This is a genomic window from Arthrobacter luteolus NBRC 107841 (assembly GCF_001552075.1).
Classification (GTDB): domain Bacteria; phylum Actinomycetota; class Actinomycetes; order Actinomycetales; family Micrococcaceae; genus Arthrobacter_B; species Arthrobacter_B luteolus.
Genome location: NZ_BCQM01000006.1, coordinates 1 through 115343, shown reverse-complemented (window position 1 = coordinate 115343; position 115343 = coordinate 1). Strand labels below are relative to the sequence as shown.

Below are 115343 nucleotides of genomic sequence, written 5' to 3'. Positions count from 1 at the left end.
CGTCACCGACATGGGAGAGGCCGATGCCAAGCGCCTCGTTGACTTCTCCGCGGGACTTGTCTTTGGTTTGCGCGGTACGATCGAACGGGTGACCAACAAGGTCTTCCTGCTCTCGCCGTCCTACGTCGAGGTGCTGGGAGACGACAAGAAGGTCAGCGAATCCCAGTCGGCCTTCTTCAACCAGAGCTGACCGCCGTCCCGGTCCCTGGGACCGTGCGGACAGCTTGACCTCCTACGGCGGAAACGAAAACACGCGTGAGTATTATTTTTGCCCTGCTGTATCTGGTGCTGATGCTTTTTCAGCTCGCCCTGATTCTGCGGATTGTCTACGACGCGGTGCAGATGTTCGCCCGCCAGTGGCGGCCTAAGGGCCCGGCCCTCGTGCTGGCCACGGCTGTCTACGGCGCTACGGACCCGCCCGTCCGGGCACTGCGCAGGATTATCCCGCCCCTCCGCCTGGGGGGTGTGTCGCTTGACCTTGCGTTCCTGGTGCTCTTTATCGTGGTCGGAATTGCCATGCAAATCGTGGTGGCGGCCAGCTAGGGCCGAGCAGTGCCGGGGACGCCCCGGTTCGTCATCAGTTCACAAAAGATATAATGTGAAAAATATAGTGAATTGATCCCTGATTTTATGTTCGAGATTCTGTACCTAGACAACCCGTCAACACGGGCAAGTCTTATAACCAGTATGAGGTGACCAGATGGCTCTGACGCCAGAAGATGTTGTCAACAAGCGGTTCCAGCCGACCAAGTTCCGAGAAGGCTACGACCAGGATGAGGTGGATGACTTCCTCGACGAGATCGTCGTCGAACTCCGTCGCCTGAACGCCGAAAACGAAGACCTGCGCCGGCAGCTTGCCGAGGCAGTGGCTGGCGCCCCTGCAGGCACCCAGGTCCCGGCACCGGTTTCCGCCGCTTCCAAGACCGAGCAGGTATCCCAGCCGGTCAAGGAAGAGAAGAAGCCCGAGCCTGAGCCCGAAGCCAAGCCGGAGCCCAAGGTTGAGGCTCCCAAGGCTGAAGCTCCCCGCCAGCAGGAATCGGCTCCGGTGTCCAACCCGGCCGAGTCGGCTGCCGGTATCCTCGCGATGGCCCAGAAGATGCACGACGACTACGTCGGCGCCGGCGTGGAGCAGCGGGACAAGATCATCGCCGAAGCTCAGATCGAAGCCAGCGGCCTCGTGACCGAAGCCCAGGAGAAGAGCCGGAAGATCCTCAGCTCGCTCGAACAGCAGAAGGCTCTCCTGGAACGCAAGGTCGAGCAGCTGCGCGGCTTCGAGCGTGACTACCGTTCACGCCTGAAGGCGTACATCGAAGGCCAGCTGCGCGATCTGGATTCCCGCGGCTCGGTGGCCTCGGAGACTGCGGACGCGTAAAGCGCTTCACGCTTCGTTCGGTCCGTCTGGACGGATATGAATCAGGATTAGACTGGTAACAGAATTGCGGGCCGGTGGCCGGGATTTCCCGGCCACCGGCCTGACCTGTTCCAGTGCGCAGTGTTCCACCGTTGCGCACGACGCACCTTCAGTGCCGGCATTTTCCGCCTGCCCGACCCCGAAAGCACCATGACAGATTCCTCTGACGCACCCGCCGAGCAGCCATTGCCGCCGCCGCGCCCGAAAGCTGCGCTGACCCGCTACGCACTGATCATGGCCTGCATCGCGCTGGCCGCCTGGATCCTGGACCAGCTGACCAAAATCTGGGTGGTTTCCACCATGACCGAGGGCCAGGTCACGGATGTCCTGCCACCGCTGCTCCGCTGGCACTTCATCCGCAACCCGGGAGCTGCCTTCTCAATCGGCACGGACTACACCTGGATCTTCACCATCATCATGGTGCTGGTCTCCGGATTCCTGGTGTACCTGATGTTCCGTCTGCGCTCCGTGGGCTGGTCCATCGCCCTCGGCCTGGTCCTTGCCGGTGCCACAGGAAACCTCACCGACCGGCTGTTCCGTGAGCCCTCCTTCGGCCAGGGACACGTGGTCGATTTCATCGCTCTGCCGAACTTCGCGATCTTCAACATCGCGGACATGTGCGTGGTGTCCGGCGTGATCCTCGTTTGCCTGCTCACCCTGCGCGGCATCAACATGGACGGCACCCGCGCCGTCTCCGGCAAGGACAACGCAGATGCCTGAGATCCACTCCCGTTTCACGATCAGTGAGGAGCACGACGGCGGCCGGGCCGACGCCGTGTTCGCCAAGCTGCTGGACATCTCCCGCTCCACCGCGGCCACCTGGTGCGGCGAAGGCTGGCTGACCCGCTCGGGGAAACCCGTGGCTAAGTCGGACCGGCTGCACGCCGGTGACGAGGTAGCCGCGGACGTACCGGAGCTCCCCGACCCGCTGGCCGTCGTCGTCGAACCCGTTGAGGACCTCAAAATCCTTGCCGACGACGAGCACTTCGTTGTCATCGACAAGCCCGTCGGTGTCGCCGCGCACCCGTCTCCGGGCTGGGTCGGACCCACCGTTGTGGGTGCCCTGGCCGCAGCCGGCTACCGGATTTCGACCTCCGGCGCAGGGGAACGGCAGGGGATTGTCCATCGGCTCGACGTCGGTACCTCCGGGGTGATGGTTGTTGCCAAGACCGAACACGCCTATACCCTGCTGAAACAGGCTTTCCGGGACCGCACCGTGGAGAAGGAATACCACGCCCTGGTCCAGGGCCTGCCGGACCCGCTGGAAGGAACGATCGACGCACCGATCGGCCGGCACCCCGGCCACGACTGGCGGTTCGCCGTCCTGGACGACGGGCGCGCATCGGTGACGCATTACAAGGTCCTGGAGGCCTTCGGCCGGGCCTCCCTGGTGGAAGTGCACCTGGAAACCGGCCGCACGCACCAGATCCGCGTGCATTTCTCCGCCCTGCGGCACCCCTGCGCAGGTGACCTTACCTACGGTGCGGATCCCCGGCTCGCAGCCGAACTCGGACTCACCCGGCAGTGGCTGCACGCCCGGAAACTGGGGTTTACCCATCCAGGCACCGGAAACTGGGTGGAGTTCGTCAGCGAATATCCCCAGGATCTGCAGTACGCCCTCGACGCGCTGGACAGCGGGCTCGTCTAAGCGCCCCCGCGGGACACCTAGAATGGTTAGGTGGCTTCAGTAACTAGTTCGTCGAAATCGTTTGTCCATCTTCACAACCACACCGAATACTCCATGCTGGACGGTGCCGCGCGGCTGACAGACCTGTTCAGCCACGCTGATGAGCTGGGCATGAATGCGCTGGCGACGACTGACCATGGGTTCGTTTTCGGTGCCTTCGACTTCTGGAACAAGGCCAGGAACTCGGGCATCAAGCCGATCATCGGCGTCGAGGCCTACCTGACACCGGGCACGGCCCGCCAGGACAAGACCCGCGTGAAGTGGGGCGGCGGCGGGCGCGACGACGTCTCCGGTGCGGGTGCCTACACCCACATGACCATGTGGGCTGAGTCCACCGAAGGCATGCACAACCTGTTCCGCATGTCCTCGCTGGCGTCCCTGGAAGGCCAGCTCTACAAGCCGCGCATGGACCGGGACCTGCTGCAGACCTACGGCAAGGGCCTGATCGCCACGACCGGCTGCCCCTCGGGTGAAGTGCAGACCAAGCTCCGTCTGGGGCTCTACAAGGAAGCCGTGCAGGCTGCCTCCGACTTCCGGGACATTTTCGGCACGGAGAACTTCTTCTGTGAGCTCATGGACCATGGCCTGGACATCGAACGCAGCGTCCAGGCGGACCTGATCAAGCTGGCCCGCGAACTGAACCTGCCGCTGGTGGCCACGAACGACCTCCACTACACGCATGCCGAGGATGCCAAGGCCCACGCCGCCCTGCTGTGCGTGCAGTCCGGTTCCACGCTTGCGGACCCCAAGCGGTTCAAGTTCGACGCCGACGAGTTCTACCTCAAGTCCCCGGCCGAAATGCGGGCCGTGTTCCGCGACTACCCGGAAGCCTGCGACAACACACTGCTGATCGCCGAGCGGTGCGACGTCGAGTTCAACACCAAAGCGAACTACATGCCGCGGTTCCCGACCCCCGAGGGCGAGAACGAGGAGTCCTGGTTCGTCAAGGAGGTCGAAAAGGGCCTGCAGTTCCGCTACCCGGGCGGCATTTCCGACGACGTCCGCAAGCGTGCCGACTACGAAGTCGGCATCATTGCCCAGATGGGCTTCCCGGGCTACTTCCTGGTGGTGGCCGACTTCATCAACTGGGCCAAGAAGAACGGCATCCGGGTTGGTCCGGGCCGCGGCTCCGGCGCCGGTTCCATGGCCGCCTACGCCATGGGCATCACCGACATCGATCCGCTGCAGCACGGCCTGATCTTTGAGCGGTTCCTGAACCCGGACCGCGTTTCCATGCCTGACTTCGACGTCGACTTCGATGACCGGCGCCGTTCAGAGGTGATCCACTACGTCACCGAGAAGTACGGCGACGAGCGCGTGGCCATGATCGTCACCTACGGCACGATCAAGGCCAAGCAGGCGCTGAAGGACTCCTCCCGGGTGATGGGCTACCCCTTCTCCGTCGGTGAGCGCCTGACCAAGGCCATGCCGCCGGACGTGATGGGCAAGGGCCTGTCCCTGGCTGATGTGCACAACAAGGAAGCCAAGCGGTACGGCGAGGCCGAGGAACTGCGCGAGCTGCTGCGCACCGATCCCGATTCCCAGCGTGTGTTCGAAACCGCGCTGGGCCTGGAAGGCCTGAAACGCCAGTGGGGCGTGCACGCCGCCGGTGTCATCATGTCCTCGGACCCGCTCATCGACATCATCCCGATCATGCGCCGTGAACAGGACGGGCAGGTCATCACGCAGTTTGACTACCCCACCTGCGAAGGCCTGGGGCTGATCAAGATGGACTTCCTCGGGCTGCGGAACCTGACCATCGTCTCCGACGCCGTGGAGAACATCAAGGCCAACCGCGGCGAGGACCTGGTCCTGGAAGACCTGCCGCTGGATTTGAAGGAAGCCTACGAACTGCTGGCCAGCGGCGACACCCTGGGTGTGTTCCAGCTCGACGGCGGGCCCATGCGGTCGCTGCTCAAGAGCATGCGCCCGGACAACTTCGAAGACATCTCCGCCGTCATCGCCCTGTACCGTCCCGGACCCATGGGTGCCAACTCGCACACCAACTACGCGCTGCGCAAAACCGGGCTGCAGGAAATCACTCCGATCCATCCGGAGCTCGAGGAACCGCTGGCGGAAATCCTGGACACCACCTACGGCCTGATTGTGTATCAGGAGCAGGTGATGGCCATCGCCCAGAAGGTGGCCGGCTTCAGCCTCGGCCAGGCAGATATCCTCCGCCGCGCCATGGGCAAGAAGAAAAAATCGGAGCTGGACAAGCAGTATGCGGGTTTCCACCAGGGAATGATCGACCGCGGCTACTCCGAGGCCGCCATCAAGGCGCTCTGGGACATCCTGCTGCCCTTCTCCGACTACGCCTTCAACAAGGCCCACTCCGCCGCGTACGGCGTGGTGTCCTACTGGACTGCCTACCTGAAAGCGGTCTATCCGGCCGAGTACATGGCCGCCCTGCTCACCTCTGTGGGTGATGACAAGGACAAACTGGCCATGTACCTGAACGAGTGCCGGAAGATGGGCATCACCGTGCTGCCGCCGGACGTCAACGAGTCCTCTGTGAACTTCACTCCTGTCGGCAAGGACATCCGCTTCGGTATGGGCGCCATCCGCAACGTCGGCGCCAACGTGGTCCATGCCATGGTTGGTGCCCGTGAGGAGAAGGGCGCGTACACCAACTTCAAGGACTTCCTGATGAAGGTCCCGGCGGTGGTCTGCAACAAGCGGACCATCGAATCCCTGATCAAGGCTGGCGCCTTTGATTCCATGGGCCACGCCCGGCGGCCGCTGGCGATGATTCACGAAGAAGCCATCGACTCCGTGGTGGTGCTCAAACGGAACGAGGCCGTGGGCCAGTTCGATCTGTTCGCCGGGATCGGCGAGGCCGAACCCGAGGCCTCCATCAGCATCGACATTCCGGACCTGCCCGAATGGGAGAAAAAGGACAAGCTGTCCTTCGAACGGGACATGCTCGGGCTCTACGTTTCCGACCACCCGCTGCAGGGCCTGGAAGGCATCCTGAGCCAGCACGCCGATTCCTCGATTACCTCGATCGTGGGGGAGGAAGGCCCGCAGGACGGCGCCATCGTCACCATTGCGGGCATGATCACCTCCCTCCAGCGCCGGATCGCGAAGAACAGCGGCAACGCATATGCCCGCTGTGAAATCGAGGACCTCGCCGGATCCATGGAAGTGATGTTCTTCGGCCAGGTGTACGGTCCGATCGCCGCCGTGCTGGCGGAGGACCTGATCGTCGTCGTCCGCGGCCGGCTGCAGCGCCGGGACGACGGCGCCGTAACCCTGAACGCGCAGGAACTTACCGTTCCGGACCTCAGCGAGGGGCATTCGGGACCTGTGGTTATCTCGATGGCGACCTACAAGGCCACCGAAACCGTGGTCACCCAGCTGGGCGACGTCCTGCGGACCCATCCGGGAACGTCCGAGGTGCAGATCAGGCTCAACGGCAGCCGCACCGTGGAGGTCATGAAGCTGGGCGTGGACATGCGCGTCAATCCGACGCCGTCCCTCTTCGGTGACTTGAAAGTCCTGCTGGGACCGGCGTGCCTCGATGGCTAGGTAGAATGGAAGATGTGACTTCCTCCACCCCAGATGTACGTTCCGACCAGCCGTTTTCGGCCCTGCGCACTATCGACCTGCGCGGCAGGGAGCTTTCCCCGGCAGAGCTGAAAGCGGCCATGCCGCGGGCCGAGACCACCACTGACGCAGCCGCTGACGCAGTGGCCGCGATCATTGGCGACGTCCGCACCCGGGGCTTTGCCGCCCTGGCCGACCTGGCGGCGAAGTTCGACGGCGTTGAGCAGCTGCATCCGCTGGTCCCGCGGGAGGCGCTGCGCGCTGCCCTGGACGGCCTGGACCCCGAGGTACGCGCCGGCCTGGAAGAGTCCATCCGCCGGGCGCGGATGTTCGCCGAGGCACAGCGTCCCGGTGACGTAGAGGTTGCCATTGCCGACGGCGCCACGGTCACCCAGCGCTGGGTTCCGGTTCGCCGGGTGGGACTGTATGTTCCGGGCGGCTTGGCCGTCTACCCGTCCTCCGTGGTGATGAATGTGGTGCCCGCGCAGGCAGCCGGGGTGGCCTCGCTGGCGCTGGCTTCTCCACCCCAGAAGGAATTCGGCGGACTGCCGCACCCAACCATCCTGGCGGCCGCGGAACTTCTCGGCATCGACGAGGTCTACGCCGTCGGCGGTGCACAGGCCATCGCGGCGTTCGCCTACGGCATCCCCGCAGCTGCCGGCGGTCCGGCGCTGGAACCGGTCGACGTCGTCACCGGACCCGGCAACGTTTTCGTGGCGACCGCCAAACGGCTGGTCAAGGGAGTCGTCGGCATCGACGCCGAGGCTGGTCCCACCGAGATTGCCGTGCTGGCCGATGCCACGGCCGATCCCCGGCTCGTGGCCGCGGACCTGATCAGCCAGGCCGAGCACGATCCCAATGCAGCCTCCGTCCTTGTTACCGATTCGCTGGAGCTGGCCGAAGCCGTGCGGGCCGAACTGGATGTCCAGGTTCCGGCAACCAAACACTCGGAGCGGGTGCGCACGGCGCTGGCGGGAGGGCAGTCCGCCGTCGTGCTGGTGGACGGTCTGGACGCCGGAATCGCGGTCTGCAACGCCTACGGCGCCGAGCACCTGGAAGTCCAGACTGCTGATGCCGCGGCGGCTGCCGCCCGGATCACCAGCGCCGGGGCGGTCTTCGTTGGCAGTTACAGCCCGGTCAGCCTCGGCGACTACTGCTCCGGCTCCAACCATGTGCTCCCCACCGCCGGAACCGCGGCGTTTTCCTCCGGCCTGAACGTCACCACGTTTATGCGCGCCATCCAGGTCATCGACTACAGCCGGGAAGCCCTGCGTGAGGTGAGCGGTCACGTGGTGGCGCTCTCCCGTGCGGAGGACCTGCCCGCCCACGGCGACGCGGTGAGTATCCGCTTCGCGGGGTAGCGTGCGCCGCAACGTCCCGCTGCCGGCTGTAGATTAGCCCTAAGACAGCTTTTGAACGGGGTGCGCGAAGCACCCCGCCGCCTGCGCTTGAAAGGACCGAGGAATGTACTGTCCGTTCTGCCGGAACGCTGACTCCCGGGTTGTGGACAGCCGCCTGGCCGATGACGGTTCCGCGATCCGCCGCCGCCGGCAATGCCCGGAGTGCGGCCGGCGGTTCAGCACCGTGGAGACCACCAGCCTCAGCGTCATCAAACGTTCCGGGGTGGCCGAACCGTTCAGCCGCAGCAAGGTGATCAACGGTGCCCGCAAGGCCTGCCAGGGGCGTCCGGTGAGCGAGGATGACCTGGCGCTGCTGGCCCAGGAAGTCGAGGAGACCATCCGCGCCTCCGGTGTGGCGGAGATCCAGGCGCATGAGGTTGGTCTGGCCATTCTGCAGCCGCTGCAGAAGCTGGACCAGGTGGCCTACCTCCGGTTCGCCAGCGTCTACCAGTCCTTCGAGTCACTCGAGGACTTCGAGGCTGCCATTGCGGCGCTGCGGGCCGAATCAGCGCGGCTGGGCAGCGTTCCGGCCGGCGCCCAGCGCCCGCTCACAGCTCAGTAATCAGGCCAGCTCTGTAATCAGGCCAGCGCAGTAACCAAGCCGGCGCAGTAACCAGGCCAGCGCAGTCGTCGGGCCAGCGCAGTAAACCCCGGCCGCCGCCGTGCGGCGCCCGGGGTGCGCAGGGAGCGTTACTTCAGGTATTTGAAGTGCAGGGCGGCCTGGAGCGCCGCTCCGACAATGCCTGCGTTGTTTTTCAGGTTGGCCGTCACCATCGGCGTGCGCAGGTCCAGCATCGGCAGGAAGTCTTCGCTGCGCTTGGAGATGCCGCCGCCGACGATGAAGAGGTCCGGGGAGAACAGGAACTCCACGTGGGAGAAGTAGCGCTGCAGGCGCTTGGAGTACTCTTCCCAGGAAATATCGTCCCGCTCCCGGGCTGAAGCCGAGGCACGCGTCTCCGCGTCATAGCCGTCAATTTCCAGATGCCCGAGTTCGGCATTGGGCACGAGGTTGCCGTTGGAGATCAGGGCCGATCCGATGCCGGTGCCCAGCGTGATAACCAGGACCGTTCCCTGGACGCCCTTGCCGGCCCCGTAGCGGGCCTCAGCCAGGCCGGCGGCGTCGGCGTCGTTCATAACCTGCACTTCGCGGTTCAGTGCCTTGGTGAGCAGGGCATCGACGTCGGTGTCCACCCAGCTCTTGTCCACGTTGGCCGCCGAGCGGGCCACGCCGTGCTGGATGATCGCGGGAAAGGTGACGCCAACCGGAACGTCGCTGCCGGGGCCGTCCGTGCGGGAGGAGAGCTCGGCAACGATCTGGCCGACGACGCCCGCCACTGCTTCGGGAGTTGCCGGCTGCGGAGTGGGAATCCGGAAACGTTCGCCGATGAGCTTGCCCTTGGCAAGATCGACGATTCCGCCCTTGATTCCTGTGCCGCCGATGTCGATCCCGATGACGGCGTCGTGCTTGGTTTTATGCTTCTTGGCCATGGTTCTCCAGTGCTAGGGCGTAACGCTACGGCAGGGTCAGGATTTCAGCACCGCTGTCTGTGACGAGCAGGGTGTGTTCGAACTGTGCGGTGCGCTTCCGGTCCTTGGTGAGCACGGTCCAGTTGTCGTCCCACATGTCCCACTCAACGGTCCCGAGAGTGAGCATAGGCTCAATGGTAAACACCATCCCGGTTTCGATGAGCCGGCTGTAGGCCGGCGCGGCGTCGTAGTGCGGAATGATGAGGCCGGTGTGGAAGGCCTCGCCCACGCCGTGGCCGGTGAAGTCGCGCACCACGCCATAGCCGAAGCGCTTGGCGTAGGACTCGATCGCCCGGCCGATGACGTTGATTTCGCGGCCAGGCATAACCGCCTTGATGGCGCGGCGGAGGGATTCGGCCGTCCGCTCGACCAGGAGCCGGGATTCTTCATCAACGTCGCCGACCAGGAAGGTGAAGTTCGTGTCGCCGTGGACCCCGTTGATGTAGGCGGTGATATCCACGTTGACGATGTCCCCGTCCTGCAGCACGGTCGTGTCGGGGATGCCGTGGCAGATCACCTCGTTGACGGAGGTGCAGATCGACTTGGGAAAATGCCGGTATCCCAGGGTCGAGGGGTATGCCCGGTGGTCCAGCAGGAACTCATGGGCCACGGCGTCCAGCGCGTCGGTGGTGACGCCGGGCTGGATGTGGTTGCCGACTTCCACGATGGCCTGGGCGGCGATCCGGCTGGCAATGCGGATCTTTTCGATCGTCTCCGCAGTCTTCACCTCGGATCCGGTGAATTTCGCCGGTGCGTCCTTGTCCACATACTCCGGACGGGGGATCGAGGACGGAACGCGGCGGCGGGGGCCGACCGTTCCGGGCTGGAGGCGTCCAAGAGGTGCTGTGGCAATATTCTGGGGCATAGTATCGATCTTATCGCCAGCGCTTCGCGCCGCCGCATGGACGGGACAATGTGCACTGTCTGTCAGCCCATCCGGGGCGCGGGCGCCTAACAGAAGGAGGGCCCATGGCCGAGTACTGGTTCAACGTGCAGACCCACGAAGTCGAGGTTGGCCCGCAGTCGGACTGGACAAAGCTGATCGGCCCCTACCCGACGCGGGAAGAGGCCGAACTGGCGCTGCAGAAGGTCAAGGCCCGGAACGAAGCCTGGGATAAGGACGAAGACTGACCCGGTCGGGCTAGAAGCTGTGCTCCGGGCCGGGGAAGGTGCCGCTGCGTACCTCGTCGGCAAATTCACGGGCGGCAGCTGAGAGCACCGAGCGGACATCGGCGTAGGCCTTCACGAAGCGGGGGGCCTTGCCGCTGCCCATTCCGGCCATGTCCTGCCAGACCAGCACCTGCCCGGTTGTTGCGCTGCCCGCGCCGATGCCGATGGTCGGGACCGGAACGGCGGCGTCCACTGCGGCGGCCACTTCGGCCGGGACCATTTCCATCAGGACACAGAACGCTCCGGCCTCCACGAGGGCGGTGGCGTCATCCACCACGGCCTGCGCAGCTGAGCCGCGGCCCTGGACTTTGTAGCCGCCCAGGGCGTGTTCGCTCTGCGGTGTGAAGCCAACGTGCGCCATCACCGGGATGCCGGCAGCAGTCATCGCCCGGACATGGCCGGCGTAATGCGCGCCGCCTTCCATCTTGACCGCCTGGACGCCGGCTTCCTTCATCAGCCGGACCGAGGACTCGATGGCCTGGGCGGGGGAGACCTCGTAGGACCCGAAGGGGAGGTCGCACACGATCAGGGCACGCCTGGCGCCGGCCGAGACTGACTTGGCAAACACGATCATCTCGTCCAGCGTGATCGGCAGCGTCGTGTCATGGCCCATCACGTTGTTCGCCGCTGAATCGCCAATCAGCAGGGTCTCTATACCGGCTTCGTCGAAGATCGCAGCCGTGTACTGGTCGTAGGCGGTGAGCATGGCGAATTTTCCACCGCTGTCCTTGAGCTGCTGGAGGTAGGAAATCCGCACGCGCTTTGGCGGGACAGGGGTCTGGGCCGTGTGGGTGCCGTACGGTTTGGGTTGTTCAGCGCTGGTCATCCTCTGAGCCTACTAAACCTGGGGCCGGGCGTACGGCCCGCCAGCTGTTCAAAGCCGCGCGTAATGTCCGGCCACACCACCGTCCTGGGCCGGAAAACCGGTCATGGCTGGGTAGAGTAAATTCAGATCCGCGAAAGCGACCACAGCGAAAGAGGTAAGGCATGAACCGCCAGCAGGAATTCGTTCTGCGAACGATCGAAGAGCGCGACGTGCGGTTCGTCCGGCTGTGGTTTACCGACGTCGTGGGTTCCATGAAATCCGTGGCGCTGGCGCCGGCCGAAGTGGAGGGCGCCTTCGAAGAAGGGCTGGGGTTTGACGGTTCCTCGATCGAGGGCCTGGCCCGGGTCTTCGAATCGGACATGCTGGCCCAGCCGGATCCCTCCACCTTCCAGATCCTGCCCTGGCGCGGTGACGAGGAGCAGACCTCCCGGATGTTCTGCGACATCCTCACCCCGGACGGCCAGCCTTCCGCCGCGGACCCCCGGAACGTCCTGAAGCGGCAGCTGGCCAAGGCCGCTGACATGGGCTTCACCTGCTACACCCATCCGGAGATTGAGTTCTACCTGCTGAAGTCGGACCAGCCCGGACCGGATGGCGAACCCGTTCCCGTGGACCAGGCAGGCTACTTCGACCACGTTCCCGGCGGCGTGGCCCAGGACTTCCGCCGCACGGCCGTTTCCATGCTGGAAGCCGTTGGCATCTCGGTGGAATTCAGCCATCATGAGGCCGGGCCCGGGCAGAACGAGATCGACCTGCGCTACGCCGACGCACTGCAGACGGCGGACAACATCATGACCTTCCGGACCGTGGTCAAGGAAGTCGCGCTGATGACCAACTGCTACGCGACGTTCATGCCCAAGCCGTTCACCGCCCACCCCGGATCCGGGATGCACACGCACTTCTCCCTCTTCGAGGGCGATTCCAATGCCTTCTTTGAAGCCGGAGCCGAGTTCCAGCTGTCCTCCACAGCCCGCCAGTTTATGGCCGGCATCCTTCGCCACGCACCGGAATTCACGGCGGTGACCAACCAGTTCGTGAACTCCTACAAGCGTCTCTGGGGCGGCGGTGAAGCTCCCAGCTACCTGTCCTGGGGACACAACAACCGCTCGGCCCTGCTGCGTGTACCGCTGTACAAGCCCGGTAAGGGACAGTCCGCACGGATCGAATACCGCGGCATTGATTCCGCGGCCAACCCGTACCTGTCCTACGCCGTGCTGCTCGGCGCGGGCCTGAAGGGGATCGAGGAAGGCTACGAACTGCCGCCGGGTGCCGAAGACGACATCGAGTCGCTGAGCGCCGCTGAACGCCGCGCCATGGGACACGCGCCGCTGCCCTCCAGCCTCCACGACGCGATCCGCGTGATGGAGGATTCGGAACTGGTGGCAGACATCCTCGGCGAGCAGGTGTTCGAGAACTTCCTGCGCAACAAGCAGGCGGACTGGAACGAGTACCGGCAGCAGGTCACCGCCTTCGAGCTGAAGAAGAACCTGAGTATCCTCTAGCGAAAGCGCTGCCATGAGCCTGACCAGACGCCTGATCGCAGCCGGATTCACCGACCTGGAGAAAAGCGAACGGTTCCTTGGTGCGCCTGAACTCGCCGGGATCGACCAGGAGAGGCTGTTTGCCGGGTTTACCCGGGCGGCCAATCCGGATATGGCTCTGCAGTCCCTGGTCCGGCTCCTGAGCCGGGTTCCGTCCCTGGGCGACCTGGTTAACGCCGGGCCGGACCGCAGCGAGGCCCTGTTCCGGGTACTGGGGGCCTCCGAGGCCCTGGCCGAATTCGTGATGCGGCATCCGGAGAACGCGGATCTCCTGGATACGGAACTCTCCGCGGAGCCTCCGGAAGTTCCGGCCCGGGCTCTGCGGGCCTCGCTGCTGGAGTCTGTCCGGGCCGGTACCGGCCCGAACCCGGTGGCTGGGCTGACCGGGACAGATGCCTATGTCCAGCTGCGGACACGGTACCGCCGCCACCTGCTGGACCTGGCTGTCCGGGACCTGGGTGCTGCCTCCCCGGAGGACATTATGCCCGCCGTGGGCCGGGAGCTCGCGGGCCTGGCCGGCGCCGCGCTGGAAGCCGCGCTGGCTGTTTCGCGGGCCGAACTTGCAGGATCCTTCGAACCTGCCGACGTCTCGGCGGTGCGCCTGTCCGTCATTGGCATGGGCAAATGCGGCGCCAGCGAACTTAACTACATCTCCGACGTCGACGTTATCTATGTGATCGACGCGCCGGACCTAGATGAAACCCTGGCCAGCCGGATCGGCACCGCAATGGCCGCGGGAATCTCCCGGGTCATCAACGCTTCGGCGCCGGAACCCGGGCTCTGGGACGTGGATGCGAACCTGCGGCCGGAGGGCAAGGACGGGCCCCTGGTCCGGACCCTGGACTCCCACCTGCACTACTACCAGCGCTGGGCGCACACCTGGGAGTTCCAGGCCCTGCTCAAGGCCCGTGCGGTTGCCGGCGATCCGGAGCTGGGACGGCGCTACGAGGACGCCGTGGCACCGCTGATCTGGTCCAGCTCGGAGCGGGAGAACTTTGTCGAATCCGTCCAGGCCATGCGCCGCCGGGTGACAGAGAACATTCCGTCCCACGAGGAAGCGCGGCAGATCAAGCTGGGTCCCGGCGGCCTGCGCGATGTGGAGTTCACCGTCCAGCTGCTCCAGCTGGTCCACGGCAGGGTGGATGAAACCCTGCGCGTGCAGACCACCACGTCCGCGATCGCCGCGCTGAGCGAGGGCGGCTACATCGGCCGGGGCGACGCCGCGGACCTCGACGCCGCCTACCGCTACCTCCGGGTGCTGGAGCACCGCATCCAGCTGGTGCACATGCGCCGGACCCATCTGATGCCGGAAGCTCCCTCCGCGCTGCGGGCGCTGTCCAAGTCCTCAGCGGGTTCGCTGCAGCTGGTGCGGCCCAGCGCGGAGCGGCTGCTGGAAACCTGGCAGCGGACCAAACGGCTGGTGCGCCGGCTGCACGAGAGCATTTTTTACCGTCCGCTGCTAAATACGGCCTCCAACCTCTCCGAGGATGAAGTCCGGCTCACCCCCGAAGCCGCCCAGGCCCGCCTGGCTGCGCTTGGTTATGCCGATCCCAAGGGCGCCATGCGGCACATTGAGGCGCTGACCAAGGGGATCAGCCGCCGGGCGGCCCTGCAGCGGCAGCTGCTGCCGGTGCTGCTCGGCTGGCTGGCCGACGGCGTTGACCCGGACGCCGGACTGCTTGGCTTCCGGCGGCTGAGCGAATCACTGGGGGACAGCCACTGGTACCTGGGGATGCTGCGGGACTCCTCGGCGGCGGGGGAACGCCTCTGCCAGATTCTGTCCTCGAGCCGGTTCATCACCGACCTGCTGGAAGTTTCCCCGGAGTCCACGGCCTGGCTGGGTACGGACAAGGACCTGGCGCCGGTCGGATTCGACTCCCTGTGGCAGGAGATGCGCGCCAAGATGTCCCGGCACCCCCGGCCCGGGGAAGCGGTGCGTCTTATCCGGCTGATCCGCCGCCGGGAGATGCTCCGCATCGCCCTTGCCGACAGTGCCGGCCTGCTCTCCCAGGAGGAAGTGGGCAGGGCCCTGGCGGACAATGACCGCGCCGCTGTCCTGGGGACGCTGCACGCGGCGGAGAACGAGGTGTACGGCACGGAGGAACAGCTCACCGACATGCTGGTGGTGGCCATGGGCCGCCAGGGCGGGCGGGAAATCGGCTACGGGTCCGACGCCGACGTGCTGTATGTCCACCGGCCCCTTCCCGGAGCGGATGCCCAGGCTGCCCAGCGGCAGGCGGAGCGGATCGTCGGACAGATTTCGTCCCTGCTGCAGCAGCCCTGCCAGCCGGCGGTCCTGGCCGAACGGGTGCTGGAGCTCGACGCCGGGCTGCGTCCCGAGGGACGCCAGGGACCGCTGGTGCGCACGCTCGACTCCTACGCCGGGTACTACGAACGCTGGTCGCAGGCCTGGGAAGCCCAGGCCCTGCTCCGCGCCCGGCCCATGGCCGGGGATGACCGGCTGGCCGAGGACTTCATCTCGCTCATCGACCCGCTCCGCTATCCGGAGTCCCTGGATACAGCTGATGTGCGTGAGATCCGGCGGATCAAGGCCCGGGTTGAGTCTGAGCGGCTCCCGCGCGGGGCCGATCCCTCCCGGCACATCAAGCTGGGCCGCGGCGGACTCAGCGACGTCGAGTGGCTGGTCCAGCTCCTGCAGCTGCGGTATGCCCGTTCCTACCCGGCGCTGCGCACCACGGCGACACTTGCGGCGCTGGACGCGATCGGCGACGCAGGGTTCCTGCCGGCCACTGATACGCAGATCCTGAGGGAGAGCTGGCTGCTGGCCAGCCGGATCCGTTGCGCAAATGTGATTCGCGGTGGACGAAACGCCGATGTGCTGCCATCTTCCCGCCGCGAACTTGAGGCTGTGGCCCGCTGGTGCGGCTACGCCGCAGGTCAGGGCGGGGTTTTGGAAGAAGATTATCTCCGGCTGACGCGGCGCGCACGCGGCGTTTTTGAGCGCTATTTCTACGGATACGGTGTCGAAGAGGACTGAGCAGCGGGCCCGGCGGTAATTTGGGTGCCCGCATTCCTAGTAAGGTTTTTTCTGGCGTTTGCTGCGCATCGCCGCGAACCATTAGCTAGGAGACGTTTACTTTGCACAGTGGCAAACGGGCGCTGAAAGGCCCCGCCTCACTCGCGGTTCCCCTCACCAGCCTGCTGGCGGCCTTGGCGCTGCTCCTGGGCATCCCTGCTTCAGGGGCCTTCGCGGCCACGCAGGAGCCCGGCGGCGTAGAGGGTAAGACCTACACCATCGGCACCGATACTACGTTCGCGCCCTTCGAGTTCCGGGAAAACGGCGAACTCGTGGGCATCGACATGGACCTCGTCAACGCCATCGCGGAAGACCAGGGCTTCGACGTCGAAATCCGTTCGCTGGGCTTCGACGCCGCACTTCAGGCCCTGCAGTCCAACCAGGTGGACGGCGTGATCGCCGGTATGTCCATCACGGAGGAACGCCAGAAGGTCTTCGACTTCTCGGACCCGTACTTCGAGTCCGGCATCCAGATGGCAGTAGCGGAGAACAACAATGATGTCTCCGGCTATGAGGACCTCGAAGGCAAGCGTGTTGCCGTCAAGACCGGTACCGAAGGCCAGGCTTTTGCCGAGTCCATCAAGGACCAGTACGGCTTCGACGTGATTGCGTTCGCCCAGTCCGCGCAGATGTACGACGACGTGAAGGCCGGCTCCTCTGTCGCCGTCTTCGACGACTACCCCGTACTGGCCTACGGCATCAAGTCCGGCAACGGCCTCAAGACCGTTACCGACAAGGAAGCCGGTTCCTCCTACGGCTTCGCCGTTAACGCCGGCACCAACCCGGAACTGCGGGAAGCGTTCAACGCCGGGCTGGCCAACCTGCAGGAAAGCGGCGAATACGAAGAGATCATGGACCGCTACCTGGACGCCGGCGCTGCCGACTCCAGTTTCTGGTCCCTGGTCACCGACAACGCTCCGGCCTTCGCCAAGGGCCTCGGCCTGACCCTGCTGGCCACGGCGCTCTCACTGTTCTTCGCGCTGATCCTCGGCGTGATCTTCGGCTTCTTCAAGGTCAGCTCCAAGGTGGTGCTGCGCGGTATTGCCACCACCTACGTGAGCATCTTCCGCGGCACTCCGGTGCTGGTGCAGGCCTTCTTCTTCTACTTCGGCCTCCCGCAGCTCATCGGCCAGCCGGTCGACGTGCTGACCGCCGGTGTGCTGACGCTGAGCCTGAACGCCGGCGCCTACATGACGGAAATCGTCCGCGGCGGCATCCAGTCCGTGGATCCCGGCCAGATGGAAGCCGCCCGGAGCCTCGGCCTGGGCTACGGAAAGACCATGCAGAAGGTCATCATTCCGCAGGCCATCAAGATCATGACGCCCTCGTTCATCAACCAGTTCGTCATCACCCTGAAGGACACTTCGCTGCTTGCCGTCATCGGCTTCGCCGAACTGACCTACCAGGCACAGCAAATCTACGCGGTGAACTTCCGTACCGCCGAGGTGCTGCTGATTGTCGCGGCGCTGTACTTCATCGTCATCACGCTGCTGACCAAGCTCGCGGACGTCCTGGATAAGAGGTTCAACAAGTGACCAAGATTCAAACCATCGGACTGCGCAAGTCCTACGGATCCAACGAGGTCCTCAAGGGCCTGGACGTGTCCATCGCCGAGGGCGAAGTCGTGTGCGTGATCGGCCCGTCCGGCTCCGGCAAGTCCACGTTCCTGCGCTGCCTGAACAAGCTCGAAGACATCACCGCCGGCAAGGTCGTGGTGGACGGGTTCGACCTTACCGATCCGAAGGTTGACCTCAACAAGGTCCGCCAGCAGATCGGGATGGTGTTCCAGCACTTCAACCTCTTCCCGCATATGAGCGTCCTGCAGAACATCATGCTTGCGCCCGTGGAGCTGAAGAAGGGTTCCAAGGCCGAAGTGCGGAAGAATGCCCTCGCCCTGCTGGAACGTGTGGGGCTCGCCGACAAGGCGGATGCCCGCCCGGCGCAGCTCTCCGGCGGCCAGAAGCAGCGAGTGGCGATCGCCCGCGCGCTGGCCATGAAGCCGGATGTGATGTTGTTCGACGAAGCCACGTCCGCGCTGGACCCGGAAATGGTCGGCGAGGTGCTGCAGGTCATCCGTGACCTGGCCAAGGAAGGCATGACCATGGTTGTGGTCACCCATGAGATGGGCTTTGCCCGCGAAGTCGCTGACCGGGTGATCTTTATGGCCGACGGACACATCGTGGAGGAAAACGCTCCCGAAGCCCTCTTCGACAGCCCTGAGTCCCCGCGCCTGCAGGACTTCCTGGCCAAGGTCCTCTAGGACTCCACAGAAGCAGCAATAGCAACAGCGCACGACGGCGGTGCGGTGGACGGTCTCAACAGGCCGGCACCGCACCGCCGTCGTTCCTGTTTGCGGATCTTCCTGCCTACTGGTTCCCGCCTGCGCGCAGAGCCCCGAACGGTTCCCAAAACCAGTCGAAACCGTCCGCGGGACCGGTGAGGAAACGCTGGGTGAACAGGACCCCGAGGTCCCCGTTCGGATAGACAGCGGCACAGGTTCCGGAGCCCCCGGCCCATCCCCACATTCCAGGTTCGGACCACGGCTCTCCGGGGCCGGTCTGGACGGCTGTCAGGTAGCCCCAGGACTCATCCGGTCCGGCCATTCCGGTGAATCCGGTGCGCTGGGTGTCTGTCAGCTGGCCGGAGGTCATCTCGTCCCGCAGCCCGGAAGGGAGCAGGACGCCGTCGGCCAGCGCCGTCAGGAACGTCAGATAATCGGGAACCGTGGAGATGAGGCCGCCGGCCAGCGACTCGAACGCCGGTGCTGCCGCGAACGCGTCCCGGTAGGCTTCCGCCTCCACCAGCCCAGTGTCTGTGACCTCGTAGACGTCGGGGAACTGCTCACGCCCGGTAGGAAATCCGGTTGCGGTCAGGCCGAGCGGGCCGGTGATCTGCTCGGCGAGCAGCTGACCCACTGATTTTCCTGCGGCCCTGGCGAGCAGGACTGAGAGCACATCGGCCCCCGCGTGGTACATCCATCGCTCACCCGGCTGGGCTGCCAGCGGAAGGGCGCCCAGGCGGGCCAGATAGGTATCCGGATCCATCGCAGGAGGATTTGGTCCCCACAGGAAGTCCCGGGTTGCCGCCGAATAGGGAGTCTGCCCGAAGTCCACTCCGAAGCCTGCGGTGAAGGTCAGCAGCTGGCGGAGGGTGATCGGCCCGCGGGCCGGAACGGTGCTGGAAAGCGGAGCATCGGAGGAGGTCAGCACCTGCAGCCCTGCCAGTTCGGGGAGCCAGCGGGCGACGTCGTCGTCCAGTTCCAGCACCCCGTCCGCTACCAGCCGCAGCGCCAGGGCACCGCCCACCAGCTTGCTCAGGGATGAGATCCGGAACGGCGTCTGTGCGGTCAGTGGCTGGGAATCCTCAAAGCCGCAGCTGCCCAGCGCCAGGATTTCCGTCCCGCCGCCGATCCGCACGCCGGCCACCAGACCGGGACACCATCCGGAGCCGATCTGGGCCTGCAGGGCCTGCCGAAGGCCGTTGCGTGTTTCAGACATGGCCCTACCCTGCCCGTGGTCCCGGCTCTGGTCAACGGAAGAGCCGTGCGGGATGAAGAAGGCCCGTGCAGCAGGAGCTGCACGGGCCTTCTTGATACCGGCGTTGAATGCCGGAGGGGGGAGGCTTAGACGCCGTAGTAGAGCTCGAACTCGAAGGGGTTCGGGCGCAGTGACAGCGGGAAGATTTCCTGCTCGCGCTTGTACGTGATCCAGGCATCGATCATGTCCTGGGTGAACACGCCGCCGGCCTGCAGGAACTCGTTGTCGGCTTCCAGGGCCAGCAGGGCTTCCTCAAGGGAGCCCGGAGCCTTCTGGATGTGCTTGGCCTCTTCGGCGGGGAGCTCGTAGAGGTCCTTGTCGATCGGGTCGGCCGGCTCGATGCGGTTCTTGATGCCATCCAGGCCGGCCATCAGCTGTGCAGCGAAGGCGAGGTACGGGTTCGAGGAGGGGTCCGGAGCGCGGAACTCGATGCGCTTGGCCTTCGGGTTGGAGCCCGTGATCGGGATACGGATACCGGCGGAGCGGTTGCCCTGCGAGTAAACCATGTTGACCGGAGCTTCGAAGCCCTTGACCAGGCGGCGGTAGGAGTTCACCGTCGGGTTGGTGAAGGCCAGGACGGCGGAAGCATGCTTGAGCAGGCCGCCGATGTACCAGCGGGCCAGATCGGACAGGCCGGCGTAGCCCTTCTCGTCATAGAAGAGCGGCTCGCCGCCGTTCCACAGCGACTGGTGGCAGTGCATGCCCGAGCCGTTGTCGTTGAAGACCGGCTTCGGCATGAAGGTGGCGGACTTGCCCCAGGCATCGGCAACGTTCTTGACGATGTACTTGAACTTCTGCAGGTCATCGGCTGCGTGAGTCAGCGTGGTGAACTTGTAGTTGATTTCGGCCTGGCCGGCGCCGCCCACCTCGTGGTGGGACCGCTCAACCTCAAGGCCGGCGTTGTCCAGCTCGACGCAGATCGCATCGCGCAGGTCAGCCTGCTTGTCCACGGGGGAGACGGGGAAGTAGCCGCCCTTGAAGGGGGTCTTGTTGCCCAGGTTGCCGCCCTCTTCCTCGCGGCCGCTGTTCCACGGTGCTTCGATGGAATCAACCTTGTAGAAGCTGCCCTGCGGAGCGGATTCGTACTGGACGTTGTCGAAGATGAAGAACTCCGCCTCAGGAGCAAAGAAGGCGGTGTCCGCAATACCGGTGGAGGCAAGGTAGGCCTCGGCGCGCTCAGCGACGCCGCGCGGATCGCGCAGGTAGGGTTCGCCGGTGCGCGGGTTCACGATGGAGAAGTTCAGTGCGAGGGTCTTCTCGATGCGGAACGGATCCAGGAACGCGGTGGTCACATCGGGAATCAGCTGCATGTCCGATTCGGCGATGCCCTGGAAACCGCGGATGGAAGAACCATCGAAGAGCTGGCCGTGGATGAAGAAGTCTGCGTCAACGGACTTAGCCGGCACATTGAAGTGCTGCTGTACGCCGGGCAGGTCGGTGAACCGGATGTCGACGAACTTCACATCTTCGTCAGCGATGAACTTGAGGACCTCGTCCGCAGTCTTGAACATCGTGTCTATGCTCCTTATAAATGTTTGGGTGGCAAGGCCCCGGGCGGTGGACCTGTCCAGGCACCGGGCGGAAAATCCGCTGATCCGGTAACTCCAGTAACTCTAGGCTGGCCCGATTACCCGCCCGTGTCGCAAATGTTTCCGCGACGTTACATACGCCGGGCCGTTTTCCTCCACCCTAGCGTGTGCCCGGTCACCGGAGCACACCGGAGCCGCAGTCATGACGGCGGGACGGGGCACCGGCCGCAGCCGGTAGTCTTAAACCGTGGTTGACAGACGAAGCATAGGTTCATGGCTCCAGGGCCCGCCGTCCGATGAGGAAAACTGGCCCGGCCGCCGGCTCGGCCGCCCCCGGACAGGTCCCGGATCCATTGCCCGGGTAGGTCCCCGGCTCGGCGCGCTCATCATCGACTGGGCACTGGCGTCCCTCATCTCCTATGCGTTCTTCGGTGGAACAGCAACGGCAAACCTGCTGGTATTCGCCGTGGAGCAGATCATTCTGGTGAGCCTCCTCGGCTACAGCATCGGGCACCGGGTTTTCAGTCTCCAGGTGCAAAAAGTGGACGGTTCAGCCGCAGGTCCCCTTGCCGGCGTCGTCCGGTCCGTTCTGATCTGCCTGGTGATTCCGGCCCTGATTTTCGACGCCGACCAGCGCGGCCTCCACGACAAGGCCATGAACACCGTCCTGGTCCGGGTAAAGCACGGGAACCGGTAGCCACCGACAGGTACGTACCAGAGAGGGCCCCTAATAAGGGGTCCTCTCTTTGCATGTTCGGGTGCCGGCCGGCAGCAGTTCCAGCGATCACAGGTCCGTGCGAGCCGGGTGCGGCAAATCGGATGGAACGGGACTTCGCTGCCGTTGCGCCTGCCGTTGCGCCTGTCGTTGCGCCTGTCGTTGTGCCGCGGCAGGAGTCCCAAGTGGCGGGGGAGCCCCCTGACGGAGGCTTCAACTACCAGCCGCCCCAGAGTCCCGCCCACGAAAAAGGACCCTTCAACGAAGGGTCCTTTTCGATGTTCAGCTGTCCGCTGCCGGCATCCTGGCTAGCGTCCGCGTGCTGCCTTGCGGTCAGGGCGGGCCTTGTAGGGGTCGATGCCCTTGGGGATGGGGAGGCGCTGGCCCAGGGCGGACAGGCGCTTGTTGACGGCCTGGACTTCCTGCTTGGTCAGCGACTTCTTCAGCTTCCGGACCTTTTTGGCCACCTGCTGGAGCGGGACCTGGCCTTCGCCGCGGCCGGTCTGGATGACATGGATGGGAACGTTCGGCGCAATGCGGTTCATCTTCCGGCGTTCGCCGTCCACGAGTGTCCGCACCCGGTTGGACGGGCCTTCGGTGACCAGCACAATGCCCGGGCGGCCAATCGCGCGGAACACGGCATCCTGGGTGCGCGGGCTGACGGCAACCGGCTGCTCTTCCAGGATCCAGCCGCGGCGCAGCACGCTCAGGGCTGCACCCGACGCACCGGGCTGGCCTTCAATCTGTGAAAAAGCTGCGCGTTCGGCACGCCGCGAGAGGATGAAGACAGCGGCCAGCAGACCCAGCGGGATGGCGATGATGAGCATCGTGACCCAGTTGTCGATCAGGAAGCCGATGGCCAGACCGAGGATGATGATGCCGAAGAATGCACCTGCCATCCACCAGACCACGCTGGGATCGTTGCGCCGCGTCATCTTGAAGACATCGGCGATCTGTTTCATGCGGCCGGGCTGCTTGTTCTTCTTTTCCGCTTTCGGTTTGCGGGAGAAGAGGCCGCGGCGGGCGCCCTTGGATGCGTCGGAATCAGTGCTGTTGGCCATAATAAGTCAATTCTACGTGATGAAGGCGCGGCATCTTCTCCCTGTGACTCGGGTAGTCGGCGAGGATTGCAGCGGGTATTTGGTGTGGAGACGAAGGTCAGCGCCGGGCCAGGATGGAGGATGCTTCCTGGGCTGCCGTGCCGGAATCCTCGATGTGGGCCAGGTTGGGCGGAAGCTCGCGCCCCTTCTTGCGCATGGCTCCGGCCCAGAGCCGGCCGGCGCGGTAGGAAGAACGGACCAGCGGCCCGCTCATCACACCCAGGAAACCGAGCTCTGTGGCTTCGTCGCTGAGCTCGACGAACTCCTCGGGCTTGACCCAGCGGTCCACCGGCAGATGGCGTTCACTGGGCCGGAGGTACTGGGTAATGGTGAGCAGGTCGCAGCCGGCGCCCCGCAGGTCGCGCAGGGCACCCGAGATCTCCTCACGCGTTTCGCCCATGCCCAGGATCAGGTTGGACTTGGTCACCATGCCCAGGGCCTGCCCCTGCGTGATCACGTCCAGGGAACGCTCATAACGGAAGGCCGGGCGGATCCGCTTGAACAGGCGGGGAACCGTTTCCACATTGTGGGCAAAGACCTCGGGCGATGCATCGCAGATCGCCTGGATGTGCTCGGGTTTGCCGGAGAAATCCGGGATCAGGATCTCGACGCCGGTCCCCGGGTTGAGTGCGTGAATCTGGCGGATGGTTTCCGCGTAGAGCCAGGTGCCTTCGTCTGCCAGATCGTCGCGGGCCACCCCGGTGACCGTGGCATAGCGCAGGTTCATCGACTGGACGGACCGGGCCACTTTGAAGGGCTCCATCCGGTCCACGGGCGAGGGCTTGCCGGTATCAATCTGGCAGAAGTCGCAGCGCCGGGTGCACTCGGAACCCCCGATAAGGAAGGTAGCTTCTTTGTCTTCCCAGCACTCGAAAATATTCGGACAGCCAGCCTCTTCGCAGACGGTGTGCAGCCCTTCCTTTTTGACCTGGTTCTTAAGCTGGACATACTCCGGGCCGATGTTGACCTTGGCCTTGATCCAATCAGGTTTGCGTTCCACCGGCACGGCGACATTGCGCTGCTCAATCCGCAGGAGGCGGCGGCCTTCGGGGGCGAGTGTCACTTCAGGGCTCCTTCGTTCCGGACGGCGCCGGTGTCTGCTGTGGCTGAGGGGGCTGCTCCCGGCTTGTTCACCAGGGCGCCGAGGGTGCGGAGGAGCTCGATTTCCACCCGGTCCGCGATGTCTGCCGGCGATACCGGCGCGCCGAGTTCCTCACTGATGGAGGTGGTTCCGGCATCGGTGATGCCGCAGGCGATGATTTGAGCGTAGGGATTGAGGTCATTGCTGCAGTTCAAGGCGAATCCATGCATGGTGACCCCATGGTCAACCCGGATTCCGACTGCGGCAATTTTCCGGTCCTGGCGGGTACCGTCCCCGCGGATCCAGACGCCGGAGCGTCCTTCGACACGTTCGCCATGAAGCCCGTAGCCTGCCAGCACTGTGAGCAGGGCGTCCTCCAGGGCGGCAACATAGTCCACCACCAGGACGGGATCGGGCAGGCGGAGGATGGGGTAGCCCACCAGCTGGCCGGGGCCGTGCCAGGTCAGTTTGCCGCCGCGGTCCACGTTGATAACGGGGGTGCCGTCGAAGGGGCGCTCATGTGCCTCGGTCCGCCGTCCTGCCGTATAAACGGCGAGATGTTCCAGCATCAGGACCGTTCCGGGCCGTGTACCGGCGCTCACTTCAGTGTGTACGCTGCGCTGCAGATCCCAGCCGTCCTGATAATCGACATAATCCGGGGCAAAGCCAACGCGTTGAAACTCCAACTCCATAGGGTCAGCGTAGCGCCTGTCACACCCGGGAATGCTATGAGCCGCGTCACGTGCATGGCTGGCTGTGGATAACTTCTGCAGGAATCAGCAGTCCACGCTAGAACTGTCGGCATGGAAAGAGCAGGGCAGGAAAGCCAGGATGCAGGCAGGGAGATCCGCCTGCCCGCCGGAGCGCGGCCGGACACTGGCGATGCCGCAGAAGCCACTGGAGCCATGGAAGCCGCAGAAGCCGCAGGGTCCATGAGCGCGGCGCGCCGTCCTTCGGTGCAGGAACCCGGGTGGCGGATCGGCAGATGCCTGGGCCAGGGCGGCGCGGCGGCGGTCTGGCTGGCGGAACGGCCGGCCGAAGGTACCCGTTTCGCCCTCAAAATCCCGCACAGCCCGGGGGACACCGACGAGTTTGAGCTGCGGCGGGAGCTGGCGATCCGCTCCAGGCTCAGGCATGAGAACCTCCTGGGCGTCCACGGGCTGCTGGCAACTGCGGACGGTCCGGGGCTGCTGCTGGAGTACGCTCCCGGAGACAGTCTCGCCCGTCTGGTGGCCGTCCGGAAAACGCTGAGCGAGGGTGAGACCGTTACTGTGCTGGTGGCCGTCGCACGTGCATTGGCCTGCCTGCATGCCGAGGGAAACGCGCATGGCGACGTGGCACCCGGCAACGTGTTGTTTACCGCGAACGGCAAACCCCTGCTGGCCGACTTCGGCACCAGCCGGATGCTCGGAGAAGGACGCGACGCCGGAGTGGGGACACCGGGGTTCACCGCGCCGCCCCCGCTGCCAGGCACGGAGGGCAAGGTTGCCGGCGCTGCCCTTGACGCAGACGTTTACGCCCTCGGGGCGCTGGGATGGTTCATGCTGACAGGCCGTCCCCTGGTGCCGGGGCTGCGGCCGCCGCTGCGGGTGCTGCTGCCCCGACTGGCAGCAGAGCTGCGGACACTGCTGGATGCTGCCCTCGATGATGACCCGGCGCAGCGTCCGGCAGCGGAGAAATTCGCTGCGGAGGTGTTCCGGGCCAGACCGGCTGAACCGATCGATCTGCTGGCTGCAGTGCACCCAAGTGTCCGCCCCGAACTGCGCACCCGCCGGAGCATCTTGGAGCAGGGGAAGAAACCCCGAAAGCGCCGCCTCGCACGGAAAGGGCGCCGGGCCAGGAAACCGCCGTGGGAGGAAGCTGACCGGTGGCGGGGCGGGCTTCCGCGATCTGCGCCTTCCGGGCCGGCGGAACCTGCGGAGCCGCACCGCCGGCGCCGGGCCGGCGCGCGGCGTGCCAGGAGTCCGGGGTGGCTGGGCGCAGCGGCCGTCCTCGTGGCCATGACAACAGGTCTTGGCGGAGTTGCGGTCCTGGCACCCGAAGTTCTGCGGCCCGCAGGTGAGGTGGAACTGCCGGGCGCCCTCGGGGCTGGCGGCAGCCCGGTTGGTGCCGGTGAACCCAGCCCAGGTGTTGACCCCACTCCCGCCGGAGCTGGTGATGCTGGTGAACCCGCCCCAGCAGGTGAACACAGCCCAGCTGGTGAACCCGCCCCAGCAGGTGAACTCAGCCCAGGTGTACCAGGCAGTGCCGGTGGGACGGGTGCTTCCAAGGCCCCGGCGGGAGCCGCTGCGGCAGCGGGAATCGGGGAGAACGGCTCACCGGCGGAGGCAGAGCTGTCCGTACTGTCGGGGGAGGACCCGGTGGCGGCCGTCCGGATATTGTCGGTCCTCCGGGCCCGGGCCTTTGCGGAGGGTGATCCGGTGATCCTCAGCTGGGTCAACCAGCCCGGTTCCGCGGCGGAAACGGCCGACCTTGCCGGGGTGGAGCTGCTCCACAGCAGAGGCGAGCGGCTCGCTGGCCTCACGGTCGAGGTAGTGCGGGCCGAGCGGCTTGGAACCTCTTCCAGCGGTCCGGATTCCCGGGAGCAGGTAGCGCTCACGACCGAGAGTTCGGCCTACACCCAGGTGGGGGGAGACGGCGTCCCCACGGCGGCACCGGGGACCGCCGGGCGGCAGGAAATTGTCCTCGAAGTCGTGCGGACCGGCCAGGGGTGGAGGATCGCAAGGGTGCTTCCTGCCGCGGCGGGGCTTGAGCCTGACGGGGGTGCACAAAGATAGGATCGGGATATGAGTTCAACTCCTTACCTCCGCTATCCCGACCTCCACGGCGACCGCGTGGCGTTTGTGGCTGAGGACGACGTCTGGGTTGCCCCGCTTTCCGGCGGCCGGGCCTGGCGCGTTTCCTCCCTTCAGCTGCCGGCCCGGAACCCGAAGTTCTCCCCAGACGGGTCACGGATTGCCTGGACGGTCGTGCAGGGCGGTGCCCCGGAAGTGGTCACCGCTGACACCGAGGGAGGGGATTTCCGGCAGCTGACGTTCTGGGGCAACCAGAACACACGCGTGCGCGGATTCAGTCCGGCCGGGAAAGTCATTGCCACGAGCCCGTTCGAATTCGAGGATTTCAGGCTGCGGTGGGCCTATGAGGTGCCGCTGGACGGCTCCGCGCCGGTGCGCCTGCCCTACGGTCCCCTTGACACGCTCGCCGAGGGCCCGGTGCTGGGTGACGAACGCCCCGTGGTCATCGGTTCAGTGCTTAGCCGGGAACCGGCCCGCTGGAAGCGGTACCGCGGCGGAACGGCCGGAAAGCTGTGGATCGACGTCGACGGAAACGGCGAATTCACCCGCCTGGTGCCGGAGCTGGACGGCAACCTGGCCTATCCGATGTGGGTGCAGGGCCGGATCGCGTTCTTCTCCGACCACGAAGGCTACGGCAACATCTATTCGGTGACGCCGCAGGGCACCGGCCTCCGCCGCCACACCGATTTCCAGGACTTCTATGTGCGGCATCCGTCCAGCGACGGGACCCGCATCATCTTCGAATCCGCGGGTGAACTGTGGCTGATGGAAGATCTGGACTCCGAACCGGCAAGACTGAATATCAGTCTTGGCTCCGCAGGCACCGGACGCCGCCCCCGCCCGCTCAACGCCGCCCGCAGCCTCGCCTCAGCCATGCCCGATGCCGCTGGTAAGTCCAGCGTCGTCGAAAGCCACGGAACGCTCCACTGGCTCACGCACAAGGACGGCCCTTCACGCGTCATCGAAGCAACTGCAGGCGTACGTGCGCGGCTGGGCCGTCCGCTGCCGGGTGGGCGCGCTGTTTTCGTCGCCGATCCGGGTAACGAAGAGGCATTGTTCATCAAGGACGTTTTCGCCTCCCTGCCTTCGGGCAGTCACGCCCCGGCACCGGCGGCACCTGATCTGCCTGCTGCTGTTCAGGAGCAGCCGGAGCTGCCCAGGCCCGTATCCGCGGCCGGCCGGTCGCTTGGCGGGCCGGCGGCCGAAATCGCCGGTACCGAAACCAGCCAGGCGGCTGCAGAAGACACCGGCGCCGGTGCAGTCAGCGGCGGCGGAGCCTCGGAAGCCGTCCTGGCATCGCAGGACACGGCTATGGAGACCGGAGTGTCCCGGATCGCCTTCGATGCTCCCACCCGCACGGCCGAACTGCTTCCCAGCCCCGACGGGAAACTGGTGGCCGTAGCCACAGAGAAGGGGCAGGTCTACCTCCTGGATGTCGACGCCCGCGAGCTCTCGCTCATCGCGGACGAGGGACACGGCGCTGTCGACGAGCTGGCATTCAGCCCGGACTCGCGCTGGCTCGCGTGGGCCGAACCCGTGGTCGGCGAGGGCGCCCGTGCCCGGATCCGGCTGCGGGAAACCTCCGGGGCCGAGCCCGCCACCCTGGAAGTGACGGACGGACGGTTCCACGACCACAGTCCTTCCTTCACGCCGGACGGCCGCTTCCTTGCCTTCCTCTCGGAGCGGAGCTTTGACCCGGTCTACGACACCCACGGCTTTGATCTCGGGTTCCCGACATCCACGAAACCCTTTATGGTGGCGCTGGCCGCGGTGACTCCCTCTCCGTTCGGGCCTGCCGCCCACGCCGTGGAGAAGCCGGAACCGGAACATACGGTCGAATCGGATGATCCGGCGGCCCCCGGCAGCGAATCTGCCGTGGAGGTGCGGGTGGACCAGGAACGATTGGCGGAACGCCTGATCGCCGTGCCGGTTCCACAGGGGCGCTACTCCAAGCTGCGGGCGGCAGACGGCGCCCTGCTCTGGCTCGCCGAGGATGTCTACGGCGTGACCGGGGACGGCCGGGCGAACTCCGGGGACCGGGCTCCGGGCAAACGGCTGGAACGTTTCGATCTGGAGAAGAAGGACGTCTCCGTGCTGGTGCCGGCGCTGGGGGACTATGAACTCAGCGGGGATGGCAGCACCGTGCTGCTGCAGCACGAACACCGCCTGCGGGCTGTGCCCGCTGCTGCACGCGCCGACGAAGACTCCGCCGAGAGCACCGACGTGGACCTGGCGCGTATCCGGGTCCTGCTGGAACCGGTCAAGGTCTGGGGACAGGCCTTCGATGAAGCATGGCGGCTGCAGCGGGACTTCTTCTGGACCCCGGACATGGGTGGCCTTGACTGGGAGGGTGTGCATGCACGCTACCGGCCGCTGGTGGAGAATCTGGGGTCCCACGACGACCTGGTTGACCTGCTGTGGGAACTGCACGGCGAGCTGGGGACCTCGCACGCGTACGTCACACCGGCCGGCGTGGCGGAGGCCGGAGCGGGTGCACAGGGATTCCTGGGCGCAGATTTGCGGCCGGGTCCCGGAGGCTGGGAGGTTGTGCGGATCCTGGACCCGGAGTCCTCGGATCCCCAGGCCATCTCGCCGCTCAGCGCGCCGGGGGCCGACGTCCGGCCCGGAGATATTATTGCCGCTGTGGACGGTCTGCCGGTTCCGGCGGACAAGGGCCCTGCTGCGCTCCTGGTGGGCGCGGCCGGGCGGGTCGTCGAACTTACGGTCGTCCGCCCGGAGGAGGGAGCTGCCCCCGGGCAGCGCCGGATTGCCGTGGTGCCGCTGCGCAGCGAGGAGCGGCTGCGCTATCAGAACTGGGTCAACGGGAACCGCAGGGCGGTCCGGAGCGCCTCGGAGGGCAGATTCGGTTACCTCCACATTCCGGACATGGTTGCCAGCGGCTGGGCCCAGCTGCACCGGGATCTGGACAGCGAAGCTGCGAAGGATGCCCTGATCATCGACGTCCGGCATAACCGGGGTGGACACACCTCGCAGCTGGTGGCGGAGCTGATCGGCCGCAAGGTCACCGCCTGGAGCCTTCCGCGCGGGGAGCAGCCGGGCACGTATCCCGCCCAGTCGCCGCGGGGCCCGGTCGTCCTTCTGGCAGATGAGTTCGCGGGGTCAGATGGAGATATCGTCACCCAGGTGGCGAAGCTGCGGGGCATCGGCCCGGTGATCGGCACCCGGACGTGGGGCGGCGTCGTCGGCATCGACGGCAGGTTCGCGCTGGCGGACGGCACCGGAGTGACGCAGCCAAGGTACGCGTACTGGTTCACCGGTGGTATCGGCTTTGGGGTGGAGAACCGCGGCGTAGAGCCGGACATCGAAGTTCCTTACCCGCCGCACGCCTACGCCGCGGGGGAGGACCCGCAGCTCGAACACGGCGTGGGAATTCTCAAGGAGATGCTCTCCGAGCTTCCGACGGACCAGCCACCGGCGCGGGAGGGGTATCCCAGCCTGCGCCCGGCTCCGCTGCCGCCGCGTCCGCAGGACACCGCAGCGGACTCCTAGCCCGCTCCTGCTGCGGCAGAGGACCCCCTCCCGGACCGGGAGGGGGTCCTCTGCCGTTGGGGCAGCTGCCGGGGTGCTAGGACTCCAGCGAAGCTTCCATAGTGATGGTGACGCCGGCAAGTGCCTGTGACACGGGGCAGCCGGTCTTAGCGGACTCTGCGATGTCGGTGAATTCTTCGGCGGTCAGGCCCGGGACTGCCGCGGAGACACGCAGGTGGCTGCCGGTAATGCCGGTGCCGGGCACGAAGGTCACCTCTGCGGAGGTTTCGATGCGTTCGGCAGTCTTGCCGGCCTCCGCCAGGGCATTGCTGAAAGCCATGGAAAAACAGGCCGAATGTGCCGCTGCAATGAGTTCCTCCGGGCTGGTCCTCCCGTCGGCTTCCTCCGCCCGCGCTTTCCAGGTGACGTCGTAGGTGCCGAGGTTGGACGAATCGAGGGTGACTTCACCCCTGCCGTGGAAAAGATCGCCGTGCCAGACGGTGTGGGCTGAACGGACAGTAGCCATGGATGCTCCTCAGAATGGGATGGTCTGGGGCCGGCAACGCCGGCGCTGCCGCCCATCCTTGCAGGTCATCCACGCAGGAGCCAGACCCCGGCCAGCCCGGGTTGCGCATCGGCGGGGCCGCTTAAAAAGAATTCCTCCCCTCCGAAGGCGGAGAGGAGGAACCTTGAGGACTGCTGCTGCGGTCCCGGAGGAACGGCTGTTACCACATGGTGGCTACGGCGATGTTCACAACGGCGAGGATGCCGACGCTGTTCGCCAGGGTGCGTGATACCGGCTCGTCCTTCTTGTACTTGCGCTGGCCGATGAACGCGAGTACTGCGATGGCCAGGGTGATGATGAGCTTGACGCCGATCTTGAGGTGGTTGACGTCGCCGTCGCCCATCTCGTTCAGTCCGACCAGCGCCAGGCCGGTGACCAGCTGGAGCAGAGCGGCGTGGAACTGGCCGGGCATAACGGTCGGGTTCTTGATCCGTGCGATCCAGATGCCTACAACCATGGCAGCGCCAAGAATGTGCAGGAAGACAAGGAAGCTGTGAAGGAAATCCATATTTCGATCTTACCGACACTATGTCAGAGGTTCGTAATTTGCGGGGTAACTATTCTACAACGGGTAGAACAGTTGGGAAGGCGGGTTAACGCCGGCGGCGGACGGCCCCATGAAGGAGCCGCCCGCCGGCGGTGTCAGGCTTAGAGGCCCAGATCAGCCTCGAAGTTGCCTTCTTCCAGCCGTGCCCGCAGGGTCTGCAGGAAGCGGCCGGCGTCGGCACCGTCCACCAGGCGGTGGTCGTAGGTCAGGGAGAGGTACATCATCGAGCGGATGGCAATGGTGTCATTGCCGTCCGCATCGGTGCGGACCACCGGACGCTTGACGATCGCACCGGTGCCCAGGATACCGACCTGGGGCTGGTTGATGATCGGCGTGTCAAAGAGGGCTCCGACGCTGCCGATGTTGGTGATGGTGAACGTTCCCCCGGACAGTTCATCCGGGCCGATCTTGTTGTTGCGGGTGCGTGCCCCGACATCGGCGATGCGCTTGGCAAGGCCGGCGATGTTCAGGTCTCCGGCATCGTTGATGACCGGAACCAGCAGGCCCTTATCGGTATCCACCGCGATCGCCAGGTGCTCGGCGTCGTGATAGGTGATTTCCTGCTTCTCGGCATCGTAGGCGGCGTTGAGGACCGGGTGCTGCTTCAGTGCCTCGACGACAGCCTTGGCGATGAACGGCAGGAAGGTCAGGTTGGCGCCGTTCTGCGCCTTGAATCCGGCCTTGGCCTGCTGGCGCAGGGCAGCGATGCGGGTCATGTCCACTTCGTGGACCTGCGTCAGCTGGGCCGACGTATCCAGGGACTCGACCATCCGGCGGGCAATGGTCTGCCGGATCCGGGGAGCCTTGACCGTGGTGCCGCGCAGCTTGGCGCTTTCCTCGCTGATCTTGGCGGCCGGGGCTGCCTTTGCGGAGGAGGAAGCGGCGGCCGGGGCCTGTGCTTCAGCCTTCTTCGCCTCGGCGGCAGCCAGGACATCCTGCTTGCGGATGCGGCCGGCTACGCCGCTGCCCTTGACGGTGGAGAGGTCGATGCCGTGCTCGTTGGCCAGCTTGCGGACCAGCGGGGTCACGTAGGTACCCTCGGATCCCGCAGCGTCTTCCTTCGCAGCTTCCTGCTTGGGAGCTTCCTTGGGTGCAGCCTTCGGGGTTTCTTCCTTGGGAGCTGCCTGCTTCGGCTCGGCGACCGGCTCTTCGCGTTCGGTCGACGGCGCGGCCGCAACCGGCTCGGCTTCCTTCGGCTCTGCCTTCGACGGTGCGGCCGCGCCGGAGCCGATGACGGCCAGGACGGAGCCAACCTCGGCGGTATCGTCTTCGTTCACCCGGATCTCCAGCAGCTTGCCGGCAACGGGGGACGGGATCTCGGTGTCAACCTTGTCAGTGGAGACCTCAAGCAGCGGTTCGTCCACGGCAACGTCGTCGCCGACGGCCTTCAGCCAGCGGGTGACGGTGCCTTCGGTGACGCTCTCTCCGAGTGCCGGCAGCGTGACGTCAGTGCTGTCGCCGGAATCAGAGGAACCTGACTCCTGTGCCGGAGCTTCCTCTTCCGCCGGTGCTTCCGGAGCCTTCTCTTCAGCCGGTGCTTCCTCAGCCGGAGCTTCCGCCGCCGGGGCGTCGGAGGAATCGGAGGAGCCGGACCCGTCGCCGATGCGCACGAGTGCCTCGCCGACCTCTGCGGTCTCGTCTTCAGCGACGAGGATTTCCTCAATAACGCCGGCGACGGGGGAGGGGATCTCGGTATCGACCTTGTCGGTGGAAACTTCGAGCAGGGGCTCGTCTACGGCGACGGTATCGCCTACCTGCTTCAGCCAGCGGGTGACGGTGCCTTCGGTGACGCTCTCACCGAGCGCGGGTAAGTTCACGGTTTCAGACATAGTGTCCCCGTTTCTCCTTGTTAGTTCTTTGACCAGCCGTGCCGCTGGTGCTGGTTGGTTTGAAGCCTAGTGCACCCGGCATCAATGCTGCCGGGTGCACCAGGGAATACTTGCTGTGTGTCAGCCGTGCAGCGGCTTGCCGGCAAGGGCCATGGCAGCCTCGCCGAGGGCTTCGTTCTGGGTGGGGTGGGCGTGGAGCAGGCCGGCCAGGTCCTCCGGGTAGGCTTCCCAGTTCACGATCAGCTGTGCTTCACCGATCTGCTCGCCGATGCGGCCGCCGATCATGTGGACACCAATGATGGGGCCATCCTTCTCCCGCACCATCTTGATCAGGCCGGAGCTGCCGAGAATCGAGGTCTTGCCGTTGCCGGCCAGGTTGTATTCCTGCACCTGGACGTTCTCGGCACCGAGCTTTTCCTTGGCCTTGGCCTCGGTCAGGCCAACCGAGGCGATTTCCGGCTCGCAGTACGTGACCTTCGGGATGTTGACGTCTTCGACCACAACGGGCTTCAGGCCGGCAATTTCCTCGGCCACAAAGATGCCCTGCTGGAAACCGCGGTGCGCCAGCTGCAGGCCGGGAACAATGTCGCCGACGGCGTAGACGTTGCCGACGCCGGTGTGCAGGCGGTCGTTGGTGATAACGAAGCCGCGGTCCATGGTGAGGCCGGCCTCTTCATAGCCCAGGTTGGCGGTGACGGGACCGCGGCCGACGGCGACCAGAAGCAGATCCGCTTCGAAGGTCTTGCCGTCCACCAGGGTGACCTTGACGCCGTCGTCGTTCTGCTCGACCTTGTCGAAGAAGGTGCCGGTGTTGAACTTGATGCCGCGCTTCTTGTAGGCGCGCTCCAGGTTCTTGATGATGGCCGCGTCTTCGTTGGGGACCAGGGAGGGGAGGCCCTCGATGATGGTGACGTCCACGCCGAAGGAGTTCCAGACGGAGGCAAATTCGACGCCGATGACGCCGCCGCCGAGGATGATGGCGCTCTTGGGGACGTAGTCCAGGTTCAGCGCCTGGTCCGACGTCAGCACACGGCCGCCGATTTCCAGGCCCGGCAGTGAGCGGGAGTAGGAACCGGTGGCGAGGATGATGTTGGAACCCGTGTAGGTTTCGCCGTTCACCTCAATGGTCTTTTCACTCGTGAGACGGCCTTCGCCCTCGATCACGGTGACGCCCTTGGACTTGATCAGGCCCTGCAGGCCGCGGAACTTGCCGGCAATGATGTTGTCCTTGTAGGAGTTCACTGCGTTCATGTCCACGGAGTCGAACGTGGCCTTGATCCCGTATTTCTCCGCCGTCTTTGCATTCTCGGCGATTTCAGCCGAGTGCAGCAGGGCCTTGGTCGGGATACAGCCGTTATGCAGGCAGGTGCCGCCGAGCTTCCCCTTCTCGATGAGGCCAACGGAAAAACCCAGTTCCACGGATCGCAGGGCTGCGGCGTATCCGCCGCTGCCCCCTCCGAGGATCAGGATGTCGAATTCTTGCGCAGTTGCCTTATCGGCCACGTGGACGCTCCCTCGCGTAATCGGTTGACGCACTTAGGGCGCGTCGGTTAGTGATTTGGGCGGTTGTGATCAGGTCTCACACTATCTCCCCCTTTGTGCCTCAGCCACTCGGCAATGGCAGCGGAATAGGGATTGTTAGGAGAAACACGCGCAACAATTGCCTAATACGTTGCGCAGGTAACACTAATGGGTGTTATACCGAGCGCGAGATCACGTCTTCGGCGTAAGCAACCAGGGTGCGGACGGCGACGCCGGTCCCTTCCTTCGGGGTGTAGCCGTAGGGGGCGCTTTCGTTGAATGCGGGCCCGGCGATATCCAGGTGCGCCCAGGGGATCTTCACGCCGTCGACTTCGCCGACAAACTCGCGCAGGAAGACCGCTGCCGTCATCATGCCGCCGAAGCGTTCACCGATGTTCGCAAGGTCCGCTGTCTGTGAATCCAGGCTGGCCCGCAGCTCCTCCGGAAGGGGCATCGGCCAGAACAGTTCACCGGCGCGGTCCGCTGCGGCTTTCACCGCATCCCGGACGCCGTCTTCGCCCATCACGGCGGAGACGCGGTTGCCCAGGGCGACCATCTGGGCGCCGGTCAGGGTGGCGACGTCGATCAGGACATCCGGCGCCTCCTCGCTGGCGGCAGCCAGGCCGTCGGCCATCACCAGACGGCCTTCGGCGTCGGTATTGAGGACCTCCACGGTGCGCCCGCCGTAGGTGGTCAGCACATCGGAGGGCCGCTGCGCCGTTCCGGAAGGCATGTTTTCGGCCAGGCACAGCCAGGCTGTCACCTTTACGGGCAGCCCCAGTTCGGCAACCGCCAGCAGGGCGTTAAGGACGACGGCGGCGCCGCCCATGTCCGATTTCATGGCCTGCATGCCGGCGGCCGGTTTCAGCGAGATGCCGCCGGTATCGAAGGTGATGCCCTTGCCGACCAGGGCCAGCTTTGCTTTGGCCCGGGCAGGGGCATATTCGACTTTGACCAGGCGGGGCGGGCGGGCTGAGCCCTTGCCGACGCCAAGGATGCCGCCGAAGCCCTCGCGTTCCAGCTTCTTCTCGTCCCACACCGTCACTTTGACCGGCAGGGATTTGGCCGCGTCGCGGGCTGCCGCGGCGAAGCTCTCCGGGTAGAGGTGGCTGGGGGGCTGGTTAACCAGGGAACGGGTGGCGTTGACGGCCCGGCCCAGGATCCGCGCCCGTTCAACTGCCGGTTTCAGGGCTGCGTCATTTGCCGCTGAGGTGACAACGGTAATCAGGGACACCGGGGCGGGAGCCTTCGAGGCATGCGCGCTGCGGTACTCAGTGAAGCTGTAGGCGCCGAGCAGGGCGCCTTCCGCGACGGCGGCTGCGTCCTCGATGGTGGCCGCCGGGAGTGCCAGGACCACGCTCTTTGTCCCGGCCAGCTGACGCACCGCGGAACCGGCGGAGCGGCGGAGGGTTTCCGGGCTCAGGGATTCGCCGGCCGAAACCGGTCCGAGCCCGGCGAGAACCAGCATCTGGGCATCGTGCTCCGGCAGGCCCGGGATCCGGACAACCTGGTCCGGGGCGCCGGTGACCCCGAGCAGGGCAAAGGAGCCGGCGAGGGCGGAAGACGCCTTCTGCGAAAGCGGACTGTCAACCAGCACGGGGCCATCCGGGCTTTGCCCAACCCCCACTACCAGGGCCTGCGCTGCGACCTTGCGCGCATCCCGGGAAACCACCTGCAGGTCGGGCTCACTGGCTTTGCTCACGAAGCTTCATCCTCACGTTTTTGTCTGTTTGGTAACGCTCTGCTTTACCGATCGTAGTCTCTCCGAAGCCCGGCAGGCCGATGCCGCACGGCGGTCCGGAATGAATCGGGTCCCCGATGACGTTTACCCTGTAGTAAGGGATAGACAACACCGCGCTTGTTTTGTAGAGCGCCGCCCGCCGACCAAACGGGACGAGTTGCAGGAAGGTAAGACCATGCTTGATCCGCTGACCCTGTTTAACCTGAACCCGGAACTGGCCGCATCCGCTGACCTGCGCGGCCTTCGGCTGATCGCCGGTTTCACCGGTTTCGGCGAGGCAGGCCACGTAGTAAGCCAGGTGCGGGACGAACTGTTCGAGAACCTGGAGCACGAGCTGGTGGCGACGTTCGATGCGGACCAGCTCATTGACTACCGGGCGCGCCGCCCCCAGCTGACTTTCGTGGAAGACCACTTCACCGGCTATGAGCCGCCCCGAATCGAGCTTCACCGCTTTTATGACGGGCTCGGGGAACCATTTCTTTTCCTCACCGGATTTGAACCGGACTTCCAGTGGGAGCGGTTCACGGCCGCTGTTTTGCGGATTGTTGAAACCCTGGAGGTTTCGCTGGTGGCCTGGGTGCATTCCGTGCCCATGCCGGTGCCGCACACCCGGCCGATCGGCGTGACAGCCCACGGCAACCGTCCGGACCTGATCGAGGGAATCAGCTCCTGGAAGCCGACCGCCCAGATTCAGGCCGCCGTCGGGCATCTGCTCGAACTGAGGCTCACCGAAGCCGGCGTTGACGTCATCGGGCACGTGGTGCACGTACCGCACTATCTTTCAGACGCCGAGTTTCCTCCAGCCGCCGTGGCGGCGCTCGAATACCTTGGTGCCGCCGCCAACCTGATGCTGCCCACCGACCGGCTCCGTGAGGCCGGCCGCGAGGTTGGCAAGCAGATTGCAGAACAGGTTGAAGCGTCGGCGGAGGTGCGGGGTGTCGTCGCAACCCTCGAAAGCCGCTACGACGAGTTCACCGGCAGCACCGCCCGCCGCTCGCTCCTGGTCAAGGACAACGACGAGCTGCCCGACGCCGAAGAACTGGGCGCCGCCGTCGAGGCCTACCTTGCGAGCCCACAGGCCGAGGAAGAAACAGAGGCGCTGCTTGATGCGCTGGGCCAGGAATCCGCGGAAGAGCCCGATCCGCAGCAGGTAACGAAGGACGAGGACACTGTTGAACCGAATGGCCCCACCGCGCTTCCCGGCAGGGACGAAGATCCCGGACGTTCCGGTGGAGCGGGGACGCCCCCGGCCGGGTAGCAGCCCCAGCGCTGCCGCGGGGAGGGCAGCGTGAAGCATAAGGGAGCCTGGCTCGTCTGGGGAGCCGGTGTTTTTGCGTACATGGTGGCCGTTACCCAGCGCACGGCCTTCGGCGTCGCCGGAGTTGAAGCAACCGAACGTTTCTCGGCGACTGCTTCGGTGCTGTCCGTCTTCACGGTTGTGCAGCTGCTGGTTTATGCGGGCCTGCAGATCCCGGTGGGCATGCTGGTGGACCGGTTTGGTCCAAGGCTGCTGATTGCGGCCGGTGCGGCGCTAATGTGTGCCGGCCAGTTTCAGCTCGCCGTTGCGGACTCCGTTACCGCCGGCATCGCGGGCCGTTCCCTGGTGGGCGCGGGTGACGCCCTGACCTTCATCTCGGTGCTCCGGCTGCTGCCGGCCTGGTTCCCGGCGGCAAGAGTGCCCATCCTGACGCAGTGGACCGGCATCGTCGGGCAGCTCGGGCAGATCGCCAGTGCCATTCCCTTCGCCTTCGTGCTGCGCAGTTTTGGCTGGAACACCGCGTTTATCAGCGCCGCAGCACTGTCTGTGCTGGCCCTGGTCCTTGCGGCCGCGCTGATCCGCAACCGCCCCGCGGGCAGCAGCGCGGCGCCTGCTGCCGGGCAGGCCGGCGGTTCCTCCCTCGCAGCGGCCTGGCGGCATCCCGGCACCCGGCTGGGTCTCTGGACGCACTTCACCATCCAGTTTCCCGGCACGGTCTTCGTGATGATGTGGGGCTACCCGTACCTGGTCAGCGCTGAGAAGGTCACCCCGGCCACCGCCTCGTTCCTGATGACGTTCTTCGTCACCGTGGCAATCCTCTGCGGACCCTGGCTGGGAACCTGGGTGGGCCGGCATCCGCTGCGCCGTTCCCTGATGGTGCTGCTGATCGCCGGAGCCATGGCCGCAGCTTGGCTTGCGGTGATGGTCTGGCCCGGCCCGGCGCCGGTCTGGCTGCTCCTGATTCTCGTGGCCGTGCTCGCAGTTGGGGGGCCGGGGTCCATGATCGGCTTTGACTTCGCCCGGACCTTCAACCCGAGCAGCCGCCTGGGAACGGCAACCGGAATCGTGAACATTGGCGGGTTCCTGGCGTCCCTGATCTCGATGTACCTGATCGGGCTGGTCCTGGACCTGCTGTATTCCAGCGGTTTTTCGAACGGTGACCTGTACAACCTCTCCTCCTTCCGCATAGCCCTCGCCGTCCAGTTTGGTGTGATGGGCCTTGGTGTTGCCGGAATCCTGCGGAGCCGCAGCATGGTCCGTACGCGCATGGCAGGGGAGGGTCTGCATCTTCCCCCGCTGCGGGAAGCCCTGGCCCGGGAACGCCAGCGCCGGCGGGACGAGCGCCAAAGCCGGGGGAGCGCCGGGCAGGACACTCCGGCCGGGGACTAGCCCGCCCGCCGCGTCGTCACATCCCGCCCGCCGGCGGGCCGCATGTGACGACGGCGTCTGCCCCGGCCCCGGTCCGCCAGCGGCACTGCTCTTCCACTACAGGGCTCCTCCACTACAGGGCTCCTCCAAAGCCCCGGGCGTCCAAAACACCGCTGCTTCAAAGACGGCTTCTTCAAACACTGCTCCTCCACATTCACTGCTCCTCCACATTCACTGCACCTCCACATCCACTGCTCCTCCACATCCACTGCTCCTCCACATCCACTGCTCCTCCACATCGCAGGTCGGCGGAGGCAGGGACCGGACCCCGTCCACAACGGCGTCCAGGCGCCGTCCGGCGCGCTCCTGCGCAGCGCAGGCTTGCCGGATGAACGAACCACACAGCTCCGGAAAGCCCCTGGCGGACAGCTCGGCACCAGGTTATTCCGCCGCCGATCACGGCGCCTCAGACCACGTCTCCTCCGATCACGCCGGCCGGCGGGTACCTCCTGGAGCGGGCAGCGCGCCGCTCCGTGCGGGCACCGGTTCTCCCGGTGGTTCTGCTGCCGGCAGCGTCCCGGAGAAGCCGCCGGGCGCAGCCGCAGGGCCGGAGGCCTTCGGACCGGACCCGTTCGGGAGTACCGGCAACACCGGGCTGTCGGCGGGATCGCCGGAGGACATCCTGGCGTTCGTGCCGCACTGCCTGGGCTTCGCGCCGGAGGAATCGCTGGTCCTTTTGGCCCTCCGCGGACGCAGACTCGGGGCCACGCTGCGGCTCGATCTTCCAAGCCGTAACACCGGCCCCCGCAGGGGAAAAACCGGGCGGCGGACCGCAGACACCGGCTTCGAAGCCGCCTACTGTGCCCGGATCTGCAGCCTCCTAAGCGGCGACGAAGAGGCTGATGGTGCCCTCGTGATCGTGTACACGGAGCAGCCCTGGGCTGCCGGAGAGCCCCCGCCCTACAACGGACTGGTGGGCCGCCTTCGTGAAGGCCTCGCGTCGCGGGGGCTGGAGCTGCGGAACGGCTGGCTGTCCGGAAACGGTCACTGGCGGGATTACTTCTGCACGTCGCAGGAATGCTGTCCCTGGCCGGGCTTTCCGCTTGACCAGATCGCGGGAAGCCGGCTCAACGCTGAACTTGTTTTCCGGGGCAGCGCCTACGCCTCATCGCTGCAGGCTGATGCCGGGCTGCGGGGCATTAATTCCCCCGGCAGCGGCCCGTCCGATCCTGTGACTGCCAGGAGCCAGGCAGCCAGCCGGAGGCGCCTGGCAGGCAGATGGACACAGCCGGAACATTTCATCCGGACGCTCGAGGCCTGGCATGAGTGTTTCAGGGGGCACCGCACCCCGGAGCGTGACGGCTTGCTCCTGGCGAGCCTGGAATCCAAGCCGGTCAGGGATGCGGTGCTGGTGCTGGCGGCCATGGGTCTGCCGGCCGCGGCAGCCGGCGCACGGTACTGGCTCGGCCTCGAAGGGTGGGGTGCAGGCGGGGAGGCCGGAGGTGGGAAGGGTTCCGGCCTGCCGCAGGCCGGAACCCTGGAAGCCCGCAGCGTCTTCCGCAATGTCCTAATTGGCCGGGGGAGCCTGGTCCCCGATTGGGACAGCCTGGACCGCGCACATGGGGCGCTCACATCCCTGCTGGGGCCCGCGTCCGGCGAATCGGCGGCAGCGGTGCTGACGCTGCTTGGTTGGCTGGAGTGGGCCCGTGGACGCAGTTCCCGGGCAGATCTCTGTCTGTCGGGGGCCCTGCGCGTCCAGCCGGGCTACCGGCTGGCACAGCTGCTGCAGGCCCTTGTGATGCAGGGTGAGCTTCCGGAATGGTCGCAGTCTCCGCAGACCGCCTGGCGGGGCGGCGGCACAGGCTAGGCCCCGGGCTGATCCGCGCCTTTCAGCCCCCGTTCTCTGCCGGCAGACACGGTGTCCTCAGGGCCGGCCGGTGTGCTGGTGGTTGACCGAAAACATGCGACAATGGGAACCGAGACCCGGTTGGGTTCGTGTATCAAGTGTCGTTCCACACCTTCCGTTGACAAACGGAGGGAATAAGGAACCGGGCGCGGTGCGTTTTCATAGAAAGCATCCCGCGCACCGACCATTTGGTTTTAGCACGGACTTGACAGGGTCATAGTGGTGTTGCCCCCATGGTGGCGCCGCAGCCCGCCGTATTGAAAGGTTTTCTGTGTCCGCGAGAAAGACAACTGCTGTCAAAGAGACTGACACTGTGACTGCCGCACCCGAGGTTGCCGAGGCAGCCGCAGCCGCAGCCACCAAGACGGCCGCCAAACCAGCCCGCAAGCCGGCAGCCCGCAAGGCCCCGGCCAAGACCGCCGCCGCCAAGACCGCGGCAGCGAAGAAGGCAGCCGAGGACGCCGACGCCCAGTCCGAAGAGACTGAGGTCGATCCCGCCGACGTGGACACCGATGCTGCCGAGGGTGACGCGCCTGAAGCTGCGCCCACCGGATCCGGATTCGTTTACTCCGACGCTGACGACGACGACGCCCCCGCCCAGCAGGTGGTGTCCGCGGGCGCTACGGCAGACCCCGTCAAGGATTACCTGAAGCAGATCGGCAAGGTGGCACTGCTTAACGCAGAGCAGGAAGTTGATCTGGCACTGCGTATCGAGGCCGGCCTGTACGCCGAAGAGAAGATCGCGGCGGATCCGGACATGGATCCCAAGCTGAAGCGGGATCTGCAGCAGATCATCCACGACGGCAAGCGCGCCAAGAACCACCTGCTTGAAGCGAACCTGCGCCTCGTCGTGTCCCTGGCCAAGCGCTACACCGGCCGCGGCATGCTCTTCCTGGACCTGATCCAGGAAGGCAACCTGGGCCTGATCCGTGCGGTGGAGAAGTTCGACTACACCAAGGGCTTCAAGTTCTCGACGTACGCCACCTGGTGGATCCGTCAGGCGATCACCCGCGCCATGGCCGACCAGGCACGCACCATCCGTATCCCGGTGCACATGGTTGAAGTCATCAACAAACTTGCCCGTGTCCAGCGGCAGATGCTTCAGGACCTCGGCCGCGAACCGGCTCCCGAGGAACTGGCACTGGAACTGGACATGACGCCGGAAAAGGTTGTTGAGGTCCAGAAGTACGGCCGCGAGCCGATTTCGCTGCACACCCCGCTTGGTGAGGACGGCGACTCGGAGTTCGGCGACCTGATCGAGGACTCCGAAGCTGTGGTGCCGGCTGACGCAGTAAGCTTCACGCTGCTGCAGGAACAGCTGCATTCCGTCCTGGACACCCTGTCCGAGCGGGAAGCCGGCGTTGTGGCCATGCGTTTCGGCCTCACCGACGGTCAGCCCAAGACCCTGGACGAGATCGGCAAGGTTTACGGCGTGACCCGCGAGCGGATCCGCCAGATCGAGTCCAAGACCATGTCCAAGCTGCGCCACCCGTCACGGTCACAGGTCCTGCGCGACTACCTGGACTAAGCCAGGCCGTTGCTGCCGCCAGCCGCGGCAGCAACAGTCAAAAAGACACAGCTAAATAGGTACAGTCAAAAAGACACAGCTAAACAGGCATAGCCCACAAGGGCCTGAATCCGGTAACACACCGGGCTCAGGCCCTTTTGTGTGCCGTGAGGCGGTTCATTGCCCAGGTGTTTGTGTCTTCGCGCCCCAACATGACGCCGAAAAGGCCTTACTGGAGAGCGATTCCCCGGAACCGTTGAACACCCCTCCGCTCTAATGTAACTTAGCTCACATATTCCTCTCAGTGATAAGGAATATCCACGATGTGGAAGTCGACTTTGCGTACTCAAAGGTGAGTGCCCGGCTGCTGAGCTCAAAGGAGCGGACATTGGAAGAGAAAGTTGCGGAAGCTGGGAGTTCGAAAACCAGCCTCGGCCATCAGATAGAAGGCGCCTACCAGCGTATCGGCGTCACTGGGGCCCACCGCCAGATCGTGGTGATGATTCTGCTGGGCGTGTTCTTTGATGCGCTGGAACAGAACGCTGTGGGTATCACGGGCCCTGTCCTGCGCGAGTCCTGGGGTCTGGGAGCAGGTGAGATCGGATTCCTGAACACCATGACCTTCACAGCCACGGCCTTGGGGCGGCTGGCTACCGGCCTCATTATGGACAAATACGGCCGCCGGAACATGCTGATGATCAACCTGATCATTTTCGCCGGGGGATCACTGCTGTGTGCGCTGGCCCCGAACTACCCCGTCCTTGCCGCCGGCCGCTTCATTGTGGGATTCGGCCTGGGTGGTGAAATCGCAGTCGCGGTGATCATGATGGCCGAGTTCTTCGCGGCAAAGCACCGTGGAACGGCCGTTGGCCTGATCAACGTGACCGCCGCGGGCCTTGGCAACATGCTGGCGCCGGCCTTCGGCATCCTCGTCTTCACGCTTTTCGACGGCCCGGACAAGTGGCGGTGGGTCTTCGGCCTGCTCTTCATCCCGGCCCTCCTGGTGATGTTCTTCCGCCGCTATGTTCCGGAAACACCCCGGTTCCTGGCTTCCCAGGGGCGGCTCGACGAAGCGAACCTCGTGATCACCCGGCTGGCCCGGAACAAACTGGCCGGACGGATCGATGATCCGGACACCTACATCACGGCTCTTCCGGACCCTGTTGTCACCGAGTCCAAGGGCCATTGGAAGGACGCGCTGCGGGGCCGCCTCCTGCGGCGGACCGTGCTGATGTGCATCGCGGTGTGCATGTCCTACGCAGCCCAGATCTCCATGCTTACCCTGATGCCCACCATTTTGGTGTCCCGCGGCTATGAGGTGAACACCAGTCTCTGGTTCACCCTCATCATGCAGTCCGGGTCGCTCGTGGGCGCCTGCGCCGCTGCCTACATGGCCAGCCGTCTCCCGCGCAAAAAAGTGCTCACCGGTGCGGCGGTCCTGGGGTGTGCGGCGGGGCTGTCGATGGCCTTCCTGGCAACAGACATTTCCCTCGTCGTCCTCTTCGGCGCCGTCTTCAACTTTGCGGTCATTATCCTCAATACGACCATCTGGCTGTTTGCCCCGGAACTGTACCCGACCCGCACCCGTGGCTTCGGCACCTCCATTATCCTGGCGGCGGGTTCGCTGTCGGGCGGGCTTTTCCCCCTGATCTCCGGCGTCATTTTTGACACTGCCGGACTCATGGGCATGTTTACGGCTCTGGCCTGCCTGTTCGTTATTCTGGCGATCGCTGTCCAGTTCCCGCCGGAGACGTTCGGCCAGCCGCTGGAAGAGGACGCTGATGAAGAGGGAGGAGCCATCTATGGGCACTAGGCCTGCCACAGGGGGCAAAGTGCTCCTGGTTAATCCCAACACCAACCAGGCGACGACCAGCCTGATGGCTGGAATCGCCGCAGACATCCTCGGGCCCCGGGGAATTGAAGTGGTTGCCCTGACCGCCGCTGCCGGCCCGCGGATGATCCTTGATCCGGATGCGCTGGCAGAATCGGCACAGCATGTGCGGGACGCTGTCTTCCGTTATCTGGAGGGGCCGGGCGCACCGAACGTGAAGGCCGTGGTTGTCGCTGCCATCGGCGACCCGGGCAGGCGGGCGCTCGACGAAGCGCTGGACATCCCGGTGATCGGTATCGGCCAGGCCTCCATCCGGTCAGCCTGCGGAGCAGGGCGCCCATTTGGCATGGCAACCAGCACCCCGCTGCTGGCCGGTTCCCTGACGGCCCTGGTGGAGGAGCACGGCTGCGGCCAGTGGTTTACCGGTGTTCGGCTCACCGGGTCCGCGCCACTGGTTCTCGCTGCCGACCCCGAGCAGCAGTTCCTCGAACTCGCAGCAGCAGTCCGGGAGTCCAGCCGGAACGACGGCGCCGAGTCGGTCATCATTGCCGGCGGCCCGCTCAGTGAAACGGCGCGCAGGCTCAGCCGGACCGGCGTGGCACGGATCGTCGAGCCGGTTCCCAGCGCCTGCAGCGCGGTCCTGCAGGAACTGGCTCCGGAACCGGACCTGGTCCACGGGCACCTGTCCGCGGAGGGTTAACAAAGAGTGTCCCGCAGCAGCTGCTGCGGGACACCCCTGAGCCGGGGCACTGAAGTATCCGCGCAAAGAAAGATCCGGGCAAAACGAAGGCCCCTCCCGCCGGGAGGGGCCTTCGTTAAGTCTGGAAATGCCGGTGCGGAATTACTCTTCCGAAACGCCGGCCTTCTGGTGCAGCCGTGCGCTTTCATCCTGCCACTCGGACGTCAGGGGCCGAAGATTGGCCTCCACCGCACGGGCATGATGAGCGCAGAAGAGCAGTTCCCCACCGGAGGATTCGAGTACCGCACGAACATACGCCTGTGCACCGCAGCGGTCACAGCGGTCCAGCGTGTTGAGATGACGGGTAGCAACTGCTGCTGTCATGAGTGCCTCCTTAAGGGTGTTGATACTTCATATAACCACCTTTGCGCGGCAAGCCTTTCCATCAGGGCGTGTCTTTCGCTCTGCGCGTAGGAAACCTGCCCTGCGGGCCCGGCCGTAGTGACGCGGACATCACCGGGAAAAACCCCGGCGGCTGAGTCGCTGGCGGGCGGAGTCACCGCCGGGCATTAACCTAGAGAGAGGCCGGTTTCCGCCGGTTCCCAAGCCGTCAAGGCTATCCGCCGTACAACAGGCCGCGCCCCGGCCCGAGGAGTTCAGCACACGTGGTTCCCCTGGATACTGAGTACAACGCCCGACACCTTTCCGTGCTCGAGGGCCTGGAAGCCGTGCGCAAACGGCCCGGCATGTACATCGGCTCCACCGACTCCCGCGGTCTGATGCACTGCCTTTGGGAGATCATCGACAACTCGGTGGATGAGGCCCTCGCCGGCCACGGCCAGAGCATCCGGATCATCCTGCACGCGGATAACTCCGTGGAAATCCACGACGACGGCCGCGGCATCCCGGTGGACATCGAGCCAAAGACCGGCCTCTCCGGCGTCGAGGTTGTGTTCACCAAGCTCCACGCGGGCGGCAAATTCGGCGGCGGATCCTACGCAGCCTCCGGCGGCCTGCACGGCGTCGGCGCATCAGTTGTTAATGCGCTCTCCTCCCGGCTCGATGTCCAGGTGGACCGGGCAGGCAAGACCTACCAGATGACCTTCCGCCGCGGGGAGCCGGGCGTTTTCGCCGACACCGGGTCCAAGCCGTCCCCGGACGCAAAATTCACGCCCTTCCTTGAGAGCTCCAAACTGGAAGTGGTCGGGAAGGCCAAGCGCGGGGTAACCGGCACCCGCATCCGGTACTGGGCCGACCGGCAGATCTTCACCCCCGACGCAAAATTCTCCTACCCGGAGCTCGAAGCGCGCGCCCGCCAGACATCCTTCCTGGTGCCCGGCCTGCGCATCACGCTGCGCGACGAACGCCGGCTGCCCGGCACTCCGGGGGAGGACGGCCCCGTCGAAGAGGTTTTCCACCACGACGGCGGCATCTCCGAGTTTGTTGACTTCCTCGCTGCGGATGCACCGGTCACGGACATCTGGCGGCTGCACGGCACCGGCAAGTTCAAGGAATCCGTTCCGGTCCTCGACGAGCGGGGGCACAGTCAGATTACCGAACTGGAACGCGACTGCGAGGTGGACATTGCCCTGCGCTGGGGGATTGGCTACGAAACCAACGTGCGCAGCTTCGTTAACATCATTGCCACGCCCAAGGGCGGCACGCACCAGGCCGGCTTCGAGCAGGCGCTCCTCAAGACCTTCCGCAAGGTGATCGAAGCCAACGCACGCAAGCTCAAGGCCGGCAGCGACAAGATCGAGAAAGACGACGTTTTCGCGGGCCTTACCGCAGTTCTCACCGTCCGGCTGGCCGAACCCCAGTTTGAAGGCCAGACCAAGGAGATCCTCGGGACCTCCGCCGTCCGGGCCATCGTGGCCAAAGTCGTCGAGAAGGAAATCACTGCCCGGCTGAATTCCACGGCCCGCGGAGACAAGGCCCAGGCAGCCCAGCTGCTGGAAAAAGTCGTCTCGGAAATGAAGTCCCGCATCTCCGCCCGCGTGCACAAGGAGACCCAGCGCCGCAAGAACGCGCTGGAGACGTCCTCCATGCCGGTCAAGCTGGCCGACTGCCGCATCGATGACCCGGAGCGTTCGGAACTGTTCATCGTGGAAGGTGACTCGGCGCTGGGTACGGCCAAGATGGCACGCTCCTCGGATTACCAGGCGCTGCTGCCGATCCGCGGCAAGATCCTCAACGTGCAGAAGGCCTCCGTGGCGGACATGCTCTCCAACGCCGAATGCGCTGCCTTGATCCAGGTCGTCGGCGCGGGCTCGGGACGCAGTTTCCAGCTTGATGCGCGCCGCTACGGCAAGGTGATTTTCATGACCGACGCAGACGTCGACGGCGCGCACATCCGCACCCTGCTCCTTACCCTGTTCTTCCGCTACATGCGGCCCCTGGTAGAGGATGGCCGGGTGTATGCCGCCGTCCCGCCGCTGCACCGGGTGGAGGTAATCAACTCCGGTTCAAAGGCCAATGAGATGGTCTACACCTACAGCGAAAAAGAGCTGCACCAGCTGCTGTCCCGGCTGGAGAAGGAAGGCAAGCGCTACAAGGAACCCATCCAGCGCTACAAGGGCCTGGGTGAAATGGACGCCGACCAGCTGGCTGAAACCACCATGGACCCGCGGCACCGCACGCTGCGCCGGATCCGCCTCAGCGAGGCAGCCGAAGCTAATCAGCACGTGGACGAAGCCACGTTTGAACTGCTGATGGGCAGCGACGTAGCCCCCCGCAAGGACTTCATCATCGCAGGTGCCGCCCTGCTGGACCGGGACCGGATCGACGCCTAGGGTTTCCTAGGGCCGCCCCGGGAAGGGAGCCGGTTCAGCCAGGGGGCCGGCTCAGTGAATCAGGCCGGGCGCAAACAGGAGCACGGTAGGGACCGCCAGGAGCAGCACGGAGCACGCCTGGATCAGCACACTGACCCACTGCGGCAGCGGAGGCTGCGGCGTGAGCAGCCGGCTCAGCCTTCCGGCGATTCCGACGCCGGCGTCAGCGCTGCCGCCGCCGCTGACCGCAGCGGTGCCGGAAGCCGGGACGCCGGCTGCGGACTCTGACCCGGACCCCGATCCCACGATGGCCACGGCCCGGATGAGGGTCTGCCGGTCCACCTTCTTCAGGGCTTCGTCGTCGGCGAGCATCTCGATCAGCTCGTTGACGGACCGCTGTGCCAGCTGGGACGTCGGAAGCCAGGGAAGCGCAGCCCGCCACGCGGCAAACGCCCACAGCAGCAGGTGGTGGCGCTGGCTCAGATGCGCCTTTTCATGCGTCATCACGGCGGACAGTTCCGACTCGGTGAGCATGTCCATCAGCCCGTCGGACAGCACCGTCACGGACTGCGCACCACCCGGCAGGCAGTACGCCACCGGTGACGGATGCGGGATAACCAGGGTTGCTGGTTTGTCCAGCGAAGGAGAACTGAGCAGGTTGAGCATGTCCCGGTGGCGCCGCCGGGCGGTCTGGATCCGGTAAAACGTCAGCAGCAGCGTGAAGACGAGGTGGGCTGAGAGCAGCAGGGCCGCGCTGATGGCGAAAACATGGACCAGGCCCAGCGTCTCGGCCGGCCGGCGCTGGACCAGGATGTCCCAGAGTGCGGCGATGCCCTGCGCCAGATTGTCGCCAATGGGTTCAAGACCCCAGGTCAGCATCGCGCCGATCATGGAGAGTCCGCCCGCAAGGGCGATCGCCTGCCACAGCACCATGGCGGTGAAGGGGGAGCGCGCCGGCCATTTGGCGCGGGAAAGCACTACGGGCACGGGCCAGGCGAGGATGATCGCCAGCCCGGCGAGGAAATAAGAGGCCCAGAACATATGGCGCGCTGTCCGGCCGGACTAGGCGCCTTCCAGCAGCTTGCGCAGAGTCTGGGCTTCGGTGGCGGAAACGGAGCCGACAAACCGGGCCAGGACGGCCTCACGATCGTTCGCGGACCCCAGCACCTCGTGCATGAGTTCGGCAGTGTGCTCCGCGCGCGACGTCACAGCGCGGTAGCGGTGCGGCCGGATGTCCCGTTCGCGGGCCACCAGGCCCTTTTTCTCGAGCCGGGACAGAACGGTCAGCACCGTGGTGACGGCGAGGCCCTTGGCTTCGGCGCGGCCGGCATCATTCTGTGCGAGCTGTTCCCGCAGTTCATTCGCGGTGGCTGCTTCGGGGGACTCCCACAGCAAGTCCATCATTGCCCGCTCAAGCTCTCCGAGAGTCGCCATGTTCCGTTCCTTCTTCGTTGGGTCCGTCCTTGGTTCCGGCCGGGGGTGTCCCCGGGCTGGATGTCCATCGAGGCCAGCCCCAGATAGTTGTGACGAGGGGGTTAACAATACCGTTTTTCAGGACTAGTCTCTACGTCTTGTAGAAATAAGTCTCCGAAGTGTTCTACGATCTGTAGAAGAACACTGTTCTACGTCTTGTAGAACTTGCCTCAACTGAAGGAATCCTCGCGTGGAAGCACTGGAGATTGCCCGCTGGCAATTCGGTATCACGACCGTTTATCACTTCCTGATGGTTCCGCTGACCATCGGCCTGGGCCTGGTGGTGGCCTCGCTGCAGACCGCCTGGGTCCGCACCGGCAAGGAGGAGTACCTCCGCCTCACCAAGTTCTGGGGAAAACTCTTCCTGATCAACTTCATCATGGGTGTGGCCACCGGCCTGGTGCAGGAATTCCAGTTCGGCATGGCCTGGAGCGAGTACAGCCGGTTTGTCGGCGACGTCTTCGGGGCCCCGCTGGCGCTTGAGTCCCTGCTGGCCTTCTTCACCGAATCGGTGTTCCTGGGGCTGTGGATCTTTGGCTGGCAAAGACTGCCCAAGAAGCTGCACCTGGCCACGATCTGGCTGGCCACCGGCGCCTCCGCCCTGTCCGCGTACTTCATCCTCGCGGCCAACTCCTGGATGCAGCATCCGGTTGGTGTTGAACTGGTTGACGGCCGTGCCGTGATGACTGACATCTGGGCAGTCCTGACCAACAACACGCTGCTGGTCGCCTTCCCGCACACCATTACCGGTGCCTTCGCAGTCGCCGGCGGGTTCCTGCTGGGCATCTCCTGGTACCACCTGTGGAAGCGGCGCCGCGACGGAATCGACACTGTCGATGAGAACGGCCGCGTTGTCGTTGGCGAGAACGCTGCCATCGGACGCGACAAGACGGACCATGCGGTCTGGATCAAAGCCCTCCGGGTTGGTGCCGCCGTCGCCGTCGTCGCGTTTGCCGGCACGGCGATCACCGGTGATCTGCAGGGCAAGCTGATGTTCGAGCAGCAGCCCATGAAGATGGCTGCAGCTGAAGCCGCCTGCCATAACGGAACCGCGTTCTCCGTCCTGTCCGTCGGTGACGTCGGCGCGAAGAACTGCGAAGACGTCAAGACCCTGATCGAGGTCCCGGGCCTGCTGTCCTTCCTGGCCAACGGAGACTTCGACACTCCCGTGGACGGCGTCAACACCCTGATCCCGGAGTACCAGGAGAAGTACGGCACCCATCTGCCGGATGATCCGATGTACGGCGAGCAGGCCGGGGCTGAAATTAACTACCTCCCCGTGATGGCCGTGACGTACTGGGGATTCCGGATCATGATCGGCTTCGGTGCCATCGCGGCTGCGGCCGCCGCCGTCGCCCTCTGGGTCACCCGCAAGGGAACCGTTCCGCAGTCCAAGTGGCTGATGCGCCTGGCCGTGTTCGGAATCCTTGCACCCTTCGGCGCCAACAGTGCCGGCTGGATCTTCACCGAAATGGGCCGCCAGCCCTTCGTGGTTGTGCCCAACCCCAGTTTCAGCGGCATCGACAACGTGTTTATGTTCACCGCGGCCGCCGTCTCGCCGGGCGTGAGCCGTGCCGAGCTGATGTTCTCGGTCATCTCCTTCACGGTGGTCTATCTGGCGCTGCTGGTCGTGGAGGTGCGGCTGCTCTTCAAATACGTCCGGGGCGGTGTTCCCTCAGCGATGCCTGAGCTGGTCCACGCCGGCGGCTCCGGCGACGGTCCGGACTCGGAGGATACTCCGGACAAACCGGGCGGACGGAAGTCCGATGACGTCCTTGATTTCGCCTACTAGCGCCACCGGAGACAGAAAATGACGCTTCCAACAATCTGGTTCATCGTTATCGCCTTCCTGTGGGTCGGCTACCTCTTCCTCGAAGGCTTCGACCTGGGCGTGGGCATGCTCATGAAGCTCTTTGCCCGCAACGAACGCGAACGCCGTGTCCTGCTGAACACCATCGGACCGGTCTGGGACGGAAACGAAGTGTGGCTGATCACCGTTGGCGCCATGACGTTCGCGGCCTTCCCGTTCTGGTACGCAGCCCTGTTCTCCGCGCTCTACGTCCCGCTGGTCCTGGTGCTGCTCGGCCTGATCTTCCGTGCCGTGTCCATCGAATACCGCGGCAAGCGGGATTCGGACCGCTGGCGCGGCGGCTGGGACTGGGCGATGTCCCTGGGCTCCCTGGTCAGCGCCTTCGGCGTCGGCGCCGCCCTGGCCCTGACCTCCACTGGCCTGCCGCTGAATGAGAATGGTGACCGGGTGGGCGGAGCCTTCGCCTGGCTGACCCCGTGGGCCGTGCTGGGCGGCCTCGCCGTCGTCGGCTTCTGCCTGATTCATGCCTGCGCCTTCCTGATGCTCAAGACCGACGGCGAAATCCGGGTCCGTGCCCGGCGCGCCCTGGTCCGCTGGCTGCCCCTGGGCATCCTGCCCCTGGCAGCCTGGGCAATCGGTGTGCAGCTGCTGAGCGGCGACTTCCTCTCGATGATTCCGCTGGCCGTCGCGGTCCTGGCAGTCCTTATCGCCTGGCGCATGGCGCAGCTTGAGAAGGAAGGCCTGACCTTCACGTTCCTGGGTCTGTTCCTGCTGGCCGGTGCCGTATCAATCTTCGCGGCGATGTACCCGGTGGTCCTCCCGTCCACGCTGGATTCCGCCTGGAACCTGACCGTCGAGAACGCGTCCTCCAGCCCCTACACCCTCCAGGTCATGAGCTGGGTCTCCCTGTTCGGGCTGCCGATCGTGCTTCTTTACCAGGGCTGGACCTACTGGGTGTTCCGCAAGCGCGTCTCGGCTGACTCCATCCCGGCGGTCCACCGGATCAACGCCCAGTGAAACCCGTCCTTCCGGTCAGCGCCACCAGCCGCCGGGCCCTTTACCTGCTGGGCCTGCTCGCAGCTGTGAAAGCCGTGGGACTGGTCCTGCTCGCCACCGGCATCGCCGCTGGCATTGCCGGGCTGGCTGCCGGCGGCCCGGACTGGGGCTATGTCGCGGCGACCGGTGTGTCCGGTGCGCTGCTGCGCTCCCTGGCCATGTGGGCGCAGGAAACGGTGGCCCAGCGGGCGGCCGCCGGTGTGAAGGACGAACTGCGCAGCCGGCTCACCGACCGGGTGCTGGACGACGGCGGAACGGTTCCCGGGATGGGCAGCGGTGCGCTCAGCGTGCTCCTGACCCGCGGCCTGGACGGACTGGACAACTACTACGCCAAGTACCTGCCGGCGCTGGTTACCTGCGCCGTGGTGCCGCTGCTGGTGGGCGCACGCATCCTGGCCGCCGACTGGATCAGCGCCGTCGTCATTGTGCTGACCGTTCCGCTGGTACCTGTTTTTATGGTGCTGATCGGCCTGCACACCGGGGATAAGACCGCCAAGGCAATCGACGCCTTGAACCGTCTCTCCGACAACATGCTGGAACTGGCCAAGGGTCTGCCGGTGCTCGTGGGTCTGGGCCGCGCCAACGCCCAGACCCGCGCGCTCCGCGACGTCGCAGACCGGTACCGCAAAACCACACTGGAGACCCTGCGGGTCGCCTTCCTGTCTTCCCTGGCACTGGAACTCATTGCCACCATCTCCGTAGCCGTGGTGGCCGTTTTCATCGGCGTCCGCCTGGTCCACGGGGACATGCCGCTTGAAATGGGACTGCTGGCACTGATCCTGGCGCCCGAGTGCTACCAGCCGCTGCGCGATCTCGGGACCGCGCATCACGCCAGCGAAGACGGGCTGGAAGCCCTGAAGCGGACCAACGCCGTTCTGGACGTTCCCGAAACCAAACCGCTGACCCCGCCCGCGGCCGCGGCGGGGAACGCCGCCGGCCCCGGGCTAAACGTCCGGGGACTCACCGTCCGCTACCCGGGACGTGCTGAACCCGTGCTTCAGGATCTGGACCTCACGGTGCCCCAGGGCAGCATCGCCGCCCTGACCGGACCCAGCGGCAGTGGAAAAACCACGGTCCTGGAAATCCTGGCCGGCCTGCGCCGCAGCGGCTCGGGCACGGAAATTACCGGGCAGGTCGAGGGGATCGGCCGTGCTGAAACCGCTTGGATACCGCAGCACCCCGTGCTCGTCGAGGACACGGTGGAAGCAGAAATCGGACTGTACTCCGGACTGTCCGATCCCCGGGACCGGCGCCGGGCCGCGAGCCGGGCACTGGCTGAGATCGGAGCACTGCACCTGCTGGACGCGCAGTCCGGGGACCTGAGCCCCGGCGAACAGCGCCGGGTCGCCGTGGCCCGGGCGATAGCCCGCATCCAGAACGGCTCCGGCGTCCGGGTCCTGCTGGCCGACGAGCCCACCGCACACCTTGACTCCCGCAGCGCCGCCGCTGTCCGTGCCGCCCTGACCCGCCTGCGGGGAGACTGCACGGTCCTGCTGGTCGCCCATGATCCGGAAACGGCAGCCATTGCCGACACCGTCATCCCCGTCGCCGGCAGCGTGAACCCAGCGGCCACCCTTCCGCAGCCCGCTGGGGTGGCTGCCCCCGCGGCCGTACGCCAGGAGCCGGCTGACACCGTGGCCAGCCCGGGGACCGGCGACGCTCAGGGCACGAAGCACCAGCCGCTCTGGAAGAACCTGCTCATCCTGCGTCCCTGGAGCCCCCAGTTCCTGCAGGCACTCGCGTACGGCACCGGCGCCACCATCTTCGCCGTCGCGCTGAGCGCCCTGTCCGGGTGGCTCATCGTCAGAGCCTCCGAGCAGCCGCCCATCCTTTACCTGCTGACCGCGATCGTTGGTGTGCGGTTCTTCGGAATCGGACGCGCCGTCCTGCGCTACCGCGAACGCCTTCACCTGCACGACGCCGTTTTCCGGGCGACCAACTCCATCCGCATCCGGCTTTGGAACGGCCTCTTGAACCGCCCGGAGGGGTGGCGCCGGCTGTCCCGCGGCGGCGGAGCGCTGGAACGGCTGGTGGGCGACGTCGATGAACTGCGTGATATTGCTCCCCGGGTGGTGTTCGCACCGCTCACTGGCTTTGTGACAGCGGTGGCGGCCTGCGCTGCGACCTGGATCCTGGTCCCCGAAGCCATCTGGGTGCAGATTGGCCTCTGCCTGGTCGGTCTGGTGGTCTCACCCCTGCTGGCTCACTGGGCGGATTCATCCGCCCGTGCCCGGACTGTGACCCTGCAGTCCACGGCCATGGCCGGCATGACCAAGCTGCTGGCTGCGGCGCCGGATCTGGAAGGAAACAGCAGCTCAGGGCCGGTGGTTGCCAGGCAGCGAAGCTACGATTCCGCTGCCGCCCAGGCCGTCCGCCGCAGCGCCTGGGCGCAGGGCCTCGCCAATGCAGTCACAGCCCTTGCCTGCGCCGGAGCCGCCCTGTGGATCATGACCCTCGCCCAGGGTGCGCCTGCTACGGTCGCCGCGGTGATCGTCCTGATGCAGCTGGCACTGCTTGAGTGCTTTGCTGCGGTAAACGCTTCGATTCAGCAACTCGGTGCCTGGCGGATCCTCGGAGACAAGGTCCTTCCGGATCTTGGTTCCAGCGAGGTTTACTCCGGAACTGCCCCGGAGGCCGGACCGCCCGTTGAGGGCGGCGAGCCCGGCACCGGGCTCCGGACAGTGCCCACAAAGCCCGGCGCCTTGGAACTGCGAGGCATCCATTACCGCTATCCGGGTGCCGCCTCCGATGTGCTCGACGGTGTGGACCTCAACCTGCAGCCCGGCGACTGGCTGGCAGTCACCGGCGAATCGGGCAGCGGGAAGTCCACGCTGCTTGGCGTGCTGCTGGGCTTCCTGGAACCCAAGCAGGGCACCTTCCTGATCGATGGAAAGCCGGCCTCGGAATTTCCGCGCGAGGCCCGCGGTATGGCGTGGTGTCCGCAGGAAGCACACCTCTTCGATTCGACCCTGCGTGGGAACCTCCTGCTGGCCCGGGACCGGGCCAAGGCTCCCTCCACAGCCGAGATGCTGGAAGTACTGGAGGCCGTAGGCCTGGGGCAGCTGCTTGCCGGGCTGGAAGACGGACTGGACACCAGGATCGGCAACGGAGGCCATTTCCTCTCCGGCGGCCAGCGCCAGCGGCTCGCCGTGGCCCGGGCGCTGCTGACGGAAGCCGACGTCGTACTTCTGGACGAGCCGACCGCCCATCTGGACCCGGCCGCCGGACAACAGCTGATGGCTGACCTGCGGCAGGGGCTCAACGGTAAGTCCGTGGTGGTGGTGACGCACAATCCCGCTGATGCAGCATGGTGCGGCCGGCGGCTCGAACTGGGTTCAGCCGGACGGCCTCTTGCCGTACGCTAGGGCGCATGACTGTCCCGGAAAACGTGGAGCGCCCTGGGCCGCAGACCGGTTTGATCTGGCGTCCCATCACGACGGAGGACCTGGATGGCTGGCACGCGCTGATCCGCCGGATGGCAGAGGCGGACAAGCCCGGCTGGGTGGAGGACCGGGCTGACCTGGAACATATCCTCGCCCGCCCCAGCGACGACCCGGCACTGGACACCCTCCTTGGCCATGACAGCAAAGGGACCATCCGGGCCTTCGGATCCGTGACCGCTAACCCCGGTTCCGGGCGGGTCCTGGGATTCGGCGGGGTGGACCCGGAGTGGCGCCGGCGGGGGATTGGTACCGCGGTCTACCGCTGGCAGGCGTCCCGCGCCCGGAACCGGCTCACCGGTAAGGAAAAGGGCGACGCGGTACTGCGCAGTTTCGCTGAAGAGAACAACGCCTCACATGCGGCACTGCTTTCCTCCGCCGGCGCCAAGGCGGTCCGGTACTTCACGGAGATGACCCGGCCGCTGACCGGGGAGCTGCCCGATGTTCCGCTGCCGGAAGGCATGGAATTCGTGACCTTCCGGGAAGAGCTCTCTGAACGGTTCCGGCTGGCGCACAACGAGGCTTTCCTCGACCACTGGGGGAGCGAACCGCGGGATGCGGAGAACTGGAAGTTCACGGTCACCCATCCCCAGTTCCGCGCCGACTGGAGCTTCGCGGTAGTGGAAAAGTCCTCGGGCGGCATCACCGCCTACCAGCTTGCGAGTTATGACCCGGAGACAAAGGACATCTTCGGCTACACCGAGGGTTACACCGAACTGCTGGGGGTCCTGCGGGACTGGCGCGGGATGCGGCTTGCACCGGCCATGCTCTCCGAGGCGATGCGCCGGTTCCGGGAGTCCGGGATGGAGCACGCCGGTCTCGGAGTTGACACGGAGAACCCCTCCGGAGCCCTGCGTATTTATGAGCAGCTGGGCTACACCCCGGTGAGCCGGCAGATTACCTTCGACCTGCCGCTGACGTGATCCGGCGCCGGCCTGATCTGCTGCCGGCGCGGGGAAACACCCGGAACTAGGCCGGAACCACCCAGATGGCCTCAGCTGCCGGCAAGCCGAGTTCCACCCGGTCACCGCCGCGGTCGAGGGTGAGGGTTCCCGCGTAGGCCTGGCGTTCCACGATGCTGAGTTCTGCATCGAGTCCGAGTCCCATGCCGCCCAGATAGCGCAGCAGCTCCGGGCTGTCATCCGAGACCCGGGCAATCCGCAGGCGCCGGCCGGTCTCACTTTGGCTCAGCCGGGACGCCTCCAGCGGCGGCAGGCTGCCGTCACGGGCCGGGATCGGGTCGCCGTGCGGGTCACGCACCGGGTTTCCCAACCGCAGGGCCAGCGCTTCGACCATCTTGTCGGAGACCGCGTGTTCCAGATTTTCGGCTTCGTCGTGCACTTCGTCCCAGCCGTAGCCCAGGTACTCCACGAGGAACGTCTCGATCAGCCGGTGCCGGCGGACCATGTTCACCGCAGCGTGTTCACCTTCGGCAGTCAAGGCCACCGAACCGTAGCGGGCGTGGGTCAGGAATCCCTGTGCAGCCAGTTTCTTGACGGCTTCCGAAACGGAGGACGCGGAAAATCCAAGATGGGCTGAGAGCGCGGACACGGTGACGGGCTCGTCCGTCCATTCCTGGGCGGTCCAGATGACCTTGAGGTAGTCCTCGCTGGCTGTACTCAGTGCTTTCTTTCCCACGCGTCCCACCTTACGCCAGCGGCGCCCGACCCCTTGGAAGGCAGGGGAGCGGGCGCCGCAGGTGTACATCCGGCCAATCAGTCCTGGGTCAGGGAATCCACGAACTCCTGGTTGTCTTCCATCCAGGCTTTGACCACGGCGGAGTAGTCCTTGCCGCCGTCTTCGCCGTTGAACATGGCGTTCTCGAGGGAGAACAGGGTCTCGGAATCCATGCTGAAGTCCTTGATCCACCCGGCCAGGGCGGGGAAATCAGCTTCGAAGTCCTTGCTTGCGAAGGAATGGATACCCTCAGCGTCTCCGAGCGTGCCCTTCGGATCGGCAAGGTCCTTGATCGGGAAGGCGTCATAGGCCCAGTGCGGGCGCCACAGGGTGACGGCGATGTTCTCACCGTTGGCCGTGGCACTCTTCAGCTCCGAGAGCATGGCCGGGGTCGAGGAGGTGAGGTATTCCATGGATTCCAGCCCGTAGCCGGGGATCACTTCGTTGCTGGTCGTCTCCGTGAGGCCAGCGGCGGGCTCGATGCCTACCAGTCGGTTGCTGAAGAGGTCGGCGTTGGCTGCCAGTTCCTCGAGCGAGTCGATGGGTGCATCCTCATTGACCGCGATCGTCAGCTTGGCATCGTCATTCCAGACCCCGAGGTCCACCATGTCCGCCCCGTACTTTTCCAGGTAGCTGGCGTGCGTGATGGGGAGCCAGGTATCCAGGGAGAGGTCATAGTCGCCGCTGGCCAGGCCCGCGTAGACCGGTGCCGGGTCCGCGTACTCGAGGTCGACGTTGTAGCCCTTTTCCTCCAGGACGGCCTTCCACAGCTCCGAGGCGGCAATGCCTTCGTCCCAGCCGTTGAAGACGGCGATGGTCAGGTCTTTCTTGTCTCCGTTCTCCGGTCCGGAGCTGGCGTCGGCGTCGGCGCCGCAGGCGGTGAGCGCCAGCGCGGCTACGGATACTGCGGCGGCAAGTTTAGCGAGGTTCTTCATTGGTTCTTTCCTTTCGCGGCTGTGCAGGGGTGCACAGGCTGTTTGAGGTCAGGTCAAGAGGCGCTGGCGGCAGCCGGGATGCGGCTGCGGGCCCGGCTGCCCAGGCTGGAGGTCAGGCGGTCCAGATACACGGCGAGGATGACGACGGCGATTCCGGCTTCGAAGCCGAGGGCCGGGTCCAGCCGGGTCAGGCTTGCGACGACGTCCTGGCCCAGGCCGCCCGCGCCCACCATGCCGGCGATAACCACCATGGAGAGGGAGAGCATGATGACCTGGTTAATGCCGGCCATGATGGTGGGCAGGGCCAGGGGCAGCTGGATCTGCCGCAGGATGCGGCCCGGTGTGGAGCCGAAGGCCGCACCGGCTTCGACCACTTCGGCGTCGACGCCGCGGATGCCCAGTTCGGTGAAGCGGACACCTGGTGCCATGGCGAAAATGATCGTCGCGACGATGCCCGGGACCACACCGACCCGGAAGATGATCAGTGCCGGGATGAGGTAGACCATTGCCGGCATGGTCTGCATAAAGTCGAGCACCGGGCGGATCGCCGCGGAGGCCGCGCGGGAGCGTGCCGCCAGGATGCCCAGCGGAATCCCGATGAGGACGGCGACGACGCTCGCGACGAGTACCAGGGCCAGTGTTTCCATGGCGTTTTCCCACTGGTCCACGCTGTAAATCAGCACGAAACCGGCAGCGGTCCCGGCCCCGAGCTTCCAGCCGCGCGAAAGCCAGGCCAGTCCGGCCAGGACAATCAGGACCGCCCAGAACGGGGGCGCCTGGAGGATCCATTCGAGGCCGTCATATGCGCCGCGGAAAGCCGTGCGGATGGCGTCGAAAAGCGGTCCGAAGACATCAATGACCCAGTCCAGGGCCACCTCAATCCAGTCACCGAGGGGAATGCGGAAGCCGTTCATGCGATGCCTCCTGCGGGGGCCGAGGAATCCAGTGTGGCGGTCACGAGGTTTTCGGGCAGGGGAGGCGGCGGGGCGTCCACCACCGGAATATCCGTGGTGGAGGACGGGACGTTGCCCAGCGCTGCCAGCAGTGTGACCCGGGGGACGGCACCCACCAGCCGGCCTGCGGCATCGGTGACCGGCAGCGGAACGGGACTTTCCACAGCCATGCCAAACAGCTGCGCCAGCGCCGTCTCGCCGTCCACGGGGTTACCGGGCCGGATGGCCGGAGCAAGATCGGGATTGCGCTGTTCGACCAGCGCCATCACGTCACGGTCGGTGACCGTTCCCAGGAAGGTGCGCCGGCGGTCGACGACGAACGCGGCAGAGGTCTGCAGGTCCCGCATGGTGCGCAGGGCACCGCGGGGCCCGCCGGAGAGCGTCACGACGGAACGTGCCGGTTCCATCACGCTGGCGGCGGTCAGCACCCGGGTGCGGTCCACATCCTGCACGAACTGGGCAACGTAATCGTTGGCCGGGTGGCTCAGGATGTCATCCGGGGTACCGATCTGCACGATCTCCCCGTCCTTCATCACCGCGATCCGGTCACCGAGGAACATGGCCTCATTCAGGTCGTGGGTGATGAAGATGATGGTTTTTCCGAGGTCCTGCTGCAGCGAGACCAGCTGTTCCTGCATTTCCCGGCGGATCAGGGGATCCAGGGCGGAGAATGCTTCGTCCATCAAAAGGATGCCGGTTTCGGAGGCCAGGGCGCGGGCCAGGCCGACGCGCTGCTGCATACCGCCGGAGAGTTCGGACGGGTAGCGGTGACCCCAGCTGCCAAGGCCTACGAGGTCCAGCACCTTGCCCGCAGCTTCCAGCCGTTCGGCCCGGGGCATGCCCTGGACTTCGAGTCCGTAGGCGGCGTTCTCCAAGACGGTGCGGTGTGGAAACAGGGCGAAGTGCTGGAAGACCATGGAGACCTGCTGCTGGCGTACTGCGCGCAGCTCCTTGTCGGAAATGGTGGACAGGTCCGTGCCCTGGATGATGACTGAACCCGCGGTTGCAGGCTGAAGCCCGTTGAGGGTGCGCAGGAGGGTGGACTTCCCGGACCCGGAAAGTCCCATCACTACAAAAATTTCGCCGGCCTTGACCTCGAAGGAGGCGTTGATGACCGCTGCCGTGCCCAAACCCGCAACCTCGGTCCGGGTGGCTCCGTCCCGGAGCCTGCGGACGGCTTCGGCGGGGCGTTTGCCGAAGACCTTGTAGACGTTCTCCACCTTCAGGACGGTGTCCCGGATGGTGTCGTTCTCACTCAATATCGTTCCCTTTCCATGCATACCGACACTGAAAACTCCAGCCCGCATGGGTTTCTGGTTCTGTGCTCAGCAACCTGCGCTGGCCGGATTCGGCGCGGCAGGGACCCGGAGAGGTCGTTGGCAACCCTAACAATGATCAGTTCGCTATCGGCGTAATTCTGCACGGTTCCTGCTGCGGCACTGTTCGTAAGGGTGCTCACATTCCGCGCCCAGACTGGGAAGCAATGGAGTTATGGCATCGTGACCTTGAATACCCCTCTGGGGTACCCAGTTTGCGGCGGAGGAAGTGGCGGGAGGCAGTGTCCCGGCGTGGCCGGAGGGACAAAAAGAGAGCCGAAAGAGACACGACAGAGAGGCGGAAAAGGAAGCGAAAAAGAGCTGAAAATGGGGCTAAAAAGGTAGAAAAGAGAGGCAAGCGAGTCGCAAAAAACCGCCAGCGCGGTTTCAGCCGGTGACCGAAACCGCGCAGGCGGTCTGCTGCTCTGTCTGCCCGGCTATTCCGGCTGGCTGAGGCTGGGGCCGATGTGGTCCACAGGGCTGGCCAGGGGTACGCCGGAACCGTCCCGCCGTCCGTGTTCGGTGGGCAGCGCCCGGGCCACACCGTTCGCTGCAGCAGCCTTGGCAGGCCCGTGGCCGGCCCAAGCCACCACCAGGGAGTCTTCGCCCTTGAGGAAGCGGTGAGCCCGGACTCCGGCGGTAGCGCGGCCCTTGGCCGGGTACTCGGCGAAATCGGTGACCTTGACCGACCCTCCCGGGGTTCCGGGCAGTGTCTCAGTACCGGAGGCGACGGTCACCACGACTGCGGCCGGGTCAGAATCGGCCACCACACCAAAGAAGATGACCTCGTCGCCGCTGCCCAGCTTCATTCCGGCTACACCGCCGGCGGTCCTGCCCTGCGGCCGGACCAGTGAAGCGGAGAAGCGCAGCAGCTGTGCGTCCCTGGTGGCAAAAACGAGCTGGTCGTCATCATTGGCGGCAACCCCGGCGCCGACTACTTCGTCGCCGGCCTTGAGCGTGATGGCTTCCCAGTCATCGCGGTTCAAGGGGTAGTCGGGATTAATCCGTTTCACCACGCCGTTGCGGGTTCCCAGCGCCAGAACGGCGTTCAGCGGCACCAGCCCGATCAGCTTCTCACCCTTGGTCAGGGTCATGAAGTCCTTCGCCGGAACGCCGCCGGCCAGGTTCGGCAGCCCGTTCGTTGGCGGAAGCGCAGGCATATCCATGACCTGGACCCTGATCATCCGCCCGGAGGAGGTCACCGCGCCTATTTCACCCCGCGCCGTCGTCGCCACCACGGAGCGGAAAACATCGTGCCGGGTCCGCTGGCCGCCTTCCGTCAGCGGCTCCTGGTTGGAGGTGCGCGCCAGCTGGCCGGAGGCAGACAGGAGCACCCAGCAGGGATCATCCGGGATCTGCAGCGGGAGGACAGCCTTGGCGCCCTTGCCCGCCTTTACGGCAGCGGTTTCGGCAGCCAGGGGTGCTACGGCCTCCGACTCGAGCAGGACGGTCCGGCGCGGGGTGGCGTACTTGGCGGCCACCTCGCCCAGTTCATCGGAAACGAGTCCGCGGAGCCGTTCCTCCGAGTCCAGGATGGCCTGGAGCTCGCCGATCGCAGCCCGCAGCTCTTCCTGCTCTTTTTCCAGTTCAAGCCGCGAGTACTTGGTGAGCTGGCGCAGGCGCAGCTCCAGGATGTGGTTGGCCTGGATTTCGGTGAGGTCGTAGATGGACATCAGCCGGGTCCGCGCTTCGGCCGTCTCATCCGAGCTGCGGATTACCTGGATGACCTCGTCAATGTCGACGATTGCGATCAGCAGGCCCTCGACCAGGTGCAGCCGGTCCTTTTTGCGTCCCAGCCGGTAGGCGGTGCGGCGGCGCACCACACCCAGGCGGTGCGCCACGTAGACCTGAAGGAGTTCCACCAGGCCCAGGGTCCGGGGCTGGCCATCCACCAGGGTCACATTGTTAATGCCGAAGGAATCCTCCATCGGGGTGTAGCGGTAAAGCTGGGCCAGCACGGCCTTGGGATTGAACCCGTTCTTCAGCTCGATCACCAGGCGCAGGCCGTTCATGCGGTCCGTCAGGTCCACCACATCGGAAATGCCCTGCAGCTTCTTGGAGGTGACGGCGTCCTTGATCTTCTCGACGACCTTTTCCGGTCCCACCATGTACGGCAGTTCGGTGACGACCAGGCCGGTGCGGCGCGCGCTGAGCTGCTCCACTTCGACCTTGGCCCGGGTCTTGAACGAACCGCGGCCGGTGGCATAGGCATCCCGGATGCCGTCCAGGCCGACGATCCGGCCGCCCGTGGGAAGATCCGGTCCTGGAACGAACCGCATCAGGTCCTCCAGAGATGCCCCCGGATGTTTGATCAGATGCTGCGTGGCGGCGATGACTTCGCCAAGGTTGTGCGGCGCCATGTTCGTGGCCATGCCGACGGCGATGCCCGTGGTGCCGTTGACCAGCAGGTTCGGGAACGCAGCCGGCAGAACCTCCGGCTGCAGCAGCTGGTTGTCGTAGTTGGGGACGAAGTCGACCACGTCTTCATCAAGGTGGTCGGTGAGGGTCAGCGCAGCGGCAGCCAGCCGGGCTTCCGTGTAACGGGAAGCAGCCGGACCATCATCAAGGGAGCCGAAGTTGCCGTGGCCGTCGATCAGCGGCAGGCGCAGTGCCCAGTCCTGCGCCATGCGGACCATCGCATCGTAGATAGCCGAGTCGCCGTGGGGGTGCAGCTTGCCCATGACCTCGCCGACAACCCGGGCGCTCTTGACGTGGCCCCGGTCCGGCCGCAGGCCCATTTCCGACATCATGTACAGGATGCGGCGCTGCACCGGTTTGAGGCCGTCGCGCGCATCGGGAAGGGCGCGGGAATAGATCACCGAGTACGCGTACTCGAGGAAGGATTCCTCCATCTCGGTGGAAACATCGATGTCGATGATGTTTTCGGCGATGGGTTCGCCGGGAGGGGGTGCGGAGGCGGAGCGCCGGGCCATGGAGTTGTTGCGTCCTTGCGGTTGTCGGTTGGAGTTTTGCCTGCCGTGGTGATCCGTTGCCGGGCCCAGGGGGAATCCCGGTACGGATCACAGGCGGTTCGGTGGCGGGTTCTGAAAAATCCCCACTACGCTGAGTCTATGGCGGAGCAGGGACAATACCCCGAATATTGGGAAGCTGATGTCGTGTTGCGGGACGGCGGAACGGGTCATCTCCGGCCCGTCTCACCGGCCGACGCCGAGGCGTTGCAGGCATTCCACATGCGGCAGTCGCAGAGCTCCATCTATCTGAGGTTCTTCACCTACAAGGCTAAACTGAGCGGCCGGGAACTTAAGCGTTTTACCCACGTGGACTACCGCGACCGGGTTGCGTTTGTTCTCACAATCGGGTCCGAGATCGTCGGAATCGGCCGCTATGACCGGCTCGATGATCCCACCGAGGCGGAGGTCGCCTTCAACATCTCGGACGAGCATCAGGGCCGCGGCATCGGCTCGATCCTCCTGGAGCACCTGGCAGCTGCTGCCCGCGAGAACGGAATCCGCCGCTTCAGTGCCGAAGTGCTGCCGGAGAACCGGAAGATGCTCAGTGTTTTCGCCGATGCCGGCTACGAGGTCCGGCGGGCTTTCGACGACGGTGTTATCGCCCTGGACTTCGATATTGATCCCACGGACAAGTCCCGTGCCGTGATGGAAGCCCGTGAACACCGTGCGGAGGCGCGCAGCGTCGCGGACCTGCTGGCGCCGTCGTCCATTGCCGTGATCGGAGCCAGCCGGGAGTGGGGCAGCGTGGGGTATCAGCTCATGGAACACATCGTGGAGGGCGGCTTCACCGGGTCCGTCTTTGCGGTGAACCCGGAGGCCTTTGAACTGGCCGGCATGGTCTCCTACGCGAAGATCTCCGAGATTCCCGAACCCGTCCAGCTGGCGGTCATCGCCGTCCCGCACGAACAGGTCCTCGGTGTCGCGGAGGAATGCGCGGCCGCGGGCGTGAAGCACCTGCTGGTGGTCAGTGCGGGGTTCGACGACGGGGAAGCAGGCCTGGCCCGCCAGCGCACCCTGGTGCGGCATGCCAGGGCCAACGGCATGCGGGTGCTCGGTCCGGCCTCCCTGGGCCTGATCAATACCCGGCCGGACGTGTCGCTGAACGCCTCCATGGCGCCGGCGCTGCCGCGGCGGGGAACGCTTGGCCTTTTCAGCCAGTCGGCCGCGATCGGGGTGCTGCTGTATGCCGCGGCCCAGCGCCGGCAGCTCGGAATTTCCTCAAAAATATCCGCCGGCAACCGCGCGGACGTCTCCGGCAACGACGCCATGCAGTACTGGGAAGACGACGCCGACACCCAGGTGGTGGGCCTGTATCTGGAATCCGTGGGCAACCCGCGTAAGTTCTCCCGGATTGCCCGCCGGCTGGCGACCAGCAAACCTGTCATTGTGGCGAAGTCCGACGTCACCGGACTGCAGCTGCCGCCGGGGCATGCCGTCCGCCTGACCCAGGCCCCCAAGGGCGCCCTGGACGCGATGCTGCGCCAATCCGGCGTTATCCGCGTCGATACCAATGAAGAGCTGATGGACGTGGCCCAGATTGCCTGCAGCCAGCCGCTGCCGCGGGGCAAGGGGCTGGCGGTCCTGAGTAATTCCGTGGCTCTTGGCCGGGTGCTGGCCGACGCATCCGGCGCACTGGATTTGGAGACGGTGCACCTTCGCACGGACCTGGACCTGGACCGGGGCATGAGTGTTGCCCTTCCCCTGCTCCGCGACGCGGTGGCCAAGGCGCTGGCCGACGAGGCCGTCCACTCCGCCGTCGTGACCCTGCTGCCCTCACCCGGGCTGACCACCGACCGCATCGCCGAGTGCCTGCTGGACTGCGCGGCAGAGGCGGACAAACCCGTGGTCGCCGTCTTCACCGGCATCATGGACCCCAGCCACTTAGCCGAGGGCATCCTGGCAGCCCGCACTGAATCCGCAGGGAGCGCCGCGCCGGCCAGCCGCGCGGCCGGCACGGGGGTAACCGGCAAAGCCGAAGCCGAAGAACCTGACGGCGGAGGACTCGAACCCGGGGGAGGGACAGCAGTGCGGCCGCCTGCCGGACTCCCGTCGTTCTCCAGTCCGGGCGCCGCGGTGAGCGCCCTGGCTGCGATCGTCCGCTACACCGAGTGGGCGGGGCGGGAACACGGGCACTTCACGGAACCCGCCGGTGTGGACACTGACGGGGCCCATGCCTTCATCGATGCCCAGATGACCCGGGTGTCCAATACCGATCTGCTCCGCCTCGGCCCGGAGGAAACCACTGAACTGCTGGCTTTCTACGGCATCAGGCTGCTGCCCTCGCTGCCCTTCTCCACCGAAGACGAAGCGGTGGCAGCAGCTGACCGGCTGGGCTGGCCGGTGGTCCTGAAAACCATGGATGAACACCTGCGGCACCGGCTGGACCTGGGTGGGGTGCGGCTGAATATTTCCTCGCCGCAGTCGCTGCGGAGCAATATTTCCGAAATGCGTGCAGCGTTGGAACCCTATGGCCGGTTTGAACTCGAAGTCCAGTCCATGGCGCCGTCCGGCCAGGGCTGCGTCCTGCGCGCCATCGAAGATCCGCTGCTGGGGCCGGTGCTCTCCTTCGGTATTGCCGGGGATGCCGTCAACCTGCTGGACGACTGGGCGCACGGCATCCCGCCGCTGACCGACGTTGATATCGCCGACCTTGTCCGCGCGCCCCGCGCCTCCCGCCGCCTGTTCGGCTACCAGGGGCTGCCCAAGGTGGATGTTGCGGCCCTGGAGGACGTTATTTCCCGGCTCGCGCTGCTGAAGGACGAGCACCCGGAGATTGCCCTGGTGGATATCAACCCCGTCCTTGTCTCGGTCCAGGGTGTCACAGTGCTCAGCGCCGACATCCGGCTGGGCAACCCCCAGCAGCGAACGGACAGCGCCCGCCGCGCGATGCGGGATTAGCCTGCCGGGCCGGGCCGCGCGGGGAACCGGCGGCAAGGTTGCGCGCGCCTTTTTAGGTGCACAGGCCCGGTCTGGGGGAAACTGGAGATATGTCGCCGCTACTTTCCGCTGAACGCCGCAGCCTTGACGCCTCCATGGAACGCGCCGGCTTCTATCCCACGTTGCTGGCCGATGTGGTCCACGATGCCCTGGACGGGCGTGAACCGCTCTCCCACATCATCCATCTGGAAACCCACTTCGAGCGCACCGAGGTGCACCGGCACATCACCGTCCTGGTCCTCACCGACGACATGCTGGTGATCACCCACGTGGATGACCAGCAGCTGGACGAGGAGGGGGAACAGATGATGGCCCAGGTCTCCACCGAATCCGTTCCGGTGGCCCAGATCCGCTCCGTGGTCCTTGGCTACATGTATTCCCAGCCGCAGAACTACAAGCCGTCCGACCAGGCACGTGAACTGACCCTTGCCATCGCCTGGTCCGGCGGGCAGCGGCTGGACATGGGACCCGCAGGCTGCGCCGATCCCCAATGCGAAGCCGACCACGGCTACACCGGAACCATCGCCCAGGAAGACATTGTCCTGCGCGTCAGCGCAGAGGCCGACGGCATCCAGGCCGTCCAGAACGCGAAGGCGTTTGCCCGCGCCCTGCGCAAGGTCAACACCGACACCGTGAACATGCGCAGCTTCGATTCCGCCGCCGACCGGCAGCGGATGCCGGGCATCGGCAGCCGCTTCAACCGCGGCCACCACCAGCGGTAAGGGGCATGGATTCAGCATCCGCTGCCGCGGAACCGCTGCCCAAGGCACCCGGGTACGGCCGAAGCTCTGTTGCCGAAGTCCTGACCAGCGCCGCTGCCGCCCTGCAGGTGCCCGGTTTTGCCAACACCCTGGGCCTTCCCGCCGCACGCCGCATCTGCGTGGTCATGGTGGATGGCCTGGGCCGCAGCCTGCTCAAACAGCGGGCCGGACATGCCCCCTACCTGCGTTCCCTGCTGGAGAGCGGGCGTACGCTGAGCGCTGCGTTCCCGACGACGACGGCGGCCTCGCTTGGCTCGCTGGGCACCGGCCTTCCGCCGGGGCAGCACGGAATGGTCGGCTATGACGTCCTTGATCCGGGTCAGGACAAAGTCGTCAACATGCTCGGCAACTGGGACCCCGGAGTAGACCCTAAACTGTGGCAGCCGTTCCCGACCGTGCTGGAACGAGCGGCGGAGCACCTTCCCGTTGCCACCGTCAGCCTGCCCAGGTTCGGCGGCTCAGCAATGACACGCGCAGCGCTTCGCGGGGGGTCCTTCGTGGCCGGAACCGGAATCCATGCCCGGGTCCAGGCGGCGGCGGAAACGCTCGCCTCCGAAAAGCGGATGCTGATGTATTTCTACTTCAACGAACTGGACAAAGCCGGACACCGGTACGGTGCCCAGTCCTCCGAGTGGGGTGGAACGCTGGAGGAAATCGACTCGGCCCTGAAGCGGTTGAGCGCCAGGGTACCTCCGGACACCCTGGTGCTGCTGACCGGTGACCACGGCATGGTGGACACCGCCGTGCAGGACCGGATTGATTTCTCCGCTGATCCGTTGCTGGTGGACGGCGTCCGCCACACCGCCGGAGAGCCGCGCATGGTGCACCTGTATCTTGAACCCGACGCCCCGGCAGGCACCCTGGACCGCCTGGCGTCCGCCTGGCGCAGCGCCTACGGAACGAAGGCCTGGATCCTGACCCGGGCCGAGGCCATCGATGCCGGTCTCTTCGGGCCTGTCCGGCCGGAGGTCCTGCCGCGGATCGGGGACCTGCTTGTGGCTGCCCGGGAACCTATCGCCCTCTATGACCTGCGCCGGACCAATCCGTCTGCCCTGCAGATGGTTGGTCAGCACGGGTCACTCACACGCGCTGAACGCGAAGTCCCGCTCCTGACGCTGGCTCAGCCGGCCAAGGGCGGGCGGAAGTAGGTCATGGCCGAACTGGTTTTCTTCTCCGGCACCATGGACTGCGGCAAATCAACGCTGGCACTCCAAATGGACTACAACCACAGCGCCCGTGGAAGGGGCGGCATCCTCTTCAGCCGAAATGACCGTGCCGGTGATTCCGTCATCTCCAGCCGGCTGGGCCTGCGCACCCGCGCCGTGGAAGTGCGCGACAGCACCGACTTCTGGGAAGAGGTGGTCCGCCGCCGCAGCGCGGGGGACCGGGTGGACTACCTGATCTGTGACGAGGCCCAGTTTTACAGTGAAGAGCAGGTTGAACAACTGGCCCGGATCGTTGATGAGCTGGACGTGGACGTTTTCGCCTTCGGAATCGCCACGGACTTCCGCACCCGCCTCTTCCCCGGATCGCAGCGGCTGATCGAGCTGGCAGACCGGATTGAGGTGCTGCAGGTCAGAGCCTTGTGCTGGTGCGGGCGGCGGGCAACCCACAACGCCCGGACCGTGAATGGCGTGATGGTGGTGACCGGAGACCAGGTGGTCGTGGGTGACGTGGACAAGCGTTCCTCAGAGCCGGATCCGGAAGCCCTTTTCGCGCCGGAGGAAGCCGGGGCGGCCCCGGTCGTCGGTTACGAAACACTGTGCCGGCGCCACTACATGCGGCGGATGGGTGCCCAGCAGGCGGCCAGGTTCAAGGAGCTTGGCGGGGATCCCGGCGTCTGCGCCGTCGATACCCCGCACAGCTAGGGCGCTGACGAGGACAGCTAGGGCTTGGACGGCAGGTGCGGTGGTGCCCCGCCGGGTGGGAACCCCGCCGAACGCGGGCGCTTCGCCTGACCGGGACATCCCGGCCTGGCGAAAGCGTACGGGCGGCTAGTCGCCCTTGCGTCCAAACACAATTTCGTCCCAGCTGGGAACCGAGGAGCGTTTGGGCTTAATCGGACGGCGCTCCGTGGGTTCCTTCGGTGTCTCTTCTGCCTCGGGCTGATCCTCGCTGTCTTCGCGGCCCGCGCCGGGTTCCACCGGTTCCGGACGGCCGCCGCGCACCGGCCGGGCCAGAATGCTGATTTCGCGGGTCGAGGTGCTGACACCTTCATCAAGCCGCAGCGGGTCCGCTTCTGCCTCGGCGTCCTCGCCGGCGGTTTCCTCAACCGTGGGGAGGGCGGCGGGAGCCAGGCTCAGCCGGCCGGTCCGCGGGCGGAGAGCAGACTCATCTTCAAGTTCGGCCTGCCCCTCACGGGGGTGGGCGGCCGGAATGCTGCCCTTGGCCAGGAGGGCGGCCAGGGCGTCGTCGCCGTCTTCATCGGTGCCCAGCCGCTGCCCGCGGCGGGAGCGCAGAACGTTCAGCAGCTCATCGGTCTCTTCCCCGGTAACGTTATCCGGCTCCTCCGCGGGGCCTTCCGCTTCGAAATCGAAGACCCGGTCCGCGACGGCGGAGAGCCGGCGGGACGGAACGGGGGAGTCAACGGGTGCGAGTTCGCTCAGCAGCTGCGCCCAGCGGTTGGCATTGGTCACCTGCCGGCGCAGCGGGTTGTAGGTCCAGCGTGCCGGGGGTTCCTCTCCGACTGAAACCCGGGACTGCTCGCCGAGGCTGAAGCTGGCGACGACGTCCCAGGAACCTTCGGGGCGCCGCCAGGAATCCCATTCCACGGTCTCGGGATCGACGCCGAACGCCCGGAGCCGGTGGCTGACCATGTCGCCGAGGTTCACGGGGGAGTCGCCGAACGCGGAGCGGTGGCTGTCCTGGGTGGCGGACATCGGGGCTGCGACCTCAACGCCCTGGGCCTGGCGGGCAATGTGTTCCCGTTCAGCCAGGACCGGCCCCTCGTAGCGGTGGATGTGGGCGATGTCGTGTCCGGAGAGTTCGGCGACTTCTTCCGCGCTGGCACCTGCCCGGATCCGGGCCTGGATATCCCGGGGCGTCATGCTGGGGCCGGCGTCGGGTTCCGCGGGTGCACCTGCCCGGCGTCCGGTGCGGGACGCGGCAACACGCAGGGCTTCATCAATGCGCAGCCGGAAGGTCTCGCCTCCCCTTCCGCTCAGCAGCAGATGTTCGCCGCCCTCATGGATACCCACGAGTCGTAGATCCTGCATGAAAAAATCCTCCACCCGATAGCAACTCCTTCTTGAAACAATGCCACCCGGGCACCCAAAATCCTATCGTTTGGGCCGGTGTGGCGCGGATTCCGAACCCTGCGGGGCCACGGTTTAAGGCCTTCGGGCGGCGCCGGGGAGTGGCGGGCTTGGCTATTTCGTTCTCCATCGGCAAAAATCTGTCTTCGGCGGGCACAAACGGTGCGTCCGCGGCGTTGATAATTCCTAGCCGCTCTAGCGACACCGGGAAGATCCCGGAGCCGGGACCGGCTGGTATTACCCGTGCAGTACTGACACCGATGGTGAGAGATAAAGATTATGGCGACAGACTATGACGCGCCGCGCAAGGCCGACGAGGACGCCAGCGAAGAGTCGATTGAAGAGCTGAAGACCCGCCGGACCAATACCCAATCCGCCGTGGTGGATGAAGATGAAGCCGAGGCAGCCGACAGCTTCGAGCTCCCGGGCGCTGATCTGTCCGGCGAGGAACTGATGATCCGGGTCCTCCCGGCGCAGTCCGACGAATTCACCTGTGCTTCCTGCTTCCTGGTCCGGCACAGGTCGCAGATAGCCAAGGAAAAAGACGGCCTCTACTACTGCGTTGAGTGCGAAGGCTGATCCACGCTCCTTCCGGAAGCTAGGACCGCAGTGCGTCGACCAGCTTCTCCGGGTGCCGTGTGGAGGTAAGCCAGTACGGTGTGCGGTCCGCCGGGTCAGTGATTTCGATTTTCACGACCGGGCTGATCCAGCCGCGGATGCACAGGAACGCCGTGGCGTTCAGGGCCGGTCCGCGCTGCTGGGTGGCCGCCTCGCCGTGGAAGGCCCCGACGTCGCCAATCCAGCGCCGCTCGATCTGCGCGCGCCCCACCTGGAGGGTGTCCGGGGTCACCCGGATCACCGGGGTGGACATCAGCAGCAGCACGGTCAGGATCACCGCTGCGACGATCGCGACGACGACACCCACTGTCGGGCTGATCGGAATAAAGGCCAGGACAAATGTTCCGGCGATACCGGCGATGACCAGCCAGATCCACACAGCGGGCAGCAGCCGCTCGGAGTACAACACGGTCTGGGAGGGGCTCTGGTCGGCAGGGGTTGACATACCCCTAGCTTTTCACCTTTGTCCACCGTTTTCATCTTGGCTCCGCCGCGCGGCCCTCCCCGCGCGCCGGGGGCCATGCGGGGAGGGGCAGGCGCTAAAGTGGGGGTGGCGCCTGCAGAGGCGCTGTTTTATGCCTTGAACCAACCCCTTAGCGAATTCCGGAGACAGCTGTGCAGGAAGCAGGACCCAGCGTGAAAGTCCAGCTGAAAATGCTCGACGACGGCCTCGAAGCGCCGTCCTACGCCCACCCCGGCGACGCCGGAGCGGACCTGAGGTCCCGCGTCGACGTCGAGCTGGCACCGGGAGAACGCCGGCTGGTGCCCACCGGGGTCTCGATCGCCCTCCCCTTCGGCTACGTGGCACTGATCCACCCCCGCTCGGGCCTGGCAACCAAGCACGGCCTGACGATTGTTAATGCACCCGGAACGGTCGACGCCGGTTACCGGGGTGAAATCTCCGTCACACTGTTAAATACAGACGTGTCAGAGCCGATCAGCCTCAAGCGCGGAGACCGGATCGCCCAGATGGTGATCCAGCGCGTGGAATACGCGGACTTCGAGCCGGTGGCTGAACTCTCCGAGTCGGTTCGCGGAGCCGGGGGCTTCGGTTCCACCGGCGGTTTCGGCACACCCCCGGCCTAGGCCGGCACATCCCGGGCTGCAAGGGCCCGGCTCCAGATGAGGAAAGAGGACCAGGCGATGGCATTTGGGCGCCGTAAGAAAACCACAGCTGAACCGGCAGAGTCGGCAGGATCCGCTGAAGAGTCAGCAGCCGGCACGCAGAACGGTGCCGGCGGCGGGCCCGAACACGGACCCTTCGACGTAGCGGACCGGCCTTCGGAAGACGGCTACGTGGACCTTGGCGCGCTGCGCATCGCGGCAACCCAGGGCCTGGCCCTCCGGCTCGAAGTCGAGGAAAAAACCAAACGCGTCGTCGCGGTGACCCTGGACCTGGACGGGTCCAGTCTCCAGCTGCAGGCTTTCGCCGCTCCCCGGTCGGAAACCCTCTGGGACGAGATCCGCGCACAGATCGTTAAGTCCGTCTCCTCGCAGGGCGGCACCGCGGACGAACTCGAGGGCCGCCTGGGCACCGAGCTGCTGGCCAGGGTTCCCGCGCAGGCGCAGGACGGATCCAAGGGTTACCGGGTAGCCCGCTTCGTCGGCGTCGACGGTCCGCGGTGGTTCCTCCGCGGTGTCTTCGGCGGTCCCGCCGCCATGAACCCGGACGCCGCTGCGCCGCTCGAAGACGTCTTCCGGAACGTCGTTGTGGTGCGTGGCGACGCCCCGCTGCCGCCCCGTGACCTGCTGCAGCTGACCCTGCCGCGCGACGCCTCCCCGCTGCCCAAGCAGAACGCGGACTCAACGGGAGAAGCGTCGAAGCCGGAGCCGCCGCAGCGGGGCCCGGAAATCACGACCATTGGCTAGGACCGCCAGGCGGATGCCGCCGGCTGCGGGCGCTTCGTCCCTGCTCAGGATCGCGGATCTCCCGGACCGGGGCAGGGTGCACAGCAGCGGCTATGTCGAATCGGTCACCCTGGCTCCGGCGGGCGCCGCTCCACGTTTCTGCGCGGTCCTGGATGAACTTCAGGGTGTGTATAAGGATCCCGGTGCTGTTCAGGCCCGCCGCCGGGTGCGGCTGGTATGGATTGGCCAGCGGCGCATCCCAGGGCTTGTTGCGGGAACGCAGGTAGCCTTCGAAGGCATGGTGAGCACGGTCGGGGGAATCCCCACCGTCTTCAACCCCCGCTATGAAATCATCGGACGTCCGGAAGGCGAACAATGAACACCAGCCCAGAACACGAAGGCAAGGACCGGGACAACCCCCAGCCTTCGATCAGTGAGCTGGCAGGTCAGTACGCCGCCCGCTCCGGGGTCGAACGCGGCGACGACGGGCAGATTGACGTGCTGAAGTCCGTCGGCGGGGTCCGCGGGCTGGCCGAGGCCATCCTTCCCGGACTGCTCTTCACCCTGCTCTTCACGGTGACGGGCGGACTGTATCTGTCCCTCGGCGCTGCCGTTGTGGCCGCCGGTGCCTTCGCCGTCGCGAACCTGGTGCAGAAACGTCCCCTGGTGCAGTCGCTGACCGGCGTCATCGGCGTGGCCATCTGCGCCTTCTTCGCGCTCCGCAGCGGCAGCGGCTCCACCTACTTTGTCCCCGGCTTTTACACCAACGGCGCCTACATCCTGGCCTTCGCCGTCTCCATCGCGGTGAGGTGGCCGGTCGCCGGGCTGCTGTTCGGCTTCATCCGCGGCGAGAACGTGGGCTGGCGCGCCGAACCGAAACGGCTGCGCGCCTATGCGCTGGCCACCTGGATCATTATTGCCGTCTTCGCCCTGCGCCTGGCCGTGCAGCTGCCGCTTTACCTTGCGGACAATGTTGCTGCGCTGGGGACCATGCGGCTGGCGATGGGGGTGCCGCTGTACGCGCTGGGCCTGTGGCTCGCCTGGGTGATTTCCCGGCCGCAGCCGGTGAAGGGCCAGTAAGCAGCCGGTAATTTCCGGCTAGGAGCCGCCGCCGGCCGCCGGCGCAAGCAGGGCGCGCAGATCGTCCTCCGCAGCGATCGTCGTCACGAAGAACAGTTCGTCCCCGCCCTCGATCACGTCGTCACTGCTGGGTGTGATGGGAGCGTCGTCGCGCAGGATCGCCACGAGCGTTGCGTCCTGCGGCCAGGGCACGGAGCCGACGCGGGAGCCGGCCATGGGCGAGGCCGCCGGAACCGTGAATTCCACCATGGATGCCACGCCGGTCTGCAGGGTCAGGAGCCGCACCAGGTCGCCGACTTCCACGGCCTCCTCGACGAGGGCCGTCATCAGCCGCGGCGTATTCACGGCAACGTCCACACCCCAGGAATCGTCGAACATCCAGTCGTTCTTGGGGTTGTTCACCCGCCCGACCGTCCGGGCCACGCCAAACTCGGTTTTGGCCAGCAGGGAAACCACCAGGTTGACCTTGTCATCCCCTGTCGCCGAGACCACGACGTCGGCTTCGTCCAGTTTCGCGTCCTTGAGCGTGGTGAGTTCGCAGGCGTCGCCGATCAGCCAGCGGGCGCCGTCGAGCCCGCTGCGGCCCTCTGTCTCAGGCTTCGGATCGATGAGCAGCACCTGGTGCCCGTGGGAGAGCAGTTCCTTGGCAATCGTGGATCCCACGCTTCCTGCCCCGGCAATCACGACTTTCACTGGTTCTCCTTAGCGGGGGCGTTGGACAGGATTCTGCTGATTTCGGCCGTACGGTCCACGTTCATCATGGCGTGCAGCACATCGCCCTGCTGGTAGCTGGTATCGGGGCGGGGAAGCATGCCTTCGCCGAAGCGGGTGACATAGGCGATCCGCACGCCGGCGGCTGCTTCAACGGCATGCAGCGGGTGGCCAAGCCAGGATGGGTCAAGCGAAAGTTCGCCCAGGATCAGCCGGCCGGAAGACTCGCGGAAGTCACCGTTGATGCTCTGCTCGGGAAGAATCCGGCGCAGCACCTGATCTGCGCTCCAGCGGACGGCCGCGACCGTGGGAATGCCCAGGCGCTGGTAGATTTCCGCCCGCCCCGGGTCGTAGATGCGGGCAACAACGTGCGGCACATGGAAGGTCTCCCGGGCTACCCGGGTGGCCAGGATATTGGAGTTATCGCCGCTGGACACCGCAGCGAAGGCGAAGGCCTTTTCGATCCCGGCCTGCGTCAGCGTGGTCCGGTCGAAACCCACACCGGTAACCTGGATCCCGCCGAAAGTGGGACGCAGCCTGCGGAAGGCCCGGGGCTCCTGGTCGATGACCGCCACGGAATGACCGGCATTGTCGAGGGTATGGGCCAGCATGGCCCCGACCCTGCCACATCCCATGATCACGTAATGCGCCACCCTGCTACACCTCGGTTTCCCGGCGGATGCACCGCCTGCTGCTGCTGCCCGTTTTGGGCCAAGGAACAGCTTAGTCCGGCCGCGGGCGGAAATCGTGGTGTGATGGTGTTTTGGCACCAACACGGAAGTCCCACAGCCATGCCCCAGGAAACCATGCCCATCGAGCTTGAATTGACCATTGGCGCAGCCGCGCACGGGGGACACTTTGTGGCCCGGCACGAGGGGCGGGTTATTTTTGTCCGGCACGCGCTGCCCGGCGAACGCGTCCGGGCACGGCTGACCGACGCAGGGGAGAAGGCCAAGTTCTGGCGGGCCGACACCGTGGAGGTCCTCGAGGCATCGCCGCACCGGGTGGAGCATTTCTGGGCCCCCGCCGACGCGCTGCGCGCTGCCGGCCGGGACCGGCTGCCCGTGGGCGGCGCGGAATTCGGTCATATTGACCTTGCGGAGCAGCGACGGATCAAGGGTGCAATCTTCGCGGAGCAGCTGCAGCGCCTTGGCGGGGTCCAGCAGGACGTGTCCGTGGAAGCCGCACCGCAGGAGAGTGCTGACGGGCTGGGCTGGCGCACCCGCGCAAGCTTCTCTGTGGCTCCGGGCGGCAAGCTTGCCATGCACCCGCACCGCTCCGAGGACCTGATTCCCGTCCAGGAGATGCCGCTGGCCTCCGGGGCCATCAACGCCCTGAAACTGTGGGAGGTGGACTTCACCGGTGCGGACCGGGTTGAGGTTGCTGCCCCCGCGGCGGGCGGCGCGCCGCTGGTTCTTCTCATTCCGTCGCCGGGCACACATCCGCGCACGCTGGCCCGTATCGCCGGGGAAATCGGAACTGCTGCCGACGCCGGGGCCGGGGAGACCGTGTCGGTAGCTGCCTGGGATCCCGAAGAGCACGTCCTGACCCGGCTGCGCGGCCGGACCTGGGTCCGGGAAACCGTCCTCGGGCATGATTTCCGCGTGACCGGTGCCGGGTTCTGGCAGATCCACCGCAGCGCCCCTGAGGTGCTGGCGTCCGCTGTCCGCGACGGACTCGCGGTACAGCCCGGTGAGCGGGTGGCTGACCTCTTTGCCGGAGCGGGCCTGTTCACCGCACCACTGGCCGAGGCCGCCGGTGAAACCGGGCACGTGCTCTCGGTTGAAGGTTCCCCGGGCGCCAGCAGGGATGCCCGGAAGAACCTCTTCGCCGCTCCGCAGGTCGAGGTCGTCCAGGGCCGCGTCGACAAGGTGCTGCGCGGACACGAAGGCGCCATGGACGTTGTCCTGCTGGATCCGCCGCGCACCGGTGCGGGCCGAACCGTCGTCGAACAGATCAATGCTGCCTCGCCGCGCGTCATCGGCTACATCTCCTGCGACCCGGCGTCTTTTGCCCGGGACCTGGGCTGGTTCCGGGAAGCCGGCTGGGAACTGGATTCCCTCCGCGTCTTCGACCTGTACCCCCACACGCACCACATGGAGTCCTTCGCGGTCCTGCGCCGTCCCTGACAGTTCCGGCAGCAGCTGGCAGTTCCGGCCGAAGCCGGCAGGACTGGCCTGCCGGCTTGGTGCACGGATGTGGCGAGCCTAATGCGGCAGCCCGGCGCGGTGGGCCGGGCTGCCGAACCTGCTTCCGGCTAGGATGGGGAGTAGTTGTCTGGCTCCGTGCCGTAGGGATTCCCGCTGGGGCGCTATGCACGGCAGGGGAACCGACCTGCCAGGGGAATCACCCACCATTCCCCGGCCGGCCCCTTCAGCTCTGCCGGTTAGGAAATCCTAACTGGCGTGCGGCGGATCACTGGACAAAGATAAAACGGTGGCGAGAGGAGTCCTGTTATGAGTAATGTGGACAGCTTCGGTTCCAAAGGCGTCTTGAACGTCGGTGGGAACGAGTATGAAATTTTCCGGCTGAATTCCGTCGAAGGCGCCCAGAGCCTTCCGTTCAGCCTCAAGGTCCTGCTGGAGAACCTGCTGCGCACCGAAGACGGTGCCAACATCACCGCCGACCACGTGCGGGCCCTGGCCAGCTGGGATGCCGAGGCAGAGCCCAGCACCGAAATCCAGTTCACCCCCGCCCGGGTGATCATGCAGGACTTCACCGGTGTGCCCTGCATCGTGGACCTTGCAACCATGCGGGAAGCCGTTGCCGATCTTGGCGGCGACCCCAAGCGCGTGAACCCGCTGGCACCGGCGGAAATGGTCATCGACCACTCCGTGCAGATTGATGCCTTCGGCAACGCCGGCGCCCTCGAGCGCAACATGGAAATCGAATACCAGCGCAACGGCGAGCGTTACCAGTTCCTGCGCTGGGGCCAGACCGCATTCGATGACTTCAAGGTTGTTCCCCCGGGAATGGGCATCGTGCACCAGGTCAACATCGAATACCTGGCACGCACCGTGATGACCCGCGAAGTTGACGGCAAGCTCCGCGCTTACCCGGACACCTGCGTCGGCACCGACTCCCACACCACCATGGTCAACGGGCTGGGCGTTCTCGGCTGGGGCGTTGGCGGCATCGAAGCCGAAGCTGCCATGCTCGGCCAGCCCGTCTCCATGCTGATCCCGCGCGTTGTTGGCTTCAAGCTCACCGGTGAGATCCCGGCCGGCGCCACCGCCACCGACGTCGTCCTGACGATCACCGAAATGCTGCGCAAGCACGGCGTCGTCGGCAAGTTCGTGGAGTTTTACGGCGAAGGCGTCGCTTCGGTGCCGCTGGCCAACCGCGCCACCATCGGCAACATGAGCCCCGAATTCGGTTCCACGGCTGCGATCTTCCCGATCGATGACGTCACCCTGGACTACCTGCGCCTCACCGGCCGGTCCGATGACAGTGTTGCCCTGGTGGAGTCCTACGCCAAGGAACAGGGTCTCTGGCACGATCCCTCCACGGAGATCAAGTACTCCGAGTACCTGGAACTGGACCTCTCCACGGTGGTTCCCTCCATCGCCGGGCCCAAGCGTCCCCAGGACCGTGTGGAACTCACCAGCGCCAAGGCACAGTTCCGCAAGGACCTGCGCAACTACGTCGACCATGAGGTCGAAGCAGTCGGCGCAACCGTGGACGAGGCCCTGGAAGAGTCTTTCCCGGCCTCGGATTCCCCGACCTACACGGACGCCGGAACCCACGTTGAGGACTCCCCGCACGACCTGGTCTCCGTCGCCGACCGCAGCGCAGGCCGAGTCGAGAACAGCGTGCCCGTCACGATGCCCGACGGCCGCAGCTTCGAACTCGACCACGGCGCAGTGACGATCGCTTCGATCACCTCCTGCACCAACACGTCCAACCCGTCCGTCATGATGGCTGCCGCCGTGCTGGCCCGGAACGCCGTTGAAAAGGGCCTTACCGCCCAGCCGTGGGTCAAGACCTCCATTGCACCGGGTTCCAAGGTAGTCACCGACTACTACGAAAAGTCCGGCCTCATTCCGTACCTGGAAAAGCTTGGCTTCTTCGTGGTCGGCTACGGCTGCGCCACCTGCATCGGCAACTCGGGCCCGCTCGAGGACGAAATCTCCACTGCGATCAACGACGCCGACCTGGCCGTAACCGCTGTGCTCTCGGGTAACCGCAACTTCGAAGGCCGCATCAACCCGGACGTGAAGATGAACTACCTGGCCTCCCCGCCGCTGGTAGTCGCCTATGCCCTGGCCGGCACCATGGACTTCGACTTCGAGAACGACCCCCTGGGCCAGGACGAAGCAGGCAACGACATCTACCTGAAGGACATCTGGCCGAACCCGGCCGAGGTCCAGCAGATCATCGATGCCTCCATCGACCAGCAGATGTTCACCGACAGCTACGCCACCATCTTCGAAGGTGACGACCGCTGGAAGTCGCTGCCGACCCCCGAGGGTGCAACCTTCGAATGGGATTCGGAGTCCACGTACGTGCGGAAGCCCCCGTACTTCGAGGGTATGAAGGCACAGCCGGAGCCGGTCCAGAACATCGAAGGTGCCCGCGTGCTCCTGAAGCTGGGCGACTCGGTCACAACCGACCACATCTCCCCGGCCGGTTCCTTCAAGTCCGACACCCCGGCAGGACGCTACCTGCTGGAACACGGTGTGGCCCGCAAGGACTTCAACTCCTACGGCTCCCGCCGCGGCAACCACGAAGTCATGATCCGCGGTACGTTCGCCAACATCCGGATCAAGAACCAGCTGCTCGACGGCGTCGAGGGCGGTTTCACCCGTGACTTCAGCCAGGCCGATGCACCGCAGGCCGCTGTGTACGACGCTTCGGTCAACTACCAGGCCGCCGGCATTCCGCTGGTTGTCCTGGCAGGCAAGGAATACGGTTCCGGTTCCTCGCGTGACTGGGCTGCCAAGGGCACCGCGCTGCTGGGCGTCAAGGCCGTCATCGCCGAGAGCTACGAGCGGATCCACCGCTCCAACCTCATCGGCATGGGCGTCCTGCCGCTGCAGTACCCGGCCGGCGTCAACGCCGATTCCCTGGGCCTGACCGGCACCGAGACCTTCTCGGTCGAGGGTGTCACCGAACTGAACAACGGCAACACCCCCAAGACGGTCAAGGTCACCGCAACACCCGAAAACGGTGAAGCGGTCACGTTCGACGCCGTCCTGCGCATCGACACCCCCGGTGAAGCCGATTACTACCGCAACGGCGGAATCCTGCAGTACGTTCTGCGCCAGATTTCGGCAAAGTAGGTAAATCAGCTCCAGTAAGACGCCCCGTTTCGCTAGGCTTTCGAGTAATCGAAGCCCTGAAACGGGGCGTTTTGCGTGCCGGCGGAAATGCCGGGCCGTGCGCAGGCGTTAGAATTAGTGGTTGTGACGGTGCGTTTGCCCGTTGCCTAAGACGCAAGGGAGGCGCCCTTTTGGGACTTCTGGAAACCATCCGTGATCCGCGGGACCTCAGCAAACTGAGCGCCTCCCAGCTGTCGGCCCTGGCCGGAGAGATCAGGTCCTTCCTCATCACGAATGTGGCCCAGACCGGCGGACACCTCGGACCCAACCTCGGCGTCGTTGAACTGACCATGGGCATCCACCGGGTTTTCGATTCCCCGCGCGACAGCATTGTGTTCGACACCGGACACCAGTCCTACGTCCATAAGATGCTGACCGGCCGGCAGAACTTCGAAACCCTGCGGCAGCAGGGAGGGCTCTCGGGATACCCGGCCCGGGCGGAATCCGTGCACGACATCGTTGAAAGCTCCCACGCGTCGTCGTCCCTCTCCTGGGCGGACGGAATCTCCCGCGCCCGGCAGCTGACCGGGGAAGGCGACCGCTACACCGTGGTGATGGTCGGCGACGGCGCCCTGACCGGCGGTATGGCCTGGGAAGCCCTGAACAATATTGCCGCGGACCAGCGCCGCCGCGTAGTGATCGTGGTGAATGACAACGGCCGCTCCTACGCCCCGACCATCGGCGGCGTGGCGGACTACCTCGCGTCCCTGCGGCCGACCCTGGACACCGTGCGCACCCACCACATGTATGAGAACACCATGGACTGGTGGAAGGGACGGCTGCAGAGCGGCGGCCCGGTCGGCCGGTTCGCCTATCACAGCCTGCATGCCGCCAAGAAGGGCATCAAGGACTGGTGGGCGCCCCAGGGTCTGTTCGAAGACATCGGCATGAAATACGTCGGACCGGTGGACGGCCATGACCTGGCCGCGGTGGAGCAGGCACTGCTGACCGCGAAGAACTACGGCGGTCCCGTGATCGTGCACGCCATCACCGAAAAGGGCCACGGCTACGCTCCGGCCCGGGCGAACGACGAGGACCAGTTCCACGCCGTCGGCATTATCGACCCCGAAACCGGTGCCCCCGTCGCCCCGGGCGGCAAGCAGTCCTGGACCTCCGTCTTCGCTACTGAGATCGCGGAGATCGCCGACGAACGCCAGGACATCGTGGGGATCACCGGTGCCATGCTGATTCCCGTCGGCCTGCACCGCTTCGCCGCCAAGCACCCGGACCGGGTGTTCGACGTCGGCATCGCCGAGCAGCATGCGCTGACCTCCGCTGCGGGAATGGCCTACGGGGGCCTGCACCCGGTGGTGGCCCTGTATGCGACCTTCCTGAACCGTGCCTTTGACCAGCTGCTGATGGACGTGGCCCTGCACAAGGCAGGCGTCACCATTGTCCTGGACCGTGCCGGCGTGACCGGGCCCGACGGTCCCAGCCACCACGGCATGTGGGACATGTCCATGCTGCAGATCGTCCCCGGCCTGCATCTGGCTGCACCCCGGGACGCCACCCGGCTCAAGGAAGAACTGCGCGAAGCCGTGGCGATTTCCGATGCGCCCAGCGTGGTGCGGTTCTCCAAGGGCACCGTAGGTCCTGATCTTGATGCCGAGGAGCGCACGGAAGACGGCGTGGATGTCCTGGCCCGGCGGCCTTCCGGCGACACCCGCAATGACGTCCTGATCGTCAGCGTCGGCGCGATGGCCGAGATGGCACTCGACGTCGCCGAGCGGCTGGGTGCCCAGGGCATCAGTTCCACCGTGGTTGACCCGCGGTGGGTGCTGCCCGTTCCGAAGTCGATCATCAGCATGGCCGCGGCCCACCGGATTGTCATCGTCATCGAAGACGGAGTGCGCGCCGGCGGCGTCGGATCCCGGATCCGGCAGGAAATGCGTGCGGCCGGTGTGGACACGGCCCTGAACGAGGTAGGTTTGCCGGCCGAATTCCTGGACCACGGTACGCGTGCGGAGGTGCTTGAACGGGTGGGACTGACCGCCCGCCAGGTGGCCAACGACGTCGTCGCCCAGGTCCTCGGCACGAAGGTACCGTTCGCCCGTCCGCTGCCAGGCCAGCAGGCGCCCACCGGACAGATTCCGAAAATCAAGTAGGCTCCGCGGCCCGGCGGGGCAGGAAAGAGCGCCACCATGGCACAGAACAGTCCCACCCTCGCCGTCACCGGAGCCACCGGAGCGCTCGGGGGCGCCGTGGCCCGGCTGCTCACCGATGCCGGGATACCGCACCGCCTGCTGGCGCGGCACGCTGCCCGGATCTCCCCACCGCCGGACACCCCGGTTTTCGCGCTCTCCTACGCGGACCGGGACCACGCCGTCAGGGCCCTGGAGGGTGTGGAGACCCTCTTTATGGTCTCGGCAGCTGAGAATCCGTACCGGGCACAGGATCAGCGGACGTTTGTTGATGCAGCGGTGGACGCGGGTGTGCAGCACATTGTGTACACATCTTTTATGGGCGCGGGTCCGGATGACGTTTTTACCCTCGGACGGGACCATTGGGACACGGAGCAGCACATCAAGGCGCGGGGCCTGAAGCACACCTTCCTGCGGGACTGCTTCTACCAGGACATCCTCCCCTCCTTCGTGGGACGCGACGGCGTGATCAGGGGCCCGGCTGCCGACGGCAGGTTCGCTCCGGTCGCCCGGAGCGACGTCGCTGCGTCCGCGTTCCGGATTCTCCGGGATCCGCAGGCCCACGCCGGCGCAACGTATACGCTCACGGGTCCGCAGTCCATCACCATGCAGGACGTCGCGGATACCCTCACCAGGGTCACCGGACAGCAGGTGTCCTACCATGCCGAATCGCTCGACGAGGCGGTCGAATCCCGCCGCGCCGCCGGTGCCTCTGAATGGCAGGCTGTGGCCTGGGCCACCAGCTATGCGGCCATCGCCACCGGGGAACTAGCGCAGGTCAGCGACGACGTGGCCGAGCTGACGGGCACGGCACCGTTGAGCTTCGAAGACCATCTGCGCAGCAGGGGTTAGTGTTCATCTGCCGGACCCTTCCCAACTCCTGGGCCCGTGGCTAGGGTCGAAGTATGGATCAGGTACTAGATGGCCCAGTCGCGGACTTCCTGCGGGAATGCACAATCACCGGACTGGATGAGACCGAAGCTACGCCCGCTGCGGACCTCTACGGGATGTACATGATCTGGTGCGAGCAGGCGGAACAGGAACCGGTTTCCTCGGCCGTGTTTTCCCGCCAGGTTCAGGCCTCCGGGAGTCAGCCGCGGCGGCGTCACCATGAGCGTGTCTACCCAGGAATCCTGCCCACCGGGCCGATTCCCATCCAGTACATTCTGGAGACCGATAAACCCCCCAGCCTGAACGGCGCCCTCAACACCTACGGGACCTAGGCCGCGGGGGATCTCTGGTTTCCCCCGGACAGACGCCCGGCGAGCGGGCTGAGGATCAGGAGCGAAGCCCAGACCAGCCGTCCCGGGCCGGGCCCCGCCACCGCAATGACGGGGATTGACGCCAGGAAAACGGCAGGCACGGCCAGGTGGGGGAGCAGTGGCCGGACCCCCTTTCCCAATCCGGCTGCCCCTGCGAGATTGTGCCGGGAAGCGCTCAGGAAGACTGCGGTCTGGGCGAGCGACGCCAGCGCCACATTCAGGGCATAGAGGACTGTGGGCAGTGAGTAGCCGGCTGCGGCCGGATCGCTGGTGCCCTGGGTGGTGAAGGGGATCAGGATGATGAAGAATGCTGCCACGATGTTCCAGGTGATCAGCCGCTGGCTCATGACCGGAACGCCGGCCATCTGGCGGAAATTCACCCGCCAAAACACTGCGATGACGGCGAAGCTCAGCAGGAATCCGAACAGCTGGCTCAGCAGCCCGGTGCTCAGCAGATCCTCCACGCTGCCCCAGGCCGCGGCCGGAGGCAGGTCGATGTTGGTGATCAGCAGGGTAATGGCAAAGCCGTAGATCGCATCGAAGAAGGAAATTCCCCGGCCGAACTCGACGGTGCTCCGGTCAAAAAGCTGATCGCCCATGGGGACTCCATCCGCTGCGTTCCAGCATCATGACATCCCGCTCGTCTGTACGGCAGGCAGCGGCGGCAGTCCTGTTGATAGCGTGGGACGATGACCACATACAACAGACTTGGTAACTCCGGCCTCACGGTCTCCACCGTCGGACTTGGCTGCAACAACCTGGGCCGCCCCGGCACCGCCACCGAATCGCAGGAGGGCACCGACGCCGTCGTGCATGCCGCGGTCGACGCCGGAATCACCCTTTTTGACACGGCAGACACCTATGGTGCGGTTCCCGGCCTGAGCGAGGAGCGGCTCGGCAAAGCGCTTGGGTCCCGCCGGAGTGACGTGGTCCTGGCCACGAAGTTCGGAATGGATATGAAGGGCGTCAACGGGCCCGACTTCGATGCCCGCGGTTCGCGCCGGTACATCATGACGTCGGTGGAGGCGTCCCTGCGCCGGCTGGGTACGGACTGGATTGATCTGTACCAGTTCCACACCCCGGACCCGCTGACGCCGATTGATGAGACGCTGGCTGCCCTGGATGACCTCGTCACCAGCGGCAAGGTCCGCTACATCGGGCACTCCAACCGGGCGGGCTGGCAGATCGCCGAAGCAGAGTTCACCGCCCGTGCCGCCGGGAGCACCCGCTTCATCTCCGCGCAGAACCACTACAATCTGCTGGACCGCCGTGCCGAACTCGAAGTGACTCCGGCTGCTGAGGCCTACGGTCTGGGTGTGCTGCCGTACTTCCCGCTGGCCAACGGCCTGCTCACCGGCAAATACAGTTCCGGTTCGGCCCCCGAGGGAAGCCGCCTGACCCACTCGCGGACAAACCTGCTGCAGGACGCCGACTACGACCAGCTGCGCGAATTCGGGCAGTTCGCCGCGGAGCGCGGACTGAGCGAAATCCAGGTGGCGTTCTCCTGGCTCGCGTCGCGTCCGTCGGTGTCCTCGGTGATCGCCGGCGCGACCAAGCCGGAGCAGATCCGGCAAAACGCTGAAGCCGCGTCCTGGGTGCCTTCGGATAAGGACCTGGAAGAACTGGACCGGATCTTCCCGCAGGCTCCGAAGGTTGCGCTCTTCTAACCGCCTTGACCCGTGTGTGTGCCGGGCGGAGGCACCGGGACGGCGGCAACGATAATCCCTGCTCGCAGCGCGTTCCTGGATTATCCAAGCCGCCTAATCCCGGGCCCTCCGGCCGTCCACGCCCCCAGCCGGGGCCTGTTTTCAGCGGGGTCTGCCAGTCACCCCTCAGGACGGACGGTTTGCTTTGCCATCCAGCCGCAGAGTGACGGAATCATCCCGGTGCGGGCCGGACGTCCCCACATGCCGGGCATCGATGGTGGGCCCCTTTTTGATCACATGCACCAGGGCCATACCGTGGCCGCGCCCCAGCCCGTAGTCGGTTTTGAGCCATTCGAGAATTTCCCCATCCTTGATGTCCTGGCCGTCCAGGCCTTTGCTCTTCGCGAGATCAACCAACTGCCGGGGTGTTAGTCCTGTCTTAGCTTCGATCGTGTCAAGGTACGCCTGGAAAGACATGGTGGTGTTCCTGGTTCTCGGGTAGGTGGCCTTTGTGTGGAAGGGTATCTAACCACAATCCGTCATCACGCCCGTGGTGAAACCCCGTCCGCCAGGTCGAAGGAGATTGGCGCCCCCTGTTAGCGTCGAAGGGGTGAGCACCAAACCTGTACCAGCCGTCCAGTCCGCTCCCAACCCCCGCAGTGCCGCCAGCACATCCGGCAACGGCATGGTCCGGGTCCGCGGTGCGGAGGAAAACAACCTCCGCAGCGTCGACGTCGACATTCCCCGGGACGCGATCGTGGCCTTCACCGGCATCTCCGGGTCCGGAAAATCCTCGCTGGCTTTTGGCACCATCTATGCCGAAGCGCAGAAACGGTACTTCGAATCCGTTGCCCCCTACGCCCGGCGGCTGATCTCCCAGGGCCACAATCCCAAGGTGGAAGCCATCACGGGCCTGCCTCCCGCCGTCGCGCTCCAGCAGCGGCGAGGGACCGCCAGTTCCCGCTCAACGGTGGGAACGCTCACCACCCTGTCCAACTCCATGCGCATGCTCTTCTCCCGCGGCGGCACCTACCCGGCTGACGCAGTCCCCGGCAGCCTGGACTCCGACGCCTTCTCGCCCAACACCGCGGCGGGCGCCTGCCGCGAATGCTCCGGACTGGGCATCGCGCACACCGTCACCGAAGACTCCCTGGTCCCGGATCCCAACCTGACCATCCGCGAAGGTGCCATTGCAGCCTGGCCGGGTGCCTGGCAGGGCAAGAACCTCCGGGACATCCTCATCCACCTCGGCTACGACGTCGATGTGCCCTGGCGGAAGCTGCCGAAGAAGGACCGCGACTGGATCCTCTTCACCGACGAACAGCCGGTGGTCACCATCACCCCGCAGCGGGACCGCGTGGCCAAACCGTACAAGGGCCGGTTCTGGAGCGCCAAAAGCTACGTACTGCACACCCTCGCCGATTCGGGCAGCGCCAAGATGCGCGAACGGGTGCTGGAGTACATGGTCTCCGGTCCTTGCCCGGTCTGCGGGGGAGCGGGCCTGCGCCCGGAGGCACTGGCCGTCACGTTTGCCGGCCGGAACATCGCCGAACTGAACGGGGCAACCCTCGGGGAGCTGGCGGAGATCATCCGGCCGACGGCGGAGCTCAAGGCCGCGGGCACCGCGTCCCGGGCCTCGGCGTCGAACGAGGACACGGAGGTCGCGGTTACCATCACCCGCGACCTGCTGGCCCGGCTGGAGGTGCTGATTGGTCTGGGCCTCGGTTACCTCAGCCTCTCCCGCGCCACCCCCACGCTGTCGCCGGGGGAGATGCAGCGGCTGCGGATCGCCACCCAGCTGCGGTCGGGCCTGTTCGGCGTGGTCTATGTGCTGGATGAGCCCTCCGCCGGGCTGCACCCTGCGGATGCCGAGCCGCTGCTGGCGGTCCTGCAGGAACTCAAGGACGCAGGCAACTCGGTTTTTGTGGTGGAGCACAACATGGACGTGGTGCGCAGCGCCGAATGGATCGTGGACGTTGGCCCGCAGGCCGGCGACGGCGGCGGTACGGTCCTCTACAGCGGTCCGGTCGCCGGGCTCGCCGACGTCGCGGAGAGCGCCACCCGCCCCTTCCTTTTCGGTGAAGCGCAGGAATCCGCTCCCGCCCGGCGCCGGGCAGAGCAGTGGCTCTCGCTGAAGGGCATCACCCGGCACAACCTCACGGACCTCGACGCCGAGATTCCGCTGGGTGTCCTGACCGCCGTCACCGGAGTCTCCGGGTCCGGGAAGTCAACGCTGGTCAGCCAGGTACTGGCCGAAGCAGTCGGCACCCGGGTCAACGGCGCTCCGCCGGAACCGGAGGAGACTGACGAAGCCGGCGACGCCGACGCCCGGGACGAGGACCCCGGCGTCCAGGTCCGCAGCATTGCCGGCCTGGAACACCTGGATCGGCTCGTCCGGGTGGACCAGCGGCCTATCGGACGCACACCGCGTTCCAACCTCGCCACGTACACCGGCCTGTTCGACGCCGTCCGCAAGCTCTACGCGGGCACGGATGAGGCCCGCGCCCGCGGCTACAACGCCGGCCGGTTTTCCTTCAACATGGCCGGCGGGCGCTGCGAAACCTGCCAGGGCGAGGGATTCCTTGCCGTCGAACTGCTGTTCCTGCCCGGCACCTACGGCCCCTGCCCGGTCTGCCACGGCGCCCGGTACAACGAGGAAACCCTGCAGGTCACCTACCGCGGCAAGTCGATCGCCGACGTCCTGGCCATGCGCGTGGAGACCGCGGCGGAGTTCCTCGCCGATGTACCGGCGGCTGCCCGCAGCCTCCGGACCCTGCTCGACGTCGGCCTGGGCTACCTGCGGCTTGGCCAGCCCGCCACGGAACTCTCCGGCGGCGAAGCCCAGCGGATCAAACTGGCCACCGAACTGCAGCGTGCCCGCCGCGGCCACACCCTGTACCTGCTGGACGAGCCGACCACCGGGCTCCACCCCCAGGACGTGCAGCTGCTGCTGGCGCAGCTGAACCGGCTGGTGGACGCCGGGAACACCGTGGTGGTGGTGGAGCACTCGATGAACGTGGTGGCTGCCGCGGACTGGGTGATTGACATGGGCCCGGCCGGCGGCGACGACGGCGGCCGGATTATCTGTGCCGGAACCGCGGACGAGGTGGCTGCCTGCGAAGCCTCGCGTACAGCGCCGTACCTGGCAGCTGCGCTAAAGCGGCTCGGCTGAGCTGCTGTAGGTCACGGTGGTCCCGGCCGGTGGGCCAAGTGGCGGCCGGAGGGTCCGGAACGGCGGCAACGAAACTCCCCGCTCGCAGAGCTCGCAGGGAGTATTAAAGCCGCCTAACCCGGACCTTCCTGCCGCCGGTAACGGTGGCTGGCTTGGGCGGTTCGGTTCGCTGCTGCAGGACTAAGCGGATGGGTCGCGTCCTTGGTCACCGGGGAGAGGCTACAGGACGGAAGTGCCAAGATGGGGGAGTGAACTTCCCCCGGCTCGTTGAACGCATGGACCGGCACCAAATCGGGCTTTACTTTGGGGCGCTTCTCGCAGGTGCCGTGATTGGCTGGTTCCTTCCGGCGGCCGCGCCGGCGTTCGAGTTCTCCGTCAACCCGGCGCTGGGCGCGCTGTTGTATACAACGTTTCTCGGGATTCCGTTCGGCAGGCTGATCCAGGCACTCCACGACGGCAGGTTTATGGCTGCGGTACTCGTCCTGAACTTCCTGCTGGTACCGGTTGTTGTATATGTGCTGACCCGCTTCATCGCAGGGGAGCAGGCATTGCTGGTCGGAGTGTCGATGGTGCTCCTGACTCCATGCATTGACTACGTGATTGTCTTCTCCGGCCTGGCTGGCGGATCCAGCGATCGGCTTCTGGCTGCCGCACCCGTGCTCATGCTGCTCCAAATGCTCCTTTTACCTCTCTACCTGCTGGTTATTGTGGGCCCGGGCATTGGCTCGGTCCTTGAACCCGGACCGTTTTTGGCGGCTCTCGTGTGGCTGATCCTGGTCCCGCTGGTCCTGGCGGTGATGACGCAGGCGGCCAGCCGGAATTCCGACGCCGCGGGGAAGTTCACGCGCTTTGTTCAGGACCTGATGGTGCCTCTCATGATGCTCACCCTCGCCGTTGTGGTTGGCTCGCAGATCAGTGCCGTCGGCGGTCAACTCCCTTCGCTGCTCCCCGTTGTGCCCCTGTACGCAGCTTTCCTCGCAGTCATGGTCCCCCTTGGCCTGGGCCTGGCCAAGGCATTCAGGCTGGATGTCCCCGGGACCCGGGCGGTCATCTTCAGCGGAGCTACCCGGAATTCCCTGGTGGTTCTTCCCCTGGCACTCGTCCTCCCTGCGCCGCTGGGGTTGGCGCCTCTCGCCGTCGTCACCCAAACCCTGGTTGAACTGGCCGGCATGCTGCTCCTGGTGCGGCTCATCCCACGGCTTGTTCGTGCTCCGGAAAGAAGCGCTTGCCAGCATCAGCCAGAGGCGTAGGGTGCACCCATGAGCGACGCACCGGTGCAGCTGACTGACCCAACCCCTGACGCGGTTGTTGAGTTCATTGGCCGGGTACGTGAGACCCCTGGCCCGAGGATGCCGCCGCATTTACGGCATCGGCCTTGCCCGGCGCAGCGTAGAGGCTTTGTACAACGTGAGCGCCCGGCACGCTGACCGAAGGTAGGCTGGAATTTCAGCGGATGAAGAGAGCAAAAATGGCTGCGACAGAAACGACCGCCACCACAGTTGATGAGGTGCTGGCCCAGCTGGCCGCGCTGGAGGATCCGAAGGCCCGGGCAGTCAACGAAAAGCACGGTGACGATCACGGCGTGAACCTGAGCAAGCTCCGCGCCGTCGCAAAGCAGTTGAAGACGCAGCAGGAACTTGCCCGGGAGCTGTGGTCGACGGGTGACACCGCGGCCCGGCTGGTGGCGCTGCTGATCTGCCGCCCGAAAGCGTTCGAACGCGGCGAACTGGACACCATGCTGCGCGAGGCCCGCGTGCCCAAAGTGCACGACTGGTTCGTCAACTATGTTGTGAGGAAGAGTCCGCATGCGGAAGAACTGCGGCTTCTCTGGTTTGCGGATCCGGATCCGGTAGTGGCCAGCGCCGGCTGGGCGTTGACCAGTGAGCGGGTATCCAAGAGTCCCGACGGGCTGGATCTGCCTGGCCTGCTGGACACGATTGAGGCGGAGATGAAAGATGCCCCGGACCGCCTGCAATGGGCGATGAACAACTGCCTGGCCCAGATCGGCATCTCCCACCCTGGGCTTCGCGCCCGGGCCATCAGCATTGGCGAACGGCTGGAAGTGCTCAAGGACTACCCGACGCCGCCAAACTGCACCTCGCCGTACGCACCCATCTGGATCACGGAAATCGTGCGCCGGCAGCAGGAGGACTGAGGGCCACTGATTAAAAGGCAGCCGGGTCCGCCGGTCTACGCGACAACCGGGCTGCCGCATATGTGAAGGAGCACATCGTGGGAAGACTATCGCTGGACCTGTTCATCACGCTCGACGGCGTGTACCAGGCCCCCGGGGGCCCCGATGAGGATCCGGAGGGCGGATTCGAATACGGCGGCTGGCAGGCAGCATATTCCGACGAGGAGACCGGCGCGTCGATCATGGCGAACATCGACAGCATGGACGCGTTGCTCCTCGGCCGCAAAACCTATGACATTTTTGCCGCGTTTTGGCCCGTCCAAAGCGCAGGGGATCCCATCGCGGCCAAATTCAATGCCATGCCCAAATTCGTTGTGTCCCGCTCCCTGGCCGATCCCGCCTGGGACGGTACCGCGGTGCTGAGAGGCCCCGCGGACGTGGCTGAGCTCAAGGACCGGTTCAACGACATTCATGTGATTGGCAGCGGAGACCTGGCACGCCCGCTGCTCGAGGCGGGGCTTGTCGACAGACTCAACCTCTTCCTGTATCCGCTGACCTTCGGCACCGGCAAACGGCTGTTTCCTGACGGCGCCGGGGTTCCGGCGGCCTTCGCCCTGGCTGAGGCGCCCAAGGGCTTCCCCAAGGGAGCGGTCTCCCTGGTCTACGAACTTGCGGGCGACCCCATTACGGGCATTGACATCAGCCAGGCGTAGCGGAGCGAGGGCAGGTCAGCCGTCTCGCAGTTTCAGGGCGCGGTAGATTGTGTCGTGAATCGGCACGCGCACTCCGTACTGCCCCGCAATCCGCACAACGGCCCCCGTCTGCTCGTCGATCTCCGAGGGCCTGCCGGCGGCTAGATCACGCTGCATCGAAGAAGTGCTGCCGGGATCGAAGGCGTCGTACAGGTGCATCATCGCCACGACGTCGCTTTCGTCCAGGGGAGTGCCGGCAGCCGTGGCAAGGTTGGCCACTTCCCTCATCGCGTCCCGGACGAGGCTCCGGCTGAGCTGGTTGGTACGCGTCCGGCCCACCGGTTCCCGGGACAGGGCTCCCACTCCGCCGTAGGAGGTGATCAGCATGAACTTCCGCCACATATCGGCAGTGATGTGCGCGGAGATGGTGGTCTGCACCTGGGCGTCCGAGAGCGCCGCCGCCAGTTTTTCAACCCGGCTGGTGACCTTCCCGTTCAGTTCTCCCAGGGTGATGCCCGGCTGGCCGCCGACGTGATGCACGATCCCCGGTTCGGTCAGGTAAGAGATGATGATGCAGACTCCGCCCAGCGCGTGACCCTCGCCGACTGCGTCGGTGATCTGGTGTGCGGCGCTCACCCCGTTTTGCAGCGGGAGGACCACAGTATCAGTCCCGACCAAGGCCTTGGCCTCCAGCAGCGCCTCGCGGACCTGGCCGGCCTTGCTGGCCACAATTACCGCATCGCAGGCACCAATCGCCGCCGCATTCGTGCTGATAGTGGCCGGCCTTGCCATGAACCCCTCCGACCCGTCTCCTCTGGTGACGCGGATTCCGCAGGACCGGATGGGCTCGATATGCCGCGGTGTCGCCACCAAGTGCACTTCGTGGCCGGCGCGTGCCAGCGCCGCGGCGAAATAGGCGCCCACCCCTCCGGCTCCCACGACCCCGATCTTCAGGGTCTGTCCACTCGTCTGTGTCTCCGGGGAATTCGTCATGCCCCCAACGTAGTGCCATCACCCCGCGGCGGCGCGGAAGGCAGGCCTGACCTATGGGTGGGGCGCCCCTACCGTACGAGGCCAACGATGAGGGTGATGATCATCCCGGTGCCCAGCAGTACGAGGAAACCCCCAGCTGCCTTCGTGATCCAGGGCAGGAAACGGGAGAGCTTCGCCAGCGCCCGGTCAGATCCCAGCGCGACGGCCATGAACAGGTCCCAGACCAGGACGACGGCGAACATCCAGGCGCCGTAGAGCATCAATTCGCCGGTGCCGGCGCCGGAGAGCCCAGTGGCGAGGGCGACGTAGAAGAGCGCGTTCTTCGGGTTGAGCAGGCCGGAGGCTAACCCGAGTCCCAGATTCTTTCCCCAGGTGTTGCCAGGCGCTGCAGGTTCGTTCATGACACTGATGCGGGCACTGGAACGGAGGAACGCGATGCCAATGTAGGTCAGAAACAGCCCGCCGGCCGTTTGGATAATGCCGAGCAGCGTCGGATGCGAGACCAGAGACAGCCCGGAGAACGCGGCAGCGATAAAGACGCCGTTGGCCAGTGCGATCCCGAGGCACGCGCCGCTGGCGGTCCGCCATCCGCTGCTCACCGCGCTGCGGGCGATCAGGAAGAAATCCACCCCGGGGATCAGCAAGGCCAAAAAATGTGCTGCTGCCACAGCAAAGAACTGCTCCATCTATCCCCAGCTATCTCGACGACGTACCTCGTTCAGGATGCGGGTTGGGTCAGGGAGCAGTCTTGTACGAAATTGCGGTTAGCCGCGGTAGGTTCCCGGAGACGCGGCCACGTGGGCGCGGAAGACCCTGTGGAAGTGGCTCTGGTCCACGAACCCCAGGGCATGGGCGGTGTCGGCCAGGGCCCGGCCTTCGCGGAGCATCCGCCGCGACGCTATGACGCGTTCGTTTTGGCGCCAGGCCAGCGGTGCCAGCCCGGTCTGGCGCTTCATGGCCCGGATGAGCTGGTATTTTCCCATTCCCGCCAGCGCGGCCAGGTCCTCGAGGGACGGGTTCGATTCATCCTGCCGCAGCCGGACAAAGACCGGAAGCAGACGGGCAAGAAGCTCTGCATCGCCGTCGGCAGCCAGTCGGTACGTCGGTTCAAGCGCCGCACATTGATGCAGGCCGGCCCGGAACCCGGTTTCGGTTCCGCTGGGTTCAGCATCGTTGAACAGCAGATTGTTGATGGCGGTGAACCGACGGTAAATCTCCGGCTGCCGGTACACCCTGATTCCGGCCAGGAGATGTGCCGCCGTCGGAGGCAGAAGGGCCGTGATCCAGTTCTGGTCCGCCTGGATCATTTGGTACTGCCAGCGGCCTTCATCCGGGTTGCAGGCGTGGACGTGGCCTGCCGGAATGAGGATGACATCGCCGGCCGTCAGCCGGACCGGGTCTCCCACGGCACCGCTGAACACGGTGGTACCCGAGTCGATCAGGCCTATCGAGAACCGGTCATGGGTGTGAGGGCGGTAGCAGGCACTGTCCCGGCAGGACCGGCGCGATTCCAGATGCGGCACCTGCCTGCTGTGCCAGAACTCTGTCACGCGTTTCCTGCCTCTTTCCGCTGGACTGGGTTTTCGTGAGCCTCGACATCCGCCGGCGGCCTTCGCCACTCCAAGAGCAAAGGCACCAATCAAAGCTGTGGCAGTCTATCTGACTCCAACCTCGACTCCTTCACGGCAGCGGCATGATCACGGTTCCCCCGATGTACTGCACCGGCAATCCAAGAATGCCCAGAGCGGGATCCCGGCACCGGAGAGAACCTTTCCCGCTGGACGGTGCTGGAGTGGGGGCATACTTTCCGGACTGCTACGCTGCGGGCCATGGTGGATTCGGCAACAGGCGAACGGTGGAGGGCCGAGTGGGCGGCTGTTACCGGGCTGATCATGATTGCCTGTTATGCGACCGTCGGGGCCTTCCAAGTGCTGGCCTGGAATCCGCAGGCGGCTGTGCCCGGGGCAACGCTCGACGAAATCCGGACAGCTATGGCCGGAGCCAACGAGTCCCTAGCCATGCCTCTGGTACTCGCTTGGGCCGTCACTGGGGTGCTGCTCGCAGGATTGGTCCTCATCGCATCACAGTGGGGTCCCGGACTCTGGGTGAGCACGGTCGTCAGGATGGATTTACTGCTTTTGGTCCTTGCGGCGCCGTCACATTGGTTCGCCTCGTTCCCCGCCGGTATGGGGATTGCCGATACCTTTGCCACAACCGGCGGTGACCATACGCCCTGGGGCATGCTGCTCTACCTCGTGAGCGCCGTTGCCCTGATTGCGCTGGTGGTCGTCATGCTCCTAGGCAGGCGGCGACCGCCTTCTCGCCGCCCGGCAGGCCCATAGGCCTTACTGCTCAGGGCGGCGTACCCGGCTCCAGACATCGCCGTTGTGATCCCGGTGCCAGTGCTGCCGCGGGGCATCTGCCTCGCGGGCGGCATCTGCAAGCCACAGTGTGCCATCAGGGTCCCACCCGGCAAGGACTGACGCCGTATCCCGGCCCACCTGGAGCGCCCGGCCAGCGGTGTGCAGGTAGCCGGCGGTCGTGAGGTGAACCGCGTCCCACTCCCCGGAGACCCGCTGCCAGTCGGGGATGACCCAGGAGCCGTCCCGTCCGGTCGTGCGGAACCAATCGTGGCGGCGGGAGGCGGTGACGTCCAGCGGATGGGCGCGGCAAAGTGAGATCCAGTCATCCGCTGTGCGGATCTCGAGGGTCCGGCCGGTGCCGTACACCGGAATGACGGTTGCCTCCTCCCAGCCGGGGAAATCTTCCACCAGGCTGAGGGCCTGCGGGATGGCCCCAGCTGTCCGGAGAAGACTGAGCGGGAAGGACCACCAGCTTCCGGAAAAGTTGGCGTAGACGTTCCCGGGCCGCTCCGCCGCAGCCCGGGCTTCCTCGGTCCGTACCTCTTCCGCCCACCTGCTCAGCGCCTTTTGCGGATCCCGTGGCAGCGGCGCCGGGTCCTCCGCTGAGCGCCAGTCAACGGCCCACTGTTCCGGCCGGCGGGACTGGGACCATTCCCGCCACGTGGGGGTTGCCAGGACGTGCTCGGCGAGCGGGCGGAGAGCTTCGACGATGGCTGGGAGCCCAGCGAGCACGTCCTCCCCGGCGGGTTCCTGCCAGTAGCGGGCGTTACCTACCGAGCACTCAAGCGCCGCCATCAGCTGCGCCTCCGTGAGACTGGAAGCATCGATGGAACTCAGTGCCGCCGCCAGGTCTTCCAGCGACGGGGATCCGCCCGGACCTGTGGAATCGCCCGGGCCGTCGCTGGACAACGCGAACAGGACAGTGGATGTCCCTTTGCCGGGGTCCAGTTCGTACCCCAGCCGGAAGACGGCGTTCCTGACGCCGGGATCAAGTTCCATCGCGAGCTCAAGGCACAGGCGCCGGCCACGGGGACCGTCAAGAAGCAACTCGGGCTGGGCTTTCATCCGCCCATCTTCGCATGGCCGCTCTAACGCGAAAGCGCCGGACGGACCGGGTTAGGCGGCTTTAATATTCCCTGCGAGCTCTGCGAGCGGGAATTTCGTTGCCGCCGTTCCGGTCCGCCCGGCGCGTGCCAAACGGATGAAACGGTAAAAGGACTAGCCAGCGGCCACCGGTACAGCACCGGCGTTGAACAGCTTTCCGTTCACCCGGTCGGAGGCCCCCACCCGGTCCAGGTACGGCGTGATGCCGCCGAGGTGCATCGGCCAGCCGGCACCGAGGATGACGCACAGGTCAATGTCCTCCGGGCCCGCCACCACGCCCTCCTCAAGCATCAGGCCGATTTCCTCAGCCAGGGCATCCTGCGTGCGGCGCAGGACTTCCTCCGAGGTTGACGGTGAGTCGCCGAAGGACAGCAGCGCCAGGGTTTCCTCCGGGACGTATGGCTTCCCGTCGGCGTCCTGCTGCCACAGCGACGTGATGCCGGCGTCGATCAGCTTCTGCGAATTTTCCGAGACGTGGAAGCGGTCGCCGAAGGCAGCGTGCAGGGATTCCTGCACATGCTGTCCCACCGGCAGGCCCACCAGGGCCAGCAGGTTAAACGGCGTCATCGGCAGGCCCATGGGGCGCAGCGCGTTGTCCGCAGTTGCGGCGTCGGTGCCCTCATCGAACACCTTCGTGATCTCGCCGAACATCCGGCCGAGGATGCGGTTGACCACAAAAGCGGCGGCATCCTTGACCAGTACGGCGGTCTTCTTCAGTTGCTTCGCGAGGACAAATGCGGTGGCCAGCACGGCGTCGTCGGTCTTCGGGGCGCGCACAATCTCCAGCAGCGGCATGACGGCCACCGGGTTGAAGAAGTGGAAGCCCACCACGCGCTCCGGGTGCTGCAGGTCCGCTGCCATTTCGGTGACGGACAGGGAAGACGTGTTGGTAGCGAGGATGCACTCGGGGGAGACGACGGCCTCCACCTCGGCGAAGACTTGCTTCTTCACGGACATTTCCTCGAAGACGGCTTCAATCACGAAGTCGGCGTCGGCAAAGGCTTCCTTGGACACCGATCCGGTGACCAGAGCCTTGGTGCGGTTCGCGGCGTCGGGGGAGATGCGGCCCTTGCCCAGCAGCTTGTCCACCTCGGCGTGGACGTAGCCCACACCCTTGTCCACCCGCGCCTGGTCGATGTCCGTCATCACGACGGGGACCTTGAGGTTCTTGGCGAACAGCAGGGCGAGCTGGCTGGCCATCAGGCCTGCGCCGACGACGCCGACCTTGGTCACCGGGCGCGCGAGCTTCTTGTCCGGCGCGCCGGCCGGACGCTTGCCGCGCTTCTGCACGAGGTCCAGGAAGGCGTACACGGTGGACTGGAACTGCGGAGTCTGCATCAGTTCAGCCAGCGCATCGCACTCGGCCTCACGGGACTGCTCGCGGGTCCAGTTCTTTCCGGCTTCGAAGATGTCCAGCACCTTGGCCGGGGCCGGAGCTGCGTTGGAGGTGCGTGCCTCCACGAAGGCCCGGCCGGCGGCAACGGCGGCGTCCCAGCGGTCGCCAACGTCGGAAGGCTCGACGGCGTTCGGCCGGTTCACGGTCTCCGCGCCGGTAATGACCCGCGACGCCCAGGCGAGGGACTGCTCCAGGAAGTCTGCCGGCTCAAACAGGGCATCCGCCACGCCCAGCTTGTAGGCAGCCGGGCCGGACAGGGTCCGGTTGTTGCTCAGCGGGTTCTCGATCATTACCTTCACGGCATTCTCGGGACCGATCAGGCGCGGCAGCAGGTAAACGCCGCCCCAGCCCGGAACCAGGCCGATGAACGCCTCGGGCAGCGCCAGCGCACCGGCACCGGTGGAAACCGTGCGGTAGTCGGACTGCAAGGCGATCTCCAGGCCGCCGCCGAGGGCCACGCCGTTGATGAACGCGAAGCTGGGAACGCCCAGGGTGCCGAGCTTGCCGTAGACCTCATGGCCCAGGGCTGCCATGGCCACGCCGTCCTCGTACTCGGCCAGGGTCTTCACTGCCGAAAGGTCAGCGCCCGCGACGAGGTAATGGGGCTTGCCTGTCACGCCGACGCCCACGATCTCCCCCCGGCCGGCCCGTTCCTTGAGGGAATCGAGCACACTGCCGAGCTCCAGCAGGGTGTTCGGGCCCAGCGTGGTGGGGCGCGAATGATCGACGTCGTTATCCAGCGTGATGAGCGCGAAGGTGCCGGCGCCGCCGGGCAGTTCAACGTCGGTGACGTAGGAGTGGGTGATGACCTCGTTCGGGAAGAGCCCGGCCAGGCGCTGGTAATCAGGTGCGGTCATTACTTCGAAGCCTCCGTGGACTCGGTGTTGTAATCGGGGTGGTTGGGGTTTTCCCAGATGACGGTGGCGCCCATGCCCAGGCCGATGCACATGGTGGTCATGCCGTAGCGCACCGAGGGGTCTTCCTCGAACTGGCGGGCCAGCTGGGTCATCAGCCGGACGCCGGACGACGCAAGGGGATGCCCGACGGCGATCGCGCCACCATAGCGGTTGACGCGGGGATCGTCGTCGGCAATGCCGAAGTGGTCCAGGAAGGACAGCACCTGCACGGCGAAGGCTTCGTTGATTTCAAACAGGCCGATGTCCTCGATCGACAGTCCGGTCTGCTTCAGTGCCTTCTCCGTGGCCGGGACCGGGCCGATGCCCATGACCTCGGGCTCGACGCCGGCGAAGGCATAGCCAACCAGGCGCATCTTCACGGGCAGGCCGAGTTCCTCAGCGGCATCCGCGGAGGCCAGCAGGGCCGTGGTGGCGCCGTCGTTCAGCCCTGAGGCGTTGCCGGCCGTCACACGGCCGTGCGGCCGGAACGGGGTGCGCAGTTCTGCCAGATCCTCAACGGTGGTGCCCGGGCGGGGGCCCTCGTCAACCGTGCTGAGGGTCCAGCCGGCTCCGGACTTTTTGGTGGCTACGGGCACCAGGTCCGGCTGGATCTGGTTGCCGGCGTAGGCCTTGGCCAGCTTTTCCTGGCTCGCGGCGGCGTACGCGTCGGTGCGGTCCTTGGTGATCTCCGGAAAGCGGTCGTGCAGGTTCTCCGCGGTGTTGCCCATGTTCAGCGCAGCCGGATCCACCAGCCGCTCGGTAACGAAACGCGGGTTCGGGTCCGCGCCCACACCCATCGGATGGTGGCCCATGTGCTCCACGCCGCCGGCAATCACGACGTCGTAGGCGCCGAAACCGATGCCCGACGCCGTCGTCGTTACGGCGGTCATGGCACCGGCGCACATCCGGTCGATCGCGAAGCCGGGAACCGTGCGGGGGAGCCCGGCCAGCAAGGCTGCAGTGCGGCCGATGGTCAGGCCCTGGTCGCCGGTCTGGGTGGTGGCGGCGATGGCTACCTCGTCAACGCGCTCGGGCGGCAGCGACGGGTTGCGGCGCAGGAGTTCGCGGATGCACTTGACCACCAGGTCATCGGCCCGGGTGTCGGCGTACATGCCCTTCTCGCCGGCTCTTCCAAACGGGGTCCGAACGCCGTCGACGAAAACAACGTCCCTGATTTGCCGTGCTCGGCTCTGTGGGCTCACGTACTGCTCCTCTTTGAGGTCTTGACGGGGAACGCGGAAATGAGTTCCCCGCCAATGTTACTCGTCAGTAACTTAGGCTGCAAGGGTCCGGGGCGGGGGAGGACCCCCGCCCCGGATACTACAGCCAGGCTACGGCGCCTGGGCAGGCTGCCCGACGATGGTGGAGAAGCTCTGACCACCATCGGCTGAATGCTCCAGGCCGGCGTCGGTCATAACCCAGATCTGCAGACCGTCTGCCGTCTCGGCGGCTGTCACCGCCACCGGGTAGCCGGAGACTTTCCCCGCCGGGGCCCAGGTACCGCCCTGGTCCTCACTCGTGACGATGCCGCCATCCGGGAGGACACCGACAATCCGGGACTGATCCGTCACCGCGGCCAGCATGATCACAGGCGCGCCGGAGATTGCGCTCCAGGTGAGCCCGGCATCCTGGGACCGGTAGGGGCCCGCTTCCGTGGTAGCAACGGCCAGTGTGCCCGACGGCGATCCGGCCAGGTTATAGGGCGTGAGCTGCGTCTGTGAGTCGGTCCACTGCCCACCGTCCCGGCTAAGGCGCAGGGTTCCGTCGAAACCGATGATGCCGCCGCCGGTGACCGCGAGTGCATGGAAATCGGATTCGCCGCCCAGGGATTCCACGCGCCAGGACCCTCCGTCCGTGGACCGGATCAGGCCGGCGGGTTCCGGCAGGTCGACTCCCGGACCCGGGTGCCCGGAGGCCAGATAATCACCGTTCCCGGCAACAGCAAAGCCCATCAGGTCGATGTTGGTGCCGGTGGGGTGCAGCTCGCTGCCGGAGACTTCGAAGATTCCCTCGTGGGAAGCGACGATCACATCCGTGGTCCCCGGCTTCAGTGCCAGTGCGTGCACGTGGCTGGGAAACGGCGGCGAGGCGTCCGCCTCCCGGCTGCCGGCGGGTGAGGAACAGGCGGTCAGGGCCAGAAGCACGACGGCGGCGGCGGCACCGCTGCGGCCGCTGAATCCCAGCCTCATGCCAGGCCCTGCAGCAGGCTCTGCATCTGGGCAATTTCGGCGTTCTGGCTGGCCACAATGTCCTCGGCCAGCTGCACGGCGCCGGGGTTTGAGCCGGCCGCCGCTTCCTCTTCTGCCATCTTCACGGCACCTTCATGGTGTTCGATCATCTGGGCCAGGAACAGTTTTGCCGCTTCCATCCCCTGGGCTGCTTCCAGGGTGGCCAGGTCCTCGTTGGAGAGCATGCCATCCATTTCATGATGTCCGGACATTTCCCGGGGCTCGCCCCAGGCCGCCAGCCAGTCATCCATCTTCTGGATTTCCGGGCCCTGGGCGGCCTTGATGTCCGTTGCCAGTTCCACGATTTGGGGGTCGAGTCCCTCCTTGGCCAGCATCATGGCGCTCATGGTGACCGCCTGCTCGTGGTGCGGGATCATCATCTGGGCGAACATGGTGTCCGCGCTGTTGTGGTCCGCAGCGGCGTCGGGGGAACCGCTGCTGCCGTGGTGGCCCATACTCTCCGCCACTGGGCTCGATTCCGGGGCGCTGGTGTCTGCTCCGCAACCCGCCAGAAGGAGGGCGGCGGCGAGGGCAGCGGCAGATACAGGGGCAAGCTTCTTCATGGTGGTTCCTTCGGTAAGTTCATACGTTCTGGGCAATCAGCACTGCCACGGCGGGCAGGCATGCAAAAGGGGCTCCGGAGAATTCGCGGAGCCGGGATTTTACGTACGGCTGATGCAGAGTTGAACGAGCGAAGGAGCGGCTGGGGGAGCCTGGAGGGAGGGGAAGGCCCGGGGTGGGTCCGGACGGTCCGGATTCCGGTACCGGCGGGACGTCAGCAGACCAAGTACCGCCGTGATGCTGACCAGCACCAGGAACATCATGCAGAGGCCTGCTGCGCAGCCGGCAGGTCCGCAATCGGGGCATGCCCCCCAGGCGTGCCCGCCGCCGTCGGAGGCAGGTGCAGCAGCGGGTGCCGGATCGGCATCGTGGCGCAGTGCCGTCCCGGCGGAGTGCGCAGTGGTACCGGGCTGGCCGGAAACAGAGTGACTGGCACCGGAGTGGCTTGCTGCTGCCTGCGGGTCGGCGAGCATATGCATGCCCAGAATTCCGGCCAGGACCGCCAGGAGGCCAAGGGCGGTGCTGAACAGCTGCGGCGTCGACCGGATGGTCAACGCATGGCCTGCTGCGGCCCGGATACCTGCCCTCATAATGAGCGCCAGTCTACAGGAGGGTAGGTCTGGGCCGGTGTGGATCCGTTGGGTGGTGGAACGCACCGGGGCTGGGACCGATCAACACGGTCCCAGCCCCGGCATCGGCGCAAACAAGCTAGACGCTGGTGGCGTCCTGCACTTCGCCGACGAGTTCCTCGATGATGTCCTCGAGGAACAGGACACCGGTGATGGTGCCGTCGGCGTCGAGCACGCGGGCCACGTGGGCTCCGGTGCGGCGCATGGTCTCGAGGGCGTCCTCAAGTTCACTGCCGCGGTAGGCGCTGGCCAGCCGGCGGATGCGCTTGGCCGGGACCGGAGTGTTGAACCGCTCCGGTTCCACCAGGTCCATAACGTCCTTGAGGTGCAGGTAGCCGGTCAGGTCACCGTCGTCGTCGGCCAGGATGTAGCGGGAGTAGCCGTGGCTGCCCACCGCCTTCTGGATGTCGGCGGGGGTGGCTCCGGCCGGGACCAGGACCATGTCCGCGATCGGCACCTCAACGTCGGCCACGGTCTTGGAGGTGAACTCGAAGGCCGCGGTGAGCGTTCCGCTGGAATCCTCCAGCACACCTTCCCTGGTCGACTGCTCCACGATCGTGGCAACTTCGTCCAGGGTGTAGGTGCTGGTGGCTTCATCCTTCGGTTCCACCTTGAACAGACGCAGGACCCCGTTAGCGACGGCGTTCAGGCCCCAGATCACGGGCTTGAAAATGCGGGCCACGATGACCAGCGGCGGAGCCAGCAGCAGGGCTGCCCGGGTGGGAACGGAGAAGGAGATGTTCTTTGGGATCATCTCGCCGACCACCACGTGCAGGAAGGTGACCAGCAGCAGCGCCACGATAAACGCCGTAAAGCTGATCGCTTCGGGCGTCAGGGGAGTCCCGGCGAGCGGAATCTCCAGCAGGTGGTGGATCGCCGGTTCGGAGACGTTCAGGATCAGCAGCGAACACACGGTGATGCCCAGCTGGCTGGTGGCCAGCATCAGGGTGGCATGTTCCATGGCCCACAGGGTGGTCTTGGCGGCCTTGCTGCCCTGGGCGGCCTTCGGTTCAATCTGGGAACGGCGGGCAGAGATGACAGCGAACTCGGCGCCGACAAAAAACGCGTTGACGGCCAGCAGCACCACCAGCCAGATAATGCCGGGGAGGTACTCACTCATGGATGATGTCCTTCGTCAGGGTATCGACCAGGCGGTCGTGCGCACTGCGCGGTGATTCGGAGCCGGTGTTCGGGGTGAAGCGCAGCCGCTCGACATGGGTGCCGAGGACGCGCTCGACGCGGAGCACGCCGTCGTCCACTTCCACCTCGTCGCCGAGTTCCGGCATCCGGTCCAGGCAGTGCGTGACGAAGCCGGCGAGTGTCTCGTAGTCCTCGCCGTCCGGAACGGTGATGCCGGCGCGGTCCAGGAGCTCGTCCGGGCGCAGGGAAGCGTCAAAGGTGACGGAGCGTCCGGTGCGGACGACGCCGACCCTCGCGCGGTCATGTTCGTCCTCCAGTTCGCCCACGATTTCCTCGACGAGGTCTTCGAGCGTGACCACGCCGGCGGTGCCGCCGTGTTCGTCGGTCACGATGGCGATCTGCAGGCCCTGGGCCCGCAGGACGCCCAGGAGGGTATCCACGCCCATTGATTCAGGAACGCGGAGCGGCGCCACCATGACGTCAGCCGCCGTCGTCGTTGCCCGTTCAGTGAGCGGAAGGGCGAACGCCTGCTTGACGTGCAGCACGCCCAGGATGTCGTCCGAATCCCGGCCGATAACCGGGAAACGCGAGTAGCCGGTGGAGACCGCCGTGGCGATGATTTCCTCCGCCGTATCCGTCGCGGGAATGCCGACCATCCGCACGCGCGGGGTCATCACATCCTCAGCGGTGTGGTCGGAGAAGCGCAGCGTGCGGTGCAGCAGCTCCGCGTGGTCCTGATCCAGGACACCTTCCAGCGCCGATCTGCGGACCAGGAAGCTGAGCTCCTCGGCGCTGCGGGCACCGGAGAGCTCTTCCTTCGGCTCGATGCCGAAGGAACGGATGACCGCGTTGGCGGTGTTGTTGCACAGGAGGATGACGGGTTTGAAGATGGTGGTGAACAGGGCCTGGAAGGGGATGACCAGCTTGGCCGTAGCCAGGGGCAGCGCCAGCGCGAAGTTCTTCGGCACGAGTTCGCCGATGATCATGGAGAACAGGGTGGCCAGCAGGACGCCGATCACCGTGCCCACGCCGCCGACGGCGGCCTCGGGAACACCCGCGGCAAGCATGGGGCTGCGCAGCAGGGAGCTGATGGCGGGTTCGAAGGTGTAGCCGGTGAGCAGCGTGGTGAGCGTAATGCCCAGCTGTGCACCGGAGAGATGGGTCGAGGTGATTTTCAGGGCCTTGATGGTGGGGCCCAGCCGCTTTTCACCGGCCGCCTGACGCGATTCGAGATCGTTGCGGTCAAGGTTGACAAGGGCGAATTCCGAGGCAACGAACAATCCGGTGCCAACAGTCAGGAGCAGGCCGATGCCGACCATGATCCATTCGTAGGAGTCATTCATGGGGCTGCCCTCCCCGATCCAAAACAGCTGGAGCACAGGAGGGCATGGGTTTATGAGAAGGGTCGTCCATAGTAGGAAAAATCATAACGGCGCTGGCTTGGAGAATCCTGAAAAGCGCAGGTCGAAGCCGCATTCTTCGTGAATTGTTGCAGACCTGTCACAAAAAACGGTGCTGCGGTGTCTTATGGGCAGGCCGGAAATGCCGGCGGCTGAAATGGGAGCAAGGGAGAATTCTGATGGACACCACGGCAGTAGTCCTCGGCGGCGGATACGCGGGCGTTATGGCAGCGAACCGGCTGGCCGGACAGGGGCACCCGGTCCGGCTGGTGACCCCGGAGGAAAGGTTCACCCAGCGGATCCGGCTGCACGAATACACCGCCGGAACCCGTGCTGACCCCACGGTGGGTTACGCAACCCTGCTGAACCCGGGCGTCCAGGTACTCACCGACCGGGCCGAAGCGGTCAGCGCCGCGGCACGCACGGTCCACCTGGCCTCCGGGGACCGGCTGGACTACGGGTACCTCGTGTATGCCGTGGGCAGCGGAGAAAGCCGGGTCCCGCGCGGCGCCCTTGCTCCGGACCGGCTCTCCGGCGCCGCGGAAGCGAGGGCACGCCTCTCGCGGCTGGCTCCGGGGGAGCGGATAGCTGTGGTTGGCGGCGGCCTCACCGCCGTCGAGGTGGCCGCGGAAACGGCGCGGGCCTACCCGGAGAATCCGCTCACGCTGTACAGCGCCGGCGCGCCGGTGCCGCACTTCTCCGCCGGGGCGCGCGCAGGCCTGCTGCGGAGCCTGCACCGCGCCGGTATCCGTGTCCGCACCGGAACGGTGGACCCGGAGCGGCTCCCGGAAGCCACCGTCGTTCTCTGGTGCGCCGGCTTCGGCGTGCCGCAGCTGGCCGCCCGCAGCGGACTGCCTGTCGACGCCGACGGCCGGCTTGCCGTCGACGCCACCCTGCGGGTCCACGGACAGGACCGGATCTTCGGTGCCGGCGATGCCGCGGTGATCACGGATCCTGGCTACGGCTACCTGCCCATGACCTGTGCGTCCGCGATGCCCATGGGGGCCGAGGCCGCCGGGAACATCCTGCGGTCCGCCGCCGGTACGCCGCTGGCCAGCCACAACAGCGGTTTCCTGGGCCAGTGCGTCAGCCTGGGGCGGCGGGACGGAGCGGTCCAGTTTCTGACTGCGGGCTACACACCGCGGAGTTTCCACCTCCATGGCCGCTCCGCTGCCGTGCTTAAAGAGGTAATCTGCCGCATGACCCTGCGGTGGATCCGCGGGGAAGCCACAAAGAGCGGAGCGTACACATGGCCGGCCGGTCCCACGATGACGCCGCAGCCCACAGCCCCGGCAGTGTGGAGCTGAACCGGGACAGCGATTTCCTGGCCCACCGCGGACTGGTGTTCGCCATCGCCTATGACATCACCGGTACGGTCTCCGATGCGGAGGACGTGGTGCAGGAGACCTATCTGCGGTTCGCAGCGGTGCCTGGCCAGGTGGACAACCCGCGCGCCTACCTCGCCCGGACCGCAGCCAGGCAGGCACTCAACGCCGTCCGGAGCGCGGCCCGGCGCAGGGAGGACTACATCGGGGACTGGCTGCCGGAGCCCCTCCGCACCGGCCCCGGCGGCGGGGAGAGCTCCGATCCGCAGGTCGCTGCGCTGACGGCAGCGGAGGTGTCCACGGCGATGCTGGTCCTGATGCAGAACCTGTCCGGGCCTGAGCGGGCGGCGTTCCTGCTGCGCGAGGTGTTCGGCTTTTCCTACTCCGAGGTGGCAGCCGCGCTGGAATCCAGCGAGGCCGCGGCCCGCCAGACGGTGCACCGGGCCCGGGAACGGGTCCGCGCGGGGACGCCGCGGAAGCAGCCGGAGAAGAGCGAGCACCGCGCCGCCGTCGAACGCTTCCTGGAAGCGGCCATGACCGGGCAGGTGCAGGCACTGCTGGATGTGCTGGCCCCGGACGTTGTGCTGGTTTCCGACGGCGGCGGCAAAGTCAGTGCCGCCCGCAAGCCGGTGCGCGGCCCGGAGCGGGTCGCGGCACTGCTGCTGGGACTGGCCGGTAAATACAGTGCCGGTGCCGTTCCGGAGTTTATTGAGCTCAACGGCCTGCCGGCGGTTGCCTTCCGCGAGGGCGGGACGGTGACCACCGTCTTCCAGGCCAGTTCGGAGGGCGGGAGGATTACCGGCGTTTATGCGATGCGGAATCCGGATAAGCTCCTGCGCCTGCAGTAGCCGGTTACTCCTTTTCCTTCTCCACCAGCGGATCCGGGTCCAGGAAAGCAACCGTCAGCACCGCAGCAGTCTGGTCGATCTGCCATTCCCTGGCCCCGAGGTTCCGCAGTGCGTCGCTGATGGTGTCCAGGTTGATCTCTGCCGGCGGCCGCCAGGCCACCCGGCGCAGGTGATCCGGGGTCAGCAGGTTCTCCACCGGAAGGTTCAACCGTTCCGCCAGCGCGGCCAGCCGCGGCTTGGCCGTTTGGAGGCGCGCTGCGGCGGCGGGATCGTTCCGGGCCCAGACACGCGGCGGCGGCGGGGCATGGGTGGGCACATGCAGTGCGGGCAGGTCCTTGGTCTCCCGGGCCGCAGCGATGCAGCGCAGCCAGCGCGGCGCTTCGCGCTGGGCCGCGCGGCCGTGGAAGCCGGGGGTGCCCAGCAGCTGCGGGACCGTGTTGGGCATGGCCCGGGCGGCAGCAACAATCGCGGAATCCGGAATCAGGCGGCCGGGGGCGGTGTCGCGGCGCTCGGCCAGCTGCTCACGTTCCAGCCACAGCTCACGCACGGCCGCCAGCTGCCGGCGGTCACGCAGCTGATGCATACCGGACGTCCGGCGCCACGGGTCGGTGCGCGGCGGCGCCGGCTCCGCGGTCCGGATGGCTTCAAACTCCTCTTCGGCGAAGGCCAGCTTGCCGTCGGCTTCGAGCAGTTTGACCAGTTCTTCGCGCAGCTCGGCCAGGACTTCGACGTCGAGGGCGGCATACCGGAGCCAGGGCTCGGGCAGGGGCCGGGTGGACCAGTCCGCGGCGGAGTGTTCCTTGGCGAGGCTGAAGCCCAGCAGCTGTTCGATGACGGCGGCGAGCCCAACCCGGGGCAGCCCGGCGAGGCGCGCGGCAAGTTCGGTGTCGAAAAGCTTGTCCGGCCACATTCCCAGCTCTGACAGGCAGGGCAGGTCCTGGGTGGCGGCGTGCAGGATCCATTCCACGCCGTGCAGGGCCTCATTGATGATGCTGAGGTCGCGCAGCGGCTCAGGATCAATCAGCCAGGTGCCGGCCCCTTCGCGGCGGATCTGCACCAGGAAGGCACGCTGGCCGTAGCGGAAACCGGAGGCCCGTTCAGCGTCTACGCCTGCCGGGCCGGTTCCCGCAGCCAGGGCCCGGGCCGCCCGTTCCAGCCCTTGCGGGGTGTCGATGACCAGCGGTACACCATCACGCGGAGTCTCGAGAACGGTCAGGGGGGCAGCTGCCTCAGGCTCGTCTGCGGGCGATTCGGAAAGGGCGTTGCCGGAAGTTTGCGCGGTCATAAGGCTTCCAGTCTATCGAGTGCAGCGGGGTGGTCCCGTCTCGGGGGCCGCTGGAGCTAGTTGAGGCGGCGTCGCGGAAGCGGGGAAACGCCGTCGGGAAGCGGTGGAAGCCCGGCAAAAGTGCACACCATATCGGACCAGGCTTCCAGGTGGGACTGCACGTCGGCGCCGTCCGGGGTCCAGGAAGCGCGCAGCTCGATGTCGATGGCGTCACTGCGCCCGGCCAGGGTGCCGTAGCTTTCGGACAGGATCCGGGTCGCCGTGCCGCCGGCGGAGGAGTACCGGGCACCGTGTTCCTGCAGGGCGTCCACCAGCCAGGTCCAGGCAACCGAGCCGAGCATCTGGTCATTTCCCATATCCGGTTCGAGCTCGGCGCGGATATAGGTGACGATCCGGAAGTTGCCGTTCCAGACCGCGCTGCCCTCGGGGTCGTACAGCAGGATGAACCGTCCGGTGGCCAGCTCCTGGCTCTCGGGAAGGACCGGACCTACCGGTCCGTGGAAGGTTCCGTTGACCGGCTGCGGGCCGGAACAAACGACGTCGGCAGCCAGCGACACGGCGAAAGGTGCCAGCCGGGTGGGGGCTGGAATCTCTTCCAGCCGCACCTCGGGCCGGCACTTAGCTCGGCGCAGCGCCCCTAGGGCTGTCAGGAATTCCGGGGGCACCTGTGACAGGTCACCAATTGCACTCACCCTCGAAGGTTACGGCGGGGCCCGCGCCCTTCGGTGCAGGCTCGCCGGAAAGTCCCAATCGTTACGGGCAACAGCTTACGTACCGCTGCTGCCCGGCCGACAGTGCAGCGGCTCAGCGCGCGGCGGAAACCTCCGAGGCGATGGCCGCGGCGAAGGCATCCACATCCGCCTCGGTGGTGTCGAACGTGCACATCCAGCGCACCTCGCCGGTGGCCTGGTCCCAGTCGTAGAAGCGGAAGGCGTCCCGGAGCTTGTCCGCCACACCGGCCGGCAGGGTGGCGAACACGGCGTTGGCTTCGGTGGGCTGGGTGAGGGTGACGCCGTCGATCTTTTCCACCGCGGCGCGCAGCCGGGCCGCCATGGCGTTGGCCGTGGAGGCCGAGCGCTGCCAGAGATCCGTGCCGTACAGGGCGATGAACTGGGCCGAGACGAACCGCATCTTGGAAGCCAGCTGCATGTTCATCTTGCGCAGGTATTCCAGGCCGGGGGCGGCATCCGGATCCAGGGCGACGATGCACTCACCGTACATCATGCCGTTCTTGGTTCCGCCCAGGGAGAGGATATCGACGCCCGCGTCGGTGGTGATGGCGCGCAGGGGCACACCCAATGCTGCGGCGGCGTTGCCCAGCCGGGCCCCGTCCATGTGCAGCTTCATGCCGCGGGCGTGGATGTGCTCGGAAATCGCCTTGATCTCCTCCACGGTGTAGAGGGTTCCCAGCTCGGTGGACTGGGTGATCGACACGGCCAGCGGCTGGGCACGGTGCTCGTCGCCCCAGCCCCAGGCCTCGCGGTCAATCAGTTCGGGGGTGAGCTTGCCGTCCGGGGTGGGGACATTAAGCAGCTTCATGCCGCCGATGCGTTCGGGGGCGCCGTTTTCGTCCACGTTGATGTGGGCGGTGGAGGCGCAGATGACGGCGCCCCAGCGGGGCAGCAGGGACTGCAGGCTGGTGACGTTGGCACCGGTGCCGTTGAAGACAGGGAAAGCCCGCATCCGGTTGCCGAAGTGCCCGGTGAAGACGTCCCGGAGCTTCGCCGTGTACACGTCCTCTCCATAGGCGACCTGGTGGCCGAGGTTGGCGGCAGCCAGGGCGTCCATGATTTCAGGATGGACGCCGGAGTAGTTATCCGAGGCGAAGGCGCGCAGGGCAGGGTCATGCAGGGAGGCGGTTTCTATCACGGGTGTCAGTATTCCTCACATTGGGGCAGGGCCGGAAATGGCCCTCAGCTGTAGTCGGACGGCAGCAGGCTGATCCGCCTGCCATTAAGGGACGCTGCCGGCGTGCTGAACAGCCGGACGGCGGCCCGGCCCAGCTCGGAAACGTCGGTGAAGTCGGGGAACTTCCGGTCCGGCTGGGCGGCGCGCATGGCATCGTCCACCAGGGCTTTGACCACCAGCACGACGGCGGCGGCATCGGTTCCGTCGAATCCGGCGGCGATGGACTGCACCCAGGTTTCGGCTGCGGCTTTAGCGGCCGCGTAGCCGGCGTTGCCGGGGGTGGGGGAATCGACGGCGGTGGAGGAGACGATCGCCAGCCGTCCGTGCGGGGAAGCCGCCAGCTGATCGTAGAAGCTGCGGCTGGTGTTGCGCAGGGTGTTGAGGATGTTGTTCTGCAGGAAGTCCCAGTCCGCATCGCTCTGCTCCTGCAGTGAGCTGCCGCCGCGCCAGCCGCCCACCAGGTGGATCAGCCCGTCGATGCCGCCTTCATCCGCCAGGTCCGCGGCGAGGCCGGCGACGTCACCGGGGCGGCTGAGGTCGCAGGTGCGAAGTTCTGCTTCGGGCAGTGCGGCGAGGGCGCCTTCCAGCCGGGCGGCGTTGGAGCCGACGGCCACCACCTTCGCCCCGCCGGCCGCCAGGGCGGTGCAGACTGCGGTGCCGGAGGCAGAGGCTGCCCCGGCGACGAGGACGGTCAGTCCCTGAAGGGCGGTTTCCCCTGCTCCGGCAGTGGTCATAGCGTGCTGCTCCCCGTAATTCCGGCGGTGGATTCGATGACCGGTGCCATCTTCTTGGACAGTGCTTCGTAGAACATGGACAGCGGAAATTCGTCGTCGAGCACTTCGTCCGTGAGGGCGCGCGGCGGGCCGTCCAGCGGCAGGGCATCCGGTCCCTTGGCCCAGCGCGAGGCCGGGTTGGGGGTCAGCGTTCCTGAGACTAGATCGTAGGCTGCCAGCCAGTGCGCTGTCTTGGGGCGGTCGATGGAACGCCAGTACAGTTCCTCGATTTCTTCGCCCAAACGGACGACGACGGCGGGGGCTTCGTCCCAGTCGATGCTCAGCTTGCCGTCGGTCCAGTGCAGGACCCGGTGCTGGTGCATCCAGGCAAAGAGCAGCTGCCCGCCCAGGCCGTCGTAGTTGCGTACGCGTGATCCGGTGATGGCAAACCGGAAGATCCGGTCGAAGATCACGGCGTACTGCACCAGCTGCGCCGTTCGCCGGGCCTGCGGATCGGCGTCGTCGTTGTGCTGGATCTTGACCGACTCGCGGAACGCGGTGAGATCGCAGCGCAGCTCCTCGAGCGAGTAGAGGAAGTACGGCATCCGCTGCTTGATCATAAAGGGATCGAAGGGCAGGTCGCCGCGCATATGGGTGCGGTCGTGGATAAGGTCCCACATCACGAAGGTCTCTTCGGTCAGGGCCTGGTTGTCCAGGAATTCTGCGGCGCCTTCAGGAAGTTCGAGCGAGGTGATCTCCGCGGCGGCGCGCAGCACCCTGCGGAAGCGGGCGGCCTCCCGGTCCGCGAAGATTGCACCCCAGGTGAAGGCCGGCGTCTCGCGGACGGCGACGGTTTCGGGGAACAGGACGGCGGAGTTGGTGTCATAGCCGGGAGTGAAGCCGCGGAAGCGGATCGGCACGAAGAGTTTGTTGGAGTAGTCCCCGGCTTCGAGGCCGGCGATGAATTCCGGCCAGATGACCTCGACGATCACGGCTTCGAGGAGGCGGGAACGGGACCCGTTCTGCGTGTACATGGGGAAGATGACCAGGTGCAGCAGTCCATCGGTGCGGCTCAGCTGCGGCTGGAAGGCCAGCAGGGAATCGAGGAAGTCCGGAACGCCCAGTCCGGCTTCGAGCCAGCGGTCCAGGTCCCGCACCGCGAGGTCGAGGTAATCGGCGTCGTGTCCGAAGGCGGGAGTGAGTTCCCGGACGGCGTCCCGGACGGTTTCGAGCAGGGGCCCGGCGGCGGCGTGGTGCTCTTCGGGGACGGATCCGTCCTGTTCCTGGAGCTGCGCGAACCCGGTGGCGGCGCTCTTCAGCCGGTGCCAGGCCGCGGAATCCTCCGGGGCCGACGCGAGCTGGCTTGCTGGAGAATGCAGCGTTGCTGATGACATGGCTGAGACCTTCCGGTAGCAGGATCCCCCCGCGGGAAGCTGATGCTCCCAGCCTAGCCATCTGTCACGATTACTTAGCCTCAAATCAGTTTGAGGTTAGGAACCTTTATGCTCGGCCGGTCCGCAGCGGTCTCATTGACCAGAGCGGCTTCCGCTTGGGCGGGGAGGAAGTCCGGGCTGACGGGTTCTGCGGCAGCCACCAGGCATGGGTGCAGCCATAGAGCACGACGGCGATGGCCAGGGCTTCGACGGCCAGCAGCGCCACCAGGACCAGCAGCTGCACCAGCGCCGCATCCAGCGGGGAGGCCCCGCCGAGGATCAGGCCCACAAAGGCGCCAGGCAGCGTCACCATACCGACAGTCCGGGTCTGGTCCAGGGCCGGAATCAGCGCTTCGCCGGCGACCGGCCGGATGATGAGCATCCGGGCCTCTGCATCGGGGAATCCCAGGGCCAGGGCAGCTTCCACCTCGCCGTTGCGCTGGTGCAGCTCACCGAGGATCCGCCGGCCGGCGAGGGTGGCGGCGGTCATGGCCCCGCCGATCAGCTGGCCGGCTACCGCAATCAGGGCCAGGGCACTGAAGGGCAGGACGCCGCAGGCCAGCATCAGCCCCAGGACCGGCAGCACTCCGGCGGCAATCGGCAGCGCCATCAGTACGCCGCGGCGTCCCGCAGCCACCCGCCGTCCCGCGGTGAGGGAGGCGACGGAGAACATCAGGGCCACGAAGCCCAGGGCCGCGAGCGGATGCCTGGCCAGCTGGCTGATGAGCAAAGCGACCACCGCCAGCTGCACCACGGCACGGAGCCCTGCGGCCAGCACGGCTCCGGGGGACCGGTCCAGGACCAGGGCGGAGATCAGCGCCGCCGTGCCGAGCAGGCCCGCGAGCAGCAGCCAGGCCGCCGGACCGATATTCAGCAGGGTCGAATCCACGGCGGCAGCCTCCGGAATCAGTAGCCGGCGCTGTTTGGGGATTCGGTGCCGATTTCAGTCAGCGGCACCTCGGGGTGGTTCTTCTGTACCCGGCGCAGCGCCCAGATGTCGTTGAAAACGGCCACGTAGGCGCCGTCGGTGCGGATCAGCACCTCGGCGCCGTGGACGTTACTCAGGACCTCCGCGGCCGAAGCCTCGGTGAGCCGGGCCAGTGAGTAGTTGAGCTGCTCCATCCGCATCGGCGCGTTGAAGTCCTGCGTCATGCGGTCTTCCACCACTTCGAACTGCATGGGGCCAACGGCGGCCAGCACCGGGGCCTGATCGCCCCGCCGGTCGGAGCGCAGCACCTGGATGATGCCCTCGTGCTCCAACTGGTCGATCCCGCGGCGGAACTGCTTGTACCGGCTGGGGTCCTGGGAGCGGGCCACCCGGAAGTGTTCGGGGCTGAAGAACGGAATCGGCGGGTACTGGACGGGTTCCTCGACGTACAGGCTGTCACCAACCCGCAGGGCGGAGGCATTCACCAGCCCGACGACGTCGCCCGGGTACGCCTGGTCGATCACCTCGCGTTCGCGGCCGAACAGGTGCTGGGCGTATTTGGTGGCGAACGTTTTGCCGGTGTTGGAGTGGGTGACCACCATGCCGCGTTCGAAGATGCCGGAGCAGACACGGATAAAAGCGACGTGGTCCCGGTGGGCCTTGTTCATGCCGGCCTGGACCTTGAAGACGAAGCCGGAGAACGGTGCGTCGACCGGACGCTGGTTTCCTGCCTCGTCCACCCGGGGTCCGGCGGGAGGGGCCAGATCCACCAGGGTGTCCAGGATCTGCTTCACGCCGAAGTTCAGGGCGGCGGAGGAGAACAGGATCGGCGTGGCCTTCGCGTCCAGGAAGGCCTGGCGGTCAAACTCGCTTCCGTCGATGACCAGCTCCGCTTCACCCACCGACTCGTCCCAGACATCGCCCTCGGCCGCAGCGGCTTCCTCGGTGCTGAAGTGTTCCTCCAACGCCAGAGAGGCGCCGGAATTCTGCCGGGTGAAGCGCACGTATTCGTCCTTGGACCGGTCCCAGACACCGCGGAAGTCACCGGCGATGCCGACTGCCCAGGTCAGCGGCATGGGTGCCAGGCCGGTGCGCTCGGTGATCTCATCCATCAGCGCCAGCGGATCCAGTCCGGGGCGGTCCCACTTGTTGATTACGGTGATGATCGGCAGGTTCCGTGAGCGGCAGACCTCGAAGAGCTTCATGGTCTGGGTTTCCAGTCCCTTGGCGGCGTCCACCAGCATCACGGCACAGTCAACCGCGGCCAGGACGCGGTAGGTGTCCTCGGAGAAGTCGGCGTGGCCGGGGGTGTCCAGCAGGTTGATAACGGTGTCCCGGTAGGCGAACTGCAGGGCCGTGGAACTGATGGAGATGCCGCGGTCCTTCTCCATCTGCATCCAGTCGGAGACCGTTTCCCGGCGGTTGTCCTTGCCGTTGGTGGCACCGGCGGTGCCGATGACACGGGCATGCAGGGCAAGCGCCTCGGTCAGCGTGGACTTGCCGGCGTCAGGGTGGGAGATGACGGCGAAGGTGCGCCGGCGGACGGCTTCCTTGCCGATCGCCGGGTTGGCGCTCGCACGGACGGGGGTCTGGACCTGTGAGGACACTGCCGCTGCTTTCAGGTGTGGTGGGATTTCGGGACTGCCCAAATGGCAGCTTTTCCAGTTTACCGGCCGTGCGCAAACCGGAAGCCCCTGCCGGGGCGGCCGGGCCTGGCCTAGTGTGGTGAAGGGTACAGATCCACCACGGCAAAGGGGCCAGCCATGGCAGAAGCACTCATCGTCGACGCGGTCCGCACACCCGTCGGCCGGCGGGGCGGCGGACTAAGCGGCATCCACCCCGCGGACCTCGCTGCCGCGGTGATCGGCGAAACCGTGCGGCGCACCGGGATTGACTCTGATGAATTCGATGAGGTGATTCTGGGCTCGATCGACCAGGTGGGACCGCAGTCCATGGATATCGCCAGGACCGCCTGGCTGGCCGCCGGGCTCTCCGAACGCGTACCCGGGACCACGGTGGAACGCCAGTGCGGCTCCGGCCAGCAGGCCATTTCCTACGCGGCGCAGGCCGTGATGAGCGGAACAGCTGACCTGGTGGTGGCGGGCGGTGTGCAGAACATGTCCGCCGTACCCATCGGCTACGCCAACACCGCCGCCGCGGAGCTGGGCTTCCCCAACCCGTTCGCAGGCTCCGCCGGCTGGGAAACGCGGTACGGTACGCAGCCGATTTCCCAGTTCATCGGCGCTGAAATGATGGTCCAGCGCTGGGGTCTCTCCCGCCGCGAGCTGGAGGATTTCGCCGTCGAATCCCACCTCCGGGCGCTCGCAGCCCAGGCCGAGGGCCGGTTCGACCGGGAAATCCTGCCCCTGGCGGGCCTCAGCGCCGACGAAGGGCCGCGTACCCCCGACCGGGCCAAGATCGCCTCCCTTGCGCCGCTGCGGGAGGGCGGCACGCTGACGGCCGCGACGTCGTCGCAGATTTCCGACGCCGCCGCCGTGCTGCTGCTCGCCTCCGGGGACGCCGTCCGCCGGTACGGGCTGCGGCCGAGGGCGCGGATCCACCACCTGTCGGCCCGCGGCGATGATCCGGTCATGATGCTCAGCGCACCGATCGAGGCCACCAGGCATGCCCTCAAGCGCACGGGGATGTCACTGGCGGAGATGGACCTGATCGAAATCAATGAAGCCTTCGCCTCGGTGGTCCTGGCCTGGCAGCGTGAGCTGGATGCGGACCTGTCCAGGGTGAACGTCAACGGAGGCGGCATTTCCCTGGGTCATCCCATCGGCGCCACCGGTGCCCGGCTGATGACCACCCTGCTGCATGAGCTGGAGCGTACCGGCGGACGCTACGGGCTGCAGACCATGTGCGAGGGCGGCGGGCAGGCTAACGTCACCATCATCGAACGGCTCGGCTGAGGGCTGCGGCGCGCCTGACCCGCCCGCCGGCCCGGCTGAGCAGCAGGTCGGCTGTGGCAGCCGCGGCCGCACCGGTGGCATAGGCGGCGAGGTCCCAGGCGTTGAAGGTGCTGCCGAACACCAGGTGCAGCGGCGGCCAGGCCTCACCCAACC

The 115343-nt window shown here is 66.0% G+C and carries 94 protein-coding genes and 1 pseudogene (1 of these 95 running past the window's edge); 50 read left to right on the top strand and 45 right to left on the bottom strand.

Translation table 11 applies throughout. From position 1 onward, the window contains the following. The 8 genes from AL3_RS12340 to nrdR all read left to right on the top strand — a co-directional run. Window positions 1–190, top strand: partial view of a cell division protein SepF gene (locus tag AL3_RS12340; RefSeq protein ID WP_066301273.1) — the final stretch only. 344 nt of this gene lie to the left of the window's left edge; 190 of the gene's 534 nt are visible here — the last part of the coding sequence; its start codon lies beyond the left edge, outside the window; its stop codon occupies window positions 188–190. Window positions 191–255: 65 nt separating this feature from the next. Continuing rightward, a complete protein-coding gene (locus tag AL3_RS12335) occupies window positions 256–543 on the top strand; it encodes a YggT family protein (RefSeq protein ID WP_066301271.1) in 288 nt (95 codons plus the stop codon). 157 nt (window positions 544–700) lie between these two features. Then, on the top strand, window positions 701–1372 hold the full coding sequence (locus tag AL3_RS12330) for a DivIVA domain-containing protein (RefSeq protein ID WP_066301269.1): 672 nt from the start codon (window positions 701–703) through the stop codon (window positions 1370–1372). 189 nt (window positions 1373–1561) lie between these two features. Continuing rightward, window positions 1562–2131 (top strand): signal peptidase II, encoded by a 570-nt coding sequence (gene lspA, locus AL3_RS12325; RefSeq protein WP_066301263.1) that lies wholly within the window; start codon window positions 1562–1564, stop codon window positions 2129–2131. Beyond that, complete coding sequence (locus AL3_RS12320; protein WP_066301261.1) at window positions 2124–3059, top strand: RluA family pseudouridine synthase; 936 nt, start codon at window positions 2124–2126, stop codon at window positions 3057–3059. The genes lspA and AL3_RS12320 overlap by 8 nt, the downstream gene beginning before the upstream one ends. A 30-nt stretch (window positions 3060–3089) precedes the next feature. After that, window positions 3090–6629 (top strand): DNA polymerase III subunit alpha, encoded by a 3540-nt coding sequence (gene dnaE / locus AL3_RS12315; RefSeq protein ID WP_083521703.1) that lies wholly within the window; start codon window positions 3090–3092, stop codon window positions 6627–6629. A 14-nt stretch (window positions 6630–6643) separates the two neighbouring features. Beyond that, window positions 6644–8008 (top strand): histidinol dehydrogenase, encoded by a 1365-nt coding sequence (gene hisD / locus AL3_RS12310; protein ID WP_246168518.1) that lies wholly within the window; start codon window positions 6644–6646, stop codon window positions 8006–8008. A 103-nt stretch (window positions 8009–8111) separates the two neighbouring features. Further along, window positions 8112–8609, top strand: a complete 498-nt coding sequence (gene nrdR / locus AL3_RS12305; protein ID WP_066301252.1) for a transcriptional regulator NrdR — start codon at window positions 8112–8114, stop codon at window positions 8607–8609. A gap of 128 nt (window positions 8610–8737) precedes the next feature. On the opposite strand, the gene ppgK is transcribed toward nrdR, so the two are convergent. Next, the gene (ppgK, locus tag AL3_RS12300) at window positions 8738–9535 is read right to left on the bottom strand and encodes a polyphosphate--glucose phosphotransferase (RefSeq protein WP_066301249.1); all 798 of its coding nucleotides are present in this window, start codon (window positions 9533–9535) and stop codon (window positions 8738–8740) included. A gap of 25 nt (window positions 9536–9560) precedes the next feature. After that, window positions 9561–10439 carry a type I methionyl aminopeptidase gene (gene map, locus AL3_RS12295; RefSeq protein WP_066301243.1) on the bottom strand — a complete coding sequence of 293 codons (879 nt, stop codon included), beginning with the start codon at window positions 10437–10439 and terminating at the stop codon, window positions 9561–9563. Between the two features lie 104 nt (window positions 10440–10543). On the opposite strand from map, the gene AL3_RS18475 reads away from it, so the two are divergent. Continuing rightward, on the top strand, window positions 10544–10705 hold the full coding sequence (locus tag AL3_RS18475) for an SPOR domain-containing protein (protein ID WP_151723923.1): 162 nt from the start codon (window positions 10544–10546) through the stop codon (window positions 10703–10705). A 10-nt stretch (window positions 10706–10715) separates the two neighbouring features. Here AL3_RS18475 and panB read toward each other — a convergent pair whose 3' ends face one another. Beyond that, window positions 10716–11570 carry a 3-methyl-2-oxobutanoate hydroxymethyltransferase gene (gene panB / locus AL3_RS12290; protein WP_066301240.1) on the bottom strand — a complete coding sequence of 285 codons (855 nt, stop codon included), beginning with the start codon at window positions 11568–11570 and terminating at the stop codon, window positions 10716–10718. A 161-nt stretch (window positions 11571–11731) separates the two neighbouring features. Between panB and AL3_RS12285 the strand changes: the two genes are divergently transcribed. From AL3_RS12285 to AL3_RS12270, 4 genes are all read left to right on the top strand, one after another. Then, the gene (locus tag AL3_RS12285) at window positions 11732–13072 is read left to right on the top strand and encodes a glutamine synthetase family protein (protein WP_066301238.1); all 1341 of its coding nucleotides are present in this window, start codon (window positions 11732–11734) and stop codon (window positions 13070–13072) included. 13 nt (window positions 13073–13085) lie between these two features. Further along, window positions 13086–16109: a bifunctional [glutamine synthetase] adenylyltransferase/[glutamine synthetase]-adenylyl-L-tyrosine phosphorylase gene (locus AL3_RS12280; RefSeq protein ID WP_066301236.1), complete on the top strand. Its 3024-nt coding sequence runs from the start codon at window positions 13086–13088 to the stop codon at window positions 16107–16109. Between the two features lie 101 nt (window positions 16110–16210). Next, window positions 16211–17683 carry an amino acid ABC transporter substrate-binding protein/permease gene (locus tag AL3_RS12275; RefSeq protein WP_066301235.1) on the top strand — a complete coding sequence of 491 codons (1473 nt, stop codon included), beginning with the start codon at window positions 16211–16213 and terminating at the stop codon, window positions 17681–17683. Next, window positions 17680–18408: an amino acid ABC transporter ATP-binding protein gene (locus tag AL3_RS12270; RefSeq protein ID WP_066301233.1), complete on the top strand. Its 729-nt coding sequence runs from the start codon at window positions 17680–17682 to the stop codon at window positions 18406–18408. Before AL3_RS12275 ends, AL3_RS12270 begins: the two co-directional genes overlap by 4 nt. Window positions 18409–18514: 106 nt before the next feature. On the opposite strand, the gene AL3_RS12265 is transcribed toward AL3_RS12270, so the two are convergent. Then, window positions 18515–19645, bottom strand: a complete 1131-nt coding sequence (locus tag AL3_RS12265) for a serine hydrolase domain-containing protein (protein ID WP_066301232.1) — start codon at window positions 19643–19645, stop codon at window positions 18515–18517. Between the two features lie 125 nt (window positions 19646–19770). Continuing rightward, complete coding sequence (gene glnA / locus AL3_RS12260; protein ID WP_066301230.1) at window positions 19771–21195, bottom strand: type I glutamate--ammonia ligase; 1425 nt, start codon at window positions 21193–21195, stop codon at window positions 19771–19773. A gap of 265 nt (window positions 21196–21460) precedes the next feature. Between glnA and AL3_RS12255 the strand changes: the two genes are divergently transcribed. Next, the gene (locus tag AL3_RS12255; RefSeq protein WP_066301227.1) at window positions 21461–21910 is read left to right on the top strand and encodes an RDD family protein; all 450 of its coding nucleotides are present in this window, start codon (window positions 21461–21463) and stop codon (window positions 21908–21910) included. Between the two features lie 326 nt (window positions 21911–22236). On the opposite strand, the gene AL3_RS12250 is transcribed toward AL3_RS12255, so the two are convergent. The 3 genes from AL3_RS12250 to lipB form a co-directional block, all read right to left on the bottom strand. Beyond that, on the bottom strand, window positions 22237–22989 hold the full coding sequence (locus tag AL3_RS12250) for a DUF4191 domain-containing protein (protein ID WP_066301225.1): 753 nt from the start codon (window positions 22987–22989) through the stop codon (window positions 22237–22239). Between the two features lie 97 nt (window positions 22990–23086). Further along, on the bottom strand, window positions 23087–24091 hold the full coding sequence (gene lipA, locus AL3_RS12245) for a lipoyl synthase (RefSeq protein WP_066301223.1): 1005 nt from the start codon (window positions 24089–24091) through the stop codon (window positions 23087–23089). Then, window positions 24088–24801 carry a lipoyl(octanoyl) transferase LipB gene (lipB, locus tag AL3_RS12240; protein WP_066301219.1) on the bottom strand — a complete coding sequence of 238 codons (714 nt, stop codon included), beginning with the start codon at window positions 24799–24801 and terminating at the stop codon, window positions 24088–24090. The genes lipA and lipB overlap by 4 nt, the downstream gene beginning before the upstream one ends. A gap of 213 nt (window positions 24802–25014) precedes the next feature. Between lipB and AL3_RS12235 the strand changes: the two genes are divergently transcribed. Beyond that, window positions 25015–26886, top strand: a complete 1872-nt coding sequence (locus tag AL3_RS12235) for a serine/threonine-protein kinase (RefSeq protein WP_161599342.1) — start codon at window positions 25015–25017, stop codon at window positions 26884–26886. 9 nt (window positions 26887–26895) lie between these two features. Next, window positions 26896–30414, top strand: coding sequence for a S41 family peptidase (locus tag AL3_RS12230; RefSeq protein WP_066301215.1), 3519 nt, complete (start codon window positions 26896–26898; stop codon window positions 30412–30414). Between the two features lie 76 nt (window positions 30415–30490). Here AL3_RS12230 and AL3_RS12225 read toward each other — a convergent pair whose 3' ends face one another. The 5 genes from AL3_RS12225 to AL3_RS12205 form a co-directional block, all read right to left on the bottom strand. Beyond that, entirely contained in the window at window positions 30491–30919 is a 429-nt protein-coding gene (locus AL3_RS12225) for an OsmC family protein (protein WP_066301208.1), read from the bottom strand. 199 nt (window positions 30920–31118) lie between these two features. Continuing rightward, window positions 31119–31466 carry a hypothetical protein gene (locus tag AL3_RS12220; RefSeq protein ID WP_066301207.1) on the bottom strand — a complete coding sequence of 116 codons (348 nt, stop codon included), beginning with the start codon at window positions 31464–31466 and terminating at the stop codon, window positions 31119–31121. 140 nt (window positions 31467–31606) lie between these two features. Beyond that, on the bottom strand, window positions 31607–33334 hold the full coding sequence (gene sucB, locus AL3_RS12215) for a 2-oxoglutarate dehydrogenase, E2 component, dihydrolipoamide succinyltransferase (protein ID WP_066301206.1): 1728 nt from the start codon (window positions 33332–33334) through the stop codon (window positions 31607–31609). A 120-nt stretch (window positions 33335–33454) separates the two neighbouring features. Continuing rightward, window positions 33455–34837, bottom strand: a complete 1383-nt coding sequence (gene lpdA / locus AL3_RS12210; RefSeq protein ID WP_066301204.1) for a dihydrolipoyl dehydrogenase — start codon at window positions 34835–34837, stop codon at window positions 33455–33457. Window positions 34838–35030: 193 nt separating this feature from the next. Continuing rightward, window positions 35031–36557, bottom strand: coding sequence for a leucyl aminopeptidase (locus AL3_RS12205; RefSeq protein WP_066301202.1), 1527 nt, complete (start codon window positions 36555–36557; stop codon window positions 35031–35033). Window positions 36558–36771: 214 nt separating this feature from the next. Here AL3_RS12205 and AL3_RS12200 point away from each other — a divergent pair. The 6 genes and pseudogenes from AL3_RS12200 to AL3_RS12175 all read left to right on the top strand — a co-directional run. Continuing rightward, a pseudogene (locus AL3_RS12200) lies at window positions 36772–37665 on the top strand (proteasome assembly chaperone family protein); the annotation flags it as partial. Between the two features lie 270 nt (window positions 37666–37935). Next, a complete protein-coding gene (locus AL3_RS12195) occupies window positions 37936–39243 on the top strand; it encodes an MFS transporter (RefSeq protein WP_066301527.1) in 1308 nt (435 codons plus the stop codon). Window positions 39244–39610: 367 nt separating this feature from the next. Beyond that, on the top strand, window positions 39611–41089 hold the full coding sequence (locus AL3_RS12190) for a DUF4192 domain-containing protein (RefSeq protein ID WP_066301200.1): 1479 nt from the start codon (window positions 39611–39613) through the stop codon (window positions 41087–41089). A 310-nt stretch (window positions 41090–41399) separates the two neighbouring features. Further along, complete coding sequence (locus AL3_RS12185; protein ID WP_255220898.1) at window positions 41400–42656, top strand: RNA polymerase sigma factor; 1257 nt, start codon at window positions 41400–41402, stop codon at window positions 42654–42656. Between the two features lie 367 nt (window positions 42657–43023). Beyond that, on the top strand, window positions 43024–44448 hold the full coding sequence (locus AL3_RS12180; protein WP_066301525.1) for an MFS transporter: 1425 nt from the start codon (window positions 43024–43026) through the stop codon (window positions 44446–44448). After that, complete coding sequence (locus tag AL3_RS12175) at window positions 44438–45166, top strand: aspartate/glutamate racemase family protein (protein WP_066301195.1); 729 nt, start codon at window positions 44438–44440, stop codon at window positions 45164–45166. The genes AL3_RS12180 and AL3_RS12175 overlap by 11 nt, the downstream gene beginning before the upstream one ends. A gap of 141 nt (window positions 45167–45307) precedes the next feature. Here AL3_RS12175 and AL3_RS12170 read toward each other — a convergent pair whose 3' ends face one another. Continuing rightward, a complete protein-coding gene (locus AL3_RS12170; protein ID WP_066301192.1) occupies window positions 45308–45529 on the bottom strand; it encodes a DUF7455 domain-containing protein in 222 nt (73 codons plus the stop codon). A gap of 281 nt (window positions 45530–45810) precedes the next feature. On the opposite strand from AL3_RS12170, the gene AL3_RS12165 reads away from it, so the two are divergent. Continuing rightward, the gene (locus tag AL3_RS12165; RefSeq protein WP_066301189.1) at window positions 45811–47937 is read left to right on the top strand and encodes a DNA gyrase/topoisomerase IV subunit B; all 2127 of its coding nucleotides are present in this window, start codon (window positions 45811–45813) and stop codon (window positions 47935–47937) included. 51 nt (window positions 47938–47988) lie between these two features. Here the strand turns inward: AL3_RS12165 and AL3_RS12160 are convergent, their stop codons facing one another. Continuing rightward, window positions 47989–48957 (bottom strand): M56 family metallopeptidase, encoded by a 969-nt coding sequence (locus AL3_RS12160; RefSeq protein ID WP_066301187.1) that lies wholly within the window; start codon window positions 48955–48957, stop codon window positions 47989–47991. 21 nt (window positions 48958–48978) lie between these two features. Further along, complete coding sequence (locus AL3_RS12155) at window positions 48979–49350, bottom strand: BlaI/MecI/CopY family transcriptional regulator (RefSeq protein ID WP_066301185.1); 372 nt, start codon at window positions 49348–49350, stop codon at window positions 48979–48981. Between the two features lie 229 nt (window positions 49351–49579). Here AL3_RS12155 and AL3_RS12150 point away from each other — a divergent pair, with 229 nt between their 5' ends. From AL3_RS12150 to AL3_RS12135, 4 genes are read left to right on the top strand one after another with little or no spacing between them, the layout of a single operon-like run. Further along, window positions 49580–51181, top strand: coding sequence for a cytochrome ubiquinol oxidase subunit I (locus AL3_RS12150; protein WP_066301182.1), 1602 nt, complete (start codon window positions 49580–49582; stop codon window positions 51179–51181). 18 nt (window positions 51182–51199) lie between these two features. Further along, on the top strand, window positions 51200–52216 hold the full coding sequence (cydB, locus tag AL3_RS12145; protein ID WP_066301179.1) for a cytochrome d ubiquinol oxidase subunit II: 1017 nt from the start codon (window positions 51200–51202) through the stop codon (window positions 52214–52216). Beyond that, window positions 52213–55620, top strand: coding sequence for a thiol reductant ABC exporter subunit CydD (gene cydD, locus AL3_RS12140; protein WP_066301176.1), 3408 nt, complete (start codon window positions 52213–52215; stop codon window positions 55618–55620). Before cydB ends, cydD begins: the two co-directional genes overlap by 4 nt. 5 nt (window positions 55621–55625) lie before the next feature. Beyond that, window positions 55626–56618, top strand: a complete 993-nt coding sequence (locus AL3_RS12135; protein WP_246168522.1) for a GNAT family N-acetyltransferase — start codon at window positions 55626–55628, stop codon at window positions 56616–56618. 46 nt (window positions 56619–56664) lie between these two features. On the opposite strand, the gene AL3_RS12130 is transcribed toward AL3_RS12135, so the two are convergent. From AL3_RS12130 to AL3_RS12110, 5 genes are all read right to left on the bottom strand, one after another. After that, window positions 56665–57333, bottom strand: coding sequence for a metal-dependent transcriptional regulator (locus AL3_RS12130; protein ID WP_246168524.1), 669 nt, complete (start codon window positions 57331–57333; stop codon window positions 56665–56667). 77 nt (window positions 57334–57410) lie between these two features. Next, complete coding sequence (locus AL3_RS12125) at window positions 57411–58307, bottom strand: glycine betaine ABC transporter substrate-binding protein (protein WP_066301173.1); 897 nt, start codon at window positions 58305–58307, stop codon at window positions 57411–57413. A 53-nt stretch (window positions 58308–58360) separates the two neighbouring features. Continuing rightward, window positions 58361–59221: an ABC transporter permease gene (locus AL3_RS12120; RefSeq protein WP_066301169.1), complete on the bottom strand. Its 861-nt coding sequence runs from the start codon at window positions 59219–59221 to the stop codon at window positions 58361–58363. Further along, window positions 59218–60519 (bottom strand): quaternary amine ABC transporter ATP-binding protein, encoded by a 1302-nt coding sequence (locus tag AL3_RS12115; protein ID WP_246168526.1) that lies wholly within the window; start codon window positions 60517–60519, stop codon window positions 59218–59220. The genes AL3_RS12120 and AL3_RS12115 overlap by 4 nt, the downstream gene beginning before the upstream one ends. Window positions 60520–61013: 494 nt before the next feature. Beyond that, window positions 61014–63509, bottom strand: a complete 2496-nt coding sequence (locus tag AL3_RS12110; protein WP_066301167.1) for a DNA gyrase/topoisomerase IV subunit A — start codon at window positions 63507–63509, stop codon at window positions 61014–61016. A 138-nt stretch (window positions 63510–63647) separates the two neighbouring features. Between AL3_RS12110 and AL3_RS12105 the strand changes: the two genes are divergently transcribed. The 4 genes from AL3_RS12105 to AL3_RS12090 all read left to right on the top strand — a co-directional run bounded on the left by AL3_RS12105 (window position 63648) and on the right by AL3_RS12090 (window position 69114). Beyond that, the gene (locus AL3_RS12105) at window positions 63648–66446 is read left to right on the top strand and encodes a bifunctional acetate--CoA ligase family protein/GNAT family N-acetyltransferase (RefSeq protein WP_066301165.1); all 2799 of its coding nucleotides are present in this window, start codon (window positions 63648–63650) and stop codon (window positions 66444–66446) included. A gap of 89 nt (window positions 66447–66535) precedes the next feature. Next, window positions 66536–67207 carry a DUF5998 family protein gene (locus tag AL3_RS12100; RefSeq protein ID WP_083521700.1) on the top strand — a complete coding sequence of 224 codons (672 nt, stop codon included), beginning with the start codon at window positions 66536–66538 and terminating at the stop codon, window positions 67205–67207. Between the two features lie 5 nt (window positions 67208–67212). Further along, the gene (locus tag AL3_RS12095; protein WP_066301160.1) at window positions 67213–68394 is read left to right on the top strand and encodes an alkaline phosphatase family protein; all 1182 of its coding nucleotides are present in this window, start codon (window positions 67213–67215) and stop codon (window positions 68392–68394) included. A gap of 3 nt (window positions 68395–68397) precedes the next feature. Then, a complete protein-coding gene (locus tag AL3_RS12090; RefSeq protein ID WP_066301159.1) occupies window positions 68398–69114 on the top strand; it encodes a thymidine kinase in 717 nt (238 codons plus the stop codon). A gap of 126 nt (window positions 69115–69240) precedes the next feature. Here AL3_RS12090 and sepH read toward each other — a convergent pair whose 3' ends face one another. Continuing rightward, complete coding sequence (gene sepH / locus AL3_RS12085) at window positions 69241–70461, bottom strand: septation protein SepH (RefSeq protein ID WP_066301515.1); 1221 nt, start codon at window positions 70459–70461, stop codon at window positions 69241–69243. A 318-nt stretch (window positions 70462–70779) separates the two neighbouring features. Here sepH and AL3_RS12080 point away from each other — a divergent pair, with 318 nt between their 5' ends. Next, window positions 70780–71079: a DUF4193 domain-containing protein gene (locus AL3_RS12080; RefSeq protein WP_066301157.1), complete on the top strand. Its 300-nt coding sequence runs from the start codon at window positions 70780–70782 to the stop codon at window positions 71077–71079. Between the two features lie 19 nt (window positions 71080–71098). Here AL3_RS12080 and AL3_RS12075 read toward each other — a convergent pair whose 3' ends face one another. Continuing rightward, on the bottom strand, window positions 71099–71563 hold the full coding sequence (locus tag AL3_RS12075) for a DUF3093 domain-containing protein (RefSeq protein ID WP_066301155.1): 465 nt from the start codon (window positions 71561–71563) through the stop codon (window positions 71099–71101). Window positions 71564–71718: 155 nt separating this feature from the next. Between AL3_RS12075 and dut the strand changes: the two genes are divergently transcribed. Genes dut through AL3_RS12055 form a run of 4 tightly spaced genes read left to right on the top strand, consistent with a single transcriptional unit; the run spans window position 71719 to window position 74046 of the window. Continuing rightward, complete coding sequence (gene dut, locus AL3_RS12070; RefSeq protein WP_066301153.1) at window positions 71719–72204, top strand: dUTP diphosphatase; 486 nt, start codon at window positions 71719–71721, stop codon at window positions 72202–72204. Window positions 72205–72261: 57 nt separating this feature from the next. Then, window positions 72262–72987, top strand: a complete 726-nt coding sequence (locus tag AL3_RS12065; RefSeq protein WP_066301151.1) for a DUF3710 domain-containing protein — start codon at window positions 72262–72264, stop codon at window positions 72985–72987. Between the two features lie 13 nt (window positions 72988–73000). After that, window positions 73001–73345, top strand: coding sequence for a hypothetical protein (locus AL3_RS12060; RefSeq protein WP_066301149.1), 345 nt, complete (start codon window positions 73001–73003; stop codon window positions 73343–73345). Next, window positions 73342–74046: a DUF3159 domain-containing protein gene (locus tag AL3_RS12055; RefSeq protein ID WP_066301148.1), complete on the top strand. Its 705-nt coding sequence runs from the start codon at window positions 73342–73344 to the stop codon at window positions 74044–74046. The genes AL3_RS12060 and AL3_RS12055 overlap by 4 nt, the downstream gene beginning before the upstream one ends. A gap of 18 nt (window positions 74047–74064) precedes the next feature. On the opposite strand, the gene AL3_RS12050 is transcribed toward AL3_RS12055, so the two are convergent. Continuing rightward, on the bottom strand, window positions 74065–74739 hold the full coding sequence (locus AL3_RS12050; RefSeq protein WP_066301147.1) for a potassium channel family protein: 675 nt from the start codon (window positions 74737–74739) through the stop codon (window positions 74065–74067). Beyond that, window positions 74736–75410, bottom strand: coding sequence for a potassium channel family protein (locus AL3_RS12045; protein ID WP_066301144.1), 675 nt, complete (start codon window positions 75408–75410; stop codon window positions 74736–74738). Before AL3_RS12045 ends, AL3_RS12050 begins: the two co-directional genes overlap by 4 nt. A gap of 153 nt (window positions 75411–75563) precedes the next feature. On the opposite strand from AL3_RS12045, the gene AL3_RS12040 reads away from it, so the two are divergent. The 5 genes from AL3_RS12040 (at window position 75564) to AL3_RS12020 (ending at window position 83442) form a co-directional block, all read left to right on the top strand. Next, a complete protein-coding gene (locus AL3_RS12040; protein ID WP_246168528.1) occupies window positions 75564–76886 on the top strand; it encodes a class I SAM-dependent RNA methyltransferase in 1323 nt (440 codons plus the stop codon). A gap of 327 nt (window positions 76887–77213) precedes the next feature. After that, the gene (locus AL3_RS12035) at window positions 77214–80039 is read left to right on the top strand and encodes an aconitate hydratase (protein WP_066301139.1); all 2826 of its coding nucleotides are present in this window, start codon (window positions 77214–77216) and stop codon (window positions 80037–80039) included. A 170-nt stretch (window positions 80040–80209) separates the two neighbouring features. Further along, window positions 80210–82183 carry a 1-deoxy-D-xylulose-5-phosphate synthase gene (dxs, locus tag AL3_RS12030; protein WP_066301137.1) on the top strand — a complete coding sequence of 658 codons (1974 nt, stop codon included), beginning with the start codon at window positions 80210–80212 and terminating at the stop codon, window positions 82181–82183. A 36-nt stretch (window positions 82184–82219) separates the two neighbouring features. Next, complete coding sequence (locus tag AL3_RS12025) at window positions 82220–83071, top strand: SDR family oxidoreductase (protein ID WP_066301135.1); 852 nt, start codon at window positions 82220–82222, stop codon at window positions 83069–83071. A 53-nt stretch (window positions 83072–83124) separates the two neighbouring features. Further along, window positions 83125–83442 carry a primase-like DNA-binding domain-containing protein gene (locus tag AL3_RS12020; RefSeq protein ID WP_066301132.1) on the top strand — a complete coding sequence of 106 codons (318 nt, stop codon included), beginning with the start codon at window positions 83125–83127 and terminating at the stop codon, window positions 83440–83442. On the opposite strand, the gene AL3_RS12015 is transcribed toward AL3_RS12020, so the two are convergent. Continuing rightward, window positions 83439–84080 carry a TMEM175 family protein gene (locus AL3_RS12015; protein WP_066301130.1) on the bottom strand — a complete coding sequence of 214 codons (642 nt, stop codon included), beginning with the start codon at window positions 84078–84080 and terminating at the stop codon, window positions 83439–83441. The two genes, AL3_RS12020 and AL3_RS12015, sit on opposite strands and share 4 nt — an antisense overlap. A gap of 90 nt (window positions 84081–84170) precedes the next feature. On the opposite strand from AL3_RS12015, the gene AL3_RS12010 reads away from it, so the two are divergent. After that, complete coding sequence (locus AL3_RS12010; RefSeq protein WP_066301127.1) at window positions 84171–85148, top strand: aldo/keto reductase; 978 nt, start codon at window positions 84171–84173, stop codon at window positions 85146–85148. Window positions 85149–85313: 165 nt separating this feature from the next. Here AL3_RS12010 and AL3_RS12005 read toward each other — a convergent pair whose 3' ends face one another. Next, a complete protein-coding gene (locus AL3_RS12005; RefSeq protein WP_066301126.1) occupies window positions 85314–85604 on the bottom strand; it encodes a DUF4287 domain-containing protein in 291 nt (96 codons plus the stop codon). A 208-nt stretch (window positions 85605–85812) separates the two neighbouring features. Between AL3_RS12005 and uvrA the strand changes: the two genes are divergently transcribed. The 4 genes from uvrA (at window position 85813) to AL3_RS11985 (ending at window position 91146) form a co-directional block, all read left to right on the top strand. Beyond that, window positions 85813–88299 carry an excinuclease ABC subunit UvrA gene (uvrA, locus tag AL3_RS12000; protein WP_083521713.1) on the top strand — a complete coding sequence of 829 codons (2487 nt, stop codon included), beginning with the start codon at window positions 85813–85815 and terminating at the stop codon, window positions 88297–88299. Window positions 88300–88574: 275 nt separating this feature from the next. Further along, window positions 88575–89549, top strand: a complete 975-nt coding sequence (locus AL3_RS11995; protein WP_066301512.1) for an arsenic resistance protein — start codon at window positions 88575–88577, stop codon at window positions 89547–89549. 218 nt (window positions 89550–89767) lie between these two features. Further along, window positions 89768–90454, top strand: coding sequence for a DNA alkylation repair protein (locus tag AL3_RS11990; protein WP_066301121.1), 687 nt, complete (start codon window positions 89768–89770; stop codon window positions 90452–90454). Window positions 90455–90531: 77 nt separating this feature from the next. Beyond that, a complete protein-coding gene (locus AL3_RS11985) occupies window positions 90532–91146 on the top strand; it encodes a dihydrofolate reductase family protein (protein WP_066301119.1) in 615 nt (204 codons plus the stop codon). A 15-nt stretch (window positions 91147–91161) separates the two neighbouring features. Here the strand turns inward: AL3_RS11985 and AL3_RS11980 are convergent, their stop codons facing one another. From AL3_RS11980 to AL3_RS11970, 3 genes are all read right to left on the bottom strand, one after another. Continuing rightward, window positions 91162–92118 (bottom strand): ketopantoate reductase family protein, encoded by a 957-nt coding sequence (locus AL3_RS11980; RefSeq protein WP_083521699.1) that lies wholly within the window; start codon window positions 92116–92118, stop codon window positions 91162–91164. A gap of 68 nt (window positions 92119–92186) precedes the next feature. Beyond that, window positions 92187–92804, bottom strand: a complete 618-nt coding sequence (locus AL3_RS11975; protein ID WP_066301116.1) for a LysE family translocator — start codon at window positions 92802–92804, stop codon at window positions 92187–92189. A 78-nt stretch (window positions 92805–92882) separates the two neighbouring features. Beyond that, complete coding sequence (locus AL3_RS11970) at window positions 92883–93668, bottom strand: helix-turn-helix transcriptional regulator (RefSeq protein WP_066301114.1); 786 nt, start codon at window positions 93666–93668, stop codon at window positions 92883–92885. A gap of 279 nt (window positions 93669–93947) precedes the next feature. On the opposite strand from AL3_RS11970, the gene AL3_RS11965 reads away from it, so the two are divergent. Continuing rightward, window positions 93948–94460, top strand: coding sequence for a hypothetical protein (locus AL3_RS11965; RefSeq protein WP_246168530.1), 513 nt, complete (start codon window positions 93948–93950; stop codon window positions 94458–94460). A gap of 3 nt (window positions 94461–94463) precedes the next feature. Here the strand turns inward: AL3_RS11965 and AL3_RS11960 are convergent, their stop codons facing one another. The 8 genes from AL3_RS11960 to AL3_RS11925 all read right to left on the bottom strand — a co-directional run bounded on the left by AL3_RS11960 (window position 94464) and on the right by AL3_RS11925 (window position 103778). Further along, window positions 94464–95546: a hypothetical protein gene (locus tag AL3_RS11960; protein ID WP_066301113.1), complete on the bottom strand. Its 1083-nt coding sequence runs from the start codon at window positions 95544–95546 to the stop codon at window positions 94464–94466. 153 nt (window positions 95547–95699) lie between these two features. Further along, complete coding sequence (locus AL3_RS11955; RefSeq protein ID WP_066301112.1) at window positions 95700–97838, bottom strand: 3-hydroxyacyl-CoA dehydrogenase NAD-binding domain-containing protein; 2139 nt, start codon at window positions 97836–97838, stop codon at window positions 95700–95702. Continuing rightward, entirely contained in the window at window positions 97838–99079 is a 1242-nt protein-coding gene (locus tag AL3_RS11950) for a thiolase family protein (protein ID WP_066301111.1), read from the bottom strand. The genes AL3_RS11955 and AL3_RS11950 overlap by 1 nt, the downstream gene beginning before the upstream one ends. A gap of 129 nt (window positions 99080–99208) precedes the next feature. After that, window positions 99209–100066, bottom strand: coding sequence for a F510_1955 family glycosylhydrolase (locus AL3_RS11945; protein WP_066301103.1), 858 nt, complete (start codon window positions 100064–100066; stop codon window positions 99209–99211). Further along, entirely contained in the window at window positions 100063–100668 is a 606-nt protein-coding gene (locus AL3_RS11940; protein WP_066301102.1) for a DUF305 domain-containing protein, read from the bottom strand. Before AL3_RS11940 ends, AL3_RS11945 begins: the two co-directional genes overlap by 4 nt. 99 nt (window positions 100669–100767) lie before the next feature. Beyond that, window positions 100768–101256, bottom strand: coding sequence for a DUF6153 family protein (locus tag AL3_RS11935; RefSeq protein ID WP_151723924.1), 489 nt, complete (start codon window positions 101254–101256; stop codon window positions 100768–100770). Window positions 101257–101374: 118 nt separating this feature from the next. Beyond that, complete coding sequence (locus tag AL3_RS11930) at window positions 101375–102415, bottom strand: hemolysin family protein (protein WP_066301098.1); 1041 nt, start codon at window positions 102413–102415, stop codon at window positions 101375–101377. Further along, a complete protein-coding gene (locus tag AL3_RS11925; protein WP_066301096.1) occupies window positions 102408–103778 on the bottom strand; it encodes a hemolysin family protein in 1371 nt (456 codons plus the stop codon). Before AL3_RS11925 ends, AL3_RS11930 begins: the two co-directional genes overlap by 8 nt. Before the next feature lie 236 nt (window positions 103779–104014). Here AL3_RS11925 and AL3_RS11920 point away from each other — a divergent pair, with 236 nt between their 5' ends. Both AL3_RS11920 and sigJ read left to right on the top strand, forming a co-directional pair. After that, entirely contained in the window at window positions 104015–105142 is a 1128-nt protein-coding gene (locus AL3_RS11920; RefSeq protein WP_066301095.1) for an NAD(P)/FAD-dependent oxidoreductase, read from the top strand. Then, entirely contained in the window at window positions 105085–106008 is a 924-nt protein-coding gene (gene sigJ / locus AL3_RS11915) for an RNA polymerase sigma factor SigJ (protein WP_083521698.1), read from the top strand. Before AL3_RS11920 ends, sigJ begins: the two co-directional genes overlap by 58 nt. 4 nt (window positions 106009–106012) lie before the next feature. Here the strand turns inward: sigJ and AL3_RS11910 are convergent, their stop codons facing one another. The 7 genes from AL3_RS11910 to AL3_RS11880 form a co-directional block, all read right to left on the bottom strand. Then, window positions 106013–107293: an HRDC domain-containing protein gene (locus AL3_RS11910; protein WP_066301093.1), complete on the bottom strand. Its 1281-nt coding sequence runs from the start codon at window positions 107291–107293 to the stop codon at window positions 106013–106015. A gap of 56 nt (window positions 107294–107349) precedes the next feature. Then, window positions 107350–107976: a DUF3000 domain-containing protein gene (locus tag AL3_RS11905; RefSeq protein WP_066301505.1), complete on the bottom strand. Its 627-nt coding sequence runs from the start codon at window positions 107974–107976 to the stop codon at window positions 107350–107352. Window positions 107977–108097: 121 nt separating this feature from the next. Further along, window positions 108098–109171, bottom strand: coding sequence for a threonine aldolase family protein (locus tag AL3_RS11900; RefSeq protein WP_066301092.1), 1074 nt, complete (start codon window positions 109169–109171; stop codon window positions 108098–108100). A 35-nt stretch (window positions 109172–109206) separates the two neighbouring features. Beyond that, window positions 109207–109935, bottom strand: a complete 729-nt coding sequence (locus AL3_RS11895; RefSeq protein WP_066301090.1) for an SDR family oxidoreductase — start codon at window positions 109933–109935, stop codon at window positions 109207–109209. After that, window positions 109932–111308, bottom strand: coding sequence for a DUF6421 family protein (locus AL3_RS11890; protein WP_066301088.1), 1377 nt, complete (start codon window positions 111306–111308; stop codon window positions 109932–109934). Before AL3_RS11890 ends, AL3_RS11895 begins: the two co-directional genes overlap by 4 nt. A 106-nt stretch (window positions 111309–111414) precedes the next feature. After that, entirely contained in the window at window positions 111415–112236 is an 822-nt protein-coding gene (locus AL3_RS11885) for an ABC transporter permease (RefSeq protein WP_205054106.1), read from the bottom strand. Window positions 112237–112253: 17 nt separating this feature from the next. After that, a complete protein-coding gene (locus tag AL3_RS11880; RefSeq protein WP_066301086.1) occupies window positions 112254–113882 on the bottom strand; it encodes a peptide chain release factor 3 in 1629 nt (542 codons plus the stop codon). Window positions 113883–114038: 156 nt separating this feature from the next. Here AL3_RS11880 and AL3_RS11875 point away from each other — a divergent pair, with 156 nt between their 5' ends. Beyond that, entirely contained in the window at window positions 114039–115190 is a 1152-nt protein-coding gene (locus AL3_RS11875; RefSeq protein ID WP_066301084.1) for an acetyl-CoA C-acetyltransferase, read from the top strand. The last annotated feature ends 153 nt before the right edge of the window (window positions 115191–115343 follow it).

What these genes read in the sequence shown, in the direction of transcription:
- AL3_RS12190 (WP_066301200.1), top strand. Translation starts at nt 39,611, where the DNA reads ATGAACGAACCACACAGCTCCGGAAAGCCCCTGGCGGACAGCTCGGCA.
- AL3_RS11940 (WP_066301102.1), bottom strand. Translation starts at nt 100,668, where the DNA reads ATGAAGAAGCTTGCCCCTGTATCTGCCGCTGCCCTCGCCGCCGCCCTC.
- map (WP_066301243.1), bottom strand. Translation starts at nt 10,439, where the DNA reads ATGCCCCAGAATATTGCCACAGCACCTCTTGGACGCCTCCAGCCCGGA.
- AL3_RS18475 (WP_151723923.1), top strand. Translation starts at nt 10,544, where the DNA reads ATGGCCGAGTACTGGTTCAACGTGCAGACCCACGAAGTCGAGGTTGGC.
- ppgK (WP_066301249.1), bottom strand. Translation starts at nt 9,535, where the DNA reads ATGGCCAAGAAGCATAAAACCAAGCACGACGCCGTCATCGGGATCGAC.
- AL3_RS11935 (WP_151723924.1), bottom strand. Translation starts at nt 101,256, where the DNA reads ATGAGGGCAGGTATCCGGGCCGCAGCAGGCCATGCGTTGACCATCCGG.
- AL3_RS12175 (WP_066301195.1), top strand. Translation starts at nt 44,438, where the DNA reads ATGGGCACTAGGCCTGCCACAGGGGGCAAAGTGCTCCTGGTTAATCCC.
- glnA (WP_066301230.1), bottom strand. Translation starts at nt 21,195, where the DNA reads ATGTTCAAGACTGCGGACGAGGTCCTCAAGTTCATCGCTGACGAAGAT.
- sigJ (WP_083521698.1), top strand. Translation starts at nt 105,085, where the DNA reads ATGGCCGGCCGGTCCCACGATGACGCCGCAGCCCACAGCCCCGGCAGT.
- AL3_RS12280 (WP_066301236.1), top strand. Translation starts at nt 13,086, where the DNA reads ATGAGCCTGACCAGACGCCTGATCGCAGCCGGATTCACCGACCTGGAG.
- AL3_RS12100 (WP_083521700.1), top strand. Translation starts at nt 66,536, where the DNA reads ATGTCGCCGCTACTTTCCGCTGAACGCCGCAGCCTTGACGCCTCCATG.
- AL3_RS12110 (WP_066301167.1), bottom strand. Translation starts at nt 63,509, where the DNA reads ATGGCCCGGCGCTCCGCCTCCGCACCCCCTCCCGGCGAACCCATCGCC.
- sucB (WP_066301206.1), bottom strand. Translation starts at nt 33,334, where the DNA reads ATGTCTGAAACCGTGAACTTACCCGCGCTCGGTGAGAGCGTCACCGAA.
- AL3_RS12010 (WP_066301127.1), top strand. Translation starts at nt 84,171, where the DNA reads ATGACCACATACAACAGACTTGGTAACTCCGGCCTCACGGTCTCCACC.
- AL3_RS11875 (WP_066301084.1), top strand. Translation starts at nt 114,039, where the DNA reads ATGGCAGAAGCACTCATCGTCGACGCGGTCCGCACACCCGTCGGCCGG.
- panB (WP_066301240.1), bottom strand. Translation starts at nt 11,570, where the DNA reads ATGACCAGCGCTGAACAACCCAAACCGTACGGCACCCACACGGCCCAG.
- AL3_RS12225 (WP_066301208.1), bottom strand. Translation starts at nt 30,919, where the DNA reads ATGGCTACTGTCCGTTCAGCCCACACCGTCTGGCACGGCGATCTTTTC.
- AL3_RS12120 (WP_066301169.1), bottom strand. Translation starts at nt 59,221, where the DNA reads ATGAACGGCTTCCGCATTCCCCTCGGTGACTGGATTGAGGTGGCCCTG.
- AL3_RS12035 (WP_066301139.1), top strand. Translation starts at nt 77,214, where the DNA reads ATGAGTAATGTGGACAGCTTCGGTTCCAAAGGCGTCTTGAACGTCGGT.
- AL3_RS12060 (WP_066301149.1), top strand. Translation starts at nt 73,001, where the DNA reads ATGCCGCCGGCTGCGGGCGCTTCGTCCCTGCTCAGGATCGCGGATCTC.
- AL3_RS12170 (WP_066301192.1), bottom strand. Translation starts at nt 45,529, where the DNA reads ATGACAGCAGCAGTTGCTACCCGTCATCTCAACACGCTGGACCGCTGT.
- AL3_RS12320 (WP_066301261.1), top strand. Translation starts at nt 2,124, where the DNA reads ATGCCTGAGATCCACTCCCGTTTCACGATCAGTGAGGAGCACGACGGC.
- AL3_RS11925 (WP_066301096.1), bottom strand. Translation starts at nt 103,778, where the DNA reads ATGAATGACTCCTACGAATGGATCATGGTCGGCATCGGCCTGCTCCTG.
- sepH (WP_066301515.1), bottom strand. Translation starts at nt 70,461, where the DNA reads ATGCAGGATCTACGACTCGTGGGTATCCATGAGGGCGGCGAACATCTG.
- AL3_RS11930 (WP_066301098.1), bottom strand. Translation starts at nt 102,415, where the DNA reads ATGAGTGAGTACCTCCCCGGCATTATCTGGCTGGTGGTGCTGCTGGCC.
- AL3_RS12095 (WP_066301160.1), top strand. Translation starts at nt 67,213, where the DNA reads ATGGATTCAGCATCCGCTGCCGCGGAACCGCTGCCCAAGGCACCCGGG.
- cydB (WP_066301179.1), top strand. Translation starts at nt 51,200, where the DNA reads ATGACGCTTCCAACAATCTGGTTCATCGTTATCGCCTTCCTGTGGGTC.
- AL3_RS12135 (WP_246168522.1), top strand. Translation starts at nt 55,626, where the DNA reads ATGACTGTCCCGGAAAACGTGGAGCGCCCTGGGCCGCAGACCGGTTTG.
- AL3_RS11955 (WP_066301112.1), bottom strand. Translation starts at nt 97,838, where the DNA reads ATGACCGCACCTGATTACCAGCGCCTGGCCGGGCTCTTCCCGAACGAG.
- AL3_RS12330 (WP_066301269.1), top strand. Translation starts at nt 701, where the DNA reads ATGGCTCTGACGCCAGAAGATGTTGTCAACAAGCGGTTCCAGCCGACC.
- AL3_RS12285 (WP_066301238.1), top strand. Translation starts at nt 11,732, where the DNA reads ATGAACCGCCAGCAGGAATTCGTTCTGCGAACGATCGAAGAGCGCGAC.
- AL3_RS12155 (WP_066301185.1), bottom strand. Translation starts at nt 49,350, where the DNA reads ATGGCGACTCTCGGAGAGCTTGAGCGGGCAATGATGGACTTGCTGTGG.
- AL3_RS12105 (WP_066301165.1), top strand. Translation starts at nt 63,648, where the DNA reads ATGGCGGAGCAGGGACAATACCCCGAATATTGGGAAGCTGATGTCGTG.
- AL3_RS11960 (WP_066301113.1), bottom strand. Translation starts at nt 95,546, where the DNA reads ATGAAAGCCCAGCCCGAGTTGCTTCTTGACGGTCCCCGTGGCCGGCGC.
- AL3_RS12020 (WP_066301132.1), top strand. Translation starts at nt 83,125, where the DNA reads ATGGATCAGGTACTAGATGGCCCAGTCGCGGACTTCCTGCGGGAATGC.
- AL3_RS11975 (WP_066301116.1), bottom strand. Translation starts at nt 92,804, where the DNA reads ATGGAGCAGTTCTTTGCTGTGGCAGCAGCACATTTTTTGGCCTTGCTG.
- AL3_RS12025 (WP_066301135.1), top strand. Translation starts at nt 82,220, where the DNA reads ATGGCACAGAACAGTCCCACCCTCGCCGTCACCGGAGCCACCGGAGCG.
- AL3_RS12065 (WP_066301151.1), top strand. Translation starts at nt 72,262, where the DNA reads ATGGCATTTGGGCGCCGTAAGAAAACCACAGCTGAACCGGCAGAGTCG.
- AL3_RS11890 (WP_066301088.1), bottom strand. Translation starts at nt 111,308, where the DNA reads ATGTCATCAGCAACGCTGCATTCTCCAGCAAGCCAGCTCGCGTCGGCC.
- AL3_RS12090 (WP_066301159.1), top strand. Translation starts at nt 68,398, where the DNA reads ATGGCCGAACTGGTTTTCTTCTCCGGCACCATGGACTGCGGCAAATCA.
- AL3_RS12075 (WP_066301155.1), bottom strand. Translation starts at nt 71,563, where the DNA reads ATGTCAACCCCTGCCGACCAGAGCCCCTCCCAGACCGTGTTGTACTCC.
- AL3_RS12265 (WP_066301232.1), bottom strand. Translation starts at nt 19,645, where the DNA reads ATGTCTGAAACACGCAACGGCCTTCGGCAGGCCCTGCAGGCCCAGATC.
- AL3_RS11995 (WP_066301512.1), top strand. Translation starts at nt 88,575, where the DNA reads ATGGACCGGCACCAAATCGGGCTTTACTTTGGGGCGCTTCTCGCAGGT.
- AL3_RS12125 (WP_066301173.1), bottom strand. Translation starts at nt 58,307, where the DNA reads ATGAAGAACCTCGCTAAACTTGCCGCCGCAGTATCCGTAGCCGCGCTG.
- AL3_RS11910 (WP_066301093.1), bottom strand. Translation starts at nt 107,293, where the DNA reads ATGACCGCGCAAACTTCCGGCAACGCCCTTTCCGAATCGCCCGCAGAC.
- AL3_RS11945 (WP_066301103.1), bottom strand. Translation starts at nt 100,066, where the DNA reads ATGAGGCTGGGATTCAGCGGCCGCAGCGGTGCCGCCGCCGCCGTCGTG.
- AL3_RS12160 (WP_066301187.1), bottom strand. Translation starts at nt 48,957, where the DNA reads ATGTTCTGGGCCTCTTATTTCCTCGCCGGGCTGGCGATCATCCTCGCC.
- AL3_RS12015 (WP_066301130.1), bottom strand. Translation starts at nt 84,080, where the DNA reads ATGGGCGATCAGCTTTTTGACCGGAGCACCGTCGAGTTCGGCCGGGGA.
- AL3_RS12040 (WP_246168528.1), top strand. Translation starts at nt 75,564, where the DNA reads ATGCCCATCGAGCTTGAATTGACCATTGGCGCAGCCGCGCACGGGGGA.
- AL3_RS11920 (WP_066301095.1), top strand. Translation starts at nt 104,015, where the DNA reads ATGGACACCACGGCAGTAGTCCTCGGCGGCGGATACGCGGGCGTTATG.
- AL3_RS12055 (WP_066301148.1), top strand. Translation starts at nt 73,342, where the DNA reads ATGAACACCAGCCCAGAACACGAAGGCAAGGACCGGGACAACCCCCAG.
- AL3_RS11965 (WP_246168530.1), top strand. Translation starts at nt 93,948, where the DNA reads ATGGTGGATTCGGCAACAGGCGAACGGTGGAGGGCCGAGTGGGCGGCT.
- lspA (WP_066301263.1), top strand. Translation starts at nt 1,562, where the DNA reads ATGACAGATTCCTCTGACGCACCCGCCGAGCAGCCATTGCCGCCGCCG.
- AL3_RS12230 (WP_066301215.1), top strand. Translation starts at nt 26,896, where the DNA reads ATGAGTTCAACTCCTTACCTCCGCTATCCCGACCTCCACGGCGACCGC.
- nrdR (WP_066301252.1), top strand. Translation starts at nt 8,112, where the DNA reads ATGTACTGTCCGTTCTGCCGGAACGCTGACTCCCGGGTTGTGGACAGC.
- AL3_RS12080 (WP_066301157.1), top strand. Translation starts at nt 70,780, where the DNA reads ATGGCGACAGACTATGACGCGCCGCGCAAGGCCGACGAGGACGCCAGC.
- AL3_RS11895 (WP_066301090.1), bottom strand. Translation starts at nt 109,935, where the DNA reads ATGACCACTGCCGGAGCAGGGGAAACCGCCCTTCAGGGACTGACCGTC.
- AL3_RS12195 (WP_066301527.1), top strand. Translation starts at nt 37,936, where the DNA reads ATGGTGGCCGTTACCCAGCGCACGGCCTTCGGCGTCGCCGGAGTTGAA.
- AL3_RS12005 (WP_066301126.1), bottom strand. Translation starts at nt 85,604, where the DNA reads ATGTCTTTCCAGGCGTACCTTGACACGATCGAAGCTAAGACAGGACTA.
- AL3_RS11980 (WP_083521699.1), bottom strand. Translation starts at nt 92,118, where the DNA reads ATGACGAATTCCCCGGAGACACAGACGAGTGGACAGACCCTGAAGATC.
- AL3_RS12250 (WP_066301225.1), bottom strand. Translation starts at nt 22,989, where the DNA reads ATGGCCAACAGCACTGATTCCGACGCATCCAAGGGCGCCCGCCGCGGC.
- uvrA (WP_083521713.1), top strand. Translation starts at nt 85,813, where the DNA reads ATGGTCCGGGTCCGCGGTGCGGAGGAAAACAACCTCCGCAGCGTCGAC.
- AL3_RS12235 (WP_161599342.1), top strand. Translation starts at nt 25,015, where the DNA reads ATGGAAGCCGCAGAAGCCGCAGGGTCCATGAGCGCGGCGCGCCGTCCT.
- lipB (WP_066301219.1), bottom strand. Translation starts at nt 24,801, where the DNA reads ATGGAGTTGGAGTTTCAACGCGTTGGCTTTGCCCCGGATTATGTCGAT.
- AL3_RS12220 (WP_066301207.1), bottom strand. Translation starts at nt 31,466, where the DNA reads ATGGATTTCCTTCACAGCTTCCTTGTCTTCCTGCACATTCTTGGCGCT.
- AL3_RS11990 (WP_066301121.1), top strand. Translation starts at nt 89,768, where the DNA reads ATGGCTGCGACAGAAACGACCGCCACCACAGTTGATGAGGTGCTGGCC.